The organism is Psychrobacter sp. NPDC078501 (assembly GCF_044900935.1).
In the GTDB taxonomy this organism is placed as follows: domain Bacteria; phylum Pseudomonadota; class Gammaproteobacteria; order Pseudomonadales; family Moraxellaceae; genus Psychrobacter.
On the sequence record NZ_JBJDOS010000001.1, the window covers coordinates 115,344 to 230,686 of the forward strand.

A 115,343-nucleotide genomic window follows, 5' to 3' on the forward strand; every position below is an offset into this window, starting at 1 on the left:
GACCCACCATTTGTGAAAGTCGGTCAAAAAGTTCAGGCAGGTGATACTTTAGGTATTATCGAAGCTATGAAAATCATGAACCCGCTTGAAGCGACTCAAAGTGGTATTGTTGACGAAATCTTGGTAGATAACTCTGAAGTCGTACAGTTCGGTCAACCTGTCATACGCTACAAAGCGTAACGATATTTGCCATACTTTATTTCATTATGGCTGACTTTTGGTATATATACCGCGTCAATGCTAAACAACCTGATGCTATGTATCGAAACTCAGTCAATGACTGACGCTTCGACAAGGATGAACCCATGATAAAAAAATTGCTCATTGCCAACAGAGGTGAAATTGCCCTGCGCATCGTCCGCGCTTGTAAAGCGCTAGGTATCGAAACGGTAGGTGTCTACTCTACTGCGGATGCCAACTTGATGCACTTGCGCTTTGTTGATGAGGCAATTTGTATTGGCAAGCCTAATGCTAACCAAAGCTACCTTGATATCAATACCATCTTAACTGCTGCTGAAATCACTGGTGCAGATGCTATCCATCCTGGTTATGGCTTTTTGTCTGAGAATGCTGAATTTGCTGAACAAGTAGAAGAAGCAGGATTGACCTTCGTTGGTCCTAATGCTGATCATATTCGCCTTATGGGCAACAAAGTTTCTGCCATCAACGCTATGAAAAAAGCTGGCGTACCAACTGTACCTGGTTCAGTTGGCGCTGTGACCCTGCATAATGCTGAAGAGCAAGCCCGCAATATCGGTTTCCCACTATTGATTAAAGCGGCTTCTGGCGGCGGTGGACGCGGTATGCGTGTGGTTGAACGCTTTGACGAATTAATTGGTCAGGTACAAGCGGCCAAACAAGAAGCTGAGCTTTGGTTCGGTGACGACACTGTCTATATGGAGCGCTATCTGCAAAACCCGCGCCACGTAGAAGTACAGGTACTAGGCGATGGTAATGGTAATGCTATCCATCTATATGATCGTGATTGCTCATTGCAGCGTCGCCATCAAAAAGTTCTAGAAGAAGCACCTGCCCCAGACATCCCAGATGATGTACGTGAGCCAATCTTAAAGGCGTGTGTAAAAGCGTGCGAGCTTGTTAAGTATCGCGGTGCTGGTACGTTTGAATTTTTGTTTGAAAATAACGAGTTTTTCTTTATTGAAATGAACACTCGTGTACAGGTTGAGCATCCAGTGACTGAGATGATTACTGGTATTGATGTTGTGGTCGAGCAGCTCAAAATCGCAGCTGGTTACGGTCTGTCTTATCGCCAAAGCGAGATTGAGATCCAAGGTCATGCGATCGAATGTCGTATTAATGCCGAAGATGCAGCAACTTTTGTACCTTGCCCAGGCACTATCAGTCAATTGTTCACGCCAAGTGGTTCTGGCATTCGCTTTGACTCTCATCTATACCCTGGCTATGAGATACCGACCTATTACGATTCATTGATTGGTAAGCTTATCTGTCATGGTCAAACTCGTCAGCAAGCCATTGCTAAGACAGTACATGCCCTTGATGAGCTGATTATCGAAGGTATCAAAACCAATATTCCTTTACATCGTGATGTGATTTTGGCGGATGATAACTTTACTCGTGAAGCGCAAAATATTCACTATCTCGAAAGAGAGCTGCTGACTGCGAATAAAGCTAAAAAAGACTCGTAGGCTAAAATACTTATAGAGTTCGCTAAGTTTAATTAAAACAGCACATAAAAAACCGCTATTAATATAGCGGTTTTTTTATGTCATCAATAAGCTGTCAATCATACACAAAGTACAACGAGCATATCTAATTATGGTAACACTCTATTGAAGTTCATAAAGCATTCGTTACCATCAGGGTCAGCGCACCATTGCATCTGGTTGCCATCATGATTGATAAATGCAATCAACGCTTCATCAGTCTGGTCGATCTGATTGCCTGAGCAATCTACTTCATTATTATCATAAACAGTCTTGATTGCAATAACTGGCAGCCCTTCTTCACGGTGGGTGACCAGATAGCGTCCGTATGTCCACTCTTTGCCACTGACAGACCACATCTCATTATCCGCACCAAAGTTATATAGCTCGCGGCACTGGTTAGACTTACCAACTGATGCAAGTAAGTTTTTACTAGTAGTTGGTTGAATGTTTAGAACCCGCTCTTCACTTTGAGTCAGGACACCGCCGTCCATGCCTGTCGTTACCTTAGGCTCTACACTGCTTGCTTGTTGCGCACTATTTGATGCCGACTGGTTAGCTTCCGCTTCCCTAGTCATCATGGCGTGAGTAGAATGAGCGCTACTGTCCAAGTCTATTTCCCACTGTCCAGCAATGGCTGGACTAATATGAGTGGTGATGGTCGGCTTGGTAATAGTCTCACCGTTTGCAGGCAATGAAGCCAAAATAGATGCCAGTGTGAATGAAGCAAATGAGATAGGTTCCATAATTAACCTTTTATTTATAATATTTTAATATACACATTAGCGTAAGTCTTAGACACCAAAAACACAAGTAACATTATGCTATTGCTCATAAATCTATAGTTGAAATGGCGCAGGTATTTATGGCAAAAAATAACGCCATCGCTTTACTTGCTAGAGACAAGGAGCGATGGCGTTATTAGCATACAGAATTTTGCGTGATATCAATGACTACTTAACACTAAGCAGCTTCTGTATTTAGCGCTTGAGCAAAAGCTGATAACGCCCCTTTTAGCATGGCTGACACCGTACTGCTGCAAGTACCGATGCCTGAATACACTTCACCATCAACATTTAACTGAATGTAAGCAGCAGCATTGGCATTGGTTTTGTTATCACTATTGGTATCATCATCGATACCATTACCACTGTTATGATGCGGGTTAATCGCGTGCTCTGCATAGTTAATAATATGTAGTGATTTGCCCGTATGCTGTGCAAGTCCGTCAATAAACGATGATAATGGACCGTTACCTGTGCCATCAATATTAATGGTATCGCTATTCATCTGCACCTGACCACTAAAGTAAACCGTGCCGCCTTTATTGTTGACGCTATAGTCTAGTAGTTCAAACTTACCCTGCTGCAAGTAAGTATCTTCAAAGGTCTGCAAGATTTCATCATTCTGCAACTCGCGTGCCGCTGCTTCAGCTTGTTTTTGTACCACACGACTAAAGTCAATCTGCATCCAACGTGGCAAGTTAAAGCCATAGTTACGCTGCAAGATATATGCGACGCCGCCTTTGCCTGACTGGCTATTGATACGTACCACATCTTGATAGCTACGCCCAATATGTGCAGGATCAATGGGTAGATAAGCCACATCCCAGACATTGTCTGTTTCGCTCTGATTACTTTCATTATAGTCGAGAGATTTTTTGATAGCATCTTGATGTGAGCCACTAAATGCCGTGAAAACCAACTCGCCCACATAAGGATGACGTGGGTGCAATGGTAGGTTATTGCATTCGCTCACAACCTGTACGATTTCACTCATGTTGCTAAAATCAAGCTCAGGATCGATACCTTGGCTAAACAAGTTCATGGCCATGACCATGATATCCATATTCCCTGTACGCTCACCGTTACCAAGCAATGTACCTTCGATACGATCTGCACCTGCAAGCACACCCAATTCAGCTGCCGCTACCGCACAGCCACGGTCATTATGGGTGTGCAAGCTCACAATCACGTGCTCACGCTGCGCTAGATTGCGGCAGAAGTACTCTACTTGATCAGCAAAGACATTAGGCATAGAAGCCTCGACTGTCGCTGGCAAGTTAAAAATAACCTCCTGACCCTGCTGTGGTTGCCACACGTCACACACTGCATCGCAAACCTCTACGGCATATTCAGTTTCTGTCTGGCTAAAGCTCTCTGGCGAGTACTGAAATACCCAATCTGTCTCAGGGTACTTTGCTGCATACTCTTGTAATAGCTTGGCACCTGTAATAGCAATCTCTTTGATTTCAGCTTTATCTTTGCCGTAGACTTTTTCGCGTTGTACACGGCTGGTTGAGTTATAGACATGGACAACCGCACGTTTAGCACCTTTTAATGATTCAAAAGTACGGGCAATCAAATGCTCGCGCGCTTGTACCAATACTTGTAGCGTTACATCTTCAGGTACGTGGTTTTCTTCAATAAGCTTACGCGCAAAGTCAAACTCTACCTGCGCTGCTGACGGAAAACCAATCTCAATCTCTTTAAAACCAACATCTACTAAAGTCTTAAAGAAGCGCATTTTTTGTTCAATGGTCATCGGATCAATCAGTGCTTGGTTACCATCACGCAGATCCACACTTGCCCATATCGGTGACTTCTCAATCGTCTTGCTTGGCCAAGTACGATCTGGTAGCGATGGCGCAAATGCAAATGGACGGTATTTACGGAAGTCAAAAGCGGCACTTTTTGGTGTAATCTTTGCAGTCCCTGTGGCTGCAGTGTGCGTGGCTTGGTCAGACATAATCAATCCTTAGATGATATGGTTGTTTATATATTTAGCTAGGCGATTAGCTGTTGATTAGATCAGTATTTATCATACGAGATAACTAGTGTTCATACCATAATAATATCAAAGTTTAACAGAGAGAAACCTGCTTTCTTTTACTTTATTTTCTGTTATTTTAGTGGAAAAACACAATTTAGACATTATAATCGAATAAATTCACTATTAAGGCTTGAGAAATGCCAGACAATCATATTGATAGTATAGGGACTGCAGATATAGACGAGATAGATAGACAGTTGCTACGCTTATTGCAAACACAGGCGCGTATGAGCATTACTGAACTCGCTGAGCGCGTCAACCTGTCTGCCACCCCTTGCGCACGTCGTATCAAACGCTTAGAAGATGCGAACATTATCACTGGCTACCATACCAAAACTGATGCGCAAAAACTTGGCTATCCGCTAGCCGTGTTTATCGCTATTAGTATGGATCGTCATACAGCAGAACGTTTCGAGCAGTTTGAACGCAAAGTTCAGAGCTTTGAAGAAGTCATCAGCTGTAGTATTGTCACAGGTCGCACCGAAGACTATCTGATTAAGGTCAGAGTACGTGATATGACACATTACGAAGAGTTTTTATTACATCGCCTCAATCGTATCGAAGGCGTGGCTCAAGTTCATACCAGTTTTGAATTACGAGAAGTATTTAGCCGTAGTGTGGTTTAGACGATCTAAGCGGTCGTTGGTGACTGTCGACGAAACCATACCAATAGTACAAATCCGATCATTAATCCAATAGCAGCGACAAGTAAGCCTGCATTGAAATTACTATCTTGCCCTGCCAGTGCCACTGTTACCAAGGGTCCTAAAAACTGCCCCAATGCATAAGCCAACGTCGCTAGAGCAATCAGTAAATTAGAATAGGCCGGATTAATATTTTTAAATAGCGTTAGTGTCATTGATACCATACCGACGAAGGTCAACCCTAAAATCGCAGCATTACCATACAATCCAAGTGCACCATCAAACCATATAGGCAAGCACATGCCAAATGCTTGCAATACTGTTAGCCCCATTAAGGTTTTTATTTCACCGATACGTTTGGCAAGCGCGCCCCATAGAGGGTTTGACAACATTGCAAAAATACCAACAACCAACCAAATCATCAACCCAGCATACGTCTGTGTTGTTAGACGTTGTGCTGCCATAACGGGCAAAAAAGTCGCTGAGCTAATATAACCAAACCCTGCCAGTACGTAGCTGACGAAAAGTAAAGTAAGCGCTTTATGATGTCCAGAGATGGCTTCGTATAAGGAGCGCTTAAAGTTTAAATAGGTCTGATGCATTGATACGTGTTGTTTGGCATCAATCTGCTGTGAATCAACAGCCTGTACTTGTCTTGGCTTTATCGCATACAGTAGCCATATGAGCGGCAAACTGGTGACGCCTGCGACCAGCCAAATTACATCGAAGTGATAGCCTAATTTTAATAGCCACCATGTCACTATGGCAGAGGCGCTAATGCCAACGCCAATACCTGCATAATGGACTGCTGACAATACAGAACGGCGCTCAGGGCTAAGGTTTTGAATCACAAAAGATGAGCTTAGAATCATCGCCACGCCACTTGCAATACCTGCAATTAAACGAATGATATACCATAGTGTGAGCGACATATTTGGTATGACGAGTAACATCGTGGTAACAACACTTATAATCGCCCAAAGTGTCATCGCCTGCCATGTCGAGCGCTGAGGTATAAACATGGCAATAAGAGCGCCAATAAAGTAACCGATATAATTGATTGATGCTAGCCAGCCTGCAATCGTCGTTGGTAGCGACAATTGCACCATAATATCAGGTAAGGTGGCGGTAAACAGAAAGCGTCCATAACCCATAACGACTGCCATGCAGTACATACCGATACAGGCAATGGCAGCTTCGTTGGTAATCGTCGGGATCATACGGCTTTTAAAAGCAGTCATCATGACAGCGCCATTTTTGTGGCAATTAGCATACAATCCTTTGTGTTAGACAGTCAAAAGCAGTAACAAATAAACGCAGAAATAGAGAAGTTACTAAATATGTTAAGACAGAATAAAGTGTTAGAGAAAACTATGATACGTCTAACGTTGGCGTCTCTACTGTATCCTGCCCTAGCATTTGCACCCGCTGATCGCTAAACATATCCATATCTGGAGCTAGCGTACGCATAAACCGATCAAAATACAACATCTGTTTGGTCAATAGAGCAAAGTCGCGTGGGAAATGGATGCCATGACGTTTGCCAACTTCGACAATCTCAAGCATCATTTTATTAAGCTCATCGGCTTGCTCTTTACTATTAAACGGCACACCGCTGGTAAAGGTTTTATCTTCTGCCATGATGGTTGTCATCATACGCTGCAAATCATTCCCCAGTGCAGTCACATCAACTTTATTGCCACCATGTGTCATTTCCATATCAATCATATGGCGCGCCATGGCTTGATAGTCACTGTCTTGCATGGCTTGCATCATGCCCATACATGCGCGCCAGCTCTCAGCTTTTAGTTTACCGACAATACCAAAATCCAAAAAGCCAATACGGCCATCAGTCAATAGCATTAAATTGCCAGCATGCAGATCAGCATGGAAACTATTGCACAGCATAAGACTGGCAAACCATGTATTTAAAGTATCTGCCATAACTTGAGCAGGATCTGCACAGTATTGACGCATGAGCGACTCATCGACCATAGAGACGCCATAGAGACGGCTCATCGTTAGAACACGCTTGGTAGTCAGCTCTTCATAGACAGTTGGTGCAACGACACGAGTATTACCTGATACCGCTAAGAACTGCTGAAAATCGCGGATGTTCTGCGCTTCAGCGATAAAGTCAGTCTCGGCAAGCATACGCAGACGAATCTCATCAATAATCGGTGCAATACTCGCAAACTTCATTGAGGGCATTAGTATTTCAAGCAGCTTAGTCACCCCATGCAATACGCCCAAATCAGTCTGCATAATAGTCTCGACGCCAGGTTTTTGTACCTTCAGCACCACTTCATCACCATTGTGCAACCGTGCTGCATGCACTTGAGCGATAGAAGCTGAGGCTAGTGGCTCTGAGTCAATATGCGCAAACGTATCATCAAGCGTCATGCCATTAGTCGCCAGCTCTTCTTTTAGCACTTGCTCGATATAAGCATAAGACAATGGCGTGGTCTGATCCAAGCAGCTCTGGAAAGCCTTGACATAATCACGTGGAAACAATGACGGTGTACTGGCGATAAATTGACCGATTTTGATATAAGTTGTGCCTAACTGCTCAAAGGTTTCTTTGAGTAGCATCGCGTCAGGTTTCTCACCTTTTGCCACTCTTAGCGCAGACAGACCTGCCACACTCGCTGTTTGGCGAACACGGTTCATGACATTAAAAGTATGCTTTAATAAATGCGGACGATGAATTTTCATAAAAAACAACTATGGTAATAAGAAGGAGGTTTGAAGATAGGCAATACAATATAAAAACGCGTTAAAATAAGATTATTCAGTTATAGTCGGTTAAAGATAATTTGGATACAAGGAAGGCGAGCGAAAGTACTACCAGTCGTAGACTAAGCAAGCCTGACACTGTATCCAATTTATAGAGGATTGACTATAGGACTGCTACAGACAGGACACTGCGGGTCTTTTCGATAGCCCATTAGTCGCTGCTGCATCTGACTACCATCCCATATGAGCAGTTTGTTTGTCAGTGGATTTTTGGTTAATCCCAAGTATTGCAACGCAGCATTGGCTTGCAAGTTGCCCATGACGGCAGTGGTACTGGCCAACACTCCTGAATTGGCACACGTACGTTCGTCAGAGGCTTCATCAGTTGCTACTGAGCCAAATACGCAATGATAACAACCAGTATCGAGCTGAGGTTCGAACAGTGCTAACTGCCCTTGCATCGCAATCGCTGAGGCAGATAACAGGGGAATCTGGTAGCGTACACTGATACGATTGATGATGTCGCGCGTGGCAAAATTATCCGTACAGTCTAAGAATAAGTCCGGCTTGCCTGCTGCCATATCGAGCAATTCATAAGCGTTGTCTTCATCTAATCGTGTGACAGTGCCGCGAGCCTTTATCAAAGGGTTGATGCGCGCTAACATGTGCGCTGCGGTCAGTGCTTTAGACTGACCAATATCTTCTGGCAAAAACAGCGTTTGCCGTTGTAAGTTGCTCGCCTCAATCTCATCATCATCAATCAGATGGACATAACCCACTCCAGCACGTACCAATGTCTCAGACGCAGGACAACCAAGGCCGCCTGCCCCTATTATGACCACGCGTGCTGTCTTTAATCGCAGCTGAGCGTCCATATCCCAACCGTCTAATAATACTTGCCGGGCATAACGGAGTAGCTCATCATCTGATAGCTGTACCAGCTCTTCTACCATATTCATCTACAACCTATAATCAAAGAAATCTACTATCAAAAAACCATCTACTGGACTTGCCCTAGCGTGACGCGATCATTACCACCGTAGTCTTTTACGGTATGTACTGACTCAAAATTACTATCCAAAAACAACTTGCGAACAGCATCACCTTGATCATATCCATGCTCGATAGCCAGTAGCCCACCTGTACAGAGATATGTCATTGCTTGTTGGACGATATGCTCGATATCAGCCAGACCTTGATTAGGTGCACTGAGCGCACTAATCGGTTCAGCTGTTAGACCTACCAAATGCTCGTCTGTCTCGTCAATATAAGGAGGGTTGGAGACGATGATATCAAACTGATGCTCATCATTAGTAGGTAGCGCTTGATACCAACTGCTTTGGACAAACTCAACATTGGCAACATTATTACTCACCGCATTGTGCTGAGCAATCTTAAGAGCCTCTGACGATAAATCGACTGCCACGACTTGCCAATTAGCTTTCTTAAGTTCATGGGCAAGACTGATAGCGATACAACCTGACCCTGTCCCCAAGTCTAGCAATCGCTTATTACTAAGTTGCGCTGGCTGAGCGTTTATCCAGTTTAACACCTGCTCGACCAGCACCTCGGTATCGGGCCGAGGAATCAAGGTATGCTCGTTCACCCTAAAGTTAAGCGACCAAAACTCCTGCTGTCCGGTTAGATACGCAAGCGGTATGCCTTGCTGCATTTTTACCACACCGTCATTGAAACGTGCAATCTCACTATCAGTTAGCTGGTAATCTTCATTCGTCATTAACGCTATCGCAGGCTTGTCAATGACATGCAACAACCAGTCCGTTAGCCAAAACGACGGCAGCTGATTATCAGTATCACCATTCGTCAGTTGTTGAATATGCTGCTTAATTTGACGAATGGTTGATACGGTCATAGATAGCTCTTAAAAAACAGTGAATGTATAAAGGTAAAATGCTGCTTAGCCTACTCTGATGCGCGTGGTGGCTCTTTGGTATCGGTCAGGTTAGGATTGGTTTTGCTCAGCTTGACACCTATCCCGTTATCACCGTTTCCATTACTATTGTCATCGCCATAAATATCATCGTTATCACCAATGACAATATGTCTATCGACAAAGTAAATCAGTGCCAGAATTGGAATACCAATAGCAAAGGTAAAGATAAAGAAAAACGGATAACCCATATTATCGACGATAGCACCAGAATAACCACCCATCACTTTCGGTATCAGCGTCATCAAGGAGGAAAAAATCGCATACTGTACTGCGGTAAAGCGAATCGAGGTCAGTGCCGATAAGAAGGCGATAAATACAGCGCTTGCAAGGCCCGCAGCCAAGTTATCAAATATCACTGCCATATACATGATGGGCAGGCTACCTGGGTTGTATGTCAATACCACAAACAACAGGTTGGTCGCACACGCTAAAATCGCACCAATCATCATGGCGTGCATAATACGGAAGCGCTGAGCCAAAATCCCGCCCAAGAAGCCACCTGCAATTGCCATAATTACACCGACCAGTTTTACGGCATTGGCGATATCTGTTTTGCTAAAGCCCATGTCTTGATAAAAGACGTTGGAGATCACGCCTGCGACGATATCCGAGATACGGTATAGACCAATCAAGGCTAATAGTAGCAAGGCTTTTTTGCCATAACGTCGGAAAAAGTCTAAGACAGGCTCGATCCATGTTGCCATGGCCACTTCTTTTTTCACCAGTCCTACTTGTACCAGGGCATAACCTGCTGCCATCGCCGCGCCTAAACTTACTAATAAATGCAAGGTTTCTACAAAGAAGCTAGAAAACGCGCCTTCAAACTCTGGTAAGACCTGTCCCATCAGTATATAAGCGGCGATAAAGGCAATCACTGAAAATACAAACAACGCTACCAGTCTGACGTAGTCTTCACGAGTTTCAGCAACCAACGGGGCTTTGTTAATGATTTTTGGTTGGTTAATAATAAAGTACAGCAATAACAATGGTGCGCATGCGACCAATGCTAAAAAGTAAAACTTAATCGCTGGCATTACCATTAGTGGTATCAAGGCCACTGTGCTATCAAATATTGTATTGATCAAAATATTAATTAGGTAAATAACACCAAACAGCAGACCTGGGATAAGTAGTAACGCTGAATAAATTAGGAATACTTTTAAGTTACCCTTCTGCTTTTTACTTTGCAGGGTCTCAGCGGTTGGCTCATAACTAGCAAACGTCGTTAATACCCCTAACGTCATGACTCCTGCCATGATGTAATAGGTATTGCGCCATGCTTCATAACTATAAAACGTCTCATTTGAGCCGAAATAATCAGCCAAATATAACGCGCCTGCCCCTGCGACAATCATACCGATACGGTAGCCTGACACATAGATAGAGGACAAGATAGACTGCATAGACGGCGGCGCAAGCTCAATACGGTACGCATCAATCACGATATCTTGCGTCGCAGAAGAGAACCCAAGCAGCACGGCCGCGCCTGCCATATAAACCAAGACATCTTCGCTAACAGGATTTACCCTTGCCATCAAAAAGATCGCCAGCACGATAAGCAGCTGTGATACCACCATCCAACTACGACGACGCCCTAGCCACTTGGTCAAAAACGGTACAGGGAGCGCATCAATCAATGGCGCCCAAATAAACTTGAACGAATACCCCAGTGCTGCCCAGCTGAACATAGTGACGACACTACGATCAATGCCTGCTTCTCTCAGCCATAGCGACAGACTTGAGAAAATCAGCAGAATAGGTATACCCGCTGAAAATCCCAAAAACAGCATAATAATGACACGAGGATCGAGATAAGCTTTTGTAGCCTCGCCCCATGACTTTTTGGCAATTGGTTGATTGGGCGGTACAGATTTGACAGCAGACATAATAACTCACCAACAATTCAGACAAAGAACACAACCGCGCACAATTTTTATCAATCTTTAGAATCAGTTATCGACAAAAGGATCGATAAAAATTGCTCTACGTTGCACCAATATTATCATTACAACAAAATCCAGTTATGGTACTTGAGAACCTTTATCTTGACTAGATGTTTTTGCATTAACTTAGCGATTGCAGGCCATGTGCAATCGCTTATATTTCTTAATCGTAACGCAAAAAACCGCAGTGTTTTACCAAGGTTATCTTAGCTCTCTTTTTTATTGCTCATTTCTATTTTGAAAGATGTCTGACAATGACATTATTTATAGGTAATATAAAGGTAGTAGTAAAACTGACGCAGGCTTCATTAGTTGGGTGTACTCTATTGGTTTATTCTTAATTGGCGATAATAAGCGCGGGCGTTAATAATGATTGAGATAAACAAAACATCAAGTCTTTTATGATTGGTAATTTAAAACTTATAATTCTTATATATTAGTTTTATAAATCTACTCAGCTTAGTTATGCTTTGTACATAAACAACGACTACCGAGATTCACGGTTTGTTCTTTTCTATTATCATAGCCTAGGAGTTATACCATGTCCGACTCAACCAATAACACCACTGACAAAAACACTGCCCCAGATGCTGCTCGTTGTCCTGTAGATCATGAAAGCAACAATAATAATGCGACTACTAACACAACCTATGACCAGGGTGATGGTCAAGGCCCAACGATTCATAGCGAAAACGTTGATAACTCGCACGAGCCTCAGCGTCCGAGTATGGGTGGCTGCCCTGTAATGCATCAGGCACATACTACCACGGCTTCTGCTGCGACAGATTGGTGGCCAAATGCACTGAACTTAGACATATTGCATCAGCAAGACAAAAAGACTGACCCAATGGGTGAAGACTTTGATTATGCTGAAGCTTTTAAACAGCTAGATCTAGAAGCGGTCAAAACTGATCTAAAAAATCTAATGACTGAGTCACAAGAATGGTGGCCAGCGGATTGGGGTCATTATGGTGGCTTGATGATTCGTATGGCTTGGCATTCAGCTGGTACGTATCGCGGTGCTGATGGTCGCGGCGGCTCTAACACTGGTAACCAACGCTTTGCACCATTGAACAGCTGGCCTGACAACGTCAACCTTGATAAAGCCCGTCGTCTATTATGGCCAATCAAGAAAAAATATGGCAATAAATTGTCGTGGGCCGATTTGATGATTTTGGCAGGTAACATGGCTTATGAATCTATGGGCTTCAAAACGCTAGGATTTGCTGGTGGCCGAGCTGATATCTGGCATCCAGAAAAAGACATCTATTGGGGTTCTGAGCGCGAATGGTTAGCTGCTACCAAAAACCGTTATGACAGCGACGAAGACCGCGCGTCACTAGAAAACCCACTAGCAGCAGTACAAATGGGCTTGATTTATGTCAACCCTGAAGGTGTGGATGGTAACCCTGACCCATTAAAGACTGCTCAAGATATGCGTACTACCTTTGCTCGTATGTCAATGAACGATGAAGAGACGGTCGCTCTAACTGCTGGTGGACACACCGTTGGTAAATGTCACGGTAATGGTGATGCAACGATACTAGAAGACGAGCCAGAAGCTGCTGACATTAAAGAGCAAGGTCTAGGCTGGCGCAATCCTAAAGGTCGTGGTAATGCAGGTGATACCGTTTCAAGTGGTATCGAAGGCGCATGGACCACCAATCCGACCCAGTGGGACCACGGTTACTTTGAACTACTATTGAACCACGAATGGGCACTAACTAAAAGTCCAGCGGGTGCATGGCAGTGGGAACCAACTGATATCAAAGAAGAAGATCGTCCGTTAGATGCTCATGATCCAAATGTCCGTCGTAACCCAATCATGACTGATGCAGATATGGCATTGAGCAAGGATCCTATCTATCGTGAGATTTCAGAAAAGTTCCATAACAATCCAGAGTACTTTGATGAAGTATTCGCTAGAGCGTGGTTCAAACTGACTCACCGCGATTTGGGACCAAAATCTCGTTACTTAGGTGCTGATGTACCAAGCGAAGACTTTGTATGGCAAGACCCTATTCCTACAGGTAATACGGACTTGACTGCTGATGATATTGCAACGCTAAAAGCACAGATTTTAGACAGTGACATTAGTCGTCGTGAGTTGATCATCACAGCATGGGACAGCGCTCGTACCTTCCGCGCTTCGGACTATCGCGGCGGTGCCAACGGTGCACGCATCCGTTTAGCCCCACAAAAAGACTGGGCAGGCAACGAGCCAGAACAATTACAACGTGTACTTGAGACATTGACCAGCATTCAGTCTGGCTTTGATAAAGACGTTAGCTTAGCAGACCTCATTGTGTTGGCTGGTAATGCCGCTATTGAACAAGCAGCAAATGATGCAGGCGTAGATATTACTGTACCGTTTAATCCAGGTCGCGGTGATGCTGACGCTGAAATGACTGACGCTGAATCTTTCGCTGATTTAGAGCCGCTACATGATGGTTATCGTAACTGGATTCAGGGCGACTATGCGGTATCACCAGAAGAGATGCTACTTGATCGCACGCAATTAATGGGATTAACAGCACCTGAGATGGTCGTATTGCTTGGTGGTATGCGAGTGCTTGATACCAACCACGGTCAAAGCCAACATGGCGTCTTTACTGAACGTGCTGGTGTGCTTACCAACGACTTCTTTGTCAATCTAACAGACATGAACTATACATGGCATCCTGTAAAAGCAGCAGACAACACTGCCAATAGCTACGAAGTACGTGAGCGTGGTACAGGAAACGTCAAATGGCAAGCAAGCCGTGTAGACTTGGTATTTGGCTCTAACTCTATATTACGTGCTTATGCTGAGCTATACGCGCAAGATGATAACTTAGAGAAATTCGTTCGTGACTTCGTCCGCGCTTGGAACAAGGTTATGAATGCAGATCGCTTTGATATTGCTAAATAAACTGAGTTTGAAGTTGGTCAGTATCGACTAACTAATAGTAATAAATAACTTTATAACTGACGAACAGCTATCTTTCAAAAGGTAGCTGTTTTTTATGCTTAATAATGACCGTTCTTTATGAACTATTAGGTCAAATGGCTTCACTGACTAGACAGCGTTTACGGAACGGATAATTTTTTAGCATTGCAAAATACAAATTCTATATTCATAATTATCATAAATTGATAGCTATTTATTATATACAAGAATAATAGCTTTGTTTTACACTACTTTATTACTGTATGTTCAGACATTTTTACTTTCATATACAGACGAGGTTTGTATATTTATACGATAGGATTAAGTTATGGCAATCGACGTAGTGGTCAACCAACGGCATTTGCAGATTCAGCTCAAACAGCTAGAAACAGTATGGCATACGGTGATTAACGGTTATAACTTAAGCCAAGCGGCGACCGTGCTACATACCAGTCAATCAAGCTTATCAAAGCATATTGCTGCGCTAGAAAATCAGTTAAAGACGGAAGTATTTGTGCGCCAAGGCAAACGCCTGACGGGACTGACCACTATGGGCACAGCGCTCATGCCGCATATCGAGTCTATCTTTGCTGAAATTCGTACCATTGAAAACCTAAGTTTAGACTTTAATAATCCTAATATCGGTACGTTGACGATTGCCACCACCCACACTCAAGCGCGTTATGTACTGCCGCAAGTGGTTAAAGAGTTCAAAGATCGTTTCCCAAAAGTAAATTTGATTTTACAACAGGCAGATCCTGAGACCATCGCTCAGATGGTCATCCGTGGTCAAGCCGATATCGGTATTGCCACTGAGTCCTTGCTGCATAATAATTATCTTAGATGCTATCGTTACTATGACTGGACGCATCGCGTTATCGTACCAAGTGATCACGAACTGGCTAGTCAAGAGTCTATTGATCTGCCCACGCTTGCCAGCTATCCGATTGTGACTTATCACGGTGGTTTTACAGGACGCGGCGCGATTGACAAGACATTTGATGAAGCAGGGTTAGAGCCGGATATCGTATTAGCGGCGCTCGATGCCGATGTGATCAGCACCTACGTCGGTCTAGGCCTAGGTATTGGTATCATCGCAGAAATGGCATTTGAGCCAAGCCATTATCAAAACCTAACGGCCATCCCCGTCGATCATTTTGGTCGCTTTACCAGCTGGATGGCGGTACGTGATGACGCAGAAATCCGTCAATATGGACGTGCGTTCATGGAGCTATGCCAAAAGCAATTTGCAAATTAATGAGCATTTGTTAAATAAAGTATCTCAGACTTGCTTACCCTTACTAGACTGAGCTGTGGATGATAAAATAGGTTCTAGAACGTTATTCAATGTTTCTTTTATGTATTATTCACACTTGTATTGATATTTGGTCGAATGAAATTGACTATCGACTAAATATCAATACATATTAACTTGCTCTTTTGTAAACAGGTGATACCGCTCATGGAAAAATTCGTAGCGATCATTATGGCAATTTTTGCCGCCCCTCTACTCATTGGCGGCGCTTATTTATTGTCCTTAGGCGGTAGTCCTTACTACCTCATTGCTGGCGTCATTATACTAACGACAGCTTTTTTATTGTTCAAAAAACACTGGAGTGCTTACGGGTTATATGCGCTATTTATCGTAGCGACCATGGCTTGGGCACTTTGGGAATCTGGGTTCTATTGGTGGGCGCTAGCACCTCGAGTTGGCTTCCCGCTTATATTTGGTTTGCTCATGCTATTGCCATGGGTATCCAACAAAATGCGTGGGCCTAAAACTCAAGTAGCTTCAAATAGCACACCAACTATAAACAACGTTAAGAAAAGCCCTCTGTATTATTGGGGACTGCTCGTCAGCGTAATCGTAGGTGCACTACTCTCTTTTGGTAGTCTAGCTAATAATGCCACTGACAAACTCGGTGAGCTTAACTTGACTGCTGCAAATGATGACGAGCAAAACGTCAGCTCAGATGAGACCTCAGCTAACCTTGGTGATCCGTTATCAAATGGTCAGCAAACACCAGATGGCGAATGGAGCGCGTATGGTCGCACTGATTATGGTCAGCGCTACTCACCTCTCGATAAAATCAATACCGATAACGTCAAAGATTTAGAACTGGCATGGCAAATCCAAACAGGTGATGTCAAAGGGCCTAACGATGTCGGTGAGACCACTTATCAGGCAACGCCATTAAAAATCGGTAACGGTTTATACCTATGTACCCCTCATAATTGGGTACTAGCGCTAAATGCCGACTCTGGTGAGACGCTGTGGAAGTTTGATCCTCAAGTAGAGGAAAACTTACAACGTCAGCATCAAACCTGTCGCGGCGTATCTTATTATGCGGGTCAAGCAACCAGTCCTGTGCAAGTGCAAAAAATTGCTGGTAATACCTTTGAAAATGCATCTAAGCAATGTGATGCCAAGATATTTATCCCAACTTCTGATGCGAAACTATATGCACTCGATCCAAATACTGGGCAACGCTGCCAAGACTTTGGGGATGATGGTGCATTAGACTTGATGCATAACATGCCGTTCAATCAAGCAGGTTACTATTATTCTACGTCACCACCAGTTATCGCAGGTGATACAATCATCGTCGCTGGTGCTGTCAATGATAACTATGATGTCAACTCGCCTTCTGGTGTAATCCGTGCATATGATGTCAATACCGGTGAGCTTCTTTGGAACTGGGACTCAGGTGATCCTGACAATACAGCACCTTTCGATGTCAATGATCCAACCCAGACTTACAAGACCAGCTCGCCAAACTCATGGTCAGTTGCCACTGCCGATGAAGAGCTTGGATTGGCCTACTTCCCTATGGGTAACCGCACACCGGATCAGCTAGGTAGCTACCGAAATGCCGCTGAAGAAAAGTATGCAACGTCTGTTGTCGCTCTAGATATCGAGACTGGTGAAGCACGCTGGGTTCAGCAGTTTGTCCATCATGACCTTTGGGACATGGACACGCCTGCTCAGCCAACCTTACTTGATCTAGATACGGCCGATGGTGTACAGCCTGCGCTAGTTGTACCAACCAAACAAGGTGATGTATACGTCTTGAACCGCGCAACGGGTGAGCCTATTGTACCGATTAAAGAACGTCCTGCACCGCAAGGCTATCTCATAGCGGGAGAGCACGCAGCGCCAACTCAGCCTTATTCTGGCTTGAGCTTTGAGCCTGAACCACTGACTGAAAAAGACATGTGGGGTGCCAGTCTCGTCGATCAAATGATGTGCCGTATTGAGTTCAATCAGCTCAACTATGATGGTCGCTATACCCCGCCATCAACCAATGGTAGCTTGGTCTATCCTGGTAACTTTGGTACCTTTAATTGGGGCGGTATTGCAGTCGATCCTGAGAATGGCGTGATGTTTGGTATGCCGACTTACTTGGCATTTACCTCAAAACTCATTCCTAGAGACACGTTGGGCGATGCAGAAACCAATAAAGGCGAGCAAGGCGTCAATGCCAATGAAGGTGCAGATTATGCAGTAGAATTGGGGCCCTTCTTGTCACCATTAGGCGTACCTTGTCAGCAGCCACCATGGGGCACGATCGCTGGTGCTGACCTAGCCACAGGTGATATCGCTTATCAACGCAAAAATGGTACGGTACAAGACTTGTCTCCTATTCCTATCAAACTGGAACTGGGCGTACCTGGTATCGGTGGACCTATCATCACTAAAGGCGGCGTCGCATTCTTGTCAGCGGCGACAGAAAACAACTTCCGAGCTTATGACTTAAAAAATGGCGACGTGCTATGGAATGTCCGTATTCCAGCAGGTGGTCAAGCCACGCCAATGACTTACTTGAACTCTAAAGGTGAGCAAATGGTCGTATTGGTCGCAGGTGGTCATGGTTCAGTTGGCACAACCATTGGTGATTATGTCTTAGCTTACAAACTTAGCGACCAAGATAAATAATGTTGCATTTGGTTCTTAAGATAGTGATTATTTAATTTATCATTATCTTATAATCGACCAATTAGAGAAGCAGGTAACCTAGGTTGCCTGCTTTTTTTAATGCCATCTTTTTTTAATGCCATAGTGTAATGCTGCTAAATCCTTTTATAACCTTACTTATGGTTTATTTATCGCTTATTTTGACAAACGACAACCTTTATAAATACACCTTAATAATTGTTAAGCGAGCTTAACAACAGAGTTAACTGGCTTTGTTATGATTCATTAACAGTGACTAGCGGCACTTGAAACCACCACTACCTATAAGCATATCAGTAGAAAATAATTCACACACTACTGGAACATTTATGAGTAACAAAATCCCTTTATCTTTTTTAGATCTTGCGCCTGTACCTCAAGGCAAAACCATCGCTGAAGGCATCGCACAAACGGTCGAAACCGCGCAGCAAGCAGAAAAATCAGGCTTAAACCGCTACTGGATGGCAGAGCATCACAATATGCCCGGTATTGCCAGTGCAGCTACTTCAGTACTACTATCGCATATAGGTAGTCAAACCGACCGTATCCGTATTGGTGCTGGCGGCGTTATGCTACCGAACCATGCCCCTCTCGTGATTGCTGAGCAATTTGGTACTTTGCAGGCATTGTATGGTGACCGTGTAGACCTAGGCCTAGGCCGTGCGCCCGGTACTGATGGTGCGACATTTCAAGCACTCCGTCGACAAATGAAAGATGCAGAACGCTTTCCACAAGATGTGCAAGAGCTGATGTATTTCTTAGGTAATGATACAGATGGCAGCCCTGTACAGGCATTCCCTGGCGCAAAATCAGGCATACCGATTTGGATATTAGGCTCTTCTCTATTTGGTGCGACTTTGGCTGCACATTTAGGACTACCTTATGTGTTTGCCTCTCACTTCGCCCCGCAAATGCTTGGGCAAGCAATTGAGGCTTACCGTGAACAGTTTAAACCGTCTGTCTATCTAGATAAGCCTTATGTGATGCTAGCTGCAAACTTATTGCTGGCTGATGATGATGCGACCGCCGAGTATCATTTTACTTCAGCACAGCAGAGTTTTGTACGTCTGCGTCGTGGCGAAACAGGTCAAATGCCTAAGCCTACCCACGATATGGACAGTATCTGGAGTCAAGCAGAGAAAATGATGGTAGACAATGCATTGTCAGTATCATTCATTGGCTCTGTCGACACGGTCAAACCAAGACTCGCTGCGTTTTTGGCAACCTATCAGCCAGATGAGCTGATTGTGACGGCCAATATATATGACCAAGCTGCCCGTATCCGTTCACTTGAACTTACACCGGAGCTAAACTTATTTACTTTACAATGAAATGAGACACTTGCATAATTATTGATGAACCTTAACTGGATTTTTGACATGGAAGCAACTCCCATTATCGGTGCATCGCTCATGATTGGCTCGTCGATATTTATGTATATCGTCGCCTTTCTTGCAGTTATGGCTATCGGTGGTTATTTGACCTATCGTACTAGCCCGAAGCGCAAGCAGCGCCGTGAAGACAAGCGTAATAATGAACGCTAAATCAGTACAAAAAGCCCTCTTTTCTTATTTGAAAAGAGGGCTTTTTTAATGCTGTCAAAGTTAGGTAAAGCGAAAGTACTTACTTATTTAAAAATAGTACAAAATCTGCATTACATCAATCCAAGCGCACGTAACGTCGCTGCCCCAATCGCCATACCAAACATACCGACAACAGTAGTAAATGCCAAAATATTAGCCGCTAATACGTCATTGCCACCCATTGCTTTTGCCATGACATAGCTGGCTGCAGCTGTGGGCGATGCGACCATCAAGAACAACACCCCCATATGCACGCCTGATAGTCCAAAACCGAGTCCAACAGCGATAGCAATCAATGGTGCAATGACAATTCGCCCAATACTCGCCTGCATAGATAAGCCCGAAGGATGCAACATAGACTTTAAGTTAATACTAGCACCTGCACAGATCAGTGCTAACGGCAGAGCCACCGCTGCCAGTAAATCACCAGTGGTATGAATCACACCAGTGAGTGGCGGTAATGGTAGTGCTTTATAGACGAATGCCCCAACCAATGCCAAAATCAAAGGATTGGTCAGTAACTTTTTCACAATCATCGTGCCACGACTAACCCATGTGTCATCCACGCTTTTGGATACGCGGCTCAAGGTAATGACCGCCAAGATATTAAACAGTATCGTCACTACGCCCATATAGACAGCACCGATACTTAATCCTTGTGCGCCGTAAGCGTTGGCTACGGTTGCAAGGCCAATGATGGCCATGTTGCTACGGAATACGCCTTGTACAAACACACCTTGGTCCTCAGGACGCTTGACGAAGCGTTTGGCATAAAACTCTGCGCCAATAAATAATATAAACGTCACCAAGATACCAACAAGGATAAGCGTAATTTGCTTACCATAATCGACGTCGCTATCGACCACGCTAAAAAACAATAAACACGGCAAGCAATAATTAAAGACAAAACTTGATGCCTGATCGATAAAAGTTTGGCTTGCCTCACCGCGTCGTTGCATAAAAAAACCCAACCACATTAAGGCAAGGTTGGGTAAGACAATGGTAATAGCAAAAACAATAGCATCAATCATAAGTAGACTCAGTTCGGCGACAAGCCCATCAATATATGGACATCAGCGAGACAAATTAACAAGTAGTAAGAGAATTTACTGACCTAGTATAGAGACAAAGTAGTAAGTAGGACAAGGTTACAGGTGACTTTCTTTCAAAATCGACCATTTTTTTGACAAACAAAAGCCCGTAACGAAATATCGTTACGGGCTTTTTAACTATAAGTGCCTTATTATAAAAGGCTTTATTACATAGCTGTTATGAGTCCAATGCAGCTTTTGCTTTTTTATGCTTTTTAACCGTCATCGCCAACAACTGAATAGCAGCAGGGGTTACACCACTAACACGTCCCGCTTGAGCTAACGTCGCAGGACGAACTTGCGTAAGTTTCTGTACTATCTCATTTGATAGACCTGACACGATACTATAATCAAAATCCATCGGTAGTGCGGTATTCTCGAGACGTTTCATCTGATCGATGTCTTCTTGCTGGCGATCGATATAGCCTGCATATTTAACAGAAATCTCTATCTGCTCACCTACTTGTGTATCAACAGTTGAGTCCGTGATAGCCGCGATATCAGCAAAATGTATTTGCGGACGCTTTAGCAAATCAAAGGCAGTCGACTCTTTAGACAGCACTTCACCTGTTTGCTCGGCTACTTGCTTACCTAAAGCATTAGCAGGCGTGGCCCACATATCTTTTAGGCGTGAAGTTTCTGTCGCGATAGCTTCCATTTTTTCTTGATAGGCCTGCCAGCGTACATCGTCTACTAGACCTAGCTTACGACCAGTTTCAGTCAAACGCTGATCTGCATTGTCTTCACGCAGCAATAAACGATACTCTGCGCGGCTCGTAAACATACGGTATGGCTCGGTAGTACCGTGGGTAATCAAGTCATCGACAAGCACGCCAAGATATGCTTCATCGCGGCGCGGTGTCCATGTATCAAACTCGCTATTGTTAGTAGTGACCAATGCCGCATTAGTACCTGCTAGCAAACCTTGTACGCCCGCTTCTTCATAGCCTGTCGTACCATTAATCTGACCCGCAAAGTACAGACGATCAATCGACTTAGTCTCAAGCGTTGGCTTGAGGTTTTGTGGATCAAAGTAATCATACTCAATCGCATAACCTGGACGAGTAATATGGGCGTTTTCTAAGCCTTTCATACTATGAATAAAGTCTAACTGCACATCAAATGGCAAACTGGTTGAGATACCATTTGGATACAACTCATGTGTGGTCAGACCTTCTGGCTCGATGAAGATCTGATGGCTGTCTTTATCCGCAAAGCGATGAATCTTATCTTCGATAGATGGGCAATAACGCGGGCCTACGCCTTCGATTTTGCCAGAAAACATTGGTGAACGGTCAAGGTTTTCACGAATGATGTCATGAGTACGCGCATTGGTATGGGTGATATAACAATTGACCTGCTCAGGATGCATAGAAACATCACCCATATAGCTCATCACTGGCAATGGCGTATCACCCGGCTGTACCGTCATCACGCTAAAGTCAACACTACGTGCATCAATACGTGCTGGTGTACCTGTTTTTAGACGACCGACTGGCAGCTTAAGCTCACGTAAACGATCTGCCAATTTGATAGAAGGCTGATCCCCTGCGCGGCCACCCTTTGAGTTCTCCAAACCGATATGGATAACGCCGCCTAAGAAAGTCCCTGAGGTCAATACGACTGTTTCGGTCTTAAAGACAATACCTGTAGAAGTCACAACTGCCGTCGCACGGCCGTTTTCGACCAAGATATCATCAGCAGCTTGTTGAAATATATCCAGATTTGGCTGATTTTCTAACGTATGACGGATAGCCGCTTTATACAAAATGCGGTCTGCTTGCGCACGCGTGGCACGAACGGCAGCCCCTTTACGGCTGTTTAGTACGCGAAACTGAATACCAGCCTTGTCCGTTGCCAGCGCCATTGCACCGCCTAGCGCATCAATCTCACGTACTAGATGCGATTTACCGATACCACCAATCGCAGGGTTACAACTCATCTGCCCGAGCGTCTCAATATTATGCGTCAACAATAAGGTCTGTGCGCCCATACGTGCAGCCGCTAGTGCAGCTTCTGTACCAGCATGACCACCGCCGATCACTATCACGTCGTAATGTTTTGGGTATTGCATGTGTGCCTCACTTGACTCATAACGCTGCTGATTGCCATATCCTATGTTCAAATAAGAAAACCATCAGCAAATAAACGTCAGTCGTATTTATAAAAAAGATAACGACTCAGATAAGTCGTTCATAATTGGTTGAATAACCCATCATTATAACAATTTTTTCACGCTTAAAAAACGCTAGGATAAAAACTATTATAATTAAGCGCAAAGATACTTACGCCAGCATCACTTTGGTTGTTAGCTTTTGAGTTCGTAATGATCTCTTAGTTATTACTGTTTCCACGGCTCAAGGGTACGATCTGATCTGATTGCCCACTAGACAGCATATGATGGCTACCATACCCTTCTGGATTGATCTGTAGATATGCGTTCATTTGACCAATTGCCTCACCATCATCACTCGCTAAAATCTGCTCTTTGATGAGATCAACTGGCGGTAACGGTAAGTTTTTAAGCAATGCCAAGCGCTGATGGTTATCACCCTTGTTGACTACCAACTCGATAAGCTGACGAGCATCGATTGGCAAATCAGGTGTGTTTTGTGCTAAAAGTGCCAAATGATAAGCACCTGCAGGATCTTGGTCTACAACGATACGCTGCTCAATAGCCACATATGTCGCTTCAGTTGCACCACCTGCCACACTAAGCTGATGAATACACTTAAGTGCTGAGTATGATTCATTGTTGGCAATCTCAATAATGCGTGTCGATTCATTTTTCAAACGTTCACGGCGCTTTTCAATCGCCGCCTGCTCAGCCGCTTCTCTTTGCTCGTTTAACTGTTCGCTGGTTTGGTTATTCATAAAGCTCTCTTACTCATCTGATAATTATTATTTATATCGCTGACATCCTGGAAACTATATGGGGGTAAATCCTATAAAAACAACGAAACCTAATGACATAGGCGCGTGGAAATAATAATAGGAACAAGAATAGATACGCTACCAACAACACTAATAGCGACAATAAAAAAACCCAAATAGCCATTAATGACTATCTGGGTTTGCTGTGCTTGTATCTTGCAAAGGCTAATTGGACATTAAAGACATCCAATTCACACTTTCAAGTATTAAGCAGCAGGACTGTTTGCTTCAACCAATGGCTTTAGCTCGCCTGATTGATACATTTGCAAGATGATGTCTGATCCGCCCATCAACTCGCCATCAATCCATAATTGTGGGAACGTTGGCCAGTTCGCAATTTTTGGCAACGTTGCACGGATTTCTGGGTTTTCTAAAATGTTTACAAACGCAAATGGACGACCAATCTGAGTCAACACTTCGATAGAGCGCGCTGAAAAACCACACTGCGGAAATTGCGGTGTGCCTTTCATGTAGATAATGACTTTATTGTCACGGATTTGATCGCGAATCAATTGTTCAACGTCGTTTGCAGCAGTGTTTGGGGTTTGCTCACTCATAAAAGCTCCTATTGATAAAGCGGTTCATTAAAATGATCATTTATATAAAAATAATTGTGTAAAGACGTGGCTGATACATGGGGCGACTGCCGCTGTATTACAAGCACGAATTTCGATCTATATAGGTTCAACAGTATTAGGGACTAATAATACCACGGCATTGGCCATGATGCCCTCTTGACGACCCGTAAATCCCAATTTTTCAGTCGTGGTGGCTTTCACGCTGATATTGCTAATATCCGTTTGCAAGTCGCTCGCGATATTAGCGCGCATCGCTTTGTTGTGCGGTGCCAGCTTTGGACGTTCACACATCACCGTAATATCAGCATTGCCTAGACTATAACCAGCCTCTTGCACTTTACTATAAACATAACGCAGCAAAATCCTTGAATCCAATCCAGCATGTGCCGCATCGGTATCAGGAAAATGCTGCCCAATATCGCCAAGTGCAAGTGCGCCCAGCAGCGCATCAGCCAATGCATGCAAGACCACATCCCCATCAGAGTGTGCGAGCAAACTATGAGAATGCTCAATCGGCACGCCCGCTAGAATGACATATTGTTGCTGCTGACCATTATTATGAAAAGCATGAACATCGATACCTTGACCAATTTTTATCATTATTATTCCAAGATGCATTAAACGTGATTAAAATAATTCAAAACCACTATCTGAATTTTCAAAGTGGTTTTACTAGTAGCCAGATACCATCGGTCGCCACCAGTTTCAATTAACTGGTATAATATGATGTTTATTTTATCATAATACCAGATCCAAAAGACAAGCTGACGTTGTTGTGCTGAGACTACGTATTGTAGTGATTACATAATACTTGGCGTCGGCATGTACTTTGGATAACGTATAAATAGTTGAGCCGTTTTATGTCAGCCATACAAAATACCTCAAGCACAACCGTTTCTGAGTCTTTTAATGCTCATCGCCCTTTAACACTTGCTGATGTCGAAAATCCTAGCACCAAGCATGTGATCGTCGGTATGTCAGGTGGGGTTGATTCTTCTGTATCAGCCGTATTACTTCAGCAGGCAGGCTTCAAGGTTGAAGGCCTGTTTATGAAGAACTGGGAAGAAGATGACGGCACCGAATACTGTACAGCGATGGATGACCTCGCAGACGCGCAAGCCGTATGTGACAAAATTGGCATGAAGCTGCACACGGCCAACTTTGCTATGGAATATTGGGATCGCGTATTCGAGCACTTTTTGGCAGAATATAAAGCAGGACGCACCCCAAACCCTGATATCTTGTGCAATAAAGAAATTAAGTTTAAGGCGTTTTTGGACTATGCGTTGACGCTTGGTGCAGATTATATCGCGACCGGTCACTATACGCGCCGCAGTGTGAACTATATCAATGCCGAAGGTGATGAGGTTGCACAGCTCTTACGCGGTCTTGATAATAATAAAGACCAAAGCTATTTCTTGCATGCGGTTGGCGGTGACAAAATCGCCAAAACGCTATTCCCAGTTGGTGAGCTTGAAAAGCCAGTGGTACGTCAGATTGCTGAAAAGCATGACCTAGCGACGGCTAAAAAGAAAGACTCTACGGGCATTTGCTTTATTGGTGAACGCCGTTTTAAAGACTTCTTACAGCAATATTTGCCTGCCCAAAAAGGCGAGATACTTACTGATGATAATAAAGTCATCGGTACTCATGATGGCCTCATGTATTACACATTGGGTCAACGCGGCGGCATCGGCATTGGCGGCGTTAAAGACCGTGTAGAGGCACCGTGGTTTGTATTGGCAAAAGACTTAGAGAAAAACCGTTTAATCGTCGGTCAAGGGCATGAACACCCCATGCTAATGAGCAACGAGCTAAAAGCCTATAAGCTCGACTGGATTGATGGTTTACCACCTGCGGATGTGTTTAGCGACGAAGGTCTATCCTGTATGGAAAAGTCTCGCTATCGCCAGCCAGACCAAGCGTGTCGCGTATTTGCGACCAATGCTGATGGCAGCGAAGTGCGCGTGGTATTTAATAAGCCACAGCGCGCTGTCACCCCTGGTCAGTCAGCGGTATTTTATGTCGATGAAGTATGTCTAGGCGGCGGTGTGATTGAATCTATCGATGCACCTTGCGGATTTTAATTGATTCCTAAGACTACAACCTAAAGCACAGATGTTGATGCAGTGAATAGATTGATTTTAACGATCGTCAACATCGCTTTATTTGCATAGACCGCTTTTTTAATATCATATTTCTGCTATATTACGCGCAACGATTTCGACGTCGTTTTTTTATATGGTAATTTTTTATCTAGACTCTTGCAGTTTTTTATTTCATAACTACTGAGGCATAACCATGACCCCACTTACCGCTCTCTCTCCAATTGATGGTCGTTACGCATCAAAGGCTGACAGCTTACGTCCTTATTTATCTGAATTTGGTCTAATCAAAGCCCGCGTTACGGTAGAGATTCGCTGGTTGCAGTCTTTAGCTGACAACAGCGCAATTGGTGAATTAGCAGCATTTGATGACCAGACCAACGCTTTTTTGAATGCAATCGTTGATGACTTTAGCGAAGCAGATGCTCAAGCTATCAAAGACATCGAAGCGACGACCAATCATGATGTAAAAGCGGTTGAGTACTTTATCAAAGACAAGTTCCGTGGTCAGGATGCCTTGATTGACTCACTTGAGTTCATTCACTTTGCCTGTACCAGTGAAGACATCAATAACCTATCGTATGCATTGATGCTCAAAGACAGCCGCGAGCTAGTCGTTGCAAAAATGCAGCAAGTGACTGACAGTATCGTTGATTTATCTATTGCTCACGCTGATCAGCCAATGCTATCACGTACACATGGTCAGACAGCCAGTCCAACGACATTGGGTAAAGAGATGGCAAACGTGGCCTACCGCCTAGCCCGTCAAATCAAGCAAATCAATCAAGTAGAACTGTTAGGTAAAATCAACGGCGCCGTTGGTAACTATAATGCGCATTTTTCTGCGTATCCTGACGTCGACTGGCAAAGCCATGCTGAAGCATTCATCAATCAGCGTCTTGAGCTAACATTTAACCCTTATACGACTCAAATCGAGCCACACGACTATATCGCTGAATTGTTTGATGCCGTTAAACGCTTCAATACAATCTTGATCGATTTCAACCGTGACATCTGGCAATATATTAGCTTAGGCTATTTTAAACAGCGCCTAAAAGACGGTGAAGTTGGCTCTTCTACTATGCCGCATAAAGTTAATCCAATTGACTTTGAAAACTCTGAAGGTAACTTAGGCGTTGCCAATGCGATGCTGGCCCATTTGGGTGAGAAGTTACCAATTTCACGTATGCAGCGTGACCTATCGGACTCAACGGTGCTGCGTAATATCGGTGTTGGCCTAGCACAGAGCATGATTGCGTTTGACGCTTGCTTAAAAGGCGTGGGTAAACTTGAGCTAAATGAACAGCGTTTGAATGATGACTTGAATCAAGCACAAGAAGTGTTGGCAGAACCGATTCAAACGGTCATGCGTCGCTACCGTGTTGAAAACCCGTATGAAAAACTAAAAGCATTAACTCGTGGTAATGCCATGACTCGTGAAGCCATGCTAACCTTTGTCGAAAGTGATGAGCTATCAGCAGTTAGTGATGCGGATAAAGAACGCTTGCGTGCATTGACGCCTGCCACTTATATCGGTAATGCCGCTGAGCAAGCACGCGCTATTAAAGAATGGATTTCCAAGCTTTAATAACTGATAAGAGCATACTGATAATAAGATCGGACTAGAAAGGTAGGAGCGCATAGTATTATTTACTGGCTCCTATCTTGATAGTAATTTTATCTTATTCAGTTGTTATCTTAATAGCTATTATCTGAATAACTATTAACCTTACTTTGAACGCTATGATTGGTTTTGATTCGATTGCTTTTGATTCAAAACCCATAGTTGATAAGTAAGGTTTTATTTTTTATCATCATCGTCATCACTGTCGCCCGGTATGATGGCTTTACCCACAGCAACGGTTCCTTTTACCACACCTTTGGTAGTTTTATAAGCGATTTTTGCGGGTACTGTGACGATTTTATGGACACAGGCTTGTAGCAAAAACACGCTAGCGATGATGACAACAAAATGCAGCTTTTTCATAACGTTCCTACGATTGAGTGGATGCTCTGATGACAGCTATTGTTTTGATAATCGTTATTGCTTATATGTGCTATATAAACGTCACCAAAATAATAGACATCAAATAGATGACAATCTTAAACTATTAAAACCTTCCTATAAAGCATCCCTTATTATTAATCTTGTACACCGCCAAAATATGGATTTATCAATGACTTCTATTCCTCTTTGTTTACCCGACTCTATCACGCCTGAGCAATTCCTGACTGAATACTGGCAAAAGAAGCCACTGCTTATCAAGCAAGGGTTGCCGCAGCTAGTTAATATGTTTGAGCCAGATGACATGATTGGTCTTGCGCTTGAAGAAGATGCTAGCGCAAGACTGCTGACTCAAGCAGCCAGTAAAAAAGAAGGTCAGGCACAGTGGCAACTTAAAAAAAGTCCATTGAATGAGACTGATTTTGAAAATCTACCAGAGCAATGGACCGTATTGGTACAGAATCTTGAACAATGGTCTCCAGAGCTTGGTCAGTTGTGGCAAGCATTTGACTTTATTCCGCAGTGGCAGCGCGATGACATCATGGTCTCTTACGCACCAGCAGGTGGGTCGGTCGGTAAGCATTATGACGACTACGATGTGTTTTTGGCACAAGGGTACGGCTCTAGACGCTGGCAGTTAGGCAAATTCTGTGATGACCAGACAGAGTTTGTTGCTGATGAGCCGCTGCGTTTATTTGACGACATGGGCGAGCTTATCTTTGATGAGATACTAGAAGCGGGTGATGTCCTTTATGTACCGCCGAAATTATCACATTTCGGTGTGGCACAAAATGACTGTTTGACTTTCTCGTTTGGTTGCCGCCGTCCAAACCTGATGCAAATCATCGATAGTGTGGCCGATATTGCGACTAACGACAGCAAGTTATTTATCCCGATGCTACTACCGCAAGCGCTACAAGCGTCAGGTGAATTGCAAGCAGATAGTATTGCCGCTATCAAGGCGCAATTACTAGAGATGCTACAATCTGATCGCGGTGATGATATGATTCGCCAAGCAGTTTCTGAAGTAGTTAGTAAACGCCAATATGATGCGCTGATGCCAGAAGAGACGTTAGATACCGATGAGCTAATACAGGCCCTATCAGAAGGGGCCACATTGCAGGCGGACTATAGCAACCGCCTACTCTATAGCCAGACCGATGATGGCACTGTACTGTATGCTAATGGTCAACGTATCGATGGGCTTGATGAATCGGCGATAGCAGTACTAGTACGCTTGGCCAATGGTGAAGCATTACAACATAGCGACGTCACCGATGTTGATGCAGATGATTTGAGCGAATGGCTAGAGAACGGCTGGGTATGGGTTGATATTGCTGAATAACATCCTGTCATCAGGCTTCAGTTAAACAGCATAAACAAAAAAAACCGCTATCTGATAATTACTCAGATAGCGGTTTTTTCTTATACATCTTATGCAATCACTAGTTTGGTAGTTATAGCGCTACCAAACACCGCTTAGCCTTTATAAAAGTTGATATAAAAGCGAAGCGGATTCGTAATTAATGCAGTGATTCTACTCTGTACCAAGCTCAAGCAAGCTCGCGTTACCACCGATTGCTGTGGTATTGATAGTCTTGACTCGCTCAGTGACAAAACGATGCAGATAATCAGGCGTTAGCATTTCTGACAAGCCTTCCATATCAGTAACACTAATAACCTGCGTCAAAATACCGTCTGTATTAGCAAGCTCTTGACTGACGGCTTGCACTTCGCTGCGGCTACCAGAGACAGCCACTTGCGCTAGACGATCGATATATAAAAGCGTCACAGTTTGCGAATCGTTAGCCACACTTAATACATCTTCGCTGATACCTGTGTCGTGCAGTATCTTAGCAGCTTCATTACACATCTCATCTTGGCTTGGACAATGCAATATAACTTCATTACCTGTTAGGAGTGCCGCGATAAGCTGACCCAATACTGCCATGGCTCTAGCAGTTTCGCCGCCTATGACCATGGTTTTACCACGACCAGTCACATACAAGTCATTAGACTCACCTGTTGCCCCTGTCATACGATGCATCTCATCCAAGCTAGGCGCAGCGCTCAACAAATGGTTGAATAAACGCTTTGCTTTATTGGCATCACCAGTGAGCAATGCCAGTTTTGGAATGGCTGCTTGTAGATACGTTGCGCGATTCACTGCGCCGAGTAATCGCCAAGATTCACAAACCTGGGCATGATTTTTTTTGAATTCAGTCGCCATGTTGCTACTCCTTATGCGAGTTCTGTTTGAGTGGTAGTTTGGGTTTCAGTCGCAGTCATATGAGCAGCTGACTGTTCAGCGTTGACTGTTTCTGAGCTAAGTTGCATCAGACGCGCGACATAGTGCGGGCCACCAGCTTTAGGGCCAGTACCAGATAGGCCACAACCGCCGAATGGCTGTACGTTTACGACCGCGCCGATTTGGTTACGGTTGATATAAGTGTTACCGACAAATGCACGGCGCTCAATGTGCTCAACGGTATTTTCGATACGGCTATGGATACCTAACGTCAAACCAAAGCCTGTGTTGTTAATGGCATCAATCAGCTTATTCAAATCACGTGCTTGATAGCGTAGTACGTGTAGAATTGGGCCAAAGTGCTCACCACCGATCACATCAATGCTCTTTACTTCGATCGCTGTTGGTAGTACAAAAGTAGACTTCTCTTGACTGACGACTGAGCTTGAGCTCATTGGCGTCTGTGCCAAGATAGTAGCAGTCGGCTCAGCACTCATACGTTCGATGTGCGCCTCTAAACCATGCTTAGCATCCGCATCAATTACTGGACCTACATCTGTGGCAGCATATAGAGGATTACCTACAGACAGCTCAGCCATATTACCTTGCAATAGCTCGATTAAATCATCCGCCATTTCTTCCTGTACACACAATATGCGACAAGCTGAACAACGCTGACCTGCTGAACCGAATGCTGATAGTACCGCATCTCTAACGACTTGCTCTGGCAATGCTGTTGAGTCAACGATCATTGCGTTTTGACCGCCAGTCTCAGCGATAAAGACAGGCAACTCGCCACTGGTTTGTGCATGGTCGTTTAGGCTTTGGTTGATACGTTGGGCTGTTTGAGTAGAGCCTGTAAATATCACACCTGCGATATTATCAGCAGCCGTCAAAGCACCACCCACATCGCCTGCACCAATGACCAATTGCAATGCTTCTGCTGGTATACCCGCTTGATACATCAACTGGGCACCAAAGTGAGCTACCAAACTGGTTTGTTCAGCAGGTTTCGCTACTACGGTGTTACCTGCAGCAAGTGCAGCTACAATCTGTCCCGTATAGATAGCCAATGGGAAGTTCCATGGACTGATACAAACGAAAGTGCCACGTGCTTTATACACTTGACGAGACTGCTTACCAGCCAAGTCTGTGAACTCATGTACGACGTCATCTAGACGCTCTGCTTCGTCAGCATAGAAACGACAGAAATCAACAGCTTCTTTGATTTCATCGATGCTGTCTTGCATGGTTTTGCCCGCTTCAACTTGGCATAGTGCCATTAGCTCAGCGTAGTTCTCTTCGTATAGCTCAGCAATCTTACGTAATATCTCAGCACGCTTAGCTGCTGGTACATTTTTCCATACATCTTGACCAGCAACAGCAACGTCAATCGCTTGGCGAGCCACTTCAGCATTGGCATAAGTTACTTCACCAGCACTAACTTCATGATTCCAAGGCGCAAGTACAGTCTGCTTATCAAGCTGATTCGTTTGACCATCTACTTCGTAGGTATCAACAGCTTTACCATTAATGATAGAGGTTGCTGACCATGTTTTGTGTAGATGGCTATCAATCGCTGATTTGAACGGCAACCATTGTGACTCTACAAAGATATTAGGGCCAAAACTTGCACGACGTTCACCGTAAATCTCTAACGGTAACGGGATGTCTGGATTGTGCAATGTTGCATTACCAAGCAGCTTGTCGTATGGATGCACTGTTAGCTTTTCAATTGGGTAAGACTTGTCTAGCAACTGATGAACAAACGAGCTATTGGCACCGTTCTCAAGCAAGCGGCGTACCAAGTACGGTAGCAAGTCTTTATGCGCGCCCACCGGAGCATAGATACGTACAGGAATCTCATAAGCTTGCAAAATATGATCGTAAAGTGCATCGCCCATGCCGTGCAGACGTTGGAATTCAAAGTCTCTATGTGCACTCATGGTCATTATTGATGACAGTGTATGCGCATTATGCGTCGCAAACTGTGGCCAGATTAGCCCGCGCAGATGGTCTGACAATAAGAAGCGCGCACAAGCAAGGTATGCAGTATCCGTACCTTCTTTACGTGTCCAAACTGGATAGCCGGATAGACCTTTTTGCTGAGCAAGTTTGATCTCAGTATCCCAGTAAGCGCCTTTTACTAGACGTACTGGAATACGATCACCGACTTCAGTAGACAAACGAGCAAGCCACGCTAATACAGCGATTGCGCGTTTAGAGTACCCTTGTACAACGATACCTAAACCATCCCAGTCCGCCGTTAAATTATCACGGTACAAAGACTCAAACAGTTTTAGAGAAATCTCAAGGCGATCTGCTTCTTCAGCATCAATACTGATATCGACATTGACTTCACGTGCCGCTTCAATCAATAGCAGGCAGCGCTGACGCAATAAGCCCATTACTTGTGCTTCTTGCGTGGCTTCATAGCGAGGATGCAGTGCTGATAATTTGATAGACACTGACGGCTTTGGCATGCCTTCTTTGACTTTTACGTTCGCCGTAGCTCTGATCGCATGTAGATAGTCGTTGAAGTATTTTTCCGCATCTTTATGCGTGATCGCCGCTTCGCCTAACATATCAAATGAATAGGTATAGCCTCTATTACGATATGGCTGGCTATTTTTATTGGCGTCTTCGATGGTCTCGCCCAATACAAACTGATGGCCCATGATACGCATGGCTTTTTGCATCGCACTACGAATGACAGGCTCACCCATCTTCTTAGTCATGCGATCCAAGAAACCTGATGCCGTGGTACTGCTGTCAATACTGACAACACGACCGGTCATCATCATGCCCCAAGTAGAGGCATTGACCATAAACCCATTATCATTTTTAATGTGCTTTTTCCAGTCGGCTACACTCATTTTGTCATGAATCAACGCATCAGCCGTATAGTTGTCTGGTACACGAATCAAGGCTTCTGCTAAGCTCATTAGCAAGATACCTTCTTGGGTATCAAGGCTATACTCGAGCAATAATGAGTCAACCATCTTGACGGCTTTACCATCATTACGCACGTGCTCGACCAGTTTGCGCGTTTGCTCAGCAGCAGCATCGCGTTCTTCTATACTGGGTTTGGCAAGTGGCAATAACTCAGACAACCAACGTTCTTCATCGGCGCTATATAGCGGTGAGATACGCTTATTTAGCTCTTCTGCTGACTGGGCGAGATACTCAGGCGACAGCATATCAACAGGATTAAACAAGATCGGCTCTTGCGGGGTAAACTGGTCTACTGGGTTCATAATAACTCCATAACTATCGTTTAAAAACCATAATAAATGGTGCTTTAGGAAGTCTGATCGTCCTGTATAACTGCTCGTAACCGCTATCAAAAAATAGGGGTTATTGACGGATATTCACAGCAATAATCAAAAGACCAAACGGCGCCATCACAAAACTAAAAATCCAGCATAGGCTGGAGACGGTTAAGTAGGTCGTTCGACTGTTAAACGGGCTACGTTAACAATACAAAGGCAACAACGAAAAGCTAAGCGGCATTAGTGCCTTCTTCTTGTTAGTAGTGAAAGGAGTGTGATGACCAAATATCGCCTTATTGAACCGAAAAATCGCTCTAATAATCACAAATCTGTCATCTTTGGTGATGCTAATTCACTGTAAGAAAAACCTCTACGGCGTTGATTGAGGTGATGCGCTTAACTCGGCTATAATATCACGAAAGTTTTTTTCAAACTAACGAAATTTATTATTTTCATAAATTAATATATATCTAAATAACAATAACTTACAAGCACTTTATTGGCCATGACGCTTTGGTTACGTTTTTTTGTTTACTATTGCCCATAGTTTGGCATCACCCTACTTAATACTGGTATCAGAAATACTAAACATTCATGCCAAGGATACTGAGCTCAAATTAAAACGATAGGCTTATAATGCTGACAAAAAAAACCCTCCTTATCATCAGCTGATAAGGAGGGTTTCTTGTTTAAGACGCTATTAATGTCTTACTACACGTTGCATTATAAGAAAATAATCTTGAACAATAATATAGCAGTCAAAATCCAGACAGCGATACTGATATCTGCAAACTTGCCTGCAATTGCTTTTACAGCCGTAAAGGTAATAAAACCAAGTGCGATGCCGTCAGCGATAGAGTATGTAAGCGGTGTGAATAGCAATACCACGACCACTGGTGCTGCTTCTGTTAAGTCGCTCCAGTTAATGTCCTTTAGGGTACCCATCATAAGTACGGCTACATAAAAGATAGCGCCAGCCGTTGCATAAGCTGGAATCATACCTGCTAGCGGCGAGAAGAAAATACTGAACAGGAATAGCACACCTACCGTAACAGCCATCAAGCCTGTACGGCCACCTGAGGCGATACCAGAGATACTCTCAATATAACTGGTCGTCGATGAAGTACCCAGTAAAGAACCTGCTACTGTCGCTGTTGAATCAGCGAGTAGTGCCTTGCCCATGTTCGGGATATTGCCATCTTTGTCCGTTAGTTTTGCTTGGCTAGTGGTAGCAATCAAAGTACCAGCAGTATCAAATAAATCGACAAATAAGAAAGCAAAGATAACACTAATCATGCCCACATCAAATGCACCAGCAATGTCTAACTGCATAAGCGTCGGTGCAATAGAAGGCGGTGAAGAGATGATACCTGTGAACTGCGTATAGCCCATTAATAAGCTAATCAGTGCAACCAATAAAATACCAATGGTTACCGCACCTGGGACTCTCTTATAAGACAGGCCAATGATAACAACAAAACCTAATGAAGCCATGACAGGACCAAATGATGTCATGTCACCAAGGCCAACTAAGGTTGCATCATGATTGACGATGATGCCTGCGCTTTGCAATGCAATAAACGCCAAGAACGCACCAATACCAGCGACTACGCCGTTTTTGAGAGACGTTGGAATGGCATTAATGATTGCTTCACGAATCTTGAATAGACTCAATAGTACGAAGATACAACCAGACAAGAACACCGCACCTAACGCTGTCTGCCATGCGTAGCCCATACCAAGCACCACACCATAGGTAAAGAAGGCATTAAGACCCATACCTGGTGCGAGCGCAACTGGTAGTCGGGCGTAGATACCCATGATGAAACAACCTACTGCTGCTGCTATACAGGTCGCTACAAATACGGCCCCTTTATCCATACCTGCATCGGCTAAGACGTTAGGGTTGACAAAGATAATATAAGCCATCGTCAAGAACGTGGTTATACCAGCGATGATTTCTGTTTTGATCGTGGTATTTTCACCATTAATCCCAAAATAGCGTTCAATTGCATTCATAAGTGTCGCCCCCGACTGGCTAATAAAAAGTCATCATTACCTAAAATTGAACATGACCTCAGCGAAAAAATAACGATGCCACAATAAGAATAATGTAGTAACAAAGCGTAACATATTAGACCAGTTATCTTACAAACTCAATCGTTGATAATGTCTATCTCGTACAAAATAGGATTTTGAGAGACTTCAAGACTATCGGTCAGAAAAGCCACATGAAAAGCTATATATAGTCATGCTGCTCGACGCTATTCGAAAAACTACTTTCTACTCGTCATTGAGGAAATATTCGGTTTGACTCATGAGCTTTAGGTAGTAAGTGTTTGCTCGGTCATTATCCATGTTATCCAACTAACTATTGAATGAATCAGTAGTAGCCCAACTAAATAGTCGTTTAACACATTAATAATGACCTTTCTCTCATTTAGAAGTAAACTAGGGGGTTATTATACCGATACCTAAATCGCGATACTTACTGTTGCAGCATTTTTCTAAGCACAGTTACAAATTTTTAGTGAAGAAACGTGCTGCGTATTAAATAATAAAAAGTAAATAGTGTTTGTTTAGGGGTTGTCTGGTTCGGATACCACTATTCCAGCCAGCTGTTATCAATTATTCGTGAGTCCATTACATGCCTGAATCATTAAATATTGTCGGTCTTATTACCCAAGCCAGTCTATTGGTGCAGATTGTGATGGCACTATTGTTATTAGCCTCTTTACTCAGCTGGGTTATTATCTTTCGCATGAGTGCTCGACTTGGTACAGCCAAAAACTTTGATCAACAATTTGAGACTTGGTTTTGGTCAGGCGAAGACTTGGCCAAACTATATCAAGGCATTCAAGGCTCTCCTGATCGTCAGGGACTTGAGCAGATTTTTTATGTGGGCTTTTCAGAATACCTAAGAATGCATAAAAAGCGTCAACCTAAAGACGACATTATCGATGGTGTTGAACGCAAGCTACGCGTCGGCCTAGGTCGCCAGCAGCAATTGCTAGAGTCGGGACTGACGACGCTAGCCAGCATTGGCTCCGTTGCTCCGTACATCGGATTGTTCGGTACAGTGTGGGGCATTATGAATGCCTTTTTGGGACTGTCTCAAACTGAGCAAGCTACCCTCGCCTCTGTCGCTCCCGGTATCGCCGAAGCACTGATTGCCACAGCCATGGGTTTGTTTGCCGCTATCCCTGCGGTATTGGCATACAACCACTTCACAGCAAAATCGAGCCAACTATATGACTCGCGTGCCTTATTTTGTGATGAGATGACGGGCATGCTGCAGCGTGAGACCAGCGTACAAGCACCTATTAGCAAAGAAACCCAAGTTAATGCAGGTCAGGTGACAGGGCTATGAAACCAAACCCCTACGGCCGTGAAAAAAAAGCTCTTAATGCAGAAATGAACGTCGTACCTTACATTGACGTCATGCTGGTGCTACTGGTGATCTTTATGGTGACAGCGCCGATGCTGATTACAGGCGTCGATGTTGATTTGCCAAAAGAGCAAACCAATACCATGAGTCAAAGCCAGTTACCTGTGATTGTCTCGTTGACTGACAAGGGTGATATTTTTATCAGCTATGAAAGCAATGTCGACGTGCCAGTAAGTGAGCCTGAGCTGATTAATACATTGTCTAACCTGCAGTCTCAGAGCGATAATAATAATGCTGAACCAGTACAGGTGATGATCAATGCCGATCAAAACAATCAGTACGGTGCCATCATGACGCTCATGGCAACCTTGCAACAAGCAGGTATCGAAAAAGTTGGGTTACTAACCGGTGCACCACTACCCACGCCTTCTTTATAGTGATAAGCGTCCTTTAGTAAATGTCTTATATCATAATAGCCAATCCTAGTAATCCATCTGACAAATCACGTTCATGAGTATCCTTACCATGCATAATGCTCCTGCCGTCTATGTACCTACCGAACCAGAAAGCAACGGGCTAACACTGCCGACGTTGCTAAGCTTACTAGCGCATGGCCTTGTCATTGGCATACTGGTCTATAACTATCAAACCACTGAAGTTGAGACTGCTGGTAGTATTGAGACGGTCATGGTGTCTCCTGAGCAACTTGCTGAAATGCAAGGACAAATACTGGCCAACCGTGCAGCAGCCAGTGCGATGCAGATGGATAGTAGCACTAGCGATTCGTCTAGTAGTGCCCAGCCAGAAATATCTGGTAGTAGCGTCAGTGCGCAAAATCCAAGTCAGTCAAGCTCTCAGCGCGTGCCTGTATTTATACGATCTGAGGAGCCAGCTGGTCAACCCATACTGATGAGCGAAGACCATCAACAACGTCTTCTTGAGCAAAATCAAGAGTATGAGCGCAAAATGGCTGAGTGGGCAGCGCAGTTAGACGAGTCCGCTATGGAAGAGCTTGACCAAGTCGATCAAAGCAAACGCGACCAGCTTATAGAAGAACAAAAAAGGCTGGGAGAGTTTCGTCAAAAGCAAAACAATCCACCAAAGATAAAACGTCCCACTGCTAGCGATCGCAATATTGAGATTGATACTGCTGGCTCTGGCAATGCAGGAAAAACCTTTAGCCTATCAGATGGGCAGTCTACTGTGTCTGGTGATACGTCAACCTCTAGTACGTCCAAGGGCAGTAGTCGTTCTGCAGCCAGTGGCAGTCGCGGTGCCAGCAACAGCGAAATTATCAATTTAATCAAGCGTAACTATACGCCGCCTACCGCCGCGCGAGGTTCTACTCAACGCGCCACCCTGACCATCACTGTCAATGCAAATGGCGATGTGATCAATGTGACTGCCTCTGGACCTGATAGCACGGTCAACGAAGCGGCCAGACAAGCGGTACTCAATACTGGCAGCCTCCCGATTGATGCTGATGACCCTAAATACCCGACTTTTACCATACAGTTTAAAGGCAGCAATTAATCAGTTGCTAGGTTCTTATAATATTGGTAACGTGACGTTAAGCGGCTTGTCTCGCATAGGTTGCTGCCTCATCTAGATGCTTGTCTCATTAAATAAAAAATGAATATCATACTAATTTTAGGAGCTCCATTTACCCATGCGTACCCCAAAAAAATTACTAGCCTCATTACTCGCCAGTACCTCAGCATTGCTGATATCGCAAAGCGTGCTCGCTGCACCTGTTGTACTAGAATTGGACTATGAGATTCCTGTCCAACAAAACCAAGTCGCGTTTGTATCGTTTGCGGGTGACTCTGTCTTATCACCGATTATATTAAATGATCTGAGTAAAACCGAGCTAAAAGTAACCAATCAAGATCTACCGCAGCAGCCACACAGTAGTAAAGAGCTGACAGGTACATTACCTGTTTGGCAAAGCATGGGCATACCGTATCTGGTTGTCGGCAGTACGCGTACCAATCGTGGCAAAATAATCACCGATTATGAAGTCATCGATGTCAAATCTGGTCGTGTGATAGAAGGCAAGCAAAGCCTAACCGCCGACAATAATAGGGAAAGTATGCGTTATGCCGGTCATGTCATCGCAGACAAAGTGTACGAGCTGATTACTGGTATTCCAGGGGATTTCTCAGGACGCATTGCTTATATTGAAGAAACAGGAACTGGCAAACAAAAGATCTCTCGTCTCAAAGTAATGGATGCTGATGGCGAAAACGCTAGAACCATTACTGAAGTGGCAGGCTCTATCTTCTCACCAGCATGGTCACCTGATGGCAACCGTATCGCCTACTCGGTACAACGTGAGAAATCATATCCTGTTATCTACGTGCAGAACGTCAGTGGCGGCGGTGCAACTGCTCTGACGCCTTTTTCAGGTAGTAACCTAAGCCCCTCGTTCTCTCCTGATGGTAGCAAGATATTATTCTCTAGTAGTTTTGAAGGTAGCGCTGATATCTATGAGATGAGTGCCAGCGGCGGTACACCTAGAAGGCTTACCAATTTACCAAGCAGTGAAGTACAACCAAGCTATGCACCAGACGGCAAATCTTTCGTTTTTGTCAGTGATAAAACTGGCTTTAACAAGCCGCAAGTCTATCGCTACGAGTTTGCCACGGGACAAACCATTAAAGTTTCAAATGGAGGTTATGCGACCAGTCCACAGTTTAGCAGTGACGGTACACAAATTGCCTTTTTGAGTGGACGCTCAGCGGCTATTATGAATAGCAATGGTGCTATCACTACCAATCTTGGCAATACAGGTATCGACGAAGCTCCAAGCTTCTCACCAAACGGTAAACGCGTGGTCTACGCATCGACCCAAGGCGGAAAAGGCGTGCTGACTATCAAGTCCCTCAATGGTGGCGAAGCGTTTGGTAAGTCAGGACAAGGCGTTATCCGCTCACCCGTATGGTCATCAAGCCCAAAATAACTGGTCGTCCACCAACGTAGCAATTTTGGTTATAGTGGAATAAATATCAAGCAAGCAAAATTGAAATACCCCAATCATAGTCGTTATGGTTGGGGCTTTTTTTGATTAAAAAACAGCAATAGATATAACGATAGATCTTAGTACTTATATATTCTAAATGGTCAACACCCCTCGTCTTTGATCTACCTTCCAATATTACATAACCCTCCCTCCTTCGTAACAAACCTGTAAACGCACTAGTACCAAAAAAAACATTGCAATGACTTGTATTTTCCCTATACCCTAAATAGACCTGACTAATTGGTCAGGTTGTTCAAATATTAGCCAACATATATTAGTTATTTTCATTGTTTATCTTACAGACGGATGCGTACCCCTATTGTTTACATCGATAAAAAAACAAATCAAAGATTGGGTTAAAACTTTGATCTCGTGATTTACCACATTGTCTGATATCTACAGTCAAGCGGGTACTAAGCAGTTATTTTAGGAGGAAACCACCATGAGTGAAAACGTTCCAGCGAATACCGATTTACTGTATAGACTGCATGACCGTCCTACCCCCATTAAAGCATTTTTAGGTGCTATACAGCACGTACTTGCAGCGTTTGTAGGTATCATCACACCCTCTCTTATCATAGGTGGCACATTAGGTTTAGGAGAGCATATCCCCTACCTTCTCAGTATGTCATTGATAGTATCTGGCGTCGCAACCTTTATTCAGACTCGTAAAGTAGGCCCTGTTGGCTCTGGTCTCATGGCGTTACAAGGTACCAGTTTTGGATTTTTGGCAGCGGTACTGACAGCAGGGTTTGTGGTAAAAAATCGCGGTGGTGGTCCAGAAGAGATTTTATCAGTTATCTTTGGTGTGTCATTTCTCGGTGCATTTGTTGAGATATTTTTGAGTCAATTTATAACCAAACTCAAATCTTTTATGAGCCCCATTGTTACAGGCTGCGTGATTGTCACGATTGGTTTGTCATTAACTAAAGTAGGTCTGACTGACTTAGCAGGCGGGTTTGGTGCTGAAGATTTTGGTAGTATTCCGAACTTACTTTTGGGCGGTGGTGTGCTGGCAAGTGTCGTACTGATTAGCATCATCAATAATAAAGTCATTCGCTCAAGCGCCATCTTTATCGGCTTGATACTCGGGCTTATCGCTGCCGTATTTATGGGCCGTATTGATTTTTCTCTGGTTTCTGAAGCGGCTTTTTTTACGGTTCCAATCCCATTTAAATATGGCTTTGGTTTTGATTGGCAGGCCTTTATTCCCATTGCCTTTATGTACATCATTACCAGTATTGAGACTTCAGGCGATTTGACGGCGACCTCAATGATATCAGGTGAACCGATCAAAGGCCCTCTTTATGAGAAACGCATCAAAGGCGGTGTACTAGGAGATGGTGTTAACTCTCTGATTGCGGCGGTATTCAATACCTTCCCTGTGACGACCTTTAGCCAAAACAATGGTGTGATCCAAATGACGGGTATTGCCAGTCGCTACGTGGGTTTCTATGTGGGCGGCATTCTATGCCTGATGGGGCTATTCCCTGTCCTTGGTGCTATTTTTACGCAGTTACCGAAGCCTGTTGTTGGCGGCGTCACGCTACTGATGTTTGCGACGGTAGCGACTGCTGGTATTCGTATCTTATCTACCGTGCAATTTACGCATCGTAATGTCTTAATCATTGCCACCTCGCTAGGTCTGGCAACGGGTATCGCCTTTGTTCCTGACGTACTGTCACAAACGCCACAGTTCTTTCAAAATATCTTTGGCTCAGCAGTAACGATGGCAGGGATTGTGGCCATCACCCTTGATATGATTTTACCCAAAAACTATGGCATCGAGTTTGATACCAAAGCACAGCATGCTGAAGACGGTTTAGAACCAACGCAAGAAGTCGCTTAAGGCTAAGCGAAAGCTAGAGCTAGAGCTAGAGCTAGAGCTAGAGCTGAACATATCGAAGTGTTTAGCCGTAAACGAGGTGCACAGAAAAATAGAAACAATCTGTGCACTTCGCTGATTAAGCACCTGACTTATTGGATAGGCACCTTGTCAAATAGCTATCTTGTCATCATTCAAGGCCACAGCCCTTTAGAATAAAAGGCACCAGAAAGTCTGCCGCACGTGCTTCATCTGCTGCGTCATAAGCGGTCTTATCCATTAATCCAACGATTTCAATCTCAAATTCAGCATAACGTTGGGTAGTCGCCCAAATCAAAATCAGTAGTTGTAGAGGATCAGTAATCCCAATTTTTCCTTGCTTGTGCCACTCTTTCATTACCTGTGCTTTATCGTGTACCCACTCCTTCATCGTAGTGGACATAAATTCATGCAAATGCGGTGCGCCGCCGATGACTTCAATCGCAAATAGTTTATGGCGACTTGGATTGACAAAGGCTTGATGTAGCTTGGTACGGACGAATTTTTCGATGACCGTTTTTGGGTCGCTATCTACCGTCATGGTTACCAAGCCTTCATTCCATTCTTGAATGATCGAGCGTAGCACTGCCATGTAGAGGTTTTTTTTATTTTTAAAGTAGTAGTGAACATTGGCTTTAGGTAAGCCTGCCCTATCGGCAATGCCCTGCATCGTAGCGCCGCGATAGCTTTGGAGCACAAACTCTTCTTCAGCTGCCGCTAAGATAAGCGCTTGATTCTGTGCGCGAATTGCTTGTTGGCTACGGTGCGAGGGCGTATCAGTCACTGAGGTTTCTTCCTTTTGATTGTTTTGAGTCATAGCAGTGGTATCTCACTCTAAGAGACAGGTTCGACAAAATAGTCGCTATATTTTGCTGTGTATTCTTATATAAACACATAGATTTGATCAGCATAACCTGTTAAATAAAAATATTTCGCATAAAACAGTTGACCAATTAGTCAGGTTTTAGCAAAATGGGAACTGTAAATCAATTACGCCGTCATTAATCACTTCTTGCCAGACGTTTTAGACGGTCAAAATATCAGTGTTCCCTTAGTAAATCTATTTCATCATTGTCAGTTCACTATAACTTGAAATTATGCAAAGCGTATATAAGCGCTAAATGTCTGACTACGAACACATCGATTATCGACTTTTGATTTTAAGCAAATTAATAGCGATTAGCTTAATCAAAGCAACCATAAAACTGAAACAGCCGTTGCTTATCAAGTTTACTGCTTATACCTATAAGTTTATGCAAATAACCATAAGGTATAAACCTTTATCAAACATTTATCGCCCGATACAGATAACGGGCTACCCTATTAGAAAAGGATGTCATCGTGAGCTTAACCTTAGCGCAATTCAACGATTTATCACAAGAAGTCGCCATCGCTCAGCTATTGACTTGCTGCACCAGTAAAAACTGGGCCTATAAACTTGCAGACGCTCGCCCTTTTGCAGACTTTAATGCACTACTAGCAAGTAGCGACGCTATCTGGAACAAAGTACAAAATGATGAGGCTAACTTATTAGAAGCGTTTGATGGGCATCCACAAATCGGCAACGTGGCATCTCTAAAAGAAAAATACCGCAACACACAAAGTAGCGCTGCACACGAACAATCAGGCGCTAACGATGCAGCAGATGAGGTGCTCGAAGCACTTGCCAAAGGCAATCGAGACTATCTCGATAAATTTGGTTTTATTTTTATTGTCTTTGCGACGGGTAAAAGCGCGCAGCAAATGCTAGATCTGCTATTAGCGCGCCTACCTAATGATCGCGCCACAGAGCTTGCCAATGCAGCCACTGAGCAAAATAAAATTACGCGTTTACGTTTAAATAAATTGCTAGGTAATGCTTCGACAACCAAATAGTAGTCGCAGAGTTAGACTAGCATTTTCACCCAATTTATATTTTTCACAAATTTAAAGGAAGCATCATGTCTGCCACCCTATCGTCACATATCCTAGACACTCATCTTGGCAAACCTGCCGCTGATGTCGCCGTTACCTTACACCGCGTACAAGACAATGGTGTCGCCACATTACTAGCGCATGGTACAACCAATAGTGATGGCCGTGTCACACCAGACGCTTGGCAGTTTGATACAGCCATCGATAGTACTGACCGTCAGCTAGATACCGGACGCTATACCGTAACGTTCGATACTCAGTCTTATTTTGATGCTCAGCAGCTGACAGCATTTTACCCGCAAGTGGTAATCGACTTTGTAGTAAACGATGCCAGTCATTATCACGTGCCGCTCCTGCTTAGTGCGCACGGTTATAGCACCTATCGCGGATCGTAGCTCTAGCGTTGTTTAGCTCTCTGAGTTGTTATTAGCTTTCAAGAAATACTATCAAAAGACATTTTATTAAGACACTGTCATATTAAAGGACATTTATTACATGGGCGCCTATCTTCTCGAATGGTTGAGTTTATTTTTCCGCTGGTTTCATGTTATCGCTGGGGTAGCATGGATTGGTGCATCGTTTTATTTTGTGTGGCTAGATCTAAGCCTACGCAAACCGCCACAGTGGAAAACAGACAAAGGCATTTCGGGTGATCTTTGGGCCGTCCATGGCGGCGGGTTTTATGAAATTGCCAAATACAAACTCGAACCAGAAGAGATGCCAAAGACGCTACATTGGTTTAAATGGGAAGCTTATACCACTTGGCTGACGGGTGCGGCGATGATGTCTATCGTCTATTATGCCAATGCAACTGCCTACCTAATTGACCCAAGCAAAGTACCTTTTACCAGTATCGGTGCCATCGCCACCAGCTTGCTTTTCTTGTTCGGTAGTTACTTCATTTACGAAGTTATCGTACGCAGTCATTTGGGTAAAAACGCGTTTATCTTTAGTACCTTGATTTTTATCTTACTGGTCATCGCGAGCTGGGGTTCTTACCAGCTGTTTAGTGATCGCGCCTCGTTTATTCATATCGGTGCTATCTTGGGCACGGTGATGGTAGGTAACGTATTCTTCGGTATTATGCCTGCTCAGCGTGCACTCGTTGACTGTGTGCGGCGCGGCGAAAAACCAGGTAAAGAAGTGGCTGAATTGGCATTACAAGCCAAAAATCGCTCACTGATGAATAACTACTTTACCCTACCGCTAATTTTTACCATGATCAGCAATCATTACCCAATGATGTATGCTCATGAGAAAGGTTGGTTAGTATTGGTCTTCGTCGGTATTATTACCGCGACTGCGCGTCATTACTTTAACCAAAAGCACTTAGGTCATAAAAAACCACGCTACTTGGTTATTCCAGCCGTATTAACTGTATTATTAATTATCTGGATGCGACCTGAGCCGATTGAGCCAGCGCCTGCAATGCCTGCTACTGCCTCAGTAGCACCTACAACGACTGATAGCACGCCGCCAGATATAAGCGCGATTACTGATACAAACACTGATACCGTTGCTAATGCTAATAACAGTGCTAATAATAATGCTACTAACAGTGCTGATAACAGTACTAGCACTGATGCAGTTACTGCTGAAGCCGTACCCGTGAGCGCATCAGCAGATGACGCTATGATGGATGTCGTGCATACGCGCTGTAGCACCTGTCATGCGGTGCAGCCAACACAGCAAGGCTTCGCCGCACCGCCAGCAGGAATCATTTTGCAGACACCAGAAGACCTAAAAATACATAAAGCGAAAATCGTCACTGCGGTACAGACTGGCTATATGCCGCTTGGTAATATTACTCAGTTGACGGATGCCGAGCGCCAACAGCTCGTAGCCTATGCATCGTCACTTTAATTTGTGATAAAAAATAACTGTCCTTCACGAGCAATATTTTAGTAAATATCTAAGGCTCTAAGCGATATAGGAATATAGATAATGAGCAAAAAAATTACCAGTGACTTTGATCTGAGCACGTATCCCCGCGACCTAAAAGGCTATGCTGGCAATCCACCAAAAGCAAACTGGCCAGGCGGCGCAAAAATCGCCGTACAATTTGTATTAAACATCGAAGAAGGTGCAGAAAATAGCGTCATCCATGGCGATGGTCAATCAGAGCGTTTTTTGTCTGATATTTTAGGCACACCAGAATTTAACAACCGTCACCAGTCTATTGAATCTGCATTCGAATACGGTAGCCGTGTCGGCGTATGGCGTGTGCTAGATGTCTTTAAAGATTATGGTATTCCTATCACCACGTTTACCTGTGCCGCCGCTGCTGAAAAGACCCCGCATATCATCGAGCGTGTATTAGAAGACGGTCATGAGATTGCCAGTCATGGTCTACGCTGGATCACTTATCAGGATATGTACCGTGAGACGGAACGTGAACACATTCGCTGTGCCACCCAAATATTTAAACGTATGCTAGGCGGCCAACCTCTCGGCTGGTATACAGGACGTGATAGTCCAAATACTCGTGAACTGGTCGCTGAACAAGGTGACTATACCTATGACTCTGACTCGTACGGTGATGAGTTACCATATTGGCTCAATGTAAAGGTCCAAGATGGCAATGTCATCACACGTAAACCACATTTGGTCATACCTTATAGCCTAGAGACCAATGACATGCGTTTTTCTTCTAGCCCGGGATTCACCCATGCTGAACCATTTTATCAGTATCTCAAAGACAGCTTTGACACCTTATACGAAGAAGGCGCACATACCCCTAAAATGCTGACCATTGGCTTGCATTGCCGCATTATTGGGCGTGCAGGACGCATCAAAGCGCTAAAGCAGTTTTTGCAATATATCACCAATAAGCCTGACGTATGGGTATGCCGCCGTGATGATATCGCCAAGCACTGGTACGAAAACCATCCTGCTACGTCAGACAACACTGCTAACTGGATGTAAGCTTAGGCTATCGTCATAGCACTCGTTCTGCTTAGCTAAGCGCGTACGAATTGGCATAGATTAATATATAAAATAAGCCATACGTTATTAATAAACACCATTATTAAAAAAGGAATCATTGTGAGTCAAAACACTTCAGAAGTTGGACAAATTATCTCCGCAAACAATCTACCTGATACTCTGCCAGCATTCACCAAAAAATCAAACGTAGCCGACAGTCGCTTGGGTGCAAAATCACTGTTCGCCACCGACGATTTTTTTGCGGATAAAAGCCGTATTCTAAATCCTGATGCACCTATCTTTGTCGTGGGTAAGTTCGATGACAACGGTAAGTGGATGGACGGCTGGGAAACACGTCGTAAGCGTCATTTGGGTTACGATTACTTGGTTATCCAACTGGCCCGCCCAACCAAAATAGCCGGTCTCGATATTGATACCAGTCACTTTACAGGTAACTTCCCATCTTCCGCCAGTGTCGATGCATTATACGCGCCCGAGCTACTGCAGCAAGATGAAGCTGAACTTACCAGTCTAAGCAAAGAAGACTGGGATGGTAAAAACTGGCAGGCACTAGTGGGTATGACCCCGCTTCAAGGTCACAACCATGAGCTTGTCGAGATTGATCATGAGCAAACGGTCACCCATATTCGTTTAAACATTTATCCAGATGGCGGCGTTGCCCGACTACGTGTCTATGGTGATATCCAACTTGATGCCAGCCTAAATACACAAGGCGAGACACTTGACTTGGCAGGCGCATTAAATGGTGGTCGTGCGATTGCTAGTAATGATGCGCACTTTGGCGAAGCCAGTAACTTACTGTTACCGACTAAAGCACCCAATATGGGAGATGGTTGGGAGACCCGCCGTCGCCGTGAGCCAGGCAATGACTGGTGTATCATCGCGCTAGGTCAAGCAGGTATCGTTGATTCCATCGAGATAGATACTGCCCACTTTAAAGGCAATTACCCTGATAAAGTCTCGATCCAAGCCGTCTACTCTTCAAATACACCAGAGCAAACTTTAGTGACTCAGAGTATGTTTTGGGAAACCCTACTTGAACCACAAAAAACCAATGCGGATGACATTCATCACTTTGGTAAAGACAAGCTTCAGATAGACCAGCCTATCACGCATATTCGGGTCAATATCTTCCCAGATGGTGGCATTAGCCGTGTACGCGTGTATGGCAAAATTGCTGAGGCTAATATTGACACTGGTACTAACACTGATAGCAAAGAGACAAAATAATGAGTGTCACTTTAACAGCTAAGCCTTTAACCAAGGCAAACTTTGCCCCTTACGGCTCGGTTATCGAGCGCTATAGTGATAATGAGCAAACGGCTGACAATACTTATGAGATCAATAATGGCTATGCGGTTCGTCATCATGCACTTGCCGAAAGTAAACTAGACGGTGGTGCAGTTGGCATGAGTATCTTTCGAGCCACAAAGCGTGAGAATCCGATTGCCCTTTCGGTCATGGAATACCATCCGCTTGGGACACAAGCATTTGTATCTATGGAAGGTCAAGACTATATCGTCGTTGTCGCAAAAGCTGGTGTGCCGCCGCAGTCGCCTGATGACCTAGCAGTGTTTTACGCGAAATCTCACCAAGGTGTACAGTACGATGCTAATGTCTGGCATCACCCTCTACTCGCGCTTGGGCGTGACAGTGATTTCTTAGTTATTGATCGTATCAATGGCGAGGGTAATAACTGTCATGAGATTGATATCACGGATTGGCATGTGTCTATTGAGTTAAAAGGCGAATGCAGTTAACTGAATAAAAAATAGTCGCATCCAACAAGTACAAACTTAACGCCAGCTAATGTCTATTAGCTGGCTTTTTTATGTTCATTTAGTTGTTAAATCATATGCCTATCAATTGATGAAATTCCGTCAGACGACCCAACTTGGGGCACATGGATATCCATTTTGGTGCTTTTATGGCGGATCTGATCTTTCGAAAAACATTGTTTGCCACATATATATAAATGTACGGAAATTGGCTCTCTCATTTGAGAACAGTTAAAGACTATTTTGCTTATTTCTACCCTAATTAGTGGTTAATAAGACTAAAAGTTAGACGACTCTGTAGATGACAGCTCTCTAGGTCATTTGTGGCACGGTTATTGAATGCTCTTTAGTAGTAAGCATTTAAGCGCTATCAACCAACCGTTGTCTAACGAGCATTGGATTAATAGTTTGTTTACTAGCAAATAATAACGATGCAGTTTTGGGGTAATCAACAATCAATTGTACATAAAGGGGTCATATTTTGCGTTTTGATTTATTAACGAGCTTATCCTGTCATACCAAATCATCTAGCCAAAAGCTAGCTTTACTCAAACCTTTGTCGATGGCAGCTGTTGCTATCGCGGCTTTAGGTAGCATATCGAACATCCATGCTAAGACCTTCTTTACTGATACGAGTGTCTCCGTACTTTACGGTGATGACTATGAACTTGTAGAAGACGGAGAACTGACGACCGTCACATTAGAGCATGCTTCTGCGCATGACTGGGGCGGCGTGTTCTTCTTTGTCGATCGAAACCAAGGTGCCGATGACATTGAAAACAATAGATTTAGAGAAACTTATGGCGAGCTGTCTCCTACATTCAAAATAGCAACTTTTAATGACAGTTTTATCAAGCAGGTTAATTTAGCCGCTACTTATGAATTTGGTTCGAACAGTACGGGCTTTGACCAAGATAATTATTTGGTTGGTATTGGTGCAGATCTCAATGTGCCTATTCCAGGTACAACGTTTGCGTCGGCTACTCTATATCATGCTTTTAACGACAATACTGACGATGATCAGCAAATTACCTTAACCTATGGTTGGGAACGCAATAATTTTGTCGTAGACGGCTTTATTGATTATTCATTTAATAATGATGATATTGAAGATAATATTCATATCAATCCGCAAATTAAATACAACTTACAAGAAGTGCTCGGTATTGATAACCGTTTAGAAGTCGGTATGGAGTATAGCTATTGGAAAAATAAATACGGTGTTGATGGCGTGAATCAAAACTCCCCTAGTGCATTGGTAAAGTTCCATTTTTAATGTCTAATAAAAACTCTCTTGGCAGAAATAAACCCTTGTTCCAACTATATAGGAACAAGGGTTTATTTTTTATATCTGAAAGAAGTCTCACTTATTTTCAGATTTAGGTACAGCGTTTATTTACACCTATAAAGTTGATTTACGATAGCGACTCACGCCTGCGATGACTGTCTGATCAATTACTCTATCATCACCCAGCATCATTAGTACAAACAACTGTTCTTCCAGTGTTTTGGTCTGCGCCATACGTCGCTCAAGCAATGCCGTTGCACCCATGTCGATGACCACAAAATCCGCTTCTTTATTTGGCATAAAGTTACCGATTTTATTGTCCAATAATAGCGACTGGGCATTACCCAACGTAATTTGATATAACCCTTGATGAGCAGATAGTTGATTGCTTTGTAGTTGTTGAATTTTATACGCTTCTGACAGAGTCGTCAGCATCGACAGACTTGTCCCTGCTCCAACGTCAGTGGCGATACTGACACCGGTATAGCGTAACGTCTTGGGTAAATCGAACAATCCACTACCCAAAAACAGATTGGACGTCGGACAGTGTGATATCTGCGTACCAGTCGCACGCAGACGCTCATACTCAGATATTTCAAGGTGAATACCATGTGCCAAGGTAGTGCGTCGACCCAGTAATCCCATATCATCATAGACATCGAGATAGCCTTTATGAGTGGGATACAGTTGTTTCACAAAGGCTATCTCATCATGATTTTCTGCTAGATGCGTCTGCAGATAAACACTCTCGTAACTGGCATACAGCTCACCTGCCATTTGTAGTTGCTTGGGTGTCGAAGTAATAGCAAAGCGCGGGGTAATCGCCACATGTTGGCGGCCGCGCTCATGCCAATTATCAATGATGTTTTGGGTATCTCGAATGCCCTGCTCAGCAGGTACACACAAATTATCAGGCGCATTTTGATCCATCAAGACATTACCCGTGATCATGCGGGTGTTAAGCTTGTGACTTTCCGTAAAAAATGCGTTCACTGATTCAGGGTGACTGGTAGAAAATACCATAGCGCTCGTTGTGCCATTGGCTAGCAACTGATTTAAAAAGAACTGCGCCGTATCATGCGCTACTTTTGGATCGCCAAAATTGGCCTCAGTGACGAAAGTATAATTGTTAAGCCAGTCAAGTAATTGCTCACCATAAGCAGCAATCATATCTATTTGCGGATAATGTACATGAGTATCGATAAAACCTGGCATGATCAATTTATCGCGATAGTCATGCACCTTGACTGCTAGCCTACCCTCTTCATTTGCATACTTTGACAGTATAGTTTCACTACGACCATACTCTACAATGCACCCTATCATATCATCTACGACAAGCGCACCATCGGCGATATATTGAGGATAAACCTGTACACCTTCAATCACTGGTAGCAACGTAATGTCTCGTTCCACAGCTAATGTCTGTGAATAATCAGAGGTTGTACGCTCAGGACGATCGCTTTCGGTCAAATAGTGTAGCAGTCGAGCTTGATAGATATGTATGGTCATTCGTAGATCTCACAATGGCTTAGTAGTCCTGAGCGTTTTGATAAATAGTACTGAGCGCTTTAATAATTTGATAAAAAGTATAAAAGTTATATGGAGTGAGCCACTCAAAGAGTAGCCTGATGATACTGTTGTAGGAGCTGTGCCACGATAGAAACCGCCACCGCCATCGGCTCTTTTCCGCCAATTTGCAATCCAATTGGCATGATCAACTGATTCACCAGTTGCTCACTGTAGCCACGCTGAATCAAACGATCTCTAAAACGCTTGGCTTTGGTTGCCGATGCAATGCAACCTATGTAAGGTGTCAAAGTATCTGAACATTGATCGTCAGATGAGCTAGTATCAGAAATAGTATCTAATGCTGCTCGTACTAGCTCAAAATCAACACTATGGTCATGAGTCATAACCAGAATAAAACGCTGACCACCCTGCTCGATAAATGGGCGTACAAAATCTACAGGCTCATCATCGATATGCGGACGGATATGCGCTGGTAAGTTATAAAGTGTGGATTGATTAGTAGTAGATTTATCCACTAAGTAACGTTTAAACATCTCTGGGCGACTGTCCACCCAATCTACCTGACAAGGCAGCTCAGCGAGGATGGTCATTAGCGCTGATGCCACATGCCCTGCTCCAAACACTAGTACTGACATCGGCGGCGTTACATTGAAGCATTCGAACATAACGGTGACGCTACCGCCGCAACACTGTGCCAATTTCGCACCTAGCGGGTAGTGCTTGGTGTAGACAGCATCACGGCGTACCCCTTTAGAAGGGGTTAGCGCGCTTGTATCATTAGCTTCATAAACTTTTGGTTTTACTTCTTTTGATACCGTTGCCGCTATTTCACCGTTCAGTAGTTGCCGTGCCGTGTTGATAACATCGTGCTCTAGACCGCCGCCGCCCAGCGTATCCACGATATTGTCTTGCGTGATGATCATCTTCGCCTGTAGCGCTCGAGGAGCAGATCCATTCACAGCCACGACCGTCGCCAATACGTGAGCAATGCCTTGCTGCTGATATCGCGCTAGACCTTCATACCAGACGACTGGCGGTGCTAACGACTCATTCACTGTGCGCAGGACCTCTTGCCCCTGCTACATTCGGATGCTCTATCGCATTAGGCTGATCATCGGTTTGTTTGCCCTCTACTTCTTTTGGATCAATGTCTTTGGCATGGCGCACATCTTGTGGCATGACTTTGTCGTTATAGAGATCGCCCTTTTCTTCTACGCCTTTGGCAAGGCTATCCATCGTATCCTTGTCTGCTTTGGTCTCTAGATCCCAAGACGAACCTTCCATACGCATCACTGCCTTTAGTACCGCTTCTGGCGTTGCAGGCATGGTCAGCTCTGGATTCTTTTTATAGTCACCGAGGCTAGCCACTGCATTATTGAGCGCGCACCAGACACTGGCTGCCAACATAAACGGCGGCTCACCGACGGCTTTAGAGTTATAGATAGTTTGTTCTTCGTTTTTGCGATCGTATAATTTGACGTTCCACTGCTTTGGTAGGTCATGCGCAGTTGGAATCTTATAGTTGGCAGGACTATCAGATGCAAGCTTCCCTTTGTCATTCCAAATCAGCTCTTCTGCTGTGAGCCAACCCATACCTTGCACAAAACCGCCCTCAATCTGACCGATATCAATGGAAGGGTTAATCGATTGTCCCGCGTCATGTAATACGTCACAGCGCAGCACTTTGTACTCCCCTGTCAGCGTATCAATCTCAACCTCAGCGCAGGCGGCACCTAATGCAAAATAGAAAAACGGACGACCCCATGCTTTGGAGCGATCATAAAATATCTTTGGCGTTTTGTAGTAGCCAGTAGACGATAGGCTGATGCGATTCTGATACGATAGCTGAATCATTTCAGCAAAGGTCAATGTTTCTTTATCACCGATATATACATGGTTCTTTTCAAATCTGATGTCTTCTTGTGCCACCTCAAAATGCTCAGCCGCAAACTCAAGTATGCGCGCTTTGATACTCAAGCACGCATTTTGCGCGGCTTTACCATTGATATCGGTACCTGATGACGCCGCAGTTGGTGAAGTATTGGGCACTTTATCCGTACGAGTCGCTGAGACTTTTACTGTATCCAGATCCACATCGAACTCATTGGCGACGATTTGGGCGATTTTGATATATAGCCCTTGCCCCATCTCTGTACCACCGTGATTGAGATGGATACTGCCATCGGTATAAATATGTACCAACGCGCCCGCCTGATTAAGCGTCTGCACTGTAAATGAAATACCGAATTTAACGGGCGTTAGCGCAAGACCCAAACGCTTATCACTGCCTTCAGCGGTAGCTTTTTGATTAGCCTCTATGATTTGCTGACGGCGATTGTCATAATCACAATCTTCTGCCAGTGTGCTCATGATGGTCGCCAAATCAAAATGCTCAATGGTCTGACCGTAATGCGTACTTTGACCATCTTGATATAAGTTTGCCAAGCGTACTTGTAATGGATCCTGCCCTAATGTATAGGCAATATGATCCATCATATATTCAGCAGTCATCAGACCTTGTGGACCACCAAATCCTCGATAAGCAGTATTGGATACGGTATGCGTTTTGCAGCGATGACCTGCTACATGAGCAGCTGGGTAATAATAGGCGTTATCACAATGGAACATCGCTCTATCAACGATGGCATCAGACAAATCTGGTGCATAGCCACACAAGCCAGCCAATTGCATATCAACGCCCAATATACGACCAGACTCGTCTAAACCGACTTCGTAACGGTTGGCAAACTCATGACGCTTACCCGTCACCACCATGTCATCCTGACGATCAAGACGCATACTGACAGGAACGTTATGGCGTTTGGCGATGATACCGCACAGACATGCCCATGCAGCGGCTTGCGTTTCTTTCCCGCCAAACCCGCCACCCATACGGCGCACAACGGTATTTACCGCATGAAATGGCAGATCTGTTACTTCGGCGACCAGCTGCTGCACTTCGCTTGGATGCTGTGACGACGTATAAACTTCTAGCCCGCCATCGTCACAAGGCACCACATAAGATACTTGGCCTTCGAGATAAAAGTGCTCTTGCCCGCGCATATGAATATGACCTTCAATGCGAATTGGTGCGTTCTTAAGCGCAGTCGCCGCGTCACCACGCTTCATAAAGTGACTCGGACGCACAAACAACTCTTGCTCTAGTGCTTTATCTATACTAAGTACCGCTGGCAATGGCTCATATTCTACCACTGCCTTGGTCGCAGCTTTTTTGGCGGCGCGATGACTACTTGCTACTACTACAAATAACGTCTGACCCACATACTCTGTGATGTCATCCACCATCAGTGGCTCACCGTCGAACACCGCACCGATATCCGTCTGCGCAGGCAAATCTTTAAAACTTAAGACATCTACCACCCCATCCGCATCTCTAACAGCGCTCAAATCCATACTCAATACACGTGCGTGAGCGTGACTGCTTTTACCTACTGCTAGATGTAGCGTGCCTTGCGGTTTTGCAATATCATCCACATAAGTTGCCGTCCCCATGACATGGCTGATCGCACTATCATGCTTAGCCGAGGTGCCAATTTTGTTTTTTGGCGGACGCACGCGGCGGATACTATAACTGTCAAATAAAGACGAATGATGGCTCATGGCGGATCTCTTCTATTAGGACGCTTTGATTAATGCTCTTTTGTTCTTGGCAAATATAACGATTAGGCGGTATTAGCAAACAACAACTCTGCTAATTAAGCATTCTCAGTCTGTCTATCTGCTACCAACTGCTTACCGCACTTCACCAGTAGACGCTGTACCACATGTGAGCGATATTCGCGGCTGGCTCTGACATCGGTCATAGGCGTAACGTCTGCAGACAAGACTTGTGCTGCTTGCTCAAAACTCGCAACTTCTGCCGCTTGTCCAATAAGCGCTTGCTGACAGGTTATGGCTAATAACGGTATGGCAGCCATGCCGCCAAGCCCAAGCTTAGCATTCTCTATCGTCATGCCATCTGCTGATACATCGATTCGCGCAGCCAATAGACACGCTGAAATATCATCCTCATAACGTTTGCTAATTTTATGAATAAATAAGTGCTGATTGTCATGCATCAGAGGAATATGGATAGCGACTACGTAACTGCCTGCTTGCAGTTTGGTCTTTTTATAATCTAAGAAAAATTCTGATAAAGGTATAATCTCATCCGTATAAATCTCATTGCTATTATCTGACTCTTCACGATTAGGTGCGCAATGACGCAGATGAATTGACGCATCTAATGCCAATAAAATCGGTGGTAAATCACCAATTGGAGAAGCGTTGGCTATATTGCCGCCGATGGTGCCCATATTACGGATTTGTGGAGAAGCAATGCGTTCAAATACTTGCGCGAAACTTGGAAAATACTGCTCAAGCACAGGCAACATTTGCTGATAGCTCATGCTAGCACCTAGTACTAATAATTGGCTAGGAGCTTGCTCGTTATTCGACTCTTTATTGCTTGAGTCAGGCTTTGCGTCAAGTAGTGACCATGACTTTAATGCCTCAACACCTGAAAGCTGGATAATGACCTCATGATCAACCAAATGCTGGGTTACACTCAATCCCAAATCCGTACCGCCTGCCCAAATCGTTGCTTTTGGATTGGCCGCTAATACTTGATTAAGCTCATCTAGTGACTTGGGCATATATAATTGTCGCCCAGCATCACTGATTGCAGGTGCAATATCATTCGACTCTGCATTGTTTAATTTAGCTTCAGCTGGCACGTTTTTAGAGACTACTGACTCTTTTGTACTACGCATCGCATCTGTCGCTAGGCTGATCGTCAGGTCTTTCACCGCTGACTGCGCAGCTTCTCTCTGCTGACCGATATCGCTCATCAGTAGACCAGCTTCGATAATTGGCCTGTAGCCTGTGCAGCGACATAAGTTACCAGATATTGACGCAACCACCTCATCATAGCTCAATTGCTTAGCATCACTCTGACTTGAAGCCTCTTGATCGGTCTGCATACGATTATTTTCGTAAACGCAAGCAAGCGACATTACAAACCCAGGCGTACAAAAACCGCACTGTGATCCGTGACATTCAACCATGGCTTGCTGTGCTGGATGCAGCAAAGCACGTTCTGGATGATGTTCTGGATTGCCAGCCAAGTAAGAGGCCGTCATAAGATGATGACCATCCATGAGCGACACTAGCGTAATGCAAGAGTTAATCGTATAGAACGGTGGCGTCACATTTTTTTCGTCGCCATTTTCATCATTAAGCACTTGCTGGCTAGCGTTAGGCAGGCGCTGAACCATCACAGTACAGGCACCGCAATCACCACTACCACAGCCTTCCTTCGTATCCGTTTGGCCTTCATGCAATCGTAGATACTCAAGCACCGTCGTATTAGGGTTAAGCTGGGTTAGCTCATGGCGTTTCCCATTTAAGTAAAAACTAATCATAGCAAGACTCGGCTAAAATAAAATAATGAAGATAAGCATAAGGCTTAAGGAATTTGACGGCTTAAATGCTGAACGTAAGCACTTGGTTTACATCATGCTGCAACCTTTTAAGTACGGTTATTCTGTTTTATTTGCTAATACATTCTTAAGAGATAAAAAAATCAGCACAGCGCACTTTTTATATCAGGTAAATCGGTTGCAAATATCAGTAAGCATCGAACAATTTTGTTAGAAAACTCGTACTATAGGATACTTGACTATTTGGTCAGCTTTCAACATATTATCACTATTCTTATTTATAACACAACCCGTTAAAATGCCTATAGATACTATCAAACAGTTGGCGAATTTTATATATAGCGAATAAAGCTAAGCGTTAGATAAGCTATACTATAAACAGCTAGATAGCCTGCGTAAAAACAGTACCGAATACCTATATCGCCTTTAAACTGCTATGACCCGCCGATTTTTATATATAATGTCTGCAAATAAGCCTGACTCTACACTACTATTATTTCTAATGATGGATAATCGTGACATGTCGTTGGGCTAAAATCGTTTTTGAGATATTACTATGAAGTCATTCGCCTTTACCTATTTGCTAGTAGCAACGATGCTGTTAGGAGGTTGTCAATCGTTTCAATTCGTTGACAGTCCTATTCCCGTGAAGCCTGCCCCTACTAAGCTTGCCGCTCAATAAAAGCCTAGCGCTTAATAGAACTTATCGTTCAATAAAAATTGGCACAAAAAAAAGCAGACATCAATAATGTCTGCTTTTTTATTCGATTGCTCTGTCGGTTTTAGCTATTTTTAGAGCTTAGTGTCAGCTGGTTGATGCTTAATAATCGTTTTGGCGAGATGATCACCAAACCAAATAGCAGTATCAATATCGCCCGAACCTGGCGTCTCTTCAGGTGGACCATCAAGCGACTGAGTCATCAATCCCAAGAAGCTAGACAGACGGTTCAAATCATGAGCCTCATGACCTGTCGGCATCAATGGCAGACCAATCCAGTTCATACCATGTTGCATCGCATATAGAGAAATCTGCTGCAATACAGCAAGTTTATCACCGCTCAGACCGCCCGAATTGGCAAACGCTGCTGCCCACTTGCCTTCCCATTTACGATGATACCAACGCTTAGAAGTTTCATCCATAAAGGTCTTAAATTCAGCTGTCACGCTACCCATATACACTGCACTACCAAAAACCAGCAAATCTGCCTGATCTAAGTAGTCCCAATCAACATCATAAACATCGACAGCCTTGGCTTGTGCTTCTGGCAATTGCTGATGCGCACCTTGTACTATCGCCTCAGCGACACGCTTGGTATGACCATAATTACTATGGAAGATAACAGCGATTGAGACATTAGGCGCGTTATCAGTAGATGTAGAGGTGTCAGACGATTTAGCAGGTGTATTCATACGTACTCTAATAATAAATAATTGGTTGAATATAAATTTACAAAATATTGGATACTTAGCCACAATCGATAGTTAGTGGCCTCACTTTCACGATAAATACTTATCGATAGCTCAAGCTCTTAAGCTTTCGAGCGATACAACAGAATCAAGCAACGTTTCGTTTAGTCGATTTAATTGGCAGAAACATCAATGATGATAGAGCAATCGCATAGTCTTTAATTGCACTGTTTTAACTGCACAGTCCTTAATTACATAGTCTCTATACGTCAGCGTATACATACCAGTATATATGCGACGACCTTCATTGAATTCAAGCCCATTGTATCAGACGTATTTTCGTTTTTAAGTTATTTATTAAAGTCTGACTAGGGCGTGTCTTCAATTCATCTTACAATGAACGATAGTACACGCCAGATAAAGCATTGACTTAAAATTACGCGCTAACTTCTCATAGCGAGTGGCGATACTACGAAAGTGTTTAAGCCTTGCAAACATATTTTCAACAAGATGACGCAGCTTGTACAAATAGCTATCAAACTCTGGATTAGGCTGTTTGGCGTTCTTCCTTTTAGGAACGACAGGTATCATATTATGGCTGCGAGCTTTGTCTCTGATACACTCTGAGTCATAGCCTTTATCAGCGATAAAGTAATCTGCCTGTCCAATCATCTCAATCAATTCACCTGCAATTTGACTGTCGTGGACGTCACCCCCAGTGATTTTAAAATGGAGCGGATATCCATCGGCATCACAGGATAGGTGTATCTTTGTAGTTGCTCCGCCACGGCTTTGTCCAATTGCTCGCTCTTCACCACGCCGAGCTCCACTTGCATGCTGATGACAGCGAACATAGCTTCCGTCTGTGAATACCCATTCCGTATCAACTTCTTTTCGTAAGCCAAAAAAAAATCCGCCCATAAGCCAGTTTTCGACCAGCGGTTGAAACGACTATAGGCTGTTTTCCACGAACATAATTCTTCAGGTATGTCACGCCAAGGCGCCCCTGTGCGTAGTTTCCACAGTATGGCTTCCATGATCTCTCGGCTGTTTTGAGTTTGATAGCAGCCGTACTTTATCATCGTCGATTGCAATTGATCCCAAAGCGTATCTGTTAATGCTTTTCTTGCCATAACTTGTATTTCTCGCATCGACTCAATAGATGCGGTATTGTAACTATTATTTAGGGCTTATCCAATTGAAGACACGCCCTAATCAGATCACATATACTTTTAATATATTTTGTATAAATGGGTAAGTCGCGTTAACTGATAATATGACACAAACAAATTCCCGATACCTGATAAACCTATGATTATCAGTACCATAGTTAACTATTAATATAAGATCATATAAACAGCAGCCTATTTATTCCATATAATCATATACTAATTCTATTTCTTCTAACCTCTCCGTATTTACATTAATGACAATAGGATTATGATGTAACGTTTCTTACTGCTAAACCGAATCAATCGAATTAACAGAAATACAGTTTCCAATTCTGCAAACCTGCGCAACTATACTCATATAAATTCTTATAAAAATGATATCTGATAACATCATCGGATAAGGAAGCTATTACCTTGACTACTCTCGTTCAACCTGTAAACGACACAAAAGACCCTATCGTCAGAGATGATCTGGCCTTAAATGCACCACAAAAACCCTTAATTATGGGTGGTGGCATCGTAGGATTGATGGTGCTTGCGTATCTATTAGCCACTCAACATATCTCTCAATCATTGCTACTTGGCATAGGTCTTTTGTTAGGCTATACCCTTTTTCATGCCCGCTTTGGCTTTACCTCTGCCTTTAGACGTATGATGGCAGTGGGCAACGGTCAGGCGATGCGCTCACACATGCTAATGTTGGCAGTTGCTGTTACGCTATTTGCGCCAATCCTTGCTTATGGCACGACGCTATTTGGCGGTCCTGTCGCAGGTTATGTCGCGCCATTAGGGGTCAGTCTAGTCGTAGGCGCATTTGTATTTGGTATCGGCATGCAATTGGGCGGCGGCTGTGCCTCTGGTACGCTCTATGCGGTAGGCGGTGGACGCTCTGTTATGTTCATCACCTTTATTTTCTTCATAGTGGGCGCCACGATTGGGGCTTATCACTTGCCATTCTGGACAGAAGAGATGCCTGCTTATGCACCTTTCTCTTTGGCAACCTCTACAGGTCTTGGTTATACAGGTGCATGGCTGGTGTCGCTAGCCATATTTGGCATTATCGCATGGGTGACGTTAGTCGTTGAGAAAAAAAGAAACGCACCAAAGATGGCACCCGTGCCTTCTGAGTCTGGTTGGAAACGAATTTTTCGTGGTTCTTGGCCGCTATTTGCTGCCGCAATCGTTCTGGCTTTACTTAACGGTCTGACATTACTTACACGTGGTCAACCGTGGGGCATTACGTCAGCATTCACATTATGGGGCTCTAAAATTGCAAGCGGCTTTGGCATGGATGTGGCTAGTTGGGGCTATTGGCAAGGGGCTAATGCAGCAGCGCTTGAAGCTTCTATCTTTGCAGATTCGACCACTGTATTAAATATCGGTATCATCATTGGCGCGTTTATCGCCTCTGCTGCGGGTGGTTTGTTCAAGTTTACTAAGATTACTGCAGGTAACTTTGCAGCATCGGTCATTGGCGGATTGATGATGGGATATGGCGCACGTCTCGCGTTCGGTTGTAATATCGGCGCTTACTTTGGTGGTATCGCCTCTTTTAGCTTGCATGGTTATATCTGGGGCATACTGGCAATGGCAGGTACATTCTTGGCGCTGTATTTACGTCCTTTATTTGGATTGTCAGTACCAAAATCTAGCGACTCTGTTTGTTAATACAAATTTCGTGTTAATACAGGCCTTGTGTTAATACAAATGTAGCACTCAAATAAAAAAACAGCAGAATAATCTGCTGTTTTTTGTTGTTTATCACTTCCTTGCCACTACTCATTATTATATAGTCAAAGAAATCTAAAACAGCTACAAGGCAGCCGACCGTAGATTGTACATATAGTACATCTAGGGAGGGTAACACCGTAGCGGTTTAGTAGTTCACTGACTATAAAGCTGCTAACGACGGACGATGACCAGTGCCATCCGACCCGTTGCAGGCTGGTGCATATGAGTCTGACGGCGATACGAGTAATAGTGAGTATCTGCGTAGCTACAGTCAACAGGCAAATCATTCACAACTGTAGCACCAACAGCTTCTAACTGCATGGCAGCAAGCTTCGGTAAATCCAGCTTTATTTTGTCATTATGAGACGATATAGAAAATAGCGACACAAAGTTATCGATATGTGCCTGTGATAACGTCTGGTTAGCTATACACCCAGATAATAGCTTATCGCGAACGTCTGTATTTACTTCATAGTTTTCCTGACTGATACACACTCCTATCCAAGCTTGTATAGGGCCTGAATCAGTAAAGCGATTAACAGTCTCTGGTATCACACCGCAGGCCAATCCTTGCCAGCCTGCATGAATCGCTGCGATTTTGCCACTGGTAGGTTGACACAAGACAATCGGTACACAGTCTGCCGTCATGATTGCCAGACCGCGACCACTTTGTTGACTGACCATCGCATCAGCAGACAGTGGCGCCATATTCAGCGTAGTAGCATCAACATCATGAATATGTTTACCATGAACCTGACTGACCCAATGCAAGCGATTAATAGCCGCATGCTGCTCGTTTTGTGCAGACTTATCGATCAGCTGCTCATTGATAGCAGCCAATAGATTCATGCGGTTATCTAATACTTGCAGTGCATTATCATTGACATGCAGACCTAAATTCAGCTCACCGTAATTTGACTGACCTTCGTAACCTGTACGCTGGTTTTTAGCAGCAGAGTCATCAATATCATCATGCACAAAAGCAGCCGTCTGAAAAACGGCTACATTATCAATTTGCGCAATCATTGTCATCGGGAACGTGTTCGTCATGGCTGCTCGCTCTCACCTCTCATCTAGTAAACGTTAGCGTTTACTCTTCATAATAACCGTCGCTTAGTACTGCCATGAGTTTTTGCATGTCTTCAGGTAGTGGCGTCGTCACCTCAATGTCTTCACCCGTCGTCGGATGCACGAATCCTAACGTATAGGCATGCAGTGCTTGGCGCGGGAAATTATTAATAGCTTGGCGCTGAGCTTCTGTCAATCCAGAACGCAACTGACGACGGCCACCATAGACACGGTCACCGACTAATGGATAAGTAATGTGACTTAGATGCACACGAATTTGATGCGTACGTCCAGTCTCAAGTCCAACATCTAGCAGACAGTAGTTTTCGTTCAATGGCGTGACATTTAGCAGATGCGTTACCGCTTCGCGGCCGGCGGTCATCACCGTCATTTTAGTACGCTGGTTACGATGTCGGCCAATCGGCGCATCGATACGGCGATGACGAGATAAGCTTGCTTGGTCCCCTGCCACCACACACTTATAGTGACGATAAACAGACTTATCTTTTAGCTGCTCCATTAGTGCCATCTGTGCAGGTTTGGTTTTGCCAATCAGTAGCAATCCAGAGGTGTCTTTATCAATACGGTGTACAAGACCTGCACGCGGTAAATGATGCTGCTGAGGATAATGATATAGCAATGCATTGACCAAAGTGCCATTTTGATTACCAGCGCCAGGGTGAACCACCATACCGACAGGTTTGTTGATTACCAACACGTCATCATCTTCATAGACAACATCGATATCTATGTTTTCTGGTTGGTCTTCACCATGCTGCTGTAACGTCGTTGATAGATGCAATACGTCATCTGCTTTGACACGGACTTTCGGTTTTTGAACACTGCCGTTATAAAGCAGACTGCCGTCAGTAATCCAGTTCTGAAGTTGTACACGCGAAAAGTCTGAAAACGCTTGGGAGGCAACCTTGTCAATACGCAGACCAGCTTGATCTTCTGTGACCACATGCGTCATATCTACAATCACTGGTACAGCTTGACCCGCTACTGGGGCTTCATCGTCGTCACCGTCCATGTCGCTGTCATCAATATCATTATCATCAATGTCGCTATCGTTCAGATCATTACCATCATCGATGAGCAACTCTTCATTATCAAGCGCATCATCATGCATTTGCTCGTTTGTAATTGGTTGATTATCAGGTAGCTCATTATTGTTCAAAACTTCATTTGGCATTGGTGACTCTTGTGCTGATGAATCAGTATCTAGCGATTGATTCGGTGATAAATTGGTAGTCATGGCATCATTATTCATAGCGGATTGATACATTGATACGTGGCAAAGCCCCTGACAGTGTTTTGTGAGGTGACTTCGAAGATAGTATTATAAATAGCAGTATAAAAAATTGTCATTTTTTGATTATCGTTTTTTGCCTATAAATGGCAGATAACCACCTTTAATGTACAAAAAAGCGAAGACAATACCGCTCTAGTGTATCATGTCGCACGCATAAGCCCTATAGAAGCCGCATGCTATCTGTTAATTTTTGAGCATACCTTTGGGCTGTAAGATTCCTCGCTTAACTCTCTAGAACATGACATTGCTGTAATTTACTGTATATTTACTCATGCTAGCGACATTCGATATCGCTCGTGACAGCCGCTCATGTTAAACTGCCTATACAATATAGATGGCGAAAAAATAGACGTAGCAAATGTTATTCTATAAAGTATAGCCATGTTTTGCTGTATGCTATGACACTGTATGCGAATGCCGTACTTAGATACAGTATAAAAATAGCATTGGGCTTTGTTGACCGTGTTTGCCATTTAAACCGTTTAATTGTGGTTAAATGCATGTGGTCTATGACAGGCTTACTATACAAACGCTATGTATCAGACCCAATCTATCAGTACAATACGTTATAACAAAAACTGCATTCGATAAAAAATTTTTGCTGGTGGATCGCTGACTATTTAGCGTCGTTTTTTATCACTAACCTTTTATATAGCATGATAGCGCCGCTGCTATTATGCGTCTTGTGTCGGAGAAGAAGTATGCAAGCTGTTGGCAATACGTTTATCAAACTGTCCTCAATAACCCTACTGGCGCTTAGCGTCAATCTAGTGGGTTGCCAGACTTTTAAAAATCTAACTGGCGCCAAAGATGGTGAGGCAGTAGAAACAGCTGAAAAATCAGAGCAAGGGTATTATAACGAGGCCGTCAATCAGATTGACAAAGGTCACTATATCCAAGGTATCGAAGAGCTGACCAATCTGCGTACATTCTACCCAACCGGACAGTACGCTGAACAAGCCTTACTTGACATGATGTATGCACAATACGAAGGCGATAAGTATGAGATGGCGGCAGCAAGTGCTGAGCAGTTTATCCGTCTGTATCCGTCTAACCCACAAGTTAGCTACGCCTACTATGTGCGCGGCGTTGCCAATATGGAAGGTTCATCTGAGAGCCTAAAGCTCTTTAAACTGAACCAAGCTGAGCGTGATACCGCGTATTTGCGTATTGCCTTTGCCAACTTCCAAGAGCTTATCAATAAATATCCAAACAGCCCGTATGCACCAGATGCCGCTCAACGTATGACGTTCATCTACAATCAGTTTGCTGAGAGCGAAATGAGCGCAGCCAATTGGTATATCGAGCGTGAAGCTTATGTAGCAGCGGTTAACCGTGCCAAATGGGTATTCCAATACTACCCGCTGAGTGAGTCAACGCCAGATGCTCTTGCAGTATTAGCTTATAGCCATGAAAAACTTGGTCTAACCGATTTGGCCAATGAGTACAAAACGCTATTGCAGATCAACTACCCAGAGATGCTAACCAGCAACGGTAGTGTGAAATTAAGCACCAAACGTGACCGTACTTGGCTCAATAAGATTACCTTTGGCAAGCTTGGTCGTTCGAACACAACTGATAAATCAGTCGCATCTGGCGAGTATAACGGCGCCACCAAGACACAAATGATTCGTAATGCAGCCCAGTTGAGACTAGCAGGAACAAACACGACGCCTGCCAATACTCCAGTCGCCAATAATGCTGCTGCGCGTAATGGTATTAGCGTAGGCTTAGGTCTGCCTGAAGCATCAGCTGAGCGCGTGACCAGCCAATCAAGTACTGGCTCGACTGCACGAGAAGCCAACGTCGATCCCCTAAATACCAATCCAACACGTCGCACTACGTTAAATGACGACAGTGTGAGTGATATGGATAATAATTGATTACGTTAAGTCTTTTAGCCTAACTAACACAGTCTGTATTCATTGATAATAAGGCCAACATTATGTTGGCCTTATTTTTCTAGCAGTATCTTATTACCTCTGCCCCAACATAATCGACCTATGGTAAACTGTTTTTTGTATGAGCATTCCTAACCATATTCTTGAACAACTAAATAGCCAAGCTGACCTGATCAGCATCATTGGCAAACACACCACGCTTAAACGCGCTGGTAGTGAATATAAAGGCTGCTGCCCTTTTCACGGTGAAAAATCGCCTTCCTTTTATGTCAATCCACAAAAAAACATCTATCACTGCTTTGGCTGTAGCGTCGGTGGCAATGCCATCAGTTTTTTGCGTGATTATGAGAATCTGACATTCATTGAAGCGGTCAACGAACTATCAAAACAGACAGGCATTGAAGTACCCAAAGAAGAACAGCAAAACGTTAGTTATCAACGTCGCGCACCCAAACCTATTGCACCGCCGCCTGTGCACAATGTGCCCAACCCAACTGTAGAACATAGCAAAGTAGGTCAAGACGGTACAAATCAAGACAACCATCAAAACAATGTTGCCCAAAGCGACCAAAACTACATCGACCAGCCAAGTTACGATGACAATCGAGGCTATGATGACAATCAGGGCTACGAGAATTTCCCACCGTTAGAGGCGTATGATTCAGCGTCCTATTCGATGGACTCGTATTCCTCAGAGCCGTATTTGCCAAACCATGCAGATGATAGTGGCTATCCGCCAGCATGGCTGACAGATACCGATACTAGCGCTGGTATGCAGGACGCTCATGGTATTGACCAAAGCGAGGATAAAGATGGCAATCTATATGAGCTACTAGAGCAAATCCAGCAATTCTATCAGCACAATCTGACCACGCATCCCCATGCCAAGCACTACTTTTTATCACGCGGACTCACCGAAGACATCTTTGAGACCTTTGGTCTGGGCTATGCGCCATTTGGTTGGCAGCATCTTGAGCATCAATTTCCGCAGGATATTGAGGGTCTAAAAGCCTTAGGATTGGTACGTCAATCAGAGTCTGGCCGCGACTACGATCTATTGCGCGACCGAGTCATCTTCCCAATTCGTGATAACCAAGGCCGCACTATTGGTTTTGGCGGTCGAGCGCTCGATGACGAAGTAAAACCTAAATATATCAACTCCTCAGACTCGCCCGTCTTTCATAAGCAGCACGTACTATACGGCTATTATGAATCGCGTCAGCAGCGCGCAGACAGCTGGCTGGTGGTCGAAGGCTATATGGATGTGATCGCCCTTTATCAAGCGGGTATCTATGGGGCAATCGCCTCGATGGGCACAGCGATTAATGAAAGCCAAATATCGCGGTTACTGACACTCAATCCAACGCTTACTTTGAGCTTTGATGGGGATAGTGCAGGCCAAAAAGCCGCTTGGCGTACACTTGAAGTTGCACTGCCTGTATTGGCCGATGATAAAGAACTGCGGTTTTTAACCCTGCCGAACAATCATGATCCTGATACTTTTATTAAGAGTCAGGGCAGCGATGCCATGCGTGAGCAAATCGCTAATGCCATGCCGCTATCACAGTATATTTTTGCGTATTTGAGTGAGCGTTATGACATGAGTCTGGCTGAAGGCAAAGCCAAGCTCATGTCCCAAGTACGCTCGTTGACGACCGCCTTACCCAAAGGCAGTAGCTTTCGCTATTTGCTCAACAATGACGTTTATCAAAAGCTTGGCGGCAGGCGCAGTCAGAATGTCGAGGCAAAAGATGCGCTGCTAGATTTTGATGGTGATATGACCATCAGTCAGCAATTGCAGCTTTGCTTTTTGTTTCAGCCGCGCGCGTTAATCGACGACCCTATTGAGTCGATTTGGCAACAGTCAGGGATTAATGGCTTACACCTACCTGCGCATATCAAACAAAAAGCATCACCTGATACCCTGCGTCCTCTTGCGTGGGAAGACTTGCAAGATGCTGCTCTGCTAGACATCGTAAGCACTATCAAGCGCTGTCTTAATTACCTACCAAAAGACGTCAATGCAGCGGCGCATTTTATCTTATCAAACGTAAGACCTACGACTCAAGATATGCTTAGCCGTAATTGGGGCGGCTTCTACAAAGCGCTAACTGCGCGCAATATTTTGGGGCTTGATGGCTTAATCGAAGAGCTAGTCAGCCAGCTGCTTGAGCGCAACATGAAGAAAAAAATACAAGAGCTGATACAGAACCCTGATCATATTAAGCTTGCGATCGTCCGTAAACAAACCCAATTATTGAATGATTGGCTACGGGCACAGCAGGCAGAGCAATCGGCACAGATGGTCACTGTGCAGTCTTAATGTTTAATTTCAAATGGCGACCCTTTAAAAGTCTAGCAGCTGCCCCCACTACTAATGATTATGCCCAGTAGCATGAGTCGCTCCTAAATCATTTAGCTGATGGCAAATAATCAGTAAAAAACGGTCGGTAGCTATCACTAGCTCGTGCTTGACGACTGTGGTCTGTGTTAAACTGTGTCGCTGTATATTGACAGCACTGCTTGGTGAATGATTGTGAGCATGCATCGTTAAGCACAAATTTTAGGTATTATTTTTACGTATCAGCTTTTAGATACTATTTTTGAGTATTAAATTTTAAGTACTATATTTTTTTGGGTACTGTATTGAAGTCTTTTTAGCTTTTCTAATTTTTAGCTGTTTATCAGCATTGTTATTGTAGTGTTTTGAGCCTTTATTCATATCAACTCATTTTTGATATTATTGACAACCTCTACGCCATATTTTGATCAATCGATTGATAAGATCAACGCAAAGAGCGAGCGATAGCGAGTCACAATATAAAAATGTCCGATGCAAGTAAGCGAGTATTTATGAACGATAAGTCAGTTTCTAAGTCCACATCTCAACTGGCCACCTTAATCCAAATGGGCAAAGAGCAAGGGTATCTTACCTATGCTGAGGTGAATGACCAGCTGCCCGACTCTATTACCGAAAGCGATCAGATCGAAGATATTGTGCAGATGCTAACCGATGTTGGTATCAAAATCTTTGAATCAGCTCCTGATGCCGATGACATCTTGATGAACGATGATTCAAGTGATGATGATATGGCAGCAGATGAGGCAGCGGCAGTACTCGCCTCTGTTGAAACTGAGCCTGGTCGTACCACTGACCCTGTACGCATGTATATGCGTGAAATGGGTACGGTTGACCTACTGACTCGCGAAGGCGAGATTGCCATTGCTAAACGTATCGAAGAAGGTATTCGTGATGTGCAGCATGCCATGTCTTACTGGCCTGGTACCGTACAGTTTGTTCTTGACGAGTATCAAAAAGTACAGGACGGCGAAAAAAAGCTATCTGACGTCATCACTGGTTTCTTAGACCCTGAGACCGAAGAAGACAAAATCGCTGCCCAAGAAGCAAAAGAAGCGGCGAAAGAAGAGCGTGAACGCATCAAAGAAGAAAAAGAGAACCCACCGGTTGTCAAAGCCAAGGTCAATGCGAAAGCAGCTGCTCTTGATGAGGAAGATGAAGACGAAGACGACGTTGAAGAAGAAGCAGAAGAAGAAACCAGCGGTCTTGATCCAGAAGAGGTTCGTTTGCGTCTAGAAGAGATTGAGCATCTATTCATTAAAGCCAAGCAAGCATTGCTTGATTATGGCCGTGGTAGCGTACAGGCTGATACAGCATATGCCCTACTTGCTGAACGCTTTATGATGTTGAAGCTAAACAACCGCTTGTCAGATCAAGTCATGGCGATCATGCATGACGTCTATGACGACGTGCGTAAGCAAGAGCGTCAAATCATGCGTTTGGTGATTCGCCGTGGTCGTATGCCGCGTGAAGAGTTCCGTAAGACCTTCCCTAGCAATGAAACCAATGTTGATTGGTTGATTGAACGTATCAAAGGTAAGCCTGCATTTGCTGGTACGCTAGAAAAAGTCACTGATGACGTCATTTTACTTCAACGTCGTATCCGTGATTATGAGCAGCAGCTCGACATGAAAATCCACGATATGAAAGATGTGGCACGTCGTATGGCAGTTGGTGAAGCAAAAGCTCGCCGCGCGAAAAAAGAGATGGTTGAAGCTAACCTACGTTTAGTTATCTCTATCGCCAAAAAATATACCAACCGTGGCCTACAGTTCTTGGATCTTATCCAAGAAGGTAACATCGGTCTGATGAAAGCCGTTGATAAGTTTGAATATCGCCGTGGTTATAAGTTCTCGACCTATGCTACTTGGTGGATTCGTCAGGCGATTACTCGCTCTATCGCTGACCAAGCGCGCACCATCCGTATTCCTGTGCATATGATTGAGACGATCAACAAAATCAACCGTGTCTCACGTCAGTTGCTACAGGAAATGGGTCGCGAGCCAACGCCTGAGGAATTAGGCGAACGCTTAGAGATGGACGAAGTTAAAGTCCGTAAAGTGCTTAAGATTGCCAAAGAACCTATCTCTATGGAAACCCCAATCGGTGATGATGAAGATTCACACCTAGGTGATTTCATCGAAGATGGTACAATCTCAAGTCCTGTGGATGATGCAACGGCTGCTGGTCTACAAGAAGCGACGCGTGATGTACTGGGTAACCTGACTGAGCGTGAAGCACGTGTCTTAAAAATGCGTTTCGGTATCGATATGCCAACGGATCATACGCTAGAAGAAGTTGGTAAGCAGTTTGATGTGACGCGTGAACGTATTCGTCAGATCGAGGCAAAAGCACTACGTAAATTGCGTCATCCATCACGCTCTGAACACTTGCGCTCTTTCCTTGAAAATGACTAAATTTTCAGAAAAATATTGAGCCTAGCTAATAGGCTTTTGATAATCGTTAAAAATAAAAAAGCTGAGTATATCTCAGCTTTTTTTATGCCTGCTTTTTAATTCTAGAACTTATTAATCACAGCATTTGTTAATTACAAAGCTTATTAATTACAAAGCTCCTTAATTGCATAGCGTCCTAGTCATAAATCCCTTTAATCCAAGAGCTCCTCCTTCAAGATATACCCTTATTTTTCTTACTTCCTAATAACTTATTTCATTGAAAATTATCTAACTATAGATACAGACGCTCCTTCAAAAATCACTTTATAGTTGACACTATCAACCTTATTATATATAGTTGCTTCTATCAACTATATCAAAGAGTTTTTATGTCTAACAATTCATTGAGCGAAACACTACATCAATTGATGCATACCTATACCAATCTACTGCTAGAAGGCATTCGTCAGCAAGGTGTCGAGTTGTCCGTGACTAATATCAGAACCTTAAAAGGTGTCTGCTATAACCCGAATAGCACTGCGCTATCAATCTCTAAACACATGCAGCGAGACAAAGCGCAAATCACTCGTGCCTTAAATGACCTTTTAGCAGCTGAGCTAATCTTGAAGACAGATAACCCGCTTGATGGTCGCAGCCAATTACTACAGCTGACCTCTAAAGGCGAAGAAGTTATGGCAAAGCTTGATGCAGCAGAAGAATGGACAAGACAGCAATTAACGAAAGATTTAAGCCTCGTAGAGCTTGCCTTATTTTTCCGTGTCAGTCGCACCATGATAGACAACGTTAGCACCAGCAAGACTACAGATAAATAAGTAAGGACAGATCCGTATGAATAACACAATAAATCAGAAACCAGTGCGCGAAATCATGACCGTTGCTCACAAGCAAATGATTACTCCGCACTACATCCGTATATACCTCACAGGCCAAGCAGATACTATTGCCAATATCGCGACAATGACTGTTGGCGCAAATAACAAAGTACTTATCCCTGTCGATAAAGCTGAGCCAATTGACCTAAATGACAATACTACTTTTGTAGTTCGCACTTATACTCATCGCGGCGCTGATGTAGCAAAACAACAGATCTGGATTGATTTTGTCGCTCATGGTGACGAGGCGCCTGCTTCAGGTTGGGCTACTCATGCTGAGGTTGGCGACGAGATTGGTATCTTAATGAAGCCTAAAACCAAAGCGCTTTGTCCTGATGCAGATAATTTTCTACTGATTGGCGATGCCACAGCGATACCTGTGCTCGGCTCAATACTAGAAACCTTGCCTGCCAGCGCGACTGGTCAATGCATCATCGAAGTACACGGTGTAGAAGATGAACAAAAGTTGTCGACAGCGGCCAATATCACCATGACATGGTTACATAACCCAGATCCAACACAAGGCAGCCAATTAATCGACACAGTAAAATCTCTCGATTTGCCAACTGAAGAGCAGAGCCGTTTTGCTTATATCGCTAGCGAACTCTCATCTGTCAAAGCGCTACGCCATTACCTAAAGGTCGAGCAACAGTGGTCTAAGGATGAGCTATATGCCTTTTCTTACTGGAAAGCAGGTGTTGCAGAAGATCAATCTGTAAGCGATCGACAGGCAGAAAAAAACACCGACTAACTAATCGCTCTTTATGATGATAGGAAAATAACGATGGCTCCAAATACTATGCCGGCAAATACCGAGACCCTGCTCATTGATGGCAATAAAAATAGTGGCGCTAAGAATGATGGCATTAAAAAAACACCGTTGCTCTATAAAGTGTTATTAATACTTGCCTTAATGACTGTCATAGGTGGTCTCTTAACAGGTGTGATGACCTATATGAATATCGGATATTCCGATACATTTTTTATAGACTGGTCTAGAGCGCTACTTGCAGCGTATGCGATTATGCCGATTGGCTTTTTACTGATGGGTCTGGTCACAAAATACATTAATCACAAGCTACCTAATACCAAAGCGTACAAGCGCAATCTCATTACAGGTATATTAATGGCTTGTATAATCGAGTCTATGTTGGCCTTTAGTACTGCCTCAAAGACGATTGGTTTTGCCAATCAAACAGCATTTTTGAATGGCTGGTTAGAAGGATTTCTAGTTGCATTACCAGTAGGATTGACGTTAATGGTCATTGTTTCTATGACTATTAAACCAAAAATTGAGGCATTTCTAAAAAGCTAAGATATCACAACTATGCTTATTAGGTTTTTCGGTACTCTACCGCGATGCTAACTAAATTAATAAAAAAGCTTAATAAAATTTAAGAACATAAAGCATCAAGGGCGTGTTGAATGTTCAACACGCCCTTGTCATATCAGAAGCTTTCTAATACTATTTTACTGCTGGTTTGGCAAAGAACTGACGTGGATTTAATAAGTCAGGCGTAACAACGTTTAGTATTAAATACGGTTTGAAAGAGTCTTTTTTTACCCGTCATATATTATTACTATTCGACAATATTCCGATGACTAGACAGTACAACTGTCATAATTAATCTAGTTTTGGCTGTATACTCTACTGTTATAGAAACGTATAGTCAGAATATAAACGCTAGTTATAAGCAGTATCTTACTAGTAGCCGTTTATTTGTATATGGTTGACACATTGGTGGTAGATAGATTCTACACCGCTTTAGTGTTTATACTCATAATGAGTAAACTAAAAACCTAATGTTCCACTCTGACAGTTGTTGATTATTAACTAGGTATCGATATCACACATTTTATGAATACAGAAAACATAATATCTGCACTTAACAACCCCATGCGTCGCCAAATCATAAAGTGGTTGAAAGACAGGTCTAACTTTCCAGCGTCATTACCAGAGCATGCTAATCTGGATGGGGTATGCGTCAGTTACATCCAAGAAAAAGCTGGATTGTCGCAATCAACCATTTCAAACTATATGGGTGTGTTAAAAAAAGCAGGATTGGTTACGTCCGAACGCCATGGGCAATGGACGTTGTATCAGCGTCATGAAGCTAACATCGAAGCATTTCTCAATGAAGTTGAAAAAGAGCTGTTGAAGCTTTAAAAATTTCTCATAATCTTTAGAGCTATTTTTCTTTGTTAAAAAACATCTAGATATTTCAATATAACGATTAACTATCTTCATACCGCATCATCCAAACCAGTACTTCTTCCCTTCTAGCTATTCCTTCTCTTCTGCCATCCTATTAGCTTGTAAAAACTTTATCCATAAAAGAATATAGTCTTCTAATCAGGTTTTAATCTGCATAAAAAAAGCCGAGATATACTCAGCTTTTTTGTATTTATCAATATGACACTATTGATACATAGCTAATTTAATGCGCGCCTAAGCTTTGCTCAGCATCTGGCTTATCATGCACACCGAAATTGTCTATCATCGCCTGGCTCGCCTCGTTCAAACCGATGAGCTCTACCTCAGTGCCTTCACGGCGAAATTTAATAATCACTTTATCTATGGCGGCGACTGCTGTCACGTCCCAAAAATGCGCGCGCGACACGTCAATGACCACGTTAGAGACAGATTCTTTAATATCAAAGGAGTCAATCATACGCTCTGCTGATGAAAAAAACACTTGTCCATCAACTCGATAATAACGCGTTTGCGCTGCTTCATCCATGTGACTATGCACGCTCATATAGCGCTCAATCTTATTGGCAAAGAACAATGCTGACAGCAATACACCAATCAATACGCCATAGGCCAAGTTGTGCGTTGCGACCACCACAGCAACGGTCGTAATCATGACCACATTACTTTGCAGCGGCTTAGTTTTTAGCTCTTTAAATGAACCCCAGTTAAAAGTACCGATAGACACCATAATCATCACAGCGACCAATGCGGCCATTGGAATAATCTTTAACCAATCACTTAAAAACACCACCATCAATAATAAAAACACGCCTGCCACTAAGGTAGAAAGACGTGTATAGCCGCCTGATTTTACGTTAATGATCGACTGTCCAATCATCGCACAGCCTGCCATCCCGCCAAAAAAACTGCTAACCACATTGGCAATACCTTGGCCTTTGCATTCTTGCGTACGGTCGCCTTTGGTATCAGTTAAATCATCTACGATCGTCATGGTCATCATAGACTCAAGTAAGCCCACTATCGCCAAACTGATAGAATACGGAAAAATAATAATCAACGTATCTAAGTTCAACGGGATATCAGGTATCAAAAACATCGGCAGAGTGTCAGGCAGCTGTCCCATATCATTGATGGTTCGAGCCTCTGCACCTAGTAGGATGGCTATAGCCGTCACCAGTACGATACTGACCAATGGCGATGGAATCACTTTACCGATCTTTGGAATATATGGATAGCCATAGATAATGACTAGACCTAGCGCTACAAGACCATAAACATGTACTAGGTTTGAACCTGCCTGCGGCATCAGCTCAGGAACCTGCGACATAAAAATCAAAATAGCCAAGGCATTGATAAAGCCTAGCACTATGGATTGCGATACATATTTCATCAGATTACCTAGCTTTAAGAAGCCAAAGATAATCTGTATAACACCTGTCAGCACACTGGCTGCTAACAAATACTGTAATCCATAATCCTTGACCAGCGTCACCATTAGTAGCGCCATCGCACCAGTCGCCGCCGAAATCATCGCTGGACGACCGCCAACAAACGAAATCACTACCGCGATACAAAATGAGGCATAAAGCCCTACTTGGGGATCGACACCAGCAATGATAGAAAACGCAATCGCTTCAGGGATAAGTGCTAAAGCGACGACCATGCCAGCCAAGACATCGCCGCGCGCATTGGATAACCAATGCTCTTTAATTGTATTTAACATATTTAACTCAGTTTCGGGGAACTGCTTTAGTCTGTCAATAAACGAGGTATCTAATCATTATGTAGTTAAAAATCAGCTCACATGAAAAGTCTGACACATCTTTATTTAGATCCTTTGCTATCTAGGCACATCTCTATCTAGGTACTTTACCCATTACCTGTCAGGTAATAAATATAAGGGTGTGAACGATCATAGTTAGCGAGTTATCGTCATAACATACTTTTAGTGGGATAATCTTTATGATCCACTAGATATATCGAATAGTGATACAAACGTTAAAGCAGTGCGTGCGCACAAGAAAAAGCGTTAGACGCTTTATGAGAGTAATTGCTATAGGAAGCAATCATTACTGAGGAGGGGTACAGCTAGGGTGGCGTATTCATCTTTGTGGTGACAGCTTTTATAGAGTTAAGAAGTGATATTTGGCGTCATTTTAACATACATAAAGTAGATTAATAAAAACATCGCCCTTTTCGCCGAGGATTTAACTTTTTAGCTATCTCAATTACCGAGCTTAAGTAACCACCCTACTCTTTTGATTAAATAAATTTATAATCTTTTAGGCTTTACAGAACTCATTTCTATATTAGAATCACACGAGACATTGAATAGTGTCTCCATATACCTCATCGCTAGGAAACTGACATGATTGTCCGGCAAACACCCAATGCCCTTAAGATATTTTTCACTCTGCGTGGATCAATCATTCCAAAAATTTATCCGCAAATTTTGCTGATTACTATTCTTAGTACGCTCATCACGATTATTCAGCACTGGATGCCTGACTCGTTTCCTTATTATGGTATGGCAACGTTTACCTTGCTCGGGATTGCCTTATCGTTGTTTCTTGGGTTTCGAAACAATGCCAGTTATCAGCGTTGGTGGGAAGCGCGCGGACTGTGGGGTCAGCTGGTATATGACTCTCGTAGCTTAACGCGCCAAGTGCTGTCTTTTATAGATGATGACGATGCGACTGCCATAGATGATGGCGAGGATGACAATGCGACTGCACACGATACTCAGCGAACGATGGTATATCTGACCATTTCTTTTGCCCATGCTGTGCGCCACCGATTGCGTGGTACGCCACCTTGGGCGGATATCGAGCCTCTTGTTGCAGCGATACACCATGACCGTATGCGCCAAGCGAAAAACGTACCTGATTATATAATGCGCCTAATGGGTAAACAGCTTGGCGATATTCGGCGTCAAGGACTGGTATCGGAACAAGTCATACAAAATATGGATGAACGCCTGACCTCTATGACAATTGTACTGGCAGCGTGCGAGCGCATTCATAACACACCACTGCCCTTTGCTTACATGCTGCTGGTACATCGCACGACCTATTTATATTGCATTATGTTGCCCTTCGGTTTGGTGGCATCACTCGGTTGGGCAACCCCGTTGGTTTGTGCGGTGATTGCTTATACCTTTTTTGGTTTGGACGCGCTTAGTGAAGAGTTAGAAGAACCTTTTGGCTTGGCGGCTAATCAGTTACCTTTGACTGCCTTATCACGCACCATCGAGATTAATCTAAGAGAAGCATTGGGAGAGACGGATATTCCGCCTGATATCACTCCTATCAATGGTTATTTGCAATAGCTTCTATTAACAGTTTTAATAAAAGCCACTTAGCTTACTTCAAGATGGAACGGACTAAATACAGACTTCACTTGAATAATCGCTCATAGACCACTATAAACAGTGCATATATTCTCTGCCTAATATAGCCATTCCACTATAAAAGTATAACAGCGTTAACCTCGCTTGATGTATCACATGTACATCTACACTCGGTTGCCTTGTACTACTTTTAAATTGAATCGACTATAGCTTGACTGATTTAAGTGCCACTAATGTCTACACTGAGCCTGTCTTAGCTTTTGGCGTTATGATTTTGGCATGATTTGAGCAGATGTCTAACTAACTGAATGTCTATAGCAGCGATTTTCGAATGCCTTAATGTTAGTTACTTAATTATTTACTGCTAATGACTGATTAACTTTTTTCTATTTACCTATATAAGCGAGGCTCATATCATGAGTGATGATTCAAAAGACAACAACGACAACAGCACAAATAACCCAACCAGCAATCAGCCGTCAGTTAAGGTCACTGACCTGACGCCAAATAAAGGCGCATTGGTAGGCAAAAAGACCGATATTCAAAACCCAGAGCTTTGGGAGTTCCCGATGAACTATCCACTGAGCATCATCGGTCATGAAGGCGAGCGTGAGAGTTTGCTCAATGAAGTGAAGCTAATCTTGGGTAGCCAGTTCCCTGATTTTGATTTGGCCTCTATCGAAGTTAAACCGTCTAAAACAGGTCGTTTTCACTCAGCACGGGTTAATTTATACCTCACCGCTGCTGAGCAAGTAAATGCGCTTTATGCCTCGCTCGATAATGCAAAAACGGTTCGTATTGTTTTATAAGTCGCATAGAAAACTTTAACGCCTTTTTAGTCCAAATCGTCACTCGCTAGTAATAAGATATGGGTGGCGATTTTTTGTGGTTTGATGTACAATCTGCGCCCGCATTATTGCCGCCATGACTCGCAATATCAGTCGACAATAACCGAGAGAATGAAAAGTAAATCTCACGATATTTTTACAAAAATTTTATTATTGACCGCATTTGCGTCTAACCCTTATCCCATCGTCCTTTGCCAAAATTTGGACTGCCTACAACCTTGTAGCAACATAGTTTTATTCTAAAATCAATATAGTATTTTCAAAATTTTCCCGCTATATTGTGCCTACCAATTAACAAACACGCTATATGTAGTACTCAGTGATTTTAACCGTCACTATGAGTAGTGGTAGCTTTTTGTCCAAAAAAACCAGCTAGCACAACCCCACATAATAGCGTTATAAAGAATGTCTGCCGCCCACTCGGCGCGCAACATCACAATAAGCAATCAAAATAGAGGCCAGCATGACACATATTGACAAAATCCAAGTAACCAAACGTGATGGACGTTTAGAGCCTATTGATTTAGACAAAATTCACAAGGTAATAGCCTGGGCAGCTCATGGCTTGGACAACGTGTCTGTGTCTCAAGTTGAGCTAAAGTCGCACATCCAGTTTTATGAAGGTATCAAGACTCGTGACATTCACGAAACCATCATCAAGTCTGCCGCCGACCTAATCTCTGAAACCACGCCTGACTATCAATATCTGGCTGCGCGTTTGGCTATCTTCCATCTACGTAAGATTGCTTATAACAAATTCACCCCGCCGCACCTATATGACCATGTCAAAACTTTGACTGATGCTGGCAAATATGATGAGCATATCCTAGCGGACTATAGCCGTGCTGAATTTGATGAATTAGAAGAGTATCTGGATCACTGGCGCGATATGAATCTTGCCTATGCAGCGGTTGAGCAAATGGCAGGCAAATACCTAGTACAAGACCGTGTCACGAAGACCGTGTACGAGAGCCCGCAGTTCTTATATATGCTGGTCGGTATGTGTCTGTTTAGCCAATACGACAAGTCAGATCGTCTTGATTTCGTCAAACGCTTCTATGATGCGACCTCAGAGTTCAAAATCTCACTACCGACGCCTATCATGTCAGGTGTACGTACGCCATCGCGTCAGTTTAGCTCGTGCGTACTGATCGAATGTGGTGATAGCCTAGACTCTATCAACGCCACCACCAGCGCCATCGTACGCTACGTATCACAGCGTGCTGGTATCGGCATCAACGCAGGTCGTATCCGTGCCCTTGGTAGCCCTATCCGTGGCGGTGAAGCACAGCATACTGGCTGTATCCCGTTCTACAAACTGTTCCAGACTGCTGTTAAATGCTGCTCACAAGGTGGCGTACGTGGCGGTGCTGCGACGTTGTTCTACCCACTATGGCATTTAGAAGTTGAGTCATTACTGGTACTCAAAAACAACCGCGGCGTCGAAGACAATCGTGTGCGTCATATGGATTACGGCGTACAGTTAAACAAGACAATGTACACGCGCCTAATCAAAGGCCAAGACATCTCGCTATTCTCACCAGGCGATACGCCAGGCTTGTATGATGCGTTCTTTGAAGATCAAGACAAATTCGAAGAGCTATATACCAAATACGAAAATGATCCTAACATCCGTAGCCGTCAAATCCCAGCTGCTGATTTGTTCAGCCTAATGATGCAAGAGCGCGCCAGCACGGGTCGTATCTATATCCAAAACGTCGATCATTGCAACACCCATAGCCCATTTGACGCGGCCATTGCGCCGATTCGCCAGTCAAACCTATGTATGGAAATCGCGCTACCAACCAAGCCACTGGATAACATCAATGACGAAGAAGGCGAAATCGCCCTTTGTACGCTATCAGCAGTCAACTTGGGTAAAGTTGAGAGCGTCAGCGATATCGAAGAGCCAGCTGAGCTAATCGTCCGTGCGCTTGACGCCCTGCTCGACTATCAAGACTATCCAGTTAAGGCGGCTCAAAACGGCAGCATGCGTCGCCGTACGCTTGGTGTGGGCGTAATCAACTATGCCTACTACTTGGCTAAGAATGGCGCACGCTACTCTGACGACAGCGCGCTTGGTCTGACCCATCAGACGTTTGAAGCATTGCAGTTCTATCTCTTAAAAGCATCAAACAAATTGGCAAAAGAGCAAGGCGCGTGCCCTGCGTTCAATGAGACCACGTACTCACAAGGTATCTTACCGATTGATACGTACAAAGCTGACTTGGACAAAATCTGCCAAGAGCCGCTACATCTCGATTGGGAAACGCTACGCGGCGAGATCACTGAGCACGGTCTACGCAACTCTACCCTAACCGCCTTGATGCCGTCTGAGACCTCAAGTCAGATCGCCAACGCGACCAACGGTATTGAGCCACCACGTGGTCTGGTCTCTATCAAAGCGTCAAAAGATGGCATCTTAAAGCAAGTTGTGCCTGAGATTGATAAGCTAAAAGATCAGTACGAGCTACTATGGCAAATGCCAAACAATGACGGTTACCTAAAGCTGGTCGCTATCATGCAAAAATTCGTCGATCAAAGTATCTCTGCCAATACCAACTACGATCCTGTTCGTTATGCTGGTGGCCGTGTACCGATGAAAATATTGCTAAAAGATTTGCTAAACGCTTATAAAATGGGTGTGAAGACGTTGTACTACCATAACACTCGTGATGGTGCGAACGATGCCCAAGCGGATATGGAAGATGATTGTGCTGGCGGTGCGTGTAAGATTTAAGCTTTTGATGGATGGCGAGTTTGGCTTTTGGGTTAAACTCGCTGCTTGGTTTTGTACCTTTGAATTTATTAGGGATTAATAAATGGAACTCAACAATCCAATTGAACGCTTAATAGTTTTTTTAAAGAATGCTAAAAAGATCAGCATTAATACTTCATCTATTAAAGCTTGGGATGAACTCTTAGATACTGAAGGGGATATACCCTTGAGAATGGAAAGAATCGCTAAGTTTCATAGGCTTATTGAGGAGGTTTGTATCGAGCTATCTAACCTTGAGAATTATGAGGATGTTACACAACCTATTATCAAGAACCTAAAAAGATTGCACGAAGTAAATAATTTAAACTCAACTTGGGGAAGTATTGTTAATGTAATTAAAGATACTACAATTATAGGTTTAGAGATTTTCGTAAAATTTGTTGGGGATAGATATACTTCAGATTATGATCTTGAAAAATTATTTTCTATAAAAAAAGAGCTAAATGCGATATTGGAACAAACTTTAGAGTCTCAAGAAATTGAACCTGAACTTAAAAAATTTCTAATAAGAAGTTTAAGGAATATTGTAACCTCAATTGAAGAATACCACATAGCTGGTATCCTTCCAGTTTCCGATGCATTGAACACTTCTCTTGGTAGACTTCTTACAGATGAACAATATAGAGAGCTTCTTAATCAAAATACTTTGGGCAAAAAAATCTCTTTGGTTTTCGCAGAATTAGCTAATATTACAACTGTGCTAACAAGTACTGCACCACTAGTTGGGGTCTCTTTTAAGCTACTTACAAACATCTGATAATTGAATATATCCGTAGTGTTGTAGGGTGCGCCTAGCGCACCGATGATATAAAAATTATATTTAAAGGTGCGCGAGGCGCACCCTACAAATTAAGCTTAAACGGAAGAGTCGTTAAGAAAAAAGAAAGCCGCCCTAACAAGGCTTTTTAGCCCCGACTATAGCAGTATCCTGCTGACAACGATGGCGATGCAGTCCGTGACTGAGCGCAGTATCGAGACAACAGGAATGCGGTCAGACACAATAGACTGCACGCCAGCGGCAAAGCAGATACAAGCGGTAGGCGGGATTGGCTACCGCAAATATTTAAATTTAATACAATAACAAATAAGACCTAATTTTCGTGCTAAAATTAGCCCTATATTTAGAGCGTAATTTTAATGGAGAATGAGTCATGCAACCGATATTTGCGACACAGACAGCCAGTATTTCAGAGCTAAAAAACAATCCTTCTGCCTTGATTAAACAGTCGGACGGTGAGTCGATTGCGATTTTAAACCACAACAAACCCGTGGCTTACTTGGTTTCATCAGACGTGTTTGAGCGTATGATGGAAGCGATGGACGATATGGCACTCAGCCAAACCATAAACGCACGGATGAATGATGGGCAAGCGCCTATCAAGGTCACGTTAGATGACTTATAGCCTTGAGTTTCACCCACTAGCGTTGAAAGAATGGAAAAAGATAGCGCCAAGTATCCAGCAGCAGTTTAAGAAAAAATTACAGCAGCGACTATCCAACCCTCACGTGCCTGCGTCAAAACTCTCTGGACATACAGACACTTATAAAATTAAGTTACGCACCATAGGGTATCGTCTGGTGTATACCGTCAAAGATGATGTGGTGGTGGTTTATGTATTGGCAGTCGGTAAAAGAGAAAACAACAAGGTATATGACAGTCTGGCGACGTGTCAGCCATAATCAAAACCTAGACAGAACTAAAACGACGGAGGTCATGTGCACTATACCGCAATCATCAAAGACGGTGGTTTGTTTATCCCAAACGTATTTTCAGACCTAAACGATGGTGGCTCGCATATCGTACAAGTCGAGGTTGATATTGCAGACGTGCGTCAGCAGTTAGGTGTGGATGAAGCACCAAAGGCAGCCGTCACCAAAAAGGCTGTGGCAAAAGCAGTCAAAAAACCAGTATCGAGAGCGGCTAAAAAAGACTTAAAAATAGCAGCAGAAGAGTCTGATGTGAGCACCCTACGCAAAAGCGCGCTTGATGAACTAGAAGCACTCGATGATAGTGAGCTGAGCGAGATATTCAAAGCCTATATGAACGATGGACAAGAGTCGTCACAGATATCACTAGAGAACCTCTAAGCTGAAACGCTATAATCCAAAAACGTGTCATAACCTCAAATCAAAACCAGTCAAACCCCTATAAATTAATAACCGTATCAATTATAAAGGCAGTCCCATGACTTACTCGATTTTTTCTCAAACGCCAAACAATGCGCTAAAAGAGCCGATGTTCTTTGGTCAGCCCGTCAATGTGGCGCGCTATGATCAACAAAAACACCCTATCTTTGAGCAATTGATTGAAAAGCAGCTATCGTTCTTTTGGCGTCCAGAAGAAGTCGATGTATCACGCGATCGTATCGACTTTAGCAATCTGTCCTCGCATGAGCAGCATATATTTTTGAGCAACCTCAAGTACCAGACCCTACTCGACTCGATCCAAGGTCGTAGTCCAAACGTGGTGCTACTACCACTGGTGTCTATCCCTGAGCTTGAGACGTGGATTGAGACATGGTCATTCTCTGAGACTATTCACTCACGCAGCTATACGCATATCATTCGTAATATCGTCAATGACCCAAATATTATCTTTGATGACATTATGCAAAACGAGCACATCTTAGGCCGTGCTTCTGATATCGCTCAGTACTACGATGAGCTGTACCGCAACTCGCAGCTATATAGCCTATACGGTCCAGGTACGCACAATATCAATGGCGAGCAAGTGACGGTTGATTTGAGATCACTCAAAAAGCAGATGTATCTATGTATTATGGCGGTCAACGTTCTAGAAGCCATTCGTTTCTATGTATCGTTTGCCTGCTCATTTGCCTTTGCTGAGCGTAAATTGATGGAAGGTAATGCCAAAATCATCAAGCTAATCGCTCGTGATGAAGCGCTGCATTTGACTGGTACACAGCACATGCTGAACCTGATGCGCAACGGTCGTGACGATCCTGAGATGGTCGAAATTGCCGCAGAGTGCTATGAAGAAAGCATTGAAATCTTCCGTAAAGCTGCTGAGCAAGAAAAAGAATGGGCAGGCTATCTGTTCAAAGATGGCTCAATGATTGGTCTAAATAAAGACATTCTCTGCCAATATATCGAATACATCACCAACTTACGTATGGAAACTGTCGGCTTGCCAGCGGCGTTCCCGAACTCAAAGTCAAACCCAATCCCGTGGATTAATACGTGGTTGTCGTCTGACAATGTGCAAGTAGCACCGCAAGAGACTGAGATTAGCTCGTACTTGGTTGGTCAGATTGACTCTGACTTATCGGATAGTGATTTTGATGACTTTGAATTATAAGAGCTGAGTTGTAAGAGCTTTGAGCTAGAAAGGCTTTAAATTATAAAAGCTTGGAATGATAAAGGCTTAAGCGATAGAAACTTGAAGTTATAAAATTTCTATCGCTGTAATCGTCTTATGGGTTAACAGTAGGGATAGTAATAGCACAGACATATCCCAATAGGATTCACGATGACTTGGGTAATGACCAGTAAAAAGCAGTTCTATCTACATGATGACGAGAGTCTGCTAGATGGACTGCTACGCACCGGACACGACGTAAACTATCAGTGCCGCGAAGGCTACTGTGGTAGCTGCCGAGTCAAACGTATTGCTAGCTCGCATACGGTCGATTATCCATTTGACCCACTGGCGATGATTGAAGAAGATGAGATCCTGCCTTGCTGTTGCCGTGTGCAAGGTGTCATTTATATCAATCATGACCCTATTGAAAAGTTATAGCAGGGTTGTAAGCATAAAGGCTATAAGTAAGCAAAGTTAGCTGTTTGCTTTTAGTTTCAAGAAATCAGCTCCAACAAAAAGCGCGCTCCTTTAGATAAGGAGCGCGCTTTTTTATGTTATCAGCTAAATGCATGTACTGTCTCATATACAAATTATGAAGCAGCACCTAGTGGTAAGAAGAACCTACGACTTACTGCGACGCGGCATCTTGTTCAAACAGTTTCATCAGCTCTTCACGCATACGATCACGCTCTGCCTTTGACATCATTGGCGTTTCTTCATCACCTTGAATGTTTGGTTGCTCCATTCCGCCCATGCTCTCATTTTGTAGTACGACAGGACGCTCAAGTGGTTCTTGTGCTGGACGCTCTTCTAACATGATTTTTACTTGGGCATTTTTACCTTGACGCAATATTTGCGCATCCAGTTCAGTATTTGGTGGTTTTCGAGCAACATACTGAATCAAAGTATTGGCATCTGTCATCTCGACATCGTCGATGGTTAGGACGATATCACCGACACGTAGACCGCTTTTCGCCGCTGGACTGTTATCAATGACGTTTAGTACTTCTACGCCTGTTGACGTCTCTAACTGTGTTGGGTCACGTAGCTGTGACTGAATCTCGATACCCAACCAGCCACGACTGACACGGCCGTCTTTGATCAAGGCATTCATCACTTGCTCAACCAGTGCCGTTGGAATGGCAAAGCCAATGCCCATCGAGCCACCAGAGCGCGAGAATATGACGGTGTTGATACCGACTAGCTCACCGTGAGCATCGACCAGTGCGCCGCCTGAGTTACCCGGATTGATCGCCGCATCGGTCTGGATAAAGTCTTCAAACTTATTGACGCCCAGTCCAGTACGACCAGTCGCTGAGATAATCCCCTGCGTCACTGTCTGACCCACACCGAATGGATTACCAATTGCTAGTGCCAAATCGCCCACACGAATCGGATCTTCGCGAAAGCCAAGTGGTGTCAGCCCTGTCATATCAACCTTGATCACAGCTAGATCACTATCAGGATCTGTACCGATGATTCTGGCACGACTCTTACGACCATCATTGAACGCGACTGTGATTTCATCGGCCTTTTCGATCACATGGGCATTGGTCACGATATAACCGTCTTCTGATACGATCACACCAGAGCCTAAATTGGTATTGCCCTGCTCTTGTGATGGGCCACCATGATATTCAAAAAACCGGCGTAGTACGGGATCATCCATATAAGGATGCTCGGTCATCGTTTGCGTCGTATAGATATTGACTACAGACTGCGACGCACGCGCCACTGCATTATGATAAGAAGAGATAGGCGCTGGCGTGTCCGACACTGGCTCTGCTGCTTGCTGCTCCGCAGGCGGGGTTCTCGGCGGCTCCCATGTAGCCTCCGACGTCGATTTCATACTCGTGAACAACCAGATAAACGCTGCCAACACTAGCAGCAATAAGACCCAAGGTAACCATTTTAATAAAGACGCCTTGTTATTGGTGTTCCGGGATGACGACATATAAAACCTCTATAAATTTATTGCAAACAGACAGTGAAAAACGAAGTGAGATAATAGCGACCGCTTAGCTAGTGTTGACCCATTCATAGGATGGACAAATGCTATACAGCTAGGCAGACTCACGTGTATAAATTATAACCGCAATACCAGTAAATAGTAACGTATCGTGTACCATTTCAGTTATCCAGCTTGTCTGCTTGCTTACAACGGCATGTTAAAATAACTTTTACGATGCTCGACACTTAAGCATCTTGAGAATTGAACATAAAGCGAGAAGCCCAAAACCAAACACTCTCAAACATGATAGATAATACATAATTTTTGCTTAGTTAATCTATAGCACCTTACGACATACATTTTATTGATGACAGGAAAACATAATGACTGCAAATCATACGACAGCTGAATCCAATACTCAAAGCATTAGCGCTCAGGCATTGACACAGTTCTGTGACGACTACTTATCTACCAGCGCGTTTAAAGACTATGCGCCAAATGGTCTACAAATCGATGGTGGACGCCCGATTCAACGTATCGTCACTGGTGTCACGGCTTGTGAAGCCTTGATAGATGCTGCCATCGCTGACAATGCCGATGCGATTATGGTACATCATGGATACTTCTGGAAAGGCGAACCTGCTACGCTCACTGGGATGAAAGGTCGACGCGTGCGCAAGCTGATGCAAAACGGTATTTCTATGATTGGCTATCATCTACCGCTTGATGCACACCCAATCTCTGGCAACAACGCAAAACTTGCTGACATGCTCGGCATGACGATTACTGGTGCGCTCTATCCTACCGAATCCCATCCTGTGGGCAATATCGCTACTTGCACACCTCAAAGTGCTGACGATCTCATTTCAACCATTACTCAAGCTTTAGGTCGCGCGCCATTACATATCTCAGCTGAGTATCATACAGACGCTTCTGCTCAGACAAATGGCAGGCTGATCGAACGTGTGGGTATATGTACAGGCGGTGCGCAAGACATGATTGAGCAAGCGGCTAGCATGGGCTGTGATGCGTTTATCTCTGGTGAGATATCTGAGCGTACCACACATAGCGCGCGCGAGCTTGGGATTGACTATTTTGCTTGTGGTCATCATGCAACGGAGCGTGGCGGTATTCAGGCGTTAGGAGAGATAGTCGCTCAAAAATTTGGTCTGCCAGTTACTTTTATCGATATCGAAAATCCAGCATAAACTAACCACTTAAAAAGCCATTTTAAACGGCTGTCATTGATAGAGAAAAGCTTATAAAGGAAATGGTAATTTAAAAGCCAAACTAGACTTGCTAATGCTATAGTCACACCATAAGCATAAAGTCTAGTTTGACTACTATTTAAACTTTGTTATTCTATTTTTGATTATTATGTACCAAATATCTGGAAAATTAACCGTTTATATCTCAATTGTTAAGTTTTATCGCTTTTTTCTTAATTCCACTTGAATAATGCAATTAGTAACCGCATATTACTACCCGTAAGAAAGAACGTTTTGTCATGAAACTTCCCATTATTACAGCTTCCGGTTATGGCACTAAAATAATGCTGGTAGTTGTTTAAGACTTTATCATGCTATATCAGTGATGAGGTTTTAAACCGCTACCCATTGAAATACTATGTTTGCACTATATATGTTAGCGGCATGGTATTTTTTATTTTTGGTGTCGCGATGACGGTATGACATAGTCAGTTTGATAGACAGCTATAAACTATCAATTCTGGTTATTTTGCTTACCCTCGTTGCTGGACAAACAACTTTAGTAGCCAGCTATCCTATTACTAGTAACTTAATATTAGTGATTCAAAGTATAGCCAGCCATCAAAGTTAGCATAGTTAAAACAGATAAATGTATTTGCCTCATTGGCAAAACTTTACATCAATGTTTCAAGCTATGTTTTTGTCTCAATAACTTAATCATGACCTTACCTATGTTTGATATATAGTTGTTTGGCCACTAGCCATATTTAGTTATCGATGAAGGAATCATCTGATTTATATCCTTCGCGTCGTTGTGCATTCAGTATTTTAAACCAGTACTTATAAACATGGTTTAGAATGCTCTTATGACATATCGATAGCTGGCTGACGACAAACTATCCCACTAACTCTTAGAGAGAGTACGCTAGTGGCGCTATAGTCAAACAAGATAGAGCGGCATTTATCCTATTAAAAATGCCACTCTATTTGAGATACGATATCGATATATGTCAATATTATGCACATATATTTATTCGTGTTTTTGCGGTAAGAAGGATGGCTAAAATCAGGAGACATCCATGCAGCGTATTACTTATCGTGTAAAAGTATCTGCGCAAGGGGCCAAACGCCGTATTTCTTATTTACTGCGTCCATCTAAACGCCTACTGAACACCAAAAGTAACATCGTTTCATCCGTTACCCCTATTTCGTCTAATCATTTTGCCAGAACCAAGAAGCTGGCACAAATCTCTAGCATCGCTCTACTCTCGTTGCCCGCTGAGAGTTTGACGACCATGAACACATCGGTACCAGCTTATGACAACGTCATGCTGGAAAACACCTTGACCATTGCTGCGGTGCCTGGCGATAGCACTTACTTTGCTACCGATGGCTTCCAACATGGTTTTGGGTTTGATCTGGTGCGCACTTATGCCGACGAGCTCGGTGTCGATATCAATCTAAAAGCCTATGCCAGTGAAGAAGCGGCGCTAAAAGCACTAAGAACCGGCAACGCTGACATGGCGTTGACTACGGCTAGCACCAAGCTAAAAAGTCAGCTGAATCTATCGTCTATCAATGTCAGCTGCGGTTATGACTCTAGTCTGACTAAGAACGGTCTACATCCTAAGGTAAGTTGGACATTTAGCTCATCCAATGATCCACTATCAAGAAAGGCCAGTTACTTTTTGTGCGATAGTATTAAGCTACAAAACACACAAAAACTTGCTGCGTTCTACAATCAAAACTTGCTTAAAGATGCCTATAGTCAGGATCACTTCCAGAGAACGTTGACAGAAAAGTTACCGGACTATCAGTCTTCGTTTGAAGAGCAAGCACGTAATTACAATCACGATTGGGAACTGCTGGTCGCGATGGGTTATCAAGAGTCACACCTTGATGCCAATGCTGTGTCGCCGACTGGCGTACGCGGGTTAATGATGCTGACCAATAACACTGCAAAAGCGATGGGCGTCTCAGACCGTGTCGATCCTTACCAAAGCATTGGTGGCGGTGCACGCTATCTAGAGCAAGTGAAAGCAGATTTCTCTGATGTGCCAAAAACTGACCGTATCTGGTTTGCCCTTGCAGGTTATAACATGGGTCCCAATGCGGTAAAAAGAATCCAACGTGAACTACGAGCTCAAGGTATCGATGATAAGAGCTGGGCGAATGTCTATGCTTATTTAGCAGACAATAGAGCGTCGAATAGCCGCTATGGTCAAGCCATGCACTATGTCAGTAACATCAGAAGCTATCTTGAGACTATTAAAACTCAGACTGTCTAGTCTGTAAATATTACTAGGCAATTTGCAAGCTAAACTTTCACAGTTATTTATTCTTGTTAAATAAAAAAAGCTGCTCTTATAAAGAGCAGCTTTTTTGTGCGATACGATTAATGATTAATATTAATGACGCCTTATGTAAACGGTATCCATTAATATCTTATTCATTAACGATTTGGAACTGTCAGACGCTGACCACGCTGCAACATCGTATCAGCGGCGATATTGTTCATATCAGCCAGCTCTTGTGTTGAGACACCATATTTGCGTGCTAAACCAATCAAGCTATCACCCGAGCCAACCGTGTAGCTTACTGTCGCTTTTGGTACTTTAAGCGTTTGGCCGCGTTGTAGTTGTGCATTGGTCGCTAGATCATTGGTCGCTGCCAAATCCTCTACCGATATGCCAAACTGACGTGCTAGAGCAATTAGGCCATCGCCAGATTTAACTTTGTAGCTTTCAGTGTTACCTAATTTCGTACCACTACTTGCTGAGCTACTATTGCTGCTACTAGCAGAGCTGCTGCTTTGGCTGCTACTAGATGCACTTGCCACACTGCCGCTAGCAGGGATGGTAATAGTACGGCCCAATATCAGATTCGAGTTGGTATTCAAGTTATTCGCTGATGCCAAATCACTTAAGCCAATATTGTAACGTTTAGCGACACCCGTTAGCGTATCACCTGATTTTACTTTGTAGCTGACCGCTTTGTCATTCAGCTGACGGTCAACCAACTCTTTAGTAGCAGGAACTTTAATCGTTTGACCACGTTGCAAGCGAGCCTTTGCATCAAAATTGCTATTTACTGCAGCCAGCTCCGTTGCACTCACTCCGATGCTGTTCGCAATACCAATCAGCGTATCACCTGATTTTACTTTGTAATTGGTGGTCGCGACCGAGCTTGAGCTGTTACTACTACTAGCACTTGTCGTACTTGTAGCATCGAAATCAACACTGGCTGGCACTTTAAGCGTCTGACCAACATATAGCGAACTTGTGCTGTTGATACCGTTGAGACTGGCTAAAGTATTTGTCGACACATTGAATTGACGTGCCAATGCAATTAATCCGTCCCCTGCTTTTACTTTATAGTTTTTGGTCGCAGTGCTTGATTTACTCGGCTTGGTAGAAGGCGCTGCAGGTGTCGTCGCAGGTGTAGTCACTTTACCCGGTATGAGCCATAGTTTCTGACCTCTGAGCAGATCAGCACGGCTGCTCAGGTTGTTATAGCTGGCTAGCTGAGTGACCGATAACCCAAAACGATTGGCCGTACCAATAAGCGTATCACCACCTTGTACAACATAACTGTCAGGCTGACTAGCGGCGGCGTTATTAGCAGTACTTAATGGCTCGATAGTCTTGGCGTCATATAGATATAACGTGCTGCCAGAGAGCAGATTGGCACTGGCATCTATCTGGTTCCATTCTGCGATATCACGCCAGCTAACCCCTGCTCGGCTCGCAATGTTCGAAAGCGTATCGCCACGTTTTACCGTATAAGTGGTACGAGTGCCTTGAGGTTTTGGCTTACTTACCGAGGTTTTAGCAAAGCTAAGTTTTTTCTCTGCGCCGCTCGCTTCTAAGATAGACTGCTGCGTCTGTACGGCTGATAGGTTAATGTTGCCATCAGCATTGATAACATTGGTCTCAGAAGTATTTCTACGGATCTGATTGGCGATGAAATCACGCTCTTCTTTGCTAAGCGGTGGCTCTTGGACAATCGTATTGTTCTGAGTAATTTGAGCTGAGGTAGTCGGTAGACTGTTACTGCTCTTAAGCTCAGCATTGATTTTGTTGGTCTCTGCTGTGGTCAGTGGTGGCTCAGTACGAGCTGAAGAATTGCCACTGTATACCGAGCTGCTAGTTGGCGTCGCAGATGGTGAGATATAGCTGGTAGTCTGCTGAGGTACACTTGCGCTAGCCGCATAATCAGCCAATGCGCTACCAGTAGATGGTAGAGATGAGGCAGTATATGGTTTGTTATTATAGCTTGGCGTAGTCGCTGTCGTGCTTGAGCTACCTGCATTGTTCGATGCAAGTACATTACCTGTACCGTTACCTCTGAGCCCACTTAATTTGGCATCGGCATTGAGGCTGACGTCGTTAGGAATGATGACACGCTGTGGACCTGAAGAGTCAACACGGCCTGATGTCAGTGCAGTATTTAGGCGCTCTAGCTCATCATAGCTGACTCCAGTCAACTGCGATACTTCCGCCAAGCTCACACCATAGTTAACTGGTACACTACGGAAATGCTGACGGTTAGCGATAGCTGGTAGATACACACCATACTGCTCAGGCTTGGCAACGATTTCGGCTACGGCTAAGAAACGCGGCACATAGTTCATCGTTTCAGTCGGTAGTTGAAGTGACCAATAGTCTGTTGGCAGTCCGCGCGCTGCGTTGGCATCGATTGCTTTCTGTACACGGCCAGGGCCAGCGTTATAAGCAGCCAATGCTAGCTCCCAACTACCAAACTGGTTGTGCAGTGCTGTCAAAAAGTCATAGGCAGCACGTGTCGATTCAATAACATCACGGCGACCATCATAAGTACTGCTTTGGTTCAAGCCATAAATACGGCCCGTACTTGGAATAAACTGCCATAAGCCCGCAGCTGCCGCACTACTCGTACCACTTGGATCGTAAGAGCTCTCGATAACTGGTAACAAGGCAAGCTCTGTTGGGATATTGCGACGCTCTGCCTCTCGTACCGTATGATAGATATAACGACTGGCACGTGCAGTTAGGCGATTTAGATAATCCTGTCTACTGGTAAACCAGCTTTTTTGACCTTCAATACGCTGATTATAGATTGGCTTACCACCATTCATGCGGTAGCCTGCGCGTAGACGATTCCACAAATCACCATATTGCTGAATAGCAAGCTGGTTACCTTCTACCATGGTCATGTCAGTGGCTTCTAACAAGTCAGCCAACTCATCCAAACTCTCTGCGTCCAAAAACGCAGTTGAGTAGTCTGCACTACCTGTATTAGCCCCTTGACTGGCAGGACTTTTGGTGATGACAGATGAGCTATTGGTCGCACCTTTGTTTTTTACCGCTGATGTATTGCTACACGCACTAATCAGTAAAGTGGATACCGCAAGCGTCAATGGCAACGCAATAAATGAGCGAGAGTGTGATAGCACAGTAGACATGATATTGGAGGTTTCCTAACGACAGAAATTAATAAGATAAAGTTGATGGATAGTATAGTATGCAATGTAAAGCAAAGACTAGCCTAATATAAAAGATAATAATAGACGCTCAAGTAGCCTATAAAATTAAGTAAGAACTGTTTAACCAACTAAAACCCTTTATAAGTTAGAATCTCAGCCAGTTAGATTAGCTATTGCTTATATGACTTATTGTATTTTGAGTCTTGCTTGATCGATGATGACTTAATTAATAGCCACCTGTGATACTGCGCGCAAGAGCACTGCATTACCAGTAGACAAGGTTAAGGTCACACGAGATGTGGTAACAAATGATACTTGCTGACCATTTTTTACCCAGCTCTCATTGGTCGTCACATTGGCTTTGGCTTGTGAACCAGTAATAACTACGTTGTCTACCGAAATATCATAGCGATAATTAGACGTATCATTCCAGCTGTTTTGAAGCAGCTTTAAGTACGCATCTTTATCTAAACTGGTAGACTTTCCTTTTCTAGATAAAGAAATAAGCGCGTCGTCCGATACTAGGCGCGATACCTGATTGATACTTTGGCTATTCGCTGATGCTTTCATTGCGGCGGCATAGTTCTGTACCAAATCTTCGGTCATAGTTGCCGCTTGTGCATTGATACTGATGGTGCTGGCTACTGCTACGATTGCAGTGATGCTGGCGCTTTTCACCAATAGAGCTAATAGCCTATTTCCCAATAATTTTTTCATGATAATCCTTAGCGATATTTTTTTCGTTAGTGTCATATAGTGACGATTAACGCTCTTTTATCATTTATTTTGGCAGTGTGTCTGTATAGATATATCTATATAAGTATACTCATATCATATGCCGAGCCTATCATCGAATTCTCACAGCCATGTGACACCCTGTGTAATTATTGCGAATAAAAACACAGGCTATCAAATCAAATACTCTTAACATTTTATGCTGCAGATTCTAGCCATAATAACTATATACTTTGTGGCTCTAGCTTGATAGTCAGCCCATAATGAGCTGACCATTTTTAAACCATCAATCTTTAGAACCATCAATACTTATGGTTAAACTGTCAACGTTATAGTTTGGCTTCATGAAGGCATCGTTAAAGCTTCGTTAGGACTTAGGTTCGTTGTTACTGTCTTCATATTGCTCATCATCGCTGAGCTTCATACCCAAACGCTCTACCCGTCTGTCCATCATCTGACGTGCCAAGGCCTGCATGTCTTCGACGCGGTCTATCTCATCGACAATTTCAAGACCTAACAATGTCTCAAACACATCTTCTAACGTTACAAGCCCTTTAACTTCACCATATTCGCCGACTGTAATCGCAATATGAATACGATTTTTTAGCATCAACTCTAACAAATCAAACAGCTTCATTTTAGAGAAGACAAAAGTGATGTCTCGTTGAAATTGCGTCAACGGCTTATGCATAGCATGGTTAACTTTAGCCAACAGCATGTCCGTTTTTAGGACAAAGCCTGTAATGTTATCCAAATCACCATCATAGATTGGCAAGCGAGAAAATGTCAGCTTCGGACGATCAACCAATAGCTCAGCGACGGTTTTATTCTCTTCGAATGCAAGCATCACTGACCGCGGGGTCATGATGTCTTCGACTTTAATCGCGCCAAATGCAAGCAAGTTACGAATGATACGTGACTCTAGTGGGTCAATTTGACCCGACTCTTCACCAATACTAGCAAGAGCAGCAAACTCACGGCGACTAAATGTTTGCGGCTCTTTACCGCGTACCAATAGTTTCGTCAGACGCTCTGAGAACCAAATTAACGGGTATAGCAGCATGATGATGCCACGAACGAAATAAGCAACCAAACCACTTAGCTGACGCCAGTAAACTGTACCCAAAGTTTTTGGGATAATCTCAGACAAGAATAAGATAGCAAGCGTCATGAGGGCAGAAAACAGACCAAACCACGCACTACCAAAGACGATTGTGGCCTGTGCACCAGCACCGATAGAGCCAAGTGTATGGGCAACGGTATTTAACGTTAAAATAGCAGCTAGCGACTGATCAATATTATCCACCTTCAGGCTTTTAAGCATTTCTGCTTTTTTTGGACTGGTTTCTTGCACATCCGCAATAAACGATGGCGTCATGCTCAGCAGAACAGATTCTGCTAATGAACAGACAAAAGAGACGCCAATAGCGAGTAAGACAAAAAATATCAATAAAGAAACGCTAAGCGCAGTTGGTGCTGCCGCCTCGCTGGATGTTGATACAGCACCAGCTGCCCACACTGCCTGCGGTAGCATAAGAATTGCCAATGCAGATAGTGCTGAAAAAGAAGTATAACCAAATCGAGAACTAGTAGTCATTCTCGGGGGAGGTTCTGCAGATGCGTCTTTACGATGAGCGCGCGGACGACATAAACGAGGTACAAACATAAAAGTGGTGAACAAGTTAGGTAACCTAAAAAGAGTAAAAGGAAGATAATGTCATGAGCAATTTATATCGATTTTTAGATTATCTTTAACAAAGTAATAAAAAATATCTGTCTATCGTATAAATAGTTACTCAAAGCTGATTTAATCGCTATTTCAAAGCCATACTATGCTTCAATAAGCCGTATTATGCTTCAATATATAGCATACTAAATCCATGCAATCATTGCCATTTGATAGTAGCATTGATGATACCATTTCACAATAAGTCACCATTTTTAAGTTTTTGTTTTTTGATGACTTTTATTGCCCTACTATTAACGGTTGTATGACGACATCTTTACTAGCCAATTCATGACAGCTATTTAAGCTGAGGCTTTATATGGGTTATCTGAATATAGTAAAAACATTGTTGTCCTATCCGTTGGCTGATAGTATGCCTTACGCTAAGAAAAACACGCTCAGCCTATGATTAACAGTTACCAAGTCTGGGATTTTTTGTTACTATGCGTCTAATTTTATTATTGTCTATGACTTACTGAGAGATATTATGAGCTTATTTATTCAAGCTGCCCATGCTGCACCAGAGACTGCAGGTGCTGCAGGTCTATTCGGTCAGATTTTACTGCCTGTTGCGTTTTTTGCGATTTTTTACTTCTTGGTCATTCGCCCGCAGTCTAAGCGTACTAAAGAGCACCGTGCCATGGTTAACGCATTGACCGTTGGTAGTGAAATCATTTTTGCTGGTGGCTTAATGGGTCGTATCAAAGCAATCGAAGGCGATTATGCCGTTGTGAGCCTAAACAACAATACTGACGTGAAAGTACAACGTGCTTCTGTTATTTCAGTATTGCCTGCTGGCACGATCGAAAGCGTCTAATGAGAATGTTCACTGGTTTTTATTAGTGAACATTCAATAGTCGTCACATTAATGAATGTAATGACTAAAAAATGACCGTATATAATTTACGGTCATTTTTCACTATTAACACAGTAAGGTAAAATTGCTATATAAATTAGGCTTACTGTTTAGATGTCCTATCTTTATCCAAGTCAGCCATATGATTTTTGGTGACCAGATAAACAGACATCTGTATTATTTGCTTTACTGTTTTATGCGTTACTATCATCGCGGATGATCGCAATGGTGCATGATGACGGCTGCTGAACATAGCACTCGACCGTTGCTATCGCTAACTTCCCATCTGCTAACTTGTGGCCTACGTCGCCAGTCGTTTATCAACTTAAAGAAGTGATTATGCAATATCCCGCTTGGAAATACTTACTAATTGCCGTCGTGCTACTCGTTGCCGGTCTATATGCTGCCCCCAACCTTTATCCTGACGAACCTGCTGTGCAGATTACGAGCGCAGCCGCAGGAACTCAGCTATCTGAAGGCATCTTAACCGAGTCTCAAAGCTTACTCGAAGAGGCAGGTCTAGATAACCACGATGGTACGTTTGAGGGAAACAGCGCGCTGGTACGCCTCAACAATCCAGTCGATCAGCTAAAAGCGCAAGAAGTGCTACGTCAAAACTTGGGCGAAGACTATGTCGTTGCCCTTAACCTAGCACAGACTACCCCGCAGTGGCTACGCGATATCGGTGCAAGACCGATGAAGCTTGGTCTCGATTTGCGTGGTGGTGTACGCTTTGTACTCGAAGTCGATATGGACAAGGCGCTTGAACAGCGTTTGACCAGTGCCAGTCGTGATATGCGACGTGAGCTACGTGCTGAGCGAGTAGCAATTAAAGGTATCAAGACCGAAGATCGCGGCGTGGTATTGCATTTTGCTGATACTGATACTCGTAACCGTGCCCAAAACGTATTACAAGGCTCAATGAGCAATACGTTTAACTTGCAGTCTTCTATTGATGATCAAGGTCCTGCATTGGTTTTATCGTATAACGATGCGACACTTGACGAAATCAATAGCTACGCGGTCAACCAGAACTTAACGACTTTACGTAACCGTATTGCTGAGTTGGGTGTTACCGAAGCTTTGGTACAGTCGCAAGGTGCTAGCCGTATCGTCGTTGAGCTACCTGGTGTACAAGATACTGCTGAAGCAAAACGTGTGCTTGGTCGTACTGCAAACCTTGAGTTCCGTATGGTGGCAGAAGACGCCGATACCTATACTGGCGGCATACCTCCAGCAGGTACAGAGGCATTCCCATTCGAAACACTCGATGGTCCTCCTGTATTGTTAGATCGTCAAGCGATTGTCACCGGGGACAAAGTAACCAACGCGCAAACTGGCTTGGATGAAAGCGGTCTACCTGAAGTAAGTATTACCTTGGACAGTGCTGGCGGTAAGCTTATGCAGAACGCCACACGTACAGCGGTTGGCCAACAGATGGCTGTATTGTTCATAGAAAACAAACAAAGAATCACTTACGAAGAAGATCCAGCGACTGGTGAGACGACTGAAGTACGCACACCTTATGCTGAAACCAAAGTCATCAACCGCGCCAACATTCAAGCGGTATTGGGTTCATCATTCCGTATTACTGGTTTAGATAGTAGTGCTGAAGCAGCTGAGCTTGCGCTATTGCTACGCTCGGGCGCACTTGCTGCACCGATGTATTTCGTAGAAGAGCGCACTATTGGTCCATCACTCGGTCAAGAAAACATTGATAAAGGATTGTTCTCTACGCAAGTCGGCTATCTATTAGTCTTCGCGTTTATGATTATCTTCTATCGTCTGTTCGGTGTGATTGCCAACGTTGCGCTAGCCGTTAACGTTATTATTATCATTGCGATTATGTCAATTTTAGGTTCATCACTTACCCTACCGGGTATCGCAGGTATCGTTTTGACCATTGGTATGGCAGTTGATGCCAACGTGCTGATCTTTGAGCGAATACGAGAAGAGATTGCCAATGGTGTGCGGCCAAAATCAGCCATTGTGGCAGGTTTCGATCGCGCATTTAGCAGTATTTTTGATGCCAACATTACAACCTTATTGGTCGCGTTTATCCTATTTGCGATTGGTACTGGTCCGATTAAAGGCTTTGCGATTACGCTAGCTATTGGTATTGTCAGCTCGCTATTCACCGCTATTTTGGTGACACGTGCACTGGTACAAATTGCTTATGGTAAGCGTAAATCCATCAAAAGTCTGAGCATCGGTTAGGAGAATATTATGGCGATCGATAATAACAACCCTTTAGAACAGCAGAATAATCCTGATCGAAATGGCTCAAACGGTGACACGACCAATGCAAGTACGCGTCGCCGTAACAAACCGCGTCGTGATGGTAAAGGTAGCAATACTAAAACCAATAACCCTACTACCGCAAAGTCAGGTAAAAGCTCTAGTCGTCGCGGTGGTAAAGGTCAAAATGCCGAAGACAGTCAAGCACTGTCTACCGCTGTTGATTCTGACGTAATATCAGGTGACGCCGCTGATGATGCCGCAGCTGTCGCTGAAGGTGGCATCAAGGCAGTTGGCAACCAACGTATCATTCCATTTATGAAGATAGAAAAGCCGATGGCACTACTATCTTTATTTATGGTGATCGGTAGTATCATTGCTATCGCGGTAAATGGTCTGAACTTAGGTCTTGATTTTACTGGTGGTGTCTCTGCTGATGTTCGTTATGAGCAGCCTGTTGAGCAAGTTGCTGTTGTACAAGCACTAGCAGACAATGGCTTCGATGATGCGGTTGTACAGTATCTAGGTACGCGTGAAGAGCTATTGGTACGTCTACCTCCTCAGTCTGATAACGTCGATGGACTAAGCGCAAATCTGACGCAAGCATTGGCACTACCTAGCAATACCGCTACGATTAGCAACGTAAATATCATTGGTAGCCAAGTTGGTAATGAGGTTTATCTAAACTCAGTCATGGCATTGGTGTTGGCACTGGTTTGTATGCTCGGCTATGTTGCCCTACGATTCCAGTTCAAATTGTCTCTAGGTGCTGTACTGTCACTGTTCCATGATGCCGTCGTAACCATCGGTGTATTTGCACTATTCGGCTTCCCCTTTGACCTGACGGTATTGGCTGCGGTATTGGCATTGATTGGTTATTCATTGAACGATACCATCGTTGTCTATGACCGTATTCGTGAAAACTTCCGCCGTGTTCGCGGAATTACGCCAGAACAGACGATTGATTTGTCATTGACCGAGACGCTACGCCGTACGATTATGACCATCTCAACTGTTCTATTGGTCGTACTAGCTATGCTCTTCTTGGGCGGTGATGGACTATACTGGTTCTCAGTAGCTCTGTTTATTGGTTTGCTTGCGGGTACTTACTCATCGACTTATATTGCCAGCTCGATTCCGCTGCGCATGGGTCTATCGCGTGATGACTTTATCGTAAAAGTAAAACCAGAGTTTGAAGAAGAAATCGTTACTTTCAACGATCCAAAAATGTTTGAGCAAGACAACGTTTAGTAAGGTATATTAGATGGATTAATACGCTGAAATAGCGTGTTATCACATTCTATATAATTACTGATTGCACAGATACAACGTTTAAATAAGAGCACCTGACTTATGAATAATGAGTCTAGGTGCTTTTGTCTTTATAGCTATTTTGTCTCTTACATTAAATGTACTGCCTTACAATTTTATTATTATTTAACGAATATACCTCTTTATCGTTCACGTATAAACGAGTCACCCATGTCAGCTAAATCCGCACCTTCTCACGCGATGCCACCTATTGACACAAGCTATAAGCGTATTGTCGCGATTGCATTGCCTGTACTGCTAGCCAATTTGGCCATGCCATTGCAGAGCGTTATTGATACGGCCATTGTTGGCAATATGAATGACACAGCGAAACTTGCTGGCATGGGTTTGGCCATACAGCTGCTGTCGCTATTGCTTGTTAGTTTCAACTTTTTGCAGTATGCATCATCTGGGCTTGCTGCGCAGGCATTGGGACAATTAGCTAATAATACTAGCAATGCATCAGCTGTATCAGTGCCCACGCCTTTGCTGTCTATCTTACAACGCGCGTTACTATTGGCCTTTGTTATCGGAGCAATATTACTACTTGCAAAGCCATGGCTGATTGATTTTGGCTTACAAGCACTATCAGCCAATCCTGAGAGTGGCCGCGCGGCGAAGACCTACTTAGACGTACGCTTTTGGGGCGTGATCGCGGAGCTGATGAATTTTGCATTTATTGGTTGGTTTGCAGGACAAGGTAAGACCCGTTATATGCTTTATCAGCAGGGCTTTATTGCTGTACTTAATATCGTACTGACTCTGTTTTTTGTATTTGTAATGCAGATGGGATTGGCTGGTGTCGCACTGGGAACCACTATCGCATTTTGGTTTGGGATAATGATGGCAGTATGGTTGAGCCGCCAATATTTAAAAGTATCGTGGTCTGTATTGTTCAAAGCGGATCGACAATATTTTACGAAAGAAAAAATGCTTAGGCTATTTTCTTTAAACAAAGATATCTTCGTACGTACCCTTATCTTAACGCTAAGCTTTGCTTGGATTACTCGACTGTCTGCGCAAAGCGGAGATGTCATACTGGCTGCTAACGCTATTTTATTGCAAGTATTAAGCATATCTGCCTTCGCTTTAGATGGCGTCGCTGTTTCTGCTGAAACGTTAAGTGGACAAGCTGCAGGACGTCGCGATTGGCCACGGTTTCGTATTATCATAAAGCGTACAGGCGTGGTTAGCTATGGCCTCGCTATGATGTTGAGCGCCATTTGGTGGCTTTCGATGCCTACGTATTTAGGATTTATGACCAATATTGAGTCGGTGTTTACCCTCGCCTATGACTACCATTTATATGCCGTATTATTGCCTCTTGTCGGGGTTGGAGCCTATTGGCTGGATGGGATATTTTTTGGTTTAACGGCTGGTAGTGTGATCCGTAATGCGGCGCTGATACTGGCTGCTATTTTCTTCCCATTGAGCTGGGTGCTCTATCAGCAATGGGATATGACTGGTATTTGGCTTAGCGTGTGGTGTCTATTATTATTAAGACTAGTCATCCTAGGTGGGTTTTTGTACCGTGCCAATCAGACTGACAGCTATGAAAAACTACAACCTGAAGCTTAGTTAATTTTATACTATGTTTGCTCTATCAATTTTCGATAGAACGTTTTTATTAAGCTCGTCTTTCACTTTTTAATTTTGCAGCAATACCGTTTGAATCAATAATTTTTATATCGATAGATTTATAAAAATATCATAAGAAAAATTTAGGATGTCATGTGAATACTCATTCAAATGAATTAAGCCATCAACATGAAAACCGCTACCACTGGGCTGAGGGCTTTAAGAAAAGCTTGCCAGTTGCTATGGGATATCTGCCTGCAGGTATTGCCTTTGGTGTACTCGCACAGGTAGCAGGTATCCCGATATGGGCAACGATTATGCTCAGTATCGTTCTCTATGCTGGTGCAGCTCAGTATGCTTGTCTGCCAATGCTGAGCGCTGGCCTACCGATTGGCAATATCGCCACCAATATTGCTGCGATTAATCTACGTCATGTATTCTATGGTATGCCGTTATTACAGTATTTACCAAAAAACAAGCTGGCCAAGACGTATTGTTTGTTTGCGTTGACCGACGAGACTTTTTCGATCATGACCAGCTTACCAAATGAGTCGCGACGAGCGCTGATACTTCCTATCAGCCTATTTAACCAAAGCTGGTGGGTGCTCGCGAGTACGGTTGGCGTAATGATTGGTAGTACGCTCAGTGACTTGGTGCCAAATTTAGATTTTGCGTTGGTTTGTCTGTTTGCAATTCTTGCTTATGAGCAATTTCAGAGTATCAAACGCTACTTCCCGATTGGTATTGCCGTGCTTGGCTTAATCATTGCTTCGCTATTTACCAGTGACTGGTTGCTACTAGTAGCCATCACTATCTGTATGTTGATGATTTTGGTACGTGGGTTTTGGATAGAGCGTCAAAAGACGGGAGACTCTTATGACCAGTAGTTATCTTATTTTTGCTACGCTTGCCATGGCAGCAGTGACCTTTATCACTCGTGCGCTACCCGCACTGATACCTAGAAAGCTACTCGATACACCTTGGCTACACCGATTAAATGAGAGTTTGCCATTATCAGTGATGGTACTGTTAATTTTAACTAGCCTCTCTTATCAAGACATATCGACGACTGTTGCTTTAAGCGACACTGAATTACATCTATTAATGGCACAAATCGGCGCACTTATTTTGGTATTGTTTATTTATCATATCAGCCGTCAGCTTTTGGTCAGTATGGTTGTCGGTATCGCAGCAATCAATGGTCTGTTTTGGTTATTTAGCAGTTTTTTAGGCTAAAACTGTTTCGCCCATTTATATAAACGCCAGCACCCTTAGCTATACTTTAAACATAAAAAAGCTAGATTTTAAATAGAATCTAGCTTTTTGTTATCTGAAAATAATGACTTCAATACGACTTAAAGTTCTTCCACACCCATCATGTCAACTGGGGTATCAGCCACTATTTGTACGCCTTTTTTACCCGTTTTGGCAGTATCGTTACGCTGCTCTTGCAGGTGATCGAGATACGCTTCATTGATCTGACCAGTGATGTAGCAGCCGTTAAATACCGCACAATCAAAACCTTCCACTCGGCTGTGTTTGGTGTCTTTTACTGCGTCAATCAAATCATCCAAATCTTGGAAAATCAAACGATCTGCGCCGATGATATCACGCACTTCTTCAACACTATTGCCTGAGGCAATAAGCTCGCTACGTACGGGCATATCAATGCCATATACGTTTGGAAATTTCACTGGTGGCGCAGCACTGGCAAAAAATACCTTGTTAGCACCAGCATCTCGTGCCATTTGAATAATTTCATGACAGGTCGTACCACGAACGATAGAATCATCAACCAACAGTACGTTTTTGCCTTTGAACTCTAGCGGCACAGCGCTGAGTTTCTGGCGAACTGATTTTTTACGCTGCTGCTGACCTGGCATAATAAACGTACGACCGATGTAGCGGTTTTTCATAAACCCTTCACGGTACTTGACGTTCATTTTTAGCGCCAGCTCCATCGCTGAAGTACGCGACGTGTCTGGAATTGGAATGACCACGTCGATATCGTGATCTTCACCCCATTCAGCAAGGATTTTATCTGCCAGTTTTTCACCCATACGTAGGCGAGATTTATAAACTGAGATATTGTCCATAATCGAATCTGGACGAGCAAAGTACACATATTCAAAGATACAAGGCGTGTATTCTTTTTGCTCGACGCACTGATGCGTATGCAGCTTATGGTTTAAATCAATAAAAATCGCTTCGCCTGGTTTTACATCACGAACGATAGTGAAGCCAGAACCTGTTAATGCAACTGATTCAGAAGCAACCATGTACTCAGTGCCGCCATTCGGTGCCATACGCTTACCAAAGATAAGTGGACGGATACCGTTTGGATCGCGGAACGCCAGTAAGCCATGACCCGTGATCAGAGCGACAACGCCGTAAGCACCTTCACAGCGTTTATAGACAGCTTTTACTGCTTCAAAGATATCATCAGCCGTTGGATGGGTTTTGCCTAGATTCTGCATCTCATGTGCCAGTACGTTTAACAGTACTTCAGAATCTGAGTCAGTATTAAGGTGGCGGCGATCTTCGATATACAAAGATTTGGCCAAACTCTCAGCATTGGTCAAGTTACCATTATGCGCAAGGGTAATACCATATGGTGAGTTGACATAAAATGGCTGCGCTTCAGCGCTGCTAGAAGTACCAGCTGTCGGGTAACGAACGTGACCGATACCAAACTTACCAACCAGTTTCATCATATGACGATTCATAAATACGTCACGTACCATGCCATTTTCTTTACGTAGATAGAGTCGCCCATCTTGCAAAGTGACAATACCTGCTGCATCTTGCCCGCGATGCTGTAGCATCGTCAAACCGTCATAAAGAATCTGATTGACTGGTTCGTGAGCTGCAACTCCAATGACTCCACACATAATAGCTATATCCTATTTTGACTCATACATTAGTACGACAATAACGGCAAACTTAACGACAGTATATTGCTAAAATCACTCACTGTCGCACGCCGCTAACCTGATGATATTGTAAGAAACTTAACGAGATTTTTCGATAATCTATGTTTGATTATCAATGACACGTGCAAACATTTAGAAGTATAAAAAGAAGTAAAATAATAGACAATTAGATAAAATAATAGGCAATTAAACAGTTACGACTGATTGACCTGATCCCAAGCCATGCCTAACACATCTGATACCAACGCCTTGCCCATCGGTGCATATGGCATTAGCTCTGGCGCTAGTACTGAGGTTTGCCACTGCGGCATCTGTACTAGCAATGGCGCACTGACGCTCAGTACAACCAAGACCATCAATACGTTTTTGGCAGCACCCAATACGCCGCCCGCCATTTTGTCCAAGACGCCCAAACGTAAGGTTTTGAGCACGCCTGAGAATACAAACGCCATCAGATGCATGATTGCCAAGATCGCAATCACTACCAATAAAAAAGCCATTGCCATCTGTAGTACAGGATTTTGTACGATACCCGTCAATTGGGGCGACACCACTCCTGCCAGCCTAGTAGCAGCGATAAGGGCGATAAACCAACCTACCAAGCCTATCGCTGTTTTAATCAGTCCTACTTGAAAGCCGCGCCATAAGCCAATCAAGACAACAATAGCAATCACAATATCTAAACCACTCATGCTCTACGCCTTATTACCTTATTTATTGGATTAACTTTCCATGGCATCGTAATAGCCACCGATTGCCTGAATGCAAGACTGCACCAGTCCAGGACCACGATAAATAAGCCCCGTATAGAGCTGTACCATGTCTGCGCCTGCTTCGATTTTTTTGATGGCTTTGGCACCACTATCGATACCACCCACGCCTATCAAAGCGACTTTACCATCTAACTGATCAGAGAATTGTTGCAAAATCTGGGTACTAATATGACTCACAGGACGACCAGATAAGCCGCCCATTTGGTCGCCATCACGCAAGTCTTCGACACCTATGCGGCTTAGTGTTGTATTGGTCGCAATCAAACCATCAATCTCAAAGTCTATTAATTGCTGCGAGATATAATCAACTTGTAATGGCTCTAGATCTGGAGCAACCTTAAGCACTAATGGGACATAGAAACCATATTCAGTAGCCAACTGACTGTGACGGTTTTTAATCGTATCCATCAACTGAGTCAGTGCTTCACCACTTTGCAAATCACGTAAATTTTTGGTGTTTGGCGATGAGATGTTGACCGTGATGTATGAGGCATGCGGATACACACGCTCTAAGCAATACACATAATCATCGGCGGCTTGCTCTACCGGCGTATCGGCATTTTTACCAATATTGATACCGATATTGCCTTTGTATTTACAGCGTTTGACATTCTCGATTAGATAATCAACGCCTTCATTGTTAAAGCCCATACGATTGATAATTGCGTCTGCTTGCTTGATTCTAAATAGTCTTGGCTTGTCATTGCCTACTTGCGGTCTTGGCGTGACGGTTCCTACTTCTATAAAACCAAATCCCAACTCAGCCAGCGCATCAATATAATCGCCGTTTTTGTCCAAGCCTGCGGCCAGACCAACTGGGTTAGAGAACTGCAAACCCATACAGTCTGTTGGTTGCATTGACTGACCATACGCCAAGCCTAAAACACGCGCTTTATGCGCTTTATCCAATAAAGATAGCGTCATCTCATGGGCGTGTTCGGGATCCATATTAAACAAAAAAGGACGAAGTAAGGCATAAGACATAGTGATGGCAGACCCTGCTTGGAAGAAATAGTGAATAAAAAATGCGAATGAAATCGGGCGCAGCGATTATATCAGCTTAACAGAAATAAGAGCAAAGTTTCAGTCGCTAAATTTCTACATTTAAGCAGTAACCAATGCTGATGAGTCTCTGCTAAATAACGATAAGCTGCCGCTTTCTAAGCTAAAGACATAGCACAAAGGTACTATTAAACGTCTACGGTACTGGACGTCCATCAGTTAACGCAATCCAACCACGTATAATGCGATATAAATGCCAGATAAAGGTAAAGGTCATAATGAGCAAACCAAGACCAGCTAATAATATTGAGCCAATAACAATATTGCCACTATCCGCCAATAAGCTAACGCCAAAGCCGCCTAGTGCAAAGGTAATCAAAATAATGCCAATGACGAACCAAACGATACTGTACCAAAAGGTCTTGATTTGCCAATCGAAATGCGTGGCTAACCATGACCCATTAGCATCATGGCGCTTAGCATAGTTCATGACAATCGGCACAATCCACAATAGACCAGCGGTAAAGTAGCTGATCACATATAAGAAATAAGTGATGTGGTTATAAGTAATTAAAGAACGGCGCTTATCGTTGCTCATACTGTCCCGCATTATGTGAGGTTTTCCTTACTGGTAATATTTTTGTTCGATAGTCATATGATTAACTATTTAATGGAGCCAGATAAATGGCTTTTCAATGATACCAACGATAAAGCATTATTTTGCTGTCGAGGATTGAGTGTCGAGTACTAAGTATACAGTGATATAAGTATCTAAAATTTCTGACATAAGCATCTAAAATATTTATCACAAAATGATGCATTTTAAGAAGTGACCGTTGCTTGTACCTGTATAGATTTATTGGTCAGGTCTTGCTGCATAGATAGCTGTATAAATTGCCAACCTTGCTGTTCAAGCTTACCCAGTGCAGTGCTGACAACCGCTTGACTAGGATGCGTAAAGCTCAGCTGCACTGCATCACCAGTCGCAACCACCTGAGCACCTGCTATACCTGAGTTATTGAGCAGCGCATTGATACGACTAGCAGGCGGCATATCAACCTCTCCAGTAGCGTTGTTACCAGAATTCAATGCACTACTATCAATATTACCTGCTTGAGCACGCAACCAAAAATAATCCGCCACTTGTTCCTGATAGTCACTCTTACTATCGCTCGCTGCTTGATGAACGCTATAGCCACCATAGCCGCCAATAAACAACAGTAAAAATATAGACAATATAGCTAATGCTAGCTGATCACGGGGAGGCAATGTTTGCCAGCGCGTCGTGAGTATATTTTGATAATTATTCATACGCTCTGAGAATACATGAGCCTTAGTACTGGTTGCAGAGACCGCTGCATGACGTTTGGTACGGCGTTGTAATCGTTTCATGTTTTGACCTTTATTACCAATACCTTGATGAGTTACGACGCTGCCGCATTATTTGCCATGTCGCTGCTTTCTACAATATTGTTTTCTACCACATTGACGGTGACTTGACCACTAAACTGACCTTGCTCATTACTATTCACTTGCGCAAGTTTGGCATTTAAGCCTTGTGCTACCAGTGTACTCGTAAATTTATCAAGACTACCGCGATCTGGGGCAATCAAGGTGAAACTGAGCGCTGATGGCTGCATGACCAGTGACTGTGCATGCAATGAGGACTGTTTAATCAATGGTGATATGCGCGACAGTGCGGCCATATGTGATGCAGGCGCTTGGCTATCACTACGCAGTTTTGGTTGCAGCTGTACTTGCAGTTTGGTGCGCGTACTCAGTGGCTCATCGGCGAACCAAGATTGATACTGTGCCGCAATTGCAGTCTTGGTTGCTGCGGTCGCTTCATTATACTTGTACCACTGCACACCATCGGTTGCCATTTGCAGTACTAACGCTGATAGCGCAACCATCATCGCCACCCGTAGGTATGGTGATAATTGTGAGTCAGTAGATTTCATAAAGAAATTAAGCGCGTGACGTTCGGGACTGTCAATTGGCTTAGGTACTGTAGGTAGGATCGTCAGTAGCAGCTGATGATCAGCGATCAGCGCTTTAGTTTGCGCCACTAAATCCATGGACGATGATGAATCTAGTGAGTCGACCGATGCGTCAATAGCTGCCTCAATAGACGGCTGTACCATTACCTCACTCAAATGCGGGAAACGCTCAAACATTAACGGCAAATAGCTGACGGCCATACCCTGACGCAATGATTGGCGCAGCAGCATAGTCTGCGAATCTTGATAAAGGGTCACTTGTTGACCTGCGCCCTCTTCTGGCGGTGGCAACAATAAAAAATCTGGCAGTAATGCTACTATATTCATACCGGCTAGCTGCGCGCTTTGTTGCCATGACTCAATATCGTTTTGTGCCAGTGCGTACAGTTGCGTCGTATCAACATGGCTCAATTGACGGATGTTCAATTGCTCAATAGGCGTTAATGACGTTTCTTCAAATAAGTACTGCTTGCCGCTATTACCAAGCTGTTTAAGCTGAGCAGCATTGAGCGCCGTGTCCACTTGCAACGCATGACTTGAGGGAAAATATAGACAAAGCGCCTTTTGGCTACTGGACTTATAGTTACCATAGATTGTTTGCAGCTGTTGCCAACCATCAACCATTTGCCATTGCTGTACATCTTCGTGCCAGACAGCTAGCGGGCTATGCTGCGCTCGTAACCAAACATGTAACACTAAACGTGTCCTCAATTATTGCTGCGGTTATCAAAATATTGTTAATGATTGATGCGGTTTTTGAAACAGCTGGATGATTTTATATGATTAATAACTGGCATGCTTCTCGCCAATACCATTTTAAATCCGTCATATCTAATCAATTCTGCTCTAGCAAATCGTTTCTAAGCAAAATATTAGAATGTCTAGTCTAATAAGGCTGGTCAGGAACAAAACGATCAACTTCCGTTGCCATGCCAGTCATCACAAACTCCATATCAAACACTCTGGCTTCCGCTAGAGAAAATGACTCAGGATAATCACCTGTCAGCAATCCCGCGATATAGGCGACGATAGACATATGACAAACAACGACCAAACACTCAGCTTCAATATTGGCAATATCTATCAAAGCTTGGCGAGCGTCATCCGAGGGCGTGATATTGTCTTGCACAGATGAGGCGGCTTGCGGTGCTCGTGACTGGAACGCAGATAAAGTCTGCTGCGCTCTCGTATAAGGGCTAACCACAAAACGATCTGGACGATAGTGAGTAGTCACATACTCTGCCGTTTGTGCTGCCTGCTGCTGACCAAAGTCCGTCAGCTGACGTGCACTATCTGGACGTGTCTCGTCTTCTGCTTGACCATGACGTACTAATATAATTTTCATAACCTTCCTTGGAGCGCTGAGTTCGACTTTCTTAATACTGATTTTTAATGGTGTGTCTTACTTATCAGCATCGCCATCTTTGCTTTTGCTATTGCTACCAGAGGTTTTCATATGAGCGGTAAGTGCAGCATTGCTATGATCATGCGCCATGACAAACTCAACATCGCTACGGAACCCAGCTTCCATCAGATGTAGCGCAACGCCTAGAGCGGCCTTGTCTTCATAAATGACTGCATAGAGCGCATGGGTAATTGGCATATAGATACCCGCTTTGGTCGCCTTTTCATGTACTTGCTGAATGGTATTTACCCCTTCAGCAGTTTGGCCAAGCTTTTTGACCGCGGCATCAATGCTCATACCACGACCGAGCATATTACCGATACGATAGTTACGACTTAGCTCTGAGCTACAAGTAGCATATAAATCGCCTACGCCAGATAAGCCCAAGAAAGTGAGCGGATTGGCGCCTTCTTCAACACCAAAACGACTCATTTCTGCCAAAGCACGAGTAAGAATCATCGCCTTCGTATTCTCACCTACTTCATAAGCTGCCGCCATACCCATGGCAATTGCGTAGATGTTTTTTAGCGCGCCGCCAAGCTCGACGCCGCGTATATCATCACTAGCAAATACTCTAAAGAAAGCACTGTGCAATGCTGCTTGCACGGCATGACGCAACGGTTCCGACTCACTTGCGATAACCGTAGCAGACGGCATATTTTTCATGATTTCTATAGCGAGGTTCGGCCCTGACATAACGCCAAAGTTCACTTCTGGCAACACTTCTTTGATGATATCACTCATCATCGCAAAGGTGTCTTTTTCCATACCTTTAGTCAACGATACAATAGACTGACCGCTGATAAAAGGCGCGATGTTTTTTAGCGTTTCACGAAAGGCCAAACCTGGCACAGCAATAAAAATAATGTCTTTGTCTTTGACGCTTGCCGCCAAATCATGGCTGTATTTCAGTCGATCATCAAGCTTATAGCCTGGTAGATACTTTTTATTGGTCTGTGTTTTCGCCATCGCTTTTACCGTACGCTTATTACGTACCCACAGCGTGGTATCACAGCCATTACGTGCAGCTAAATTTGCCATTGCCGTACCAAAGCTACCACCACCTAAAAACGCCAAACGCAGCTTGGTTGGATTACTATGAATGTCAGCCATATCCTTTGCCACAGCTGATTCAACAGGACTAGGATTTGACTTTTTACGGCCGAGACTTGACTTGGTTGCCCGCTCAAAAATACCTGCAAGCATACCGTTCTGCTTTTCAGACGACTCTTTGTCCGTTTCATTATTAGCACTGCTGTTGTTTTTATTACTATTGTTAGGGCTTGTCATGTTCTTTTATCCGTGTTGACTGACGTATTATCAATAGAATCTATCGTGCTCAGCTACTGGCCTCATTATCTTTAAATTACAACTTTGTGAAATTATAATCTTATTAATAGACAGTACTGAGCTACATTACGACTCGAAGCGAACTAGCGATTCGATATCAATAGGTTTGCGTTTGGACTCATCCTTGGGGCTTGTGCCAGTATAAACAAAAGCGGTCACATAATCATCTGCGCCTACACCGAAATACGCTTTTACCGCAGGCTCATTACATAGCAGCCCAGTGCGCCAAACCGTACTAAATCCTTGAGCTTTTAATGCCAAGATTAGATTTTGTACAGCAGCACCCGCACTGAGCATCTGCTCAAAAGGTGGCACTTTTTTGTGTTCTTGCATTTGAGTCACAGCCGTTATGATCAGCGGCGCTCGCAGCGGCATATTTTTAGTTTTAGTGATGGTCTTTTCAGACAACTCTTCGCCATCTTGTAGCGCTTTTGCTTGGGCAGCTTCGAGCAAGGCACGGCCTAATTCATGGCGTGCCTTACCTTGCGTCACGATGAAGCGCCACGGACGCAATTTTTTATGATCTGGCGCAGTTGCCGCACATTCAATGGCAGATTCAATCTGCGCACGCGTTGGTGCTGGCTCATCTAGATTGCCCATACTGCGTCTTGAATTGATCCAACCTATCAGCTCGTCACTGGTAGATGAGATATCATTCGCTGCTACGTTCTTCACGGACAGTTTTTTGTCTTCTATTTCTTGGCTTTCATTATCAGATGTAGTCATTGTTTTATCCTTATTTATTATTATCTATCACTACTTATTATTTATAATATCACTTTCTTATTTTTTAACCGCTATAGAGCAGTTGAGAGCTACACATAGGCAGTCTCAACTCAGCGATAAACTACGCAACATCTTCGACTCGGTGGTCCATGCGTAGATAGTCCTCTGACTGCATCTCAAGCAGACGTGAGCGAGTACGTTCAATCTCAAACGCCAATTTTTCTCCTTGGTACAAGTCTAGAATCGGCTGCTCTGCCCGTACCAATAGTTTTACACGGCGATCATAAAATTCATCGACGAGATAAATGAAACGGCGCGTTGGATCACGCAAGTCGTCATCTAGCGCTGGCACGGAGTCAACTAAAACAGTACTAAATCGTTTGGCAAGCTCAATAAAATCAGCGGCTGATCGCGGCGCCATACAGAGATGACGGAAGTCACAGAATAGGATATCTTCGGTACAAGCGTTGATTTTTACTTCTCGTCCATTGATAGTAATGGGCTCTTTACTGATTTTCTGATTATTCGACAAGCTCGCAAAACGGTTGGCTAACCAATGATAGTTCGCCTTAGTAAGTGGCGCTTCGTATAGCTCAGCTTGTTGCAATACGCGCAGACGATAATCAATTCCCGAGTCGATATTCATTACCGTCGTATGACGCTCAACTTCCGCAATGGCAGGCATAAAACGGTCACGATGTAAGCCATCTTTATACAATCCAGCTGGCTCAATGTTTGAGGTAGCAACCAAAGTTATACCGCGATTGAACAGCATAGTGAACAAATCGCCTAATATCATGGCATCAGAGACATTAGAAACAAAAAACTCATCAAAACAGATGATAACCGCTTCTTTATAAATAATATCAGCGACTTTTTCGAGTGGATCGCTCTCACCTTGTAGTTTGTTAAGCTCTCTATGGACACGCTGCATAAAATGATGGAAATGCAGACGCATCTTGCGCTCGATGGTCAACGAGTCATAAAACATATCCATCATCCACGTTTTACCGCGGCCAACACCGCCCCACATATAAAGACCCGTTGGTGCGGCAGGTTTGGATTTTAAAAAGCCAAAAAAACCTTTTTTTTGCGGTGCACTATTGATGAGCTGATGGTATATCTCATCAAGATAGCTCATGGCCTGAAATTGCTGCTCATCCCGAGTAAACTCATCTGTACTGACGGCTTTCTCGTAACGTTGCAATGGAGATAAACTCATAATACGACTCATCGTTGGATTAAATAAATATCAAAATAATAAGATAATTTAGCATAACGCTGGTGCTAGCAAGCAAGCCATGCTAAACCATATCAAAACGAAAACTATGAAGCTGAGCTAGGTAACAAATAAATTAGCTATTCTGCCCAAAGCTATGCTTGTCTAATAAACCTTTGAGCTCTGATAAGCGACCATGGAAGAAATGACCCGCGCCATCGACCACGCTGACTTCAATGCCTAATCGGTCTGCAAATTCCTGCATATTATCAGGTTCAATCACCTCATCCGCATTACCATAAATCTCAAAAGTTCTATCCGCAGGCAAACTAATATCAGTACTGTCGTTTTTTTCGACTGATGGTGCGATAAGGGCAATTTTCGTCACTTCAAAGTCACCCAGCCCCCATATATGTGCGGCCTCAAGCACTTGTTCAGCCACGCGTGCTGTGACATAGCCACCAAAAGAAAAACCACCTAGCCATAGCTTTCGAGCATTGGTTTGTTCAGCAATCCATTGTAGCACGGTCATTGCATCGACCACTTCACCTTCCGCGTAATCATGCTCGCCTGTCGATTGACCAACGCCGCGAAAGTTAAAGCGCACCACATGCATACCGTTGTCACGGGCAAAGCGATACATAGTGGTGACCACTTTGTTATTCATCGTACCATCAAACAACGGATTAGGATGGCACAGCAGCGCCACCGTGTCTGTATTTGGATCATTAGGATTGTCATTTTGCCACAGTGCGTCAACCTCGAGCACGCCAGCAGGAGCAGGAATTAATTGCATAGTATTACTTATTAATAAAAAATGAATGGCTCAATTATCCTAGATACAATTTATATTTCAAGTGATTTGCTGTGTACGGATGCGACTTGTTTTATTTTTGGTCAATAACGGTTGTCTGCCGTTTTGGAATATTGCTGTTCTTAAGATATTAAATTGATTTATATCTAGGGCAAGGTTCATCGGCAATATACCGGTAATACAGCACACAATAACTGTCTAGACAGGTAATATCTAGATAAGCTACATTCATAAAGCTTTGCCTATAGCTAAGACGTTCTGCTTATATAAATCAGGAATTATTTATGAATACTTTTAATAAAACTGCCAGTTTGACGGCAACGTTAGTGGCTGCACTTGCTTTAAGCGCCTGTCAGAGTACGCCTTCTTCACCCGTGATTCAGCGTGCCAACTCTATCTATGAGACAACAGGTATCGCTGATACCAAGGTCAAAGCACAACAAAACGCAATTGATAGTGCTCAAAAAACTTGTCGAAGCAAGCAAGTGATTATCGTTGATGACAACGTAAAATATAATGGTATCTTAAACGAGCGTACTGGTCGTATGGTTGGCCAAGTAGGTGCTGTCGTTGGCTCGATATTTGGCACGGGCACACCAGATTTGTCACGTAGCGATGATTACGAATACACCATTAACTTCCGTTGCCAATAAATATCGTCAATACCATATAAATCAGATACAGTGTCAGGCTCACTCAGTCTACTCTTTGTAGCACTTTCGCTTGCCTTCCTTGTATCTGAATTATCTTGGACCGACTATATCTAGCTAAAAATATCTATCTATTTTTCTCTACACGACAATCTCTTTTAGACGCAAACAGGTTTATGATCTAACCGCTAACATTAAGTGACATACAATTCTTCTCTGATTCAACAGCCAACAAACTGCGATATAGATAATATATCAATCAAAGCTTGTTGGCTTCGCTTTTTGTACTCTCCTTTTTAAGTTAAACTATCCGCTATCGTATTCAGCACATCCTCGTCAGTCTTTATATTTTCATTATCTTTGGTCTAATATTATGCGCAAACCCAATCTTTCAAATATTAAACAGGCCAAAGTATTAGCACCTGCCAAAGATTTGGCCACTCTAGAGGCGGAACTCGCTGAGCAGGAAGACCATCTAGAGGATACCGTCCTACGCCTAAGTGATTATTTATCAGCAGTTGAGATGGTCATCAAACAAACTTTTGACCACCGTGTCTGGGTAAAAGCTGAAATCCGTAATCTGTCGAGTAAAGGTGGTCATTACTACTTTGAACTGGCAGAAAAAGACGACGATGGCAAAGTAGTCGCCAGCTGCCGTGGCAATCTCTGGCGCTTTAAAGCTGCTCGTGTATTAGCTAAGTTTGAACGTGCGACTGGCATGCCGCTTGAGCGTGATTTGACCGTACTCCTTAAAGTATCGGCAGGGTTTCATGCCCAGTACGGCTTTTCAATCACGATTGAAGATATCGACCCCAGCTATACGCTAGGCGACTTGGCACGGCAATATGCAGAAATGGTTGACCGCCTAACAGGTGAAGGGCTATTACATCTTAATCAACAGCTACCTGCCCCTTTTGATATTGAGCATGTACTGGTCATCGCTCCTGAAAAGGCGGCTGGTTTAGGCGATTTTCAAGCAGA

Annotated in this window: 92 protein-coding genes (2 of these 92 cut by a window edge); 51 read left to right on the top strand and 41 right to left on the bottom strand. The window is 43.7% G+C overall.

Annotation, left to right across the window (positions count from 1 at the left end; genetic code table 11):
- Both accB and accC read left to right on the top strand, forming a co-directional pair.
- Positions 1 to 180, top strand: the final stretch of a protein-coding gene (gene accB, locus ACI2IW_RS00450; protein WP_102092842.1) for an acetyl-CoA carboxylase biotin carboxyl carrier protein. It extends 252 nt beyond the left edge of the window; only the last 180 of its 432 coding nucleotides appear in the window; the start codon falls outside the window, past its left edge; the stop codon is at positions 178 to 180.
- Between the two features lie 125 nt (positions 181 to 305).
- Positions 306 to 1,667 carry an acetyl-CoA carboxylase biotin carboxylase subunit gene (gene accC / locus ACI2IW_RS00455; RefSeq protein ID WP_057759692.1) on the top strand — a complete coding sequence of 454 codons (1,362 nt, stop codon included), beginning with the start codon at positions 306 to 308 and terminating at the stop codon, positions 1,665 to 1,667.
- A 128-nt stretch (positions 1,668 to 1,795) separates the two neighbouring features.
- On the opposite strand, the gene ACI2IW_RS00460 is transcribed toward accC, so the two are convergent.
- Together ACI2IW_RS00460 and leuA are read right to left on the bottom strand one after the other, a co-directional pair.
- Positions 1,796 to 2,431 carry a hypothetical protein gene (locus ACI2IW_RS00460; protein WP_296207714.1) on the bottom strand — a complete coding sequence of 212 codons (636 nt, stop codon included), beginning with the start codon at positions 2,429 to 2,431 and terminating at the stop codon, positions 1,796 to 1,798.
- Positions 2,432 to 2,648: 217 nt separating this feature from the next.
- A complete protein-coding gene (leuA, locus tag ACI2IW_RS00465; protein WP_296207712.1) occupies positions 2,649 to 4,433 on the bottom strand; it encodes a 2-isopropylmalate synthase in 1,785 nt (594 codons plus the stop codon).
- A 221-nt stretch (positions 4,434 to 4,654) separates the two neighbouring features.
- Between leuA and ACI2IW_RS00470 the strand changes: the two genes are divergently transcribed.
- On the top strand, positions 4,655 to 5,143 hold the full coding sequence (locus ACI2IW_RS00470) for an Lrp/AsnC family transcriptional regulator (RefSeq protein ID WP_404692288.1): 489 nt from the start codon (positions 4,655 to 4,657) through the stop codon (positions 5,141 to 5,143).
- Between the two features lie 5 nt (positions 5,144 to 5,148).
- On the opposite strand, the gene ACI2IW_RS00475 is transcribed toward ACI2IW_RS00470, so the two are convergent.
- The 5 genes from ACI2IW_RS00475 to ACI2IW_RS00495 form a co-directional block, all read right to left on the bottom strand.
- Complete coding sequence (locus ACI2IW_RS00475) at positions 5,149 to 6,405, bottom strand: YbfB/YjiJ family MFS transporter (RefSeq protein ID WP_339727044.1); 1,257 nt, start codon at positions 6,403 to 6,405, stop codon at positions 5,149 to 5,151.
- Positions 6,406 to 6,532: 127 nt separating this feature from the next.
- A complete protein-coding gene (locus ACI2IW_RS00480; RefSeq protein WP_339727042.1) occupies positions 6,533 to 7,876 on the bottom strand; it encodes an AarF/ABC1/UbiB kinase family protein in 1,344 nt (447 codons plus the stop codon).
- Between the two features lie 170 nt (positions 7,877 to 8,046).
- On the bottom strand, positions 8,047 to 8,850 hold the full coding sequence (locus tag ACI2IW_RS00485; protein ID WP_404692592.1) for a HesA/MoeB/ThiF family protein: 804 nt from the start codon (positions 8,848 to 8,850) through the stop codon (positions 8,047 to 8,049).
- Positions 8,851 to 8,897: 47 nt separating this feature from the next.
- Complete coding sequence (prmC, locus tag ACI2IW_RS00490) at positions 8,898 to 9,770, bottom strand: peptide chain release factor N(5)-glutamine methyltransferase (protein ID WP_339727036.1); 873 nt, start codon at positions 9,768 to 9,770, stop codon at positions 8,898 to 8,900.
- A gap of 50 nt (positions 9,771 to 9,820) precedes the next feature.
- Positions 9,821 to 11,737 (bottom strand): AmpG family muropeptide MFS transporter, encoded by a 1,917-nt coding sequence (locus ACI2IW_RS00495; protein WP_339727033.1) that lies wholly within the window; start codon positions 11,735 to 11,737, stop codon positions 9,821 to 9,823.
- 784 nt (positions 11,738 to 12,521) lie between these two features.
- On the opposite strand from ACI2IW_RS00495, the gene katG reads away from it, so the two are divergent.
- The 5 genes from katG to ACI2IW_RS00520 all read left to right on the top strand — a co-directional run bounded on the left by katG (position 12,522) and on the right by ACI2IW_RS00520 (position 20,222).
- Positions 12,522 to 14,705, top strand: coding sequence for a catalase/peroxidase HPI (katG, locus tag ACI2IW_RS00500; protein WP_201571470.1), 2,184 nt, complete (start codon positions 12,522 to 12,524; stop codon positions 14,703 to 14,705).
- A 346-nt stretch (positions 14,706 to 15,051) separates the two neighbouring features.
- Positions 15,052 to 15,981: a LysR substrate-binding domain-containing protein gene (locus tag ACI2IW_RS00505; protein WP_057759664.1), complete on the top strand. Its 930-nt coding sequence runs from the start codon at positions 15,052 to 15,054 to the stop codon at positions 15,979 to 15,981.
- Positions 15,982 to 16,185: 204 nt separating this feature from the next.
- Positions 16,186 to 18,660 carry a membrane-bound PQQ-dependent dehydrogenase, glucose/quinate/shikimate family gene (locus ACI2IW_RS00510; RefSeq protein ID WP_404692289.1) on the top strand — a complete coding sequence of 825 codons (2,475 nt, stop codon included), beginning with the start codon at positions 16,186 to 16,188 and terminating at the stop codon, positions 18,658 to 18,660.
- A gap of 347 nt (positions 18,661 to 19,007) precedes the next feature.
- Positions 19,008 to 20,009 carry an LLM class flavin-dependent oxidoreductase gene (locus ACI2IW_RS00515; RefSeq protein WP_404692290.1) on the top strand — a complete coding sequence of 334 codons (1,002 nt, stop codon included), beginning with the start codon at positions 19,008 to 19,010 and terminating at the stop codon, positions 20,007 to 20,009.
- Between the two features lie 48 nt (positions 20,010 to 20,057).
- The gene (locus tag ACI2IW_RS00520; RefSeq protein ID WP_166739203.1) at positions 20,058 to 20,222 is read left to right on the top strand and encodes a hypothetical protein; all 165 of its coding nucleotides are present in this window, start codon (positions 20,058 to 20,060) and stop codon (positions 20,220 to 20,222) included.
- A 110-nt stretch (positions 20,223 to 20,332) separates the two neighbouring features.
- On the opposite strand, the gene ACI2IW_RS00525 is transcribed toward ACI2IW_RS00520, so the two are convergent.
- From ACI2IW_RS00525 to ispF, 5 genes are all read right to left on the bottom strand, one after another.
- Positions 20,333 to 21,292 (bottom strand): AEC family transporter, encoded by a 960-nt coding sequence (locus ACI2IW_RS00525; protein ID WP_114701038.1) that lies wholly within the window; start codon positions 21,290 to 21,292, stop codon positions 20,333 to 20,335.
- A 238-nt stretch (positions 21,293 to 21,530) separates the two neighbouring features.
- Positions 21,531 to 23,426 carry a tRNA uridine-5-carboxymethylaminomethyl(34) synthesis enzyme MnmG gene (gene mnmG, locus ACI2IW_RS00530; RefSeq protein ID WP_404692291.1) on the bottom strand — a complete coding sequence of 632 codons (1,896 nt, stop codon included), beginning with the start codon at positions 23,424 to 23,426 and terminating at the stop codon, positions 21,531 to 21,533.
- A gap of 260 nt (positions 23,427 to 23,686) precedes the next feature.
- A complete protein-coding gene (locus ACI2IW_RS00535; protein ID WP_404692292.1) occupies positions 23,687 to 24,226 on the bottom strand; it encodes a hypothetical protein in 540 nt (179 codons plus the stop codon).
- A gap of 266 nt (positions 24,227 to 24,492) precedes the next feature.
- The gene (grxD, locus tag ACI2IW_RS00540; protein ID WP_057759647.1) at positions 24,493 to 24,843 is read right to left on the bottom strand and encodes a Grx4 family monothiol glutaredoxin; all 351 of its coding nucleotides are present in this window, start codon (positions 24,841 to 24,843) and stop codon (positions 24,493 to 24,495) included.
- Between the two features lie 117 nt (positions 24,844 to 24,960).
- The gene (ispF, locus tag ACI2IW_RS00545; protein ID WP_404692293.1) at positions 24,961 to 25,464 is read right to left on the bottom strand and encodes a 2-C-methyl-D-erythritol 2,4-cyclodiphosphate synthase; all 504 of its coding nucleotides are present in this window, start codon (positions 25,462 to 25,464) and stop codon (positions 24,961 to 24,963) included.
- A 260-nt stretch (positions 25,465 to 25,724) separates the two neighbouring features.
- Here ispF and mnmA point away from each other — a divergent pair, with 260 nt between their 5' ends.
- Positions 25,725 to 26,951: a tRNA 2-thiouridine(34) synthase MnmA gene (gene mnmA / locus ACI2IW_RS00550; protein WP_404692294.1), complete on the top strand. Its 1,227-nt coding sequence runs from the start codon at positions 25,725 to 25,727 to the stop codon at positions 26,949 to 26,951.
- Between the two features lie 214 nt (positions 26,952 to 27,165).
- Positions 27,166 to 28,557 carry an adenylosuccinate lyase gene (gene purB / locus ACI2IW_RS00555; protein ID WP_404692295.1) on the top strand — a complete coding sequence of 464 codons (1,392 nt, stop codon included), beginning with the start codon at positions 27,166 to 27,168 and terminating at the stop codon, positions 28,555 to 28,557.
- A 213-nt stretch (positions 28,558 to 28,770) separates the two neighbouring features.
- On the opposite strand, the gene ACI2IW_RS00560 is transcribed toward purB, so the two are convergent.
- The gene (locus tag ACI2IW_RS00560; RefSeq protein ID WP_057759633.1) at positions 28,771 to 28,956 is read right to left on the bottom strand and encodes an NF038104 family lipoprotein; all 186 of its coding nucleotides are present in this window, start codon (positions 28,954 to 28,956) and stop codon (positions 28,771 to 28,773) included.
- A 190-nt stretch (positions 28,957 to 29,146) separates the two neighbouring features.
- Here ACI2IW_RS00560 and ACI2IW_RS00565 point away from each other — a divergent pair, with 190 nt between their 5' ends.
- The gene (locus tag ACI2IW_RS00565; RefSeq protein ID WP_404692296.1) at positions 29,147 to 30,319 is read left to right on the top strand and encodes a JmjC domain-containing protein; all 1,173 of its coding nucleotides are present in this window, start codon (positions 29,147 to 29,149) and stop codon (positions 30,317 to 30,319) included.
- Positions 30,320 to 30,511: 192 nt separating this feature from the next.
- Here ACI2IW_RS00565 and ACI2IW_RS00570 read toward each other — a convergent pair whose 3' ends face one another.
- The 3 genes from ACI2IW_RS00570 to ACI2IW_RS00580 form a co-directional block, all read right to left on the bottom strand.
- Positions 30,512 to 31,204: a 1-pyrroline-5-carboxylate dehydrogenase gene (locus tag ACI2IW_RS00570; protein WP_057759629.1), complete on the bottom strand. Its 693-nt coding sequence runs from the start codon at positions 31,202 to 31,204 to the stop codon at positions 30,512 to 30,514.
- 11 nt (positions 31,205 to 31,215) lie between these two features.
- A complete protein-coding gene (gene putA, locus ACI2IW_RS00575; RefSeq protein ID WP_404692297.1) occupies positions 31,216 to 34,479 on the bottom strand; it encodes a bifunctional proline dehydrogenase/L-glutamate gamma-semialdehyde dehydrogenase PutA in 3,264 nt (1,087 codons plus the stop codon).
- A 738-nt stretch (positions 34,480 to 35,217) separates the two neighbouring features.
- Positions 35,218 to 36,513: an NCS2 family permease gene (locus ACI2IW_RS00580; protein ID WP_101204806.1), complete on the bottom strand. Its 1,296-nt coding sequence runs from the start codon at positions 36,511 to 36,513 to the stop codon at positions 35,218 to 35,220.
- 628 nt (positions 36,514 to 37,141) lie between these two features.
- Here ACI2IW_RS00580 and tolQ point away from each other — a divergent pair.
- The 5 genes from tolQ to ACI2IW_RS00605 all read left to right on the top strand — a co-directional run bounded on the left by tolQ (position 37,142) and on the right by ACI2IW_RS00605 (position 42,753).
- Positions 37,142 to 37,864, top strand: coding sequence for a protein TolQ (gene tolQ, locus ACI2IW_RS00585; protein WP_160021948.1), 723 nt, complete (start codon positions 37,142 to 37,144; stop codon positions 37,862 to 37,864).
- Entirely contained in the window at positions 37,861 to 38,319 is a 459-nt protein-coding gene (tolR, locus tag ACI2IW_RS00590) for a protein TolR (RefSeq protein WP_160021950.1), read from the top strand. Before tolQ ends, tolR begins: the two co-directional genes overlap by 4 nt.
- Positions 38,320 to 38,407: 88 nt before the next feature.
- Entirely contained in the window at positions 38,408 to 39,415 is a 1,008-nt protein-coding gene (locus ACI2IW_RS00595; protein WP_404692298.1) for a cell envelope integrity protein TolA, read from the top strand.
- A 136-nt stretch (positions 39,416 to 39,551) separates the two neighbouring features.
- A complete protein-coding gene (locus ACI2IW_RS00600; protein ID WP_371546603.1) occupies positions 39,552 to 40,844 on the top strand; it encodes a translocation protein TolB in 1,293 nt (430 codons plus the stop codon).
- A gap of 502 nt (positions 40,845 to 41,346) precedes the next feature.
- On the top strand, positions 41,347 to 42,753 hold the full coding sequence (locus ACI2IW_RS00605) for a nucleobase:cation symporter-2 family protein (RefSeq protein ID WP_404692299.1): 1,407 nt from the start codon (positions 41,347 to 41,349) through the stop codon (positions 42,751 to 42,753).
- 166 nt (positions 42,754 to 42,919) lie between these two features.
- Here the strand turns inward: ACI2IW_RS00605 and ACI2IW_RS00610 are convergent, their stop codons facing one another.
- On the bottom strand, positions 42,920 to 43,585 hold the full coding sequence (locus ACI2IW_RS00610; protein ID WP_057759606.1) for a TetR family transcriptional regulator C-terminal domain-containing protein: 666 nt from the start codon (positions 43,583 to 43,585) through the stop codon (positions 42,920 to 42,922).
- 524 nt (positions 43,586 to 44,109) lie between these two features.
- On the opposite strand from ACI2IW_RS00610, the gene uraD reads away from it, so the two are divergent.
- The 7 genes from uraD to ACI2IW_RS00645 all read left to right on the top strand — a co-directional run bounded on the left by uraD (position 44,110) and on the right by ACI2IW_RS00645 (position 50,682).
- Positions 44,110 to 44,643: a 2-oxo-4-hydroxy-4-carboxy-5-ureidoimidazoline decarboxylase gene (uraD, locus tag ACI2IW_RS00615; RefSeq protein ID WP_404692300.1), complete on the top strand. Its 534-nt coding sequence runs from the start codon at positions 44,110 to 44,112 to the stop codon at positions 44,641 to 44,643.
- A 65-nt stretch (positions 44,644 to 44,708) separates the two neighbouring features.
- Positions 44,709 to 45,077 carry a hydroxyisourate hydrolase gene (gene uraH, locus ACI2IW_RS00620; RefSeq protein ID WP_404692301.1) on the top strand — a complete coding sequence of 123 codons (369 nt, stop codon included), beginning with the start codon at positions 44,709 to 44,711 and terminating at the stop codon, positions 45,075 to 45,077.
- Positions 45,078 to 45,177: 100 nt separating this feature from the next.
- Positions 45,178 to 46,545 carry a urate hydroxylase PuuD gene (locus tag ACI2IW_RS00625; protein WP_404692302.1) on the top strand — a complete coding sequence of 456 codons (1,368 nt, stop codon included), beginning with the start codon at positions 45,178 to 45,180 and terminating at the stop codon, positions 46,543 to 46,545.
- Positions 46,546 to 46,626: 81 nt separating this feature from the next.
- Positions 46,627 to 47,607, top strand: a complete 981-nt coding sequence (gene puuE, locus ACI2IW_RS00630; protein WP_404692303.1) for an allantoinase PuuE — start codon at positions 46,627 to 46,629, stop codon at positions 47,605 to 47,607.
- A gap of 120 nt (positions 47,608 to 47,727) precedes the next feature.
- Complete coding sequence (alc, locus tag ACI2IW_RS00635) at positions 47,728 to 48,858, top strand: allantoicase (protein ID WP_134292157.1); 1,131 nt, start codon at positions 47,728 to 47,730, stop codon at positions 48,856 to 48,858.
- Entirely contained in the window at positions 48,858 to 49,388 is a 531-nt protein-coding gene (locus ACI2IW_RS00640; protein ID WP_404692304.1) for an ureidoglycolate lyase, read from the top strand. Before alc ends, ACI2IW_RS00640 begins: the two co-directional genes overlap by 1 nt.
- A 499-nt stretch (positions 49,389 to 49,887) precedes the next feature.
- Positions 49,888 to 50,682 carry a DUF5020 family protein gene (locus ACI2IW_RS00645; RefSeq protein ID WP_404692305.1) on the top strand — a complete coding sequence of 265 codons (795 nt, stop codon included), beginning with the start codon at positions 49,888 to 49,890 and terminating at the stop codon, positions 50,680 to 50,682.
- 126 nt (positions 50,683 to 50,808) lie between these two features.
- Here ACI2IW_RS00645 and guaD read toward each other — a convergent pair whose 3' ends face one another.
- From guaD to ACI2IW_RS00665, 4 genes are all read right to left on the bottom strand, one after another.
- Positions 50,809 to 52,206, bottom strand: coding sequence for a guanine deaminase (gene guaD / locus ACI2IW_RS00650; protein WP_404692306.1), 1,398 nt, complete (start codon positions 52,204 to 52,206; stop codon positions 50,809 to 50,811).
- A 104-nt stretch (positions 52,207 to 52,310) separates the two neighbouring features.
- Positions 52,311 to 53,282: an XdhC family protein gene (locus ACI2IW_RS00655; RefSeq protein ID WP_404692307.1), complete on the bottom strand. Its 972-nt coding sequence runs from the start codon at positions 53,280 to 53,282 to the stop codon at positions 52,311 to 52,313.
- Complete coding sequence (xdhB, locus tag ACI2IW_RS00660; RefSeq protein WP_404692308.1) at positions 53,275 to 55,848, bottom strand: xanthine dehydrogenase molybdopterin binding subunit; 2,574 nt, start codon at positions 55,846 to 55,848, stop codon at positions 53,275 to 53,277. The genes ACI2IW_RS00655 and xdhB overlap by 8 nt, the downstream gene beginning before the upstream one ends.
- 95 nt (positions 55,849 to 55,943) lie before the next feature.
- Positions 55,944 to 57,650 (bottom strand): xanthine dehydrogenase small subunit, encoded by a 1,707-nt coding sequence (locus ACI2IW_RS00665; RefSeq protein ID WP_404692309.1) that lies wholly within the window; start codon positions 57,648 to 57,650, stop codon positions 55,944 to 55,946.
- 574 nt (positions 57,651 to 58,224) lie between these two features.
- On the opposite strand from ACI2IW_RS00665, the gene ACI2IW_RS00670 reads away from it, so the two are divergent.
- A complete protein-coding gene (locus ACI2IW_RS00670; RefSeq protein WP_290175876.1) occupies positions 58,225 to 58,350 on the top strand; it encodes a hypothetical protein in 126 nt (41 codons plus the stop codon).
- Positions 58,351 to 58,460: 110 nt separating this feature from the next.
- Here the strand turns inward: ACI2IW_RS00670 and ACI2IW_RS00675 are convergent, their stop codons facing one another.
- Both ACI2IW_RS00675 and ACI2IW_RS00680 read right to left on the bottom strand, forming a co-directional pair.
- Positions 58,461 to 59,078, bottom strand: coding sequence for a flavodoxin family protein (locus tag ACI2IW_RS00675; protein WP_290175877.1), 618 nt, complete (start codon positions 59,076 to 59,078; stop codon positions 58,461 to 58,463).
- Between the two features lie 378 nt (positions 59,079 to 59,456).
- Positions 59,457 to 60,208, bottom strand: a protein-coding gene (locus ACI2IW_RS00680) for an IS5 family transposase (protein WP_166739263.1) whose coding sequence is annotated in 2 segments (ribosomal slippage) — positions 59,457 to 60,001 and positions 60,001 to 60,208 — 753 coding nt in all. Because the reading frame shifts where the segments join, the coding sequence is not laid out codon by codon here.
- A 453-nt stretch (positions 60,209 to 60,661) separates the two neighbouring features.
- Here ACI2IW_RS00680 and ACI2IW_RS00685 point away from each other — a divergent pair.
- A complete protein-coding gene (locus ACI2IW_RS00685; protein ID WP_404692310.1) occupies positions 60,662 to 61,915 on the top strand; it encodes a YeeE/YedE family protein in 1,254 nt (417 codons plus the stop codon).
- 234 nt (positions 61,916 to 62,149) lie between these two features.
- Here ACI2IW_RS00685 and ACI2IW_RS00690 read toward each other — a convergent pair whose 3' ends face one another.
- Positions 62,150 to 63,028 carry a polyphenol oxidase family protein gene (locus ACI2IW_RS00690; RefSeq protein ID WP_290175879.1) on the bottom strand — a complete coding sequence of 293 codons (879 nt, stop codon included), beginning with the start codon at positions 63,026 to 63,028 and terminating at the stop codon, positions 62,150 to 62,152.
- A 40-nt stretch (positions 63,029 to 63,068) separates the two neighbouring features.
- Positions 63,069 to 64,304 carry an RluA family pseudouridine synthase gene (locus tag ACI2IW_RS00695; RefSeq protein WP_298807743.1) on the bottom strand — a complete coding sequence of 412 codons (1,236 nt, stop codon included), beginning with the start codon at positions 64,302 to 64,304 and terminating at the stop codon, positions 63,069 to 63,071.
- Positions 64,305 to 65,062: 758 nt separating this feature from the next.
- Between ACI2IW_RS00695 and ACI2IW_RS00700 the strand changes: the two genes are divergently transcribed.
- The 7 genes from ACI2IW_RS00700 (at position 65,063) to ACI2IW_RS00730 (ending at position 74,077) form a co-directional block, all read left to right on the top strand.
- On the top strand, positions 65,063 to 66,244 hold the full coding sequence (locus ACI2IW_RS00700) for an outer membrane protein assembly factor BamD (RefSeq protein WP_057759574.1): 1,182 nt from the start codon (positions 65,063 to 65,065) through the stop codon (positions 66,242 to 66,244).
- Positions 66,245 to 66,383: 139 nt separating this feature from the next.
- On the top strand, positions 66,384 to 68,585 hold the full coding sequence (locus ACI2IW_RS00705) for a DNA primase (RefSeq protein ID WP_404692311.1): 2,202 nt from the start codon (positions 66,384 to 66,386) through the stop codon (positions 68,583 to 68,585).
- Positions 68,586 to 69,115: 530 nt separating this feature from the next.
- Positions 69,116 to 71,038, top strand: a complete 1,923-nt coding sequence (gene rpoD / locus ACI2IW_RS00710) for an RNA polymerase sigma factor RpoD (protein ID WP_114701010.1) — start codon at positions 69,116 to 69,118, stop codon at positions 71,036 to 71,038.
- Between the two features lie 368 nt (positions 71,039 to 71,406).
- Positions 71,407 to 71,850 carry a MarR family winged helix-turn-helix transcriptional regulator gene (locus ACI2IW_RS00715; protein WP_404692312.1) on the top strand — a complete coding sequence of 148 codons (444 nt, stop codon included), beginning with the start codon at positions 71,407 to 71,409 and terminating at the stop codon, positions 71,848 to 71,850.
- A 16-nt stretch (positions 71,851 to 71,866) separates the two neighbouring features.
- On the top strand, positions 71,867 to 72,661 hold the full coding sequence (locus tag ACI2IW_RS00720) for a siderophore-interacting protein (RefSeq protein ID WP_404692313.1): 795 nt from the start codon (positions 71,867 to 71,869) through the stop codon (positions 72,659 to 72,661).
- Positions 72,662 to 72,694: 33 nt separating this feature from the next.
- Positions 72,695 to 73,225 (top strand): DUF2798 domain-containing protein, encoded by a 531-nt coding sequence (locus ACI2IW_RS00725; protein WP_404692314.1) that lies wholly within the window; start codon positions 72,695 to 72,697, stop codon positions 73,223 to 73,225.
- Between the two features lie 543 nt (positions 73,226 to 73,768).
- Positions 73,769 to 74,077 (top strand): helix-turn-helix transcriptional regulator, encoded by a 309-nt coding sequence (locus ACI2IW_RS00730; protein WP_160022967.1) that lies wholly within the window; start codon positions 73,769 to 73,771, stop codon positions 74,075 to 74,077.
- Between the two features lie 271 nt (positions 74,078 to 74,348).
- Here the strand turns inward: ACI2IW_RS00730 and ACI2IW_RS00735 are convergent, their stop codons facing one another.
- Positions 74,349 to 75,848, bottom strand: coding sequence for a SulP family inorganic anion transporter (locus tag ACI2IW_RS00735; RefSeq protein ID WP_404692315.1), 1,500 nt, complete (start codon positions 75,846 to 75,848; stop codon positions 74,349 to 74,351).
- Between the two features lie 645 nt (positions 75,849 to 76,493).
- On the opposite strand from ACI2IW_RS00735, the gene ACI2IW_RS00740 reads away from it, so the two are divergent.
- The 9 genes from ACI2IW_RS00740 (at position 76,494) to yfaE (ending at position 84,861) form a co-directional block, all read left to right on the top strand.
- Positions 76,494 to 77,453 carry a bestrophin family protein gene (locus ACI2IW_RS00740; RefSeq protein WP_404692316.1) on the top strand — a complete coding sequence of 320 codons (960 nt, stop codon included), beginning with the start codon at positions 76,494 to 76,496 and terminating at the stop codon, positions 77,451 to 77,453.
- A 539-nt stretch (positions 77,454 to 77,992) separates the two neighbouring features.
- Positions 77,993 to 78,283: a YbeD family protein gene (locus ACI2IW_RS00745; RefSeq protein WP_057762424.1), complete on the top strand. Its 291-nt coding sequence runs from the start codon at positions 77,993 to 77,995 to the stop codon at positions 78,281 to 78,283.
- Between the two features lie 502 nt (positions 78,284 to 78,785).
- Complete coding sequence (nrdA, locus tag ACI2IW_RS00750; RefSeq protein WP_404692317.1) at positions 78,786 to 81,062, top strand: class 1a ribonucleoside-diphosphate reductase subunit alpha; 2,277 nt, start codon at positions 78,786 to 78,788, stop codon at positions 81,060 to 81,062.
- 82 nt (positions 81,063 to 81,144) lie between these two features.
- A complete protein-coding gene (locus tag ACI2IW_RS00755; protein WP_404692318.1) occupies positions 81,145 to 81,858 on the top strand; it encodes a hypothetical protein in 714 nt (237 codons plus the stop codon).
- Positions 81,859 to 82,252: 394 nt separating this feature from the next.
- A complete protein-coding gene (locus ACI2IW_RS00760) occupies positions 82,253 to 82,504 on the top strand; it encodes a type II toxin-antitoxin system Phd/YefM family antitoxin (protein WP_404692319.1) in 252 nt (83 codons plus the stop codon).
- Positions 82,494 to 82,781: a type II toxin-antitoxin system RelE/ParE family toxin gene (locus tag ACI2IW_RS00765; RefSeq protein WP_404692320.1), complete on the top strand. Its 288-nt coding sequence runs from the start codon at positions 82,494 to 82,496 to the stop codon at positions 82,779 to 82,781. Before ACI2IW_RS00760 ends, ACI2IW_RS00765 begins: the two co-directional genes overlap by 11 nt.
- A 36-nt stretch (positions 82,782 to 82,817) precedes the next feature.
- Positions 82,818 to 83,189, top strand: a complete 372-nt coding sequence (locus ACI2IW_RS00770) for a hypothetical protein (RefSeq protein ID WP_404692321.1) — start codon at positions 82,818 to 82,820, stop codon at positions 83,187 to 83,189.
- A 97-nt stretch (positions 83,190 to 83,286) separates the two neighbouring features.
- Positions 83,287 to 84,420, top strand: a complete 1,134-nt coding sequence (nrdB, locus tag ACI2IW_RS00775; protein WP_057759544.1) for a class Ia ribonucleoside-diphosphate reductase subunit beta — start codon at positions 83,287 to 83,289, stop codon at positions 84,418 to 84,420.
- 171 nt (positions 84,421 to 84,591) lie between these two features.
- Complete coding sequence (yfaE, locus tag ACI2IW_RS00780; RefSeq protein ID WP_057759542.1) at positions 84,592 to 84,861, top strand: class I ribonucleotide reductase maintenance protein YfaE; 270 nt, start codon at positions 84,592 to 84,594, stop codon at positions 84,859 to 84,861.
- A gap of 190 nt (positions 84,862 to 85,051) precedes the next feature.
- Here the strand turns inward: yfaE and ACI2IW_RS00785 are convergent, their stop codons facing one another.
- Entirely contained in the window at positions 85,052 to 86,377 is a 1,326-nt protein-coding gene (locus tag ACI2IW_RS00785) for a S1C family serine protease (RefSeq protein ID WP_404692322.1), read from the bottom strand.
- Positions 86,378 to 86,757: 380 nt separating this feature from the next.
- On the opposite strand from ACI2IW_RS00785, the gene ACI2IW_RS00790 reads away from it, so the two are divergent.
- Both ACI2IW_RS00790 and ACI2IW_RS00795 read left to right on the top strand, forming a co-directional pair.
- Positions 86,758 to 87,582 (top strand): Nif3-like dinuclear metal center hexameric protein, encoded by an 825-nt coding sequence (locus tag ACI2IW_RS00790; protein ID WP_404692323.1) that lies wholly within the window; start codon positions 86,758 to 86,760, stop codon positions 87,580 to 87,582.
- A 1,079-nt stretch (positions 87,583 to 88,661) separates the two neighbouring features.
- Positions 88,662 to 89,870 carry a transglycosylase SLT domain-containing protein gene (locus ACI2IW_RS00795; RefSeq protein WP_404692324.1) on the top strand — a complete coding sequence of 403 codons (1,209 nt, stop codon included), beginning with the start codon at positions 88,662 to 88,664 and terminating at the stop codon, positions 89,868 to 89,870.
- Between the two features lie 164 nt (positions 89,871 to 90,034).
- Here ACI2IW_RS00795 and ACI2IW_RS00800 read toward each other — a convergent pair whose 3' ends face one another.
- From ACI2IW_RS00800 to ACI2IW_RS00810, 3 genes are all read right to left on the bottom strand, one after another.
- Entirely contained in the window at positions 90,035 to 93,025 is a 2,991-nt protein-coding gene (locus tag ACI2IW_RS00800; protein WP_404692325.1) for a LysM peptidoglycan-binding domain-containing protein, read from the bottom strand.
- A 243-nt stretch (positions 93,026 to 93,268) separates the two neighbouring features.
- Positions 93,269 to 93,763, bottom strand: coding sequence for a hypothetical protein (locus ACI2IW_RS00805; protein ID WP_101205368.1), 495 nt, complete (start codon positions 93,761 to 93,763; stop codon positions 93,269 to 93,271).
- Positions 93,764 to 94,148: 385 nt separating this feature from the next.
- Complete coding sequence (locus ACI2IW_RS00810) at positions 94,149 to 95,447, bottom strand: CNNM domain-containing protein (RefSeq protein WP_102090979.1); 1,299 nt, start codon at positions 95,445 to 95,447, stop codon at positions 94,149 to 94,151.
- Between the two features lie 547 nt (positions 95,448 to 95,994).
- Between ACI2IW_RS00810 and yajC the strand changes: the two genes are divergently transcribed.
- From yajC to ACI2IW_RS00840, 6 genes are all read left to right on the top strand, one after another.
- Complete coding sequence (gene yajC, locus ACI2IW_RS00815) at positions 95,995 to 96,324, top strand: preprotein translocase subunit YajC (RefSeq protein WP_057759529.1); 330 nt, start codon at positions 95,995 to 95,997, stop codon at positions 96,322 to 96,324.
- A gap of 378 nt (positions 96,325 to 96,702) precedes the next feature.
- Positions 96,703 to 98,580 (top strand): protein translocase subunit SecD, encoded by a 1,878-nt coding sequence (gene secD / locus ACI2IW_RS00820; protein ID WP_101205370.1) that lies wholly within the window; start codon positions 96,703 to 96,705, stop codon positions 98,578 to 98,580.
- Positions 98,581 to 98,589: 9 nt separating this feature from the next.
- Entirely contained in the window at positions 98,590 to 99,852 is a 1,263-nt protein-coding gene (gene secF, locus ACI2IW_RS00825) for a protein translocase subunit SecF (protein WP_102077945.1), read from the top strand.
- 231 nt (positions 99,853 to 100,083) lie between these two features.
- The gene (locus tag ACI2IW_RS00830; RefSeq protein ID WP_404692326.1) at positions 100,084 to 101,490 is read left to right on the top strand and encodes an MATE family efflux transporter; all 1,407 of its coding nucleotides are present in this window, start codon (positions 100,084 to 100,086) and stop codon (positions 101,488 to 101,490) included.
- Positions 101,491 to 101,645: 155 nt separating this feature from the next.
- Complete coding sequence (locus ACI2IW_RS00835; protein WP_160020848.1) at positions 101,646 to 102,377, top strand: AzlC family ABC transporter permease; 732 nt, start codon at positions 101,646 to 101,648, stop codon at positions 102,375 to 102,377.
- Entirely contained in the window at positions 102,367 to 102,726 is a 360-nt protein-coding gene (locus ACI2IW_RS00840; protein WP_201572597.1) for an AzlD domain-containing protein, read from the top strand. Before ACI2IW_RS00835 ends, ACI2IW_RS00840 begins: the two co-directional genes overlap by 11 nt.
- A 119-nt stretch (positions 102,727 to 102,845) precedes the next feature.
- Here ACI2IW_RS00840 and purF read toward each other — a convergent pair whose 3' ends face one another.
- From purF to ACI2IW_RS00895, 11 genes are all read right to left on the bottom strand, one after another.
- On the bottom strand, positions 102,846 to 104,381 hold the full coding sequence (gene purF, locus ACI2IW_RS00845) for an amidophosphoribosyltransferase (protein WP_101205374.1): 1,536 nt from the start codon (positions 104,379 to 104,381) through the stop codon (positions 102,846 to 102,848).
- 236 nt (positions 104,382 to 104,617) lie between these two features.
- A complete protein-coding gene (locus tag ACI2IW_RS00850; protein ID WP_057759516.1) occupies positions 104,618 to 105,115 on the bottom strand; it encodes a CvpA family protein in 498 nt (165 codons plus the stop codon).
- Positions 105,116 to 105,145: 30 nt separating this feature from the next.
- The gene (locus tag ACI2IW_RS00855; protein WP_404692327.1) at positions 105,146 to 106,180 is read right to left on the bottom strand and encodes a quinone-dependent dihydroorotate dehydrogenase; all 1,035 of its coding nucleotides are present in this window, start codon (positions 106,178 to 106,180) and stop codon (positions 105,146 to 105,148) included.
- A 214-nt stretch (positions 106,181 to 106,394) separates the two neighbouring features.
- Positions 106,395 to 106,796 (bottom strand): DUF4870 family protein, encoded by a 402-nt coding sequence (locus ACI2IW_RS00860; RefSeq protein WP_404692328.1) that lies wholly within the window; start codon positions 106,794 to 106,796, stop codon positions 106,395 to 106,397.
- Between the two features lie 224 nt (positions 106,797 to 107,020).
- Positions 107,021 to 107,590 carry a type II secretion system protein GspM gene (gene gspM, locus ACI2IW_RS00865; protein WP_404692329.1) on the bottom strand — a complete coding sequence of 190 codons (570 nt, stop codon included), beginning with the start codon at positions 107,588 to 107,590 and terminating at the stop codon, positions 107,021 to 107,023.
- A gap of 32 nt (positions 107,591 to 107,622) precedes the next feature.
- Entirely contained in the window at positions 107,623 to 108,894 is a 1,272-nt protein-coding gene (gspL, locus tag ACI2IW_RS00870) for a type II secretion system protein GspL (RefSeq protein ID WP_404692330.1), read from the bottom strand.
- A 190-nt stretch (positions 108,895 to 109,084) separates the two neighbouring features.
- The gene (locus ACI2IW_RS00875) at positions 109,085 to 109,543 is read right to left on the bottom strand and encodes a histidine phosphatase family protein (protein WP_201606750.1); all 459 of its coding nucleotides are present in this window, start codon (positions 109,541 to 109,543) and stop codon (positions 109,085 to 109,087) included.
- 57 nt (positions 109,544 to 109,600) lie between these two features.
- Positions 109,601 to 110,893: an NAD(P)H-dependent glycerol-3-phosphate dehydrogenase gene (locus tag ACI2IW_RS00880; protein WP_134292514.1), complete on the bottom strand. Its 1,293-nt coding sequence runs from the start codon at positions 110,891 to 110,893 to the stop codon at positions 109,601 to 109,603.
- Positions 110,894 to 111,019: 126 nt separating this feature from the next.
- Positions 111,020 to 111,679 carry a nitroreductase gene (locus tag ACI2IW_RS00885; protein WP_134292513.1) on the bottom strand — a complete coding sequence of 220 codons (660 nt, stop codon included), beginning with the start codon at positions 111,677 to 111,679 and terminating at the stop codon, positions 111,020 to 111,022.
- 121 nt (positions 111,680 to 111,800) lie between these two features.
- A complete protein-coding gene (gene zapE, locus ACI2IW_RS00890) occupies positions 111,801 to 112,901 on the bottom strand; it encodes a cell division protein ZapE (protein ID WP_102077955.1) in 1,101 nt (366 codons plus the stop codon).
- Positions 112,902 to 113,034: 133 nt separating this feature from the next.
- Positions 113,035 to 113,694, bottom strand: a complete 660-nt coding sequence (locus tag ACI2IW_RS00895; RefSeq protein WP_102077956.1) for an alpha/beta hydrolase — start codon at positions 113,692 to 113,694, stop codon at positions 113,035 to 113,037.
- 302 nt (positions 113,695 to 113,996) lie between these two features.
- On the opposite strand from ACI2IW_RS00895, the gene ACI2IW_RS00900 reads away from it, so the two are divergent.
- Positions 113,997 to 114,365, top strand: a complete 369-nt coding sequence (locus ACI2IW_RS00900) for a hypothetical protein (RefSeq protein WP_102090963.1) — start codon at positions 113,997 to 113,999, stop codon at positions 114,363 to 114,365.
- Positions 114,366 to 114,735: 370 nt separating this feature from the next.
- Positions 114,736 to 115,343 carry the beginning of an exodeoxyribonuclease VII large subunit gene (xseA, locus tag ACI2IW_RS00905; RefSeq protein ID WP_404692331.1) on the top strand. It continues 925 nt past the right edge of the window, so only the first 608 of its 1,533 coding nucleotides appear in the window; its start codon is at positions 114,736 to 114,738; its stop codon lies beyond the right edge, outside the window.

Coding starts and splice junctions, on each gene's coding strand:
- ACI2IW_RS00805 (WP_101205368.1), bottom strand. CDS start 93,763: ATGAAAAAATTATTGGGAAATAGGCTATTAGCTCTATTGGTGAAAAGC.
- nrdA (WP_404692317.1), top strand. CDS start 78,786: ATGACACATATTGACAAAATCCAAGTAACCAAACGTGATGGACGTTTA.
- secD (WP_101205370.1), top strand. CDS start 96,703: ATGCAATATCCCGCTTGGAAATACTTACTAATTGCCGTCGTGCTACTC.
- ACI2IW_RS00840 (WP_201572597.1), top strand. CDS start 102,367: ATGACCAGTAGTTATCTTATTTTTGCTACGCTTGCCATGGCAGCAGTG.
- gspM (WP_404692329.1), bottom strand. CDS start 107,590: ATGAAACGATTACAACGCCGTACCAAACGTCATGCAGCGGTCTCTGCA.
- rpoD (WP_114701010.1), top strand. CDS start 69,116: ATGAACGATAAGTCAGTTTCTAAGTCCACATCTCAACTGGCCACCTTA.
- ACI2IW_RS00495 (WP_339727033.1), bottom strand. CDS start 11,737: ATGTCTGCTGTCAAATCTGTACCGCCCAATCAACCAATTGCCAAAAAG.
- purF (WP_101205374.1), bottom strand. CDS start 104,381: ATGTGTGGAGTCATTGGAGTTGCAGCTCACGAACCAGTCAATCAGATT.
- nrdB (WP_057759544.1), top strand. CDS start 83,287: ATGACTTACTCGATTTTTTCTCAAACGCCAAACAATGCGCTAAAAGAG.
- ACI2IW_RS00485 (WP_404692592.1), bottom strand. CDS start 8,850: ATGGTAGAAGAGCTGGTACAGCTATCAGATGATGAGCTACTCCGTTAT.
- ACI2IW_RS00850 (WP_057759516.1), bottom strand. CDS start 105,115: ATGAGTGGTTTAGATATTGTGATTGCTATTGTTGTCTTGATTGGCTTA.
- ACI2IW_RS00695 (WP_298807743.1), bottom strand. CDS start 64,304: ATGACTACCAATTTATCACCGAATCAATCGCTAGATACTGATTCATCA.
- ACI2IW_RS00790 (WP_404692323.1), top strand. CDS start 86,758: ATGACTGCAAATCATACGACAGCTGAATCCAATACTCAAAGCATTAGC.
- ACI2IW_RS00460 (WP_296207714.1), bottom strand. CDS start 2,431: ATGGAACCTATCTCATTTGCTTCATTCACACTGGCATCTATTTTGGCT.
- ACI2IW_RS00730 (WP_160022967.1), top strand. CDS start 73,769: ATGAATACAGAAAACATAATATCTGCACTTAACAACCCCATGCGTCGC.
- ACI2IW_RS00580 (WP_101204806.1), bottom strand. CDS start 36,513: ATGAATGCAATTGAACGCTATTTTGGGATTAATGGTGAAAATACCACG.
- ACI2IW_RS00665 (WP_404692309.1), bottom strand. CDS start 57,650: ATGATTAGTTTTTACTTAAATGGGAAACGCCATGAGCTAACCCAGCTT.
- ACI2IW_RS00570 (WP_057759629.1), bottom strand. CDS start 31,204: ATGGCGACTGAATTCAAAAAAAATCATGCCCAGGTTTGTGAATCTTGG.
- ACI2IW_RS00795 (WP_404692324.1), top strand. CDS start 88,662: ATGCAGCGTATTACTTATCGTGTAAAAGTATCTGCGCAAGGGGCCAAA.
- ACI2IW_RS00560 (WP_057759633.1), bottom strand. CDS start 28,956: ATGAAAAAGCTGCATTTTGTTGTCATCATCGCTAGCGTGTTTTTGCTA.
- ACI2IW_RS00880 (WP_134292514.1), bottom strand. CDS start 110,893: ATGACAAGCCCTAACAATAGTAATAAAAACAACAGCAGTGCTAATAAT.
- puuE (WP_404692303.1), top strand. CDS start 46,627: ATGAGCAAAAAAATTACCAGTGACTTTGATCTGAGCACGTATCCCCGC.
- katG (WP_201571470.1), top strand. CDS start 12,522: ATGGGTGGCTGCCCTGTAATGCATCAGGCACATACTACCACGGCTTCT.
- ACI2IW_RS00605 (WP_404692299.1), top strand. CDS start 41,347: ATGAGTGAAAACGTTCCAGCGAATACCGATTTACTGTATAGACTGCAT.
- ispF (WP_404692293.1), bottom strand. CDS start 25,464: ATGATAAAAATTGGTCAAGGTATCGATGTTCATGCTTTTCATAATAAT.
- ACI2IW_RS00700 (WP_057759574.1), top strand. CDS start 65,063: ATGCAAGCTGTTGGCAATACGTTTATCAAACTGTCCTCAATAACCCTA.
- ACI2IW_RS00510 (WP_404692289.1), top strand. CDS start 16,186: ATGGAAAAATTCGTAGCGATCATTATGGCAATTTTTGCCGCCCCTCTA.
- ACI2IW_RS00735 (WP_404692315.1), bottom strand. CDS start 75,848: ATGTTAAATACAATTAAAGAGCATTGGTTATCCAATGCGCGCGGCGAT.
- putA (WP_404692297.1), bottom strand. CDS start 34,479: ATGAACCCAGTAGACCAGTTTACCCCGCAAGAGCCGATCTTGTTTAAT.
- uraH (WP_404692301.1), top strand. CDS start 44,709: ATGTCTGCCACCCTATCGTCACATATCCTAGACACTCATCTTGGCAAA.
- ACI2IW_RS00800 (WP_404692325.1), bottom strand. CDS start 93,025: ATGTCTACTGTGCTATCACACTCTCGCTCATTTATTGCGTTGCCATTG.
- ACI2IW_RS00480 (WP_339727042.1), bottom strand. CDS start 7,876: ATGAAAATTCATCGTCCGCATTTATTAAAGCATACTTTTAATGTCATG.
- ACI2IW_RS00760 (WP_404692319.1), top strand. CDS start 82,253: ATGCAACCGATATTTGCGACACAGACAGCCAGTATTTCAGAGCTAAAA.
- ACI2IW_RS00675 (WP_290175877.1), bottom strand. CDS start 59,078: ATGAATACACCTGCTAAATCGTCTGACACCTCTACATCTACTGATAAC.
- ACI2IW_RS00785 (WP_404692322.1), bottom strand. CDS start 86,377: ATGTCGTCATCCCGGAACACCAATAACAAGGCGTCTTTATTAAAATGG.
- ACI2IW_RS00875 (WP_201606750.1), bottom strand. CDS start 109,543: ATGAAAATTATATTAGTACGTCATGGTCAAGCAGAAGACGAGACACGT.
- mnmA (WP_404692294.1), top strand. CDS start 25,725: ATGTCAGCCATACAAAATACCTCAAGCACAACCGTTTCTGAGTCTTTT.
- ACI2IW_RS00640 (WP_404692304.1), top strand. CDS start 48,858: ATGAGTGTCACTTTAACAGCTAAGCCTTTAACCAAGGCAAACTTTGCC.
- mnmG (WP_404692291.1), bottom strand. CDS start 23,426: ATGCAATACCCAAAACATTACGACGTGATAGTGATCGGCGGTGGTCAT.
- ACI2IW_RS00860 (WP_404692328.1), bottom strand. CDS start 106,796: ATGAGCAACGATAAGCGCCGTTCTTTAATTACTTATAACCACATCACT.
- zapE (WP_102077955.1), bottom strand. CDS start 112,901: ATGAGTTTATCTCCATTGCAACGTTACGAGAAAGCCGTCAGTACAGAT.
- ACI2IW_RS00705 (WP_404692311.1), top strand. CDS start 66,384: ATGAGCATTCCTAACCATATTCTTGAACAACTAAATAGCCAAGCTGAC.
- ACI2IW_RS00595 (WP_404692298.1), top strand. CDS start 38,408: ATGCATAATGCTCCTGCCGTCTATGTACCTACCGAACCAGAAAGCAAC.
- ACI2IW_RS00725 (WP_404692314.1), top strand. CDS start 72,695: ATGGCTCCAAATACTATGCCGGCAAATACCGAGACCCTGCTCATTGAT.
- prmC (WP_339727036.1), bottom strand. CDS start 9,770: ATGACCGTATCAACCATTCGTCAAATTAAGCAGCATATTCAACAACTG.
- ACI2IW_RS00740 (WP_404692316.1), top strand. CDS start 76,494: ATGATTGTCCGGCAAACACCCAATGCCCTTAAGATATTTTTCACTCTG.
- yfaE (WP_057759542.1), top strand. CDS start 84,592: ATGACTTGGGTAATGACCAGTAAAAAGCAGTTCTATCTACATGATGAC.
- ACI2IW_RS00625 (WP_404692302.1), top strand. CDS start 45,178: ATGGGCGCCTATCTTCTCGAATGGTTGAGTTTATTTTTCCGCTGGTTT.
- tolQ (WP_160021948.1), top strand. CDS start 37,142: ATGCCTGAATCATTAAATATTGTCGGTCTTATTACCCAAGCCAGTCTA.
- purB (WP_404692295.1), top strand. CDS start 27,166: ATGACCCCACTTACCGCTCTCTCTCCAATTGATGGTCGTTACGCATCA.
- ACI2IW_RS00520 (WP_166739203.1), top strand. CDS start 20,058: ATGGAAGCAACTCCCATTATCGGTGCATCGCTCATGATTGGCTCGTCG.
- ACI2IW_RS00470 (WP_404692288.1), top strand. CDS start 4,655: ATGCCAGACAATCATATTGATAGTATAGGGACTGCAGATATAGACGAG.
- guaD (WP_404692306.1), bottom strand. CDS start 52,206: ATGACCATACATATCTATCAAGCTCGACTGCTACACTATTTGACCGAA.
- ACI2IW_RS00895 (WP_102077956.1), bottom strand. CDS start 113,694: ATGCAATTAATTCCTGCTCCTGCTGGCGTGCTCGAGGTTGACGCACTG.
- ACI2IW_RS00670 (WP_290175876.1), top strand. CDS start 58,225: ATGAAGTCATTCGCCTTTACCTATTTGCTAGTAGCAACGATGCTGTTA.
- xdhB (WP_404692308.1), bottom strand. CDS start 55,848: ATGAGCCATCATTCGTCTTTATTTGACAGTTATAGTATCCGCCGCGTG.
- ACI2IW_RS00610 (WP_057759606.1), bottom strand. CDS start 43,585: ATGACTCAAAACAATCAAAAGGAAGAAACCTCAGTGACTGATACGCCC.
- ACI2IW_RS00900 (WP_102090963.1), top strand. CDS start 113,997: ATGAATACTTTTAATAAAACTGCCAGTTTGACGGCAACGTTAGTGGCT.
- ACI2IW_RS00600 (WP_371546603.1), top strand. CDS start 39,552: ATGCGTACCCCAAAAAAATTACTAGCCTCATTACTCGCCAGTACCTCA.
- accC (WP_057759692.1), top strand. CDS start 306: ATGATAAAAAAATTGCTCATTGCCAACAGAGGTGAAATTGCCCTGCGC.
- secF (WP_102077945.1), top strand. CDS start 98,590: ATGGCGATCGATAATAACAACCCTTTAGAACAGCAGAATAATCCTGAT.
- leuA (WP_296207712.1), bottom strand. CDS start 4,433: ATGTCTGACCAAGCCACGCACACTGCAGCCACAGGGACTGCAAAGATT.
- grxD (WP_057759647.1), bottom strand. CDS start 24,843: ATGAGTGAGCAAACCCCAAACACTGCTGCAAACGACGTTGAACAATTG.
- ACI2IW_RS00515 (WP_404692290.1), top strand. CDS start 19,008: ATGAGTAACAAAATCCCTTTATCTTTTTTAGATCTTGCGCCTGTACCT.
- ACI2IW_RS00765 (WP_404692320.1), top strand. CDS start 82,494: ATGACTTATAGCCTTGAGTTTCACCCACTAGCGTTGAAAGAATGGAAA.
- ACI2IW_RS00535 (WP_404692292.1), bottom strand. CDS start 24,226: ATGAATAACCAAACCAGCGAACAGTTAAACGAGCAAAGAGAAGCGGCT.
- ACI2IW_RS00565 (WP_404692296.1), top strand. CDS start 29,147: ATGACTTCTATTCCTCTTTGTTTACCCGACTCTATCACGCCTGAGCAA.
- ACI2IW_RS00690 (WP_290175879.1), bottom strand. CDS start 63,028: ATGACGAACACGTTCCCGATGACAATGATTGCGCAAATTGATAATGTA.
- ACI2IW_RS00855 (WP_404692327.1), bottom strand. CDS start 106,180: ATGTCTTATGCCTTACTTCGTCCTTTTTTGTTTAATATGGATCCCGAA.
- tolR (WP_160021950.1), top strand. CDS start 37,861: ATGAAACCAAACCCCTACGGCCGTGAAAAAAAAGCTCTTAATGCAGAA.
- ACI2IW_RS00810 (WP_102090979.1), bottom strand. CDS start 95,447: ATGTTTGTACCTCGTTTATGTCGTCCGCGCGCTCATCGTAAAGACGCA.
- ACI2IW_RS00475 (WP_339727044.1), bottom strand. CDS start 6,405: ATGATGACTGCTTTTAAAAGCCGTATGATCCCGACGATTACCAACGAA.
- ACI2IW_RS00505 (WP_057759664.1), top strand. CDS start 15,052: ATGGCAATCGACGTAGTGGTCAACCAACGGCATTTGCAGATTCAGCTC.
- ACI2IW_RS00720 (WP_404692313.1), top strand. CDS start 71,867: ATGAATAACACAATAAATCAGAAACCAGTGCGCGAAATCATGACCGTT.
- ACI2IW_RS00755 (WP_404692318.1), top strand. CDS start 81,145: ATGGAACTCAACAATCCAATTGAACGCTTAATAGTTTTTTTAAAGAAT.
- ACI2IW_RS00830 (WP_404692326.1), top strand. CDS start 100,084: ATGTCAGCTAAATCCGCACCTTCTCACGCGATGCCACCTATTGACACA.
- ACI2IW_RS00715 (WP_404692312.1), top strand. CDS start 71,407: ATGTCTAACAATTCATTGAGCGAAACACTACATCAATTGATGCATACC.
- ACI2IW_RS00885 (WP_134292513.1), bottom strand. CDS start 111,679: ATGACTACATCTGATAATGAAAGCCAAGAAATAGAAGACAAAAAACTG.
- yajC (WP_057759529.1), top strand. CDS start 95,995: ATGAGCTTATTTATTCAAGCTGCCCATGCTGCACCAGAGACTGCAGGT.
- ACI2IW_RS00525 (WP_114701038.1), bottom strand. CDS start 21,292: ATGATTGATGCTATTGTTTTTGCTATTACCATTGTCTTACCCAACCTT.